Source organism: Variovorax sp. 05N34 (assembly GCF_056397405.1).
In genome coordinates this window covers 1-100,421 of record NZ_JBFTNI010000014.1, presented here as the reverse complement: position 1 = coordinate 100,421, position 100,421 = coordinate 1, and the positions used below count along the sequence as shown (strand labels likewise).

Genomic DNA, 100,421 nt, shown 5'->3' with positions numbered 1-100,421 from the left:
GACCCCACGAAAAGCGAGCACCGCAGGTTGCCCGTAGCGCAGCGAAGGGACGCCCACAGCAGGGTCGCCTTTCTTTTGCTTCCTTTTCTTTGGCGAAGCAAAGAAAAGGAAGTCGCCCGCCGGGGCGAGTCCCGGCCCCCACCCTCAAAACCGCAAACAACACCAGCAACACCCCCACCCGGCGGAAGCCCCCCCGCCCATGACCCCCCTCCCATCCCTCCAGTCCCTCCCCAGAGAAACCCGAGACACCCTCTTCCTCCTATCCGTCATCACCCTCATCCTCCTCCCTCAAACCCCCAACCTCCCGTGGTGGTGCACCCTCCTGGCCGCCATAGTCCTCATCTGGCGCGGCACCCTGGCCATCCAAGCCAAGCCTCTGCCGACAAAGTGGTGGCGAGCCGCCCTGTTGGCGCTGATCCTCATAGCCACTTTCTCCACTCACCGCACCCTCTTGGGCCGCGACGCAGGTGTCACCCTCATCGTCATCCTGTTAGCCCTCAAGACGCTTGAGCTGCGAGCCCGCCGAGACGCCTTCGTGATCTTCTTCCTGGGCTTCTTCACGATGCTCACGAACTTCTTCTATTCGCAATCGCTCCTGACAGCCTTCGCGATGCTGCTGGCTCTGCTGGGCCTCCTGACGGCGCTGGTCAACGCCCACATGCCGGTCGGCAAACCGCCGTTGTCGCAAGCCGCGCGCACTGCAGGCTGGATGGCGCTGCTCGGCGCACCGATCATGCTGGTGCTGTTCATGCTGTTCCCGCGAATGGCCCCCCTCTGGGGAACGCCGACCGATGCAATGGCCGGGCGCACCGGGCTGTCGAACACCATGCGCGTGGGCGCGATCGCGCAACTGGCGCTGGACGACGGCATCGCCGCACGCATCAAGTTCGACGACGGACGCCTTCCGCCACGCGCCAGCCTCTACTTCCGCGGGCCCGTGCTGTCGGAATTCGATGGTCGTGAATGGACGGCCCAGTCCCCTTTCATACGCCGGCAAATGCCTCTCAACCTGCGTGTGCAGGGCGAACCCTCGCGCTATGAGGTCACGCTGGAGCCCTCCAGCCGGCCCATGCTGCTGACGCTCGACGCCACGCCCAATCGGCCGGAGCTTCCCGGCTTCGAGGTCTTCGGCACCTCTGACCTGCAATGGGTCGCGAACCGACCGCTCACCGATCTCGCGCGCTACCGCGCCGAAAGCTTCACGCAGTTCGAGTACGGGCCGGCGCGCCGCGCGGCCGCCTTGCAATCCTTCGTGGCGCTGCCCCGAGGGTCGAATCCGCGCACTGTGGCGCTCGCAGCGCAGATGCGCAACGACCCGGCCCTGCGCGGCGCTTCGACGCAGGCCTATGTCCAGGCCGTTCTGCAGCGCCTTCGCACGGGCGGCTATTCGTACACGCTCGAACCCGGCCTCTACGGGGACAACACCGCCGACGAGTTCTGGTTCGACATCAAGGCGGGCTTCTGCGAACACATCGCGTCGGCGTTCGTCGTGCTGATGCGCGCGCTGGACATTCCGTCGCGTATCGTCACCGGCTACCAGGGCGGCGAGCTCAATGGCGTGGACAACTACTGGATGCTGCGCCACAGCGATGCACACGCCTGGGCCGAGGTCTGGGAGGAAGGCACGGGCTGGGTCCGCGTCGACCCGACCGGCGCGATATCGCCCGACCGGGTCGGCCAGTTCCGGCGTCTCGTGGCGCAGCCGGGGCTCATCGAAGGCGCATTCGAAGTCGTGACTCCGAGCCTTGCGCACAACCTTCGCGCCGCGTGGGAAGCCGTCAACAACGGTTGGAACCAATGGGTGCTCAACTACACGCAAAGCCGCCAGCTCGATCTTCTGAAGAACCTCGGATTCGAAGCGCCAAGCATTCAGGACCTCATCATGGTGCTGCTGGTGCTGATGGTGGCGGCCAGCGTGGCCGGCGCCGGCTGGACCCTGTGGGAACGCAGCCGGCATGACCCCTGGCTGCGGTTGCTGGGCCAGGCGCGCGCGCGCCTGAAGCAGGCGGGCATCGATGTGCCGGAGACTGCACCACCGCGCCAGATGGCGGCACGCCTGACCGAGCACTTCGGTGCGAATGCACAGGCGGCGCATGACTGGCTGCTCCGGCTCGAAGCGCAGCGTTATGCCAAGACGCCAGGCGCCGGGCTGTCGGCATTGCGCTCCGAGTTCCGCCGACTGTCGTGGCCGCGCTGAAACCGCATGTGAAGTTTTCCGGCGCACGCCACGTGAACGGCACAATGCGCGCCATGCCTCGCCCTCTGACCGTCACTTCGGCCCTTTCCCTCTCCGTTTCCCTGACCTTCTCGGCCGCATTCGTCACTTCGATACCCGCTTCCGCGGCGCAGGGGGTGCACAAGAAGGCCGCCACTGCCGCCCAGAGCGGCATCCCTTACGCCACGCGCACCGACGCGATGCAGTTCGCCGACGAGGTCGCCGATCGCCGCAAGCTCGATCGCCAATGGGTGCGCGCCACCATCGGCAGCGCCAAGCAACTGCAGAACGTCCCGCGCCTGATGCTGCCCGCCCCCGTCGGCACGCCAAAGAACTGGTACGCCTATCGCGGCCGCTTCATCGACCCGGTGCGAATCTCGGCGGGCGCGCGCTTTTGGCGAAACAACGCCGACACGCTCGTACGTGCCCAAGCACAGTTCGGCGTGCCGCCAGAAATCATCGTCGGGATCATCGGCGTCGAGACCATCTATGGACGCAACATGGGCAGCTTCCGCGTCATCGATGCGTTGGCGACCTTGTCCTTCGACTTCCCGCAGGCGCATCCACGCGCCGCCGAGCGGCAGGCCTTCTTTCGCAGCGAACTCGAAAGCTTCCTGAGCACCGAAAGCCGCACGGCCGAAGATCCATTGGCGCCGCTGGGCAGCTACGCCGGCGCGACGGGCATGCCGCAGTTCATGCCGAGCAGCATCGCCAAGTACGCTGTCGACTTCGACGGCGACGGGCGCATCGACCTGGTCAACAACCCCGTCGACGTGATCGGCTCGGTGGCGAACTATTTCAAGGCCTTTGGCTGGCAACCGGGCATGCCGCCCATCTTTCCAGTGAGCTTCGACGAATCGCGACTCCAGAAAGCGGTGCTGCTGGCGCCGGACATCGTGCCGACCTTCAGCGCGGACGCCTTCGTGGCGGGCGGCGCCGTGCTTCAAGGTGAGGCACTCAGGTTCAAGGGACTGCTCGCGCTCATCGAACTGCAGAACGGCGCGGAAGCGCCCAGCTATGTGGCCGGAACGCAGAATTTCTACGTGATTACGCGCTACAACTGGAGCAGCTACTACGCGATGTCCGTCATCGAACTCGGACGCGAAGTGCGCGCCGCAATGGATCAGTGATTTCTCTCTGTGGCGGACATCCGCCTCCGGCCGGAGCACGCACTTGCCACAAGAATTCCATCTCGATGCCTACGTCAGTTTCACGCTCGCGGTCTTGTTGCTCTTCGTCGGCAAGGCGTGCACGCGCCGCTTCGAACTTCTGCGGCGCTACAGCATTCCGGAGCCCGTCGTGGGCGGGCTGGTGTGCATCGCCGTCGTCAGCCTGCTTTTCCTCGCCTTTGGGCTGAAGGTCGATTTCCAGCTCGGCGTGCGCGACGTCCTGCTGCTGTATTTCTTCGCGGCGATCGGCCTTGCTTCGGATGTGCGGACCTTGAGCAAGGGCGGGCGACCGCTGGCGGTGCTGCTGGGGCTCTCCGCGGGCTACATGGTGATGCAGAACCTGCTCGGCATGGCCGTCGCGACCGGCTTCGGACTCGATCGGCGCGCGGGACTTCTGACGGGCTCCATCTCCCTCACCGGCGGCGTCGGGACCACTCTGGCGTGGGCTCCGCATTTCGTCAGCGACCTGGGCATCGGCAACGCGGAAGTCATCGGCCTGTCCGCCAACATGGCGGGGTTGATTGCCGCATGTGCGATCGGCGGGCCGCTCGCTGCCTACCTGATGCACAAGCATCGCCTCGTCTCTTCGTCCGAGGCCATTCTGGAGCCGGGCGCCCACTACGAGGACGAGAACCGCACCCGCCTGGACTACAACAGCGTGCTGCTCGCGCTGCTCTGGCTCAACGTGGCATTGATCATGGGCCGCGGCATCAGCGACCTGATCGCGATGACAGGGCTGAGATTGCCTGCATTCGTCGGCAGCCTGGTGGCCGGCATCCTGGTGCGCAACCTCACCGCCTTGTTCACTGCGCAAAAGGGCCAGTTGTGGCACTGGGACCGCATGCGCGCGGGCGTGTCCCTGATCGCCGACATCTGCCTCGGCGTCTTCCTGACGATGGCGCTGATGGGCCTGCAGCCCTGGCAGATGCACGGCGTTGCGCTCTTCGTGCTGACTGCGGTGGTGCTGCAGGTGATCATGGCGGTCGCCTTCACCGTCTTCGTGGTCTACCTGTGCATGGGGCGCGACTATGAATCGGCCGTCATCTGCGCCGGCTTCGGCGGCATTGCACTCGGCTCGACGGCGACGGCCATCGCCAACATGAGCGCCGTGGCGCGTGAACACGGCCCGGCACCACGCGCGTTCGTGGTCGTGCCGCTGGTCTGCGGATTCTTCATCGACTTGGTGAATGCCTTCGTGATCGGCTTCATGGCCCGATGACTCAAGGCGCCCTGTGCAGCCGGTGCAACGCAATCTCCGGCGGACAGTTGAGCCTGACGTCGACCACCGACGAGCCGCAGCCCACCGAGGTGTAGCCGACCATTCCTTGATGCCGCCACGGACCTCGCGCCGTGAAGCGTGGTACGTCAGCGTCGGTGAGGATGGGTATGCCGCCCGGCAGGCAGATCTGTCCGCCGTGCGTGTGGCCGCTGAGCATCAGGCTGATGTCGGCGTGCGCCGCGAGCCGATAAGGCTCCGGCGTGTGCGAAAGCAGGATCGCGCAGGCGTCCGGCGCGATGTCGGCAGTGGCCTTGTGAAAGTTATGCGTTCGAAAGTAGTGCGCATCGTCGATGCCGGCCAGCGCGAGCGCATCACCATCGCGTTCGATACGCACCGCTTCATTCATGAGCACGCGGATGCCCAGTTCCTCCATGCCTGGCACCATGCGAATGGAGTCGTGATTGCCCAGCACCGCGTAAACCGGCTCGCCCAGGTGAGGCCGCAAGCGCGCCAGCGCCTGGAGTGTCGGCGCAAAAGGCCCGAAGCTCCGAAACCGGAAGTCGCCGGTCAGCACGCAGACGTCATGGGCCACGCCGCGCAGACTTTCGATCAAGCGCTCCAGATGGACTTCGCTCATGTCGATGTGGAGATCGCTCAGGTGCAGCACCCGGAAGCCCTCGAAGGCCGCCGGCAGACGCCCGAGCCGGACCTCGTTGTCCCGTACTCGGATGTCCAATACATTGCGCCGGCCGCGCGAGCGCAACCCCGTCATGTTGAGCCCGAGGCGGATCATGCTCTGAAAGGAGAACCACTTCTGCAGATGGAAGTAGCGCGTGCTCCGCCGAACGCTGAGAGCCTCATGCTCGCCTTCCAGGCCCAGGCGTTGGTGGAGGTGCGCACGACCGATCCGCGCCTCGAGCACGGCAAGATCCCTGCGTTCTTCTTCGCTGCAGTCGGAAAAGTTCATGGCCAGTCGACTTTACCTGCGCGCCGGGACTTGCGCGGGGACGTAGTTGTCGGGCTAGCGTTGAAGGCGGTCCATTCACATAATCCGTTCACCTGAACCAGGAGGCGCCGTGCGATCCACCTTTGCAGATCAACGACTTCAATCCAAATGGCTGCTGGCGCTGTATGCGCTGATGCTGCTGTTCACCGGCTGCGCATCGATCAAGCCGGATCCGCTTCCCTCGTGGAACGAAGGCAGCACCAAGCAGTCGATCGTCGCCTTTGTCGCCAAGGTCACGGCGCAGGGCTCGCAGGATTTCGTGCCGCCACCCGAGCGCATCGCGGTCTTCGACAACGACGGCACGCTCTGGGCCGAGCAGCCGATGTACTCGCAGGTGTTCTTCGTCTTGGATCGCGTCAACGCGCTCGCGCCGCAGCATCCGGAGTGGAAGACGACAGAGCCTTTTGCGTCTGTGCTGAGAGGCGATATCAAAGGCGCAATGGCGGGCGGCGAGAAATCCATCCTCGCGCTGGTGGCGGCCACGAGCACCGGCATGTCGAGCGCCGAGTTCGATTCGCTGGTGCGTGACTGGATCGCAACGGCGAAGCATCCGCGCTTCAACCAGCCGTACACCGCGATGGTGTACCAGCCAATGCTCGAACTGATGGCCTACTTGCGCGCAAACGGCTTCAAGACCTTCATCGTCTCAGGCGGCGGCATGTCTTTCATGCGGCCTTGGACCGAAAAAGTCTATGGCGTGCCACCCGAGCAGGTGGTGGGCAGCAGCGGCAAGACGCGTTTCGAGGAGCGCGCCGGCACGCCGGTGATCATGCGCCTGCCGGAACTGGACTTCATCGACGACGGTCCCGGCAAGCCCGTCGGCATCCAGACGCACATCGGTCGCCGACCCATCTTCGCCTTCGGCAATTCAGACGGTGACCTGCAGATGCTGCAGTGGACCGCTGCCGGCCCGGGCGCGAGCTTCATGGGCATCGTCCATCACACGGACGCGGCGCGAGAGTGGGCCTACGACAGCCCATCGAGCGTCGGCAAGCTCAGTCCACCGACACTCGACATCGCGCGCGCCAAGGGCTGGACCGTTGTCGATATGAAACGGGACTGGGGCGTGGTCTTCCCGTTCCAGGCCGCAAAGAACTAGCGGCGCTGCTCCACGTGACGGGCGAAGTTGTCCAGGATGGCTTGCCAACCTTCGCGTTGCTGCTCGATCGGATAGGTCGACTCGCTATCGAAGGTCACACGCACTTTCACGCCATCGGTGCCCTCGGCAAACTCGACTTCGCCGGTGCGGTCGCCAAATGAATATTCGATGCGTGAATGCGGCACGATCTTGGTGTAAGTGCCGGCGAAATCGAATCCCATGCTGCCGTTTTTCGCCTCCATGCGCGAGGTGAAGGTGCCACCGACGCGCAGATCGACCGTGGCAGCGGTCGTGTGCCAGTCGTCGGACGCGGCGTTCCATTGCTTGATGTCTTCGGGGGTCGTGTAGGCGCGCCAGACTTCGGCAATGGGAGCGGCGATGGTGGTTTCTACAGTGATTTTCATAAAGACTCAAAGGATTGGGTTGGTCTCGATCAGTCCGAATCGCATGCAGCGAATTCGCGGCCAAGATCATAGGGGCAGCCCGTCAGCCCCGGCACGAGATGGACGGGCCGGCCGGCGGCACAATCAGCCCGATGCAAAGCCCGCCCTCCCCCGACGACGATGACGCCGCCGCGCAAATCGTGCGTTTGCGCGCTGCGTGGGCCGGGGCCTGGCGGGCGCTCGGCAGCGACGCACCAAGCGATGCCCTCCTCTCGCAATTGCTGGCCCGCTACGCCGAGCCGCATCGCCACTATCACTCGCTCCACCATCTGGACGAATGCCTGCGGCTTCTGGAGGCTCACCGCGCGGCGGCCGAGCGGCCGGCGGAGGTGGCGCTCGCACTCTGGTTCCATGACGCGATCTACGACGTCAACCGCCACGACAACGAAGCGCAAAGCGCCGCCTGGGCCGTCGAGGCGTTGAGCGCTGCCGGTCTGCCCGGCGAGGTCATCCGCAGAGTGCATGCGCTGGTGATGGCCACGCGCCATGATGCAGTCCCGGAGGGCCGCGATGCAGCGCTGCTCGTTGACATCGATCTCTCGATCCTGGGCGCCCCGCCGCCGCGTTTCGCGGAATACGAGCGCCAGATTCGCGCGGAGTACGCCCACGTCCCCGCACAGCAATTCGAAGAGCGACGGCGCGCCATCCTTTCTCGCTTTCTCGAACGACGGCCGCTCTATGTGACGCCCGGACTCCGCGCCGAACGCGAGGCGCAGGCGCGCGCCAACCTCCAGTCCGCCATCGACGCGGCGGCAAACCGAGCGCCAACCCCGGCGCCATCTGTGGAGGCGTTGCTGGCGCTCGCCATCCAGCAAGTCAACGCAGGAAATGGCGCGCAAGCAAGAGCACTTTGCGACCAGGCATCGGCAGCGCACGGACCTCATCCTGCGGTTCTTCAGTTGCTCGCGCTGCTCGATCTGCAGAAAGGCGACATCCCCGAGGCGCAGGAACACGTCAGGCAAAGCCTCGCGATGCGCCCCGCGCACGGACCGACGCTCGCACTGGCCGGAGACATCGCGCGTGCAGCCGCCGCACCTGAAGAAGCGTTGGCCCTGTTCGAGCGCGCTCATGGCCTGCAGCCCGATCGCCCCGAACGCCGTCACGCCGTCGGTGCCGCGTGGTTCGAACTCGCGCTGAAGCGTCAGGACGCCGGCGATCTTGCCGGCGCTGCCGCCGCCCTGCGAAGTGCGCTGTTCCTGCTGCCGCACTATGCGGAGGCGGAAGTGAATCTAGGCATCGTGCTGCAGGAAAGCGGCGACATGGACGGCGCGATGCAAGCCTATGGCCGCGCCTATCGCGTTCGCGAAGACACCTTTGGTCGCATCGCCCATGCGCTGGGCGCAGCGAGCACAGGACAGCTCTGGCTCGACCTCGACGCACTTCGCACCGCACTGCGCGACACGCCCGCCGCCTGACCCGACTCTTCAGGTCCTCAGGTCCTCAAGCCCGATCCCGCTTGGATCGATAACCCCTGCGATAGACGCCAGGAGCGGCCATGATCCCGGCCGACACTTCGTTGTAGCGTTCAATGTGCTGCGGCGACATGGCTTCGCACACCAACGCCGGAACCTCGCGCCGCACGGGATAGCACTGGGCCACTGGCGTCCCACGCGGGAGTACGCCGCAGAAGTCGGGCTCGGTCCACAGGGCCGGAAAGTTGATTCCGATGTCGATGAACTTGTCCGAGTCGACCATGCCGGTGATCAGCCGAAACGGCAGATCATCGCGATGGACCGGATGCACCACCATCAGCGACCAATCCGCTTCAAGCTCGATGGTCCAGAAGCTGTTGAACTTCAATGCGGAGCGCCCTTCATGCGAAAAGGGAGAGCCTTCGATCTGCTCCGGCACATGAAAGCTCAAAGGCGCGCGCGGATGCGCAGCCGAGGCCAACGGCGGCAAGGGCCAGTCCCAGCTGAATTGCATGCGCTCCACATGAACATCGCAAGGCAGCAGCATCAGAAAACCATGCGTCATCGCATCGACGAAGGGCGGGCACTGCTTCACCGTCCGCACGGCGCGCTGATGCACGGCCGATTGCACCCGCGGCGGCATCGTGCGCAGCCAGTCGGGCAGCATGGCGTGCGCCGGCACCGGGCGCGGCAGCAGGTCGATCAGCGCCGGGTCGCAGCGAAAGGTGATGTTCATGCGCCGGAAGGATATGCGCTCCGCCGATCTGCGCAACCGGCGGAGTGACAGCTCATGCGGGGCGCTGCTTCAGCGGACCCGCCCATCCCTCCACGCACCCACGAGCTTGTCGTAGTTGATGGTCTCGCCCTGCGGCTTTTCGTTGGCGAGCTTCTTCCACGGCGCGCCCTTGTCGCTCAGCCACTTGTCTGGCGACGACTTGGGGTTGAGCTTGGGCGCGCAGTGCGCCATGCCTGCGCGCTGCAGGCGCGCCATGACGTCGTCCATCTCGCTCGCGAGGTTGTCCATGGCCTGCTGCGGCGTCTTTTCGCCGGTGACGGCGACCGCCACGTTCTTCCACCAGAGCTGCGCGAGCTTCGGATAGTCGGGCACGTTGTTGCCGGTCGGTGTCCACGCGACACGCGCAGGACTGCGATAGAACTCGATCAGGCCGCCATACTTCGGTGCGTTCTGCGTGAAGTAATCGGAGCGGATGTCGCTGTCCCGGATGAAGGTCAACCCGACGATCGACTTCTTGAGCGACGTCGTTTTCGCGGTCACGAACTGCGCATAGAGCCAGGCCGCCGCGGCCCGGTTCGGATCGTTGGACTTGAGAAAGGTCCACGAACCCACGTCCTGGTAGCCGTTCTGCATACCCTGCTTCCAGTACGGGCCGTTGGGTCCAGGCGCCATCCGCCACTTCGGCGTGCCATCGGCGTTCACCACAGGCAGCCCTTGCTTGATCATGTCGGCCGTGAACGCGGTGTACCAGAAGATCTGCTGCGCGATCTGGCCTTGCGCGGGCACCGGGCCGGACTCGCCGAAGGTCATCCCGGTGGCTTCCTTGGGCGCGTACTTCTTCATCCAGTCGATGTACTTGGTCAATGCATAGACAGCGGCAGGCGAATTGGCGCCGCCGCCGCGCTCGACCGATGCGCCAACCGGCGTGCACTTGTCCGCCGCCACGCGGATGCCCCATTCGTCGACCGGAAGGCCGTTGGGAATACCGACATCGGCCTCGCCCGCCATCGACAACCACGCATCGGTGAATCGCCAGCCAAGCGAGGGATCCTTCTTGCCGTAATCCATGTGGCCGTAGATCGGCTTGCCATCGATGGTCTTGACGTCTTCGCTGAAGAAGGCGGCGATGTCTTCGTAGGCGCTCCAGTTCAGCGGTACGCCGAGTTCATATCCGTACTTGGCCTTGAACTTGTCCTGCAGGTCCTTTCGCGCGAACAAGTCGGCGCGGAACCAATACAGATTGGCGAACTGCTGGTCGGGCAATTGGTAGAGCTTGCCGTCCGGCGCCGTGGTGAAGCTCGTGCCGATGAAGTCCTTCAGGTCGAGCCCCGGATTGGTGTATTCCTTCCACGGCCCCGCCATCTGATCGGTAAGCGACAGCGCTGTGCCATAGCGGTAGTGGGTTCCGATGTGGTCCGAGTCGTTGATCCAGCCGTCGTAGATCGACTTGCCGGACTGCATCGAGGTCTGCAGTTTCTCGACCACGTCGCCTTCCTGGATGATGTCGTGCTTCACCTTGATGCCAGTGATTTCCTCGAAGGCCCTGGCCATTGTCTTTGACTCGTACTCGTGCGTCGTCAGCGTCTCGGACACTACGGCGATTTCCTTCACACCCTTGTCCTGCAGCTTCTTGGCCGCGTCGATGAACCATTTCATTTCGGCCATCTGCTGGTCTTTGCTCAGGGTCGACGGCTGGAATTCGCTGTCGATCCATTTCTTGGCCTCCGCCTCTCCCGCCCCGGCGCTCTGCATGGCGAATGTCGCCGCGGCCAGAGCCAATGCTGTGTAGCGAATCTTCATGAGTGTCTCCTCGATGGCGCTTCCCGGTTCTGGAGGAGTCGGCTCCGGGAAAGCGGAGAGCCGGTCCAGTTGAAAAAGGGAAAGGTCGACGCGGTCAGCCCTTGCGCATGATCAGTCCGACCACGAGCATGGACAGCACGAAGCTGATCCAGATCGACGGCTCTTCCTCAAGGCTCATCCATTCCTGGAACTTGCCTGCGAGGCCGATGAAGATGAGATTGATATAGGCAGCAGTGAGCAACCCGATGAAGAGCCGGTCGCCTCGCGTTGTCTCCAGCGGCAGCCAGCCACGGCGCAAGGTGGTCGGCGACTTGAGTTCCCACACAGTCATGCCGACAAGCATCAGCGCAATGCAGCTGAAGAAAATTGCCACCGGTGTGGTCCAGACCATCCAATCGAACATCACACTCTCCTTGTCAGACGCGACCCATCGCGAAACCCTTGGCGATGTAGTGCCGAACGAACCAGATCACGATGGCGCCGGGCACGATGGTCAGGACACCCGCCGCGGCCAGCGTCGCCCAGTCCATCCCGGCGGCACTCACGGYGCGCGTCATGGTCGCGACGATCGGCTTGGCATTCACGCTGGTCAGCGTGCGCGCCAGCAGGAGCTCCACCCAGCTGAACATGAAGCAGAAAAAGGCCGCGACGCCGACGCCCGCCTTGATCAACGGCAGGAAGATCGTGAGAAAGAAGCGCGGGAACGAATAGCCGTCGATGTAGGCCGTCTCGTCGATCTCCCGCGGAATGCCGCTCATGAAGCCTTCGAGAATCCACACCGCAAGCGGCACGTTGAACAGCAAGTGCGCCAGCGCCACGCCCAGGTGCGTGTCCATGAGGCCGACGGTCGTGTAGAGCTGAAAGAACGGCAGCAGGAAGACCGCCGGCGGGGTCATGCGGTTGGTCAGAAGCCAGAAGAAGACGTGCTTGTCTCCAAGGAACGAATAGCGCGAAAACGCATAGGCAGCCGGCAGCGCCACCGTGAGCGAGATCACGGTGTTGATGCCCACGTAGATGAGGCTGTTGATATAGCCCGAATACCACGACTCGTCCGTGAAGATGCGCTTGTAGTTCTCCCACGTCAGGTGCTGGGGAAAGAACGAGAAGCTCGAGAGGATCTCCTCGTTCGTCTTGAAGCTCATGTTGATCATCCAGTAGATGGGCAACAGCGCGAAGACGATGTACAGCACCAGAAAGAGGCTGCGCTTGCGCAGGCGGTCTTCGCTCATGGCGCCTCCTCGGCGGTGTCGTGCGTGCCGACACGCAGCATCCAGTTGTAAAGGACGAAGCACAGCAGCAGGATGATGAGGAAATAAATCAGCGAGAAAGCCGCCGCTGGCCCGAGATCGAATTGACCGACAGCCTTCTGCGTGAGGTATTGGCTGAGGAAGGTGGTCGCATTGCCGGGCCCGCCGCCCGTCAGCACGAAGGGCTCCGTGTAGATCATGAAGCTGTCCATGAAGCGCAGCAGCACCGCGATCACCAGCACACCGCGCATCTTCGGCAGCTGGATATAGCGAAACACCGCGAACTTGCTCGCCCCGTCGATGCGCGCCGCCTGGTAGTAGGCATCGGGTATCGAACGCAAGCCGGCGTAGCACAGGAGCGCCACGAGAGGCGTCCAGTGCCAGACGTCCATCAGCAGCACGGTCAGCCAGGCGTGCGTCGCATTACCCGTGTAGTTGTAGTCGATGCCCAGCTTCCGCAGCGCATAGCCGAACAAGCCGATGTCCGCCCGGCCGAAGATCTGCCATATGGTGCCGACCACGTTCCATGGAATCAGCAGCGACAGCGCAACGATGACCAGCACTGCCGACGAACGCCAGCCGGTGGACGGCATCGACAGCGCAAGGCAGATGCCGAGCGGGATCTCGATCAGGAGCACCGCCAGCGAAAAGCCGAGCTGGCGCAACAGCGCTTCATGCAGTTCGCTGTCGCGCATGACGGAGGCGAACCATTCGGTGCCCACGAAGACTCGGCGGTCGGGCGAAATGATGTCCTGCACCGAGTAGTTCACCACGGTCATCAGCGGGATGATGGCCGAGAAGGCCACGCAGACCAGCACCGGCAGCACGAGCCACCAGGCCTTCTGGTTGATCGGTTTATTGATTCCGTTCATGTCGAAGCCTCCGGTTCAGCTCGCTTCAGGCCACCAACTCTTCGTCGCGATAGAAACAGGTATGGCGGCCCACCACGGCCAGCCAGATCGGCTCGCCGGCCGATGGGACCCGCGTCTCCAGCCCGAAGCGGGCTTTGAGCGTGTGGTCGCCGACGGCCGCGCTCAACATCAGGTGCGTTCCGACGTCCTGCACGCGTGCGACCGTGGCCATCAGTGCCCCTGGCGAGTGGGGTTCGGCCAGCGCGACGTACTCCGGTCGAATGCCGATCTTCAGTGCGCCCTCAGGAAGTTCGCGTGTCGCCTGCAGCCTCGCGCCCGCAATGTCGAGAACGCCGCCCGCGCTCAGTGCCGGCAGAAAGTTCATCCCCGGCGAGCCGATGAAATGACCGACGAAGGTATGGGCCGGCCGCTCGAAAAGCGCTTCCGCACTGCCGATCTGCACGGCCTTGCCGCGCGTCATGACCACGACTTCCTCGGCGAAAGTGAGCGCCTCGACCTGGTCGTGCGTGACGTAGATCAACGTGAGCTTGAGTTCGCGATGAATCTGCTTGAGCTTGCGACGCAGTTGCCACTTGAGGTGCGGATCGATCACCGTCAGTGGCTCGTCGAAGAGCACAGCCGACACGTCGCTGCGAACGAGTCCGCGCCCGAGAGAGATCTTCTGCTTGGCGTCCGCGGCAAGGCCAGCCGCGCGCTGGTTGAGCTGCCCGCTCATGTCCAGCATTTCCGCGATCTCGCCGACGCGCTTGCGGATCTGCTCTGCGGGCATGTTCCGGTTGCGCAGCGGAAAGGCCAGGTTCTGCGCCACGGTCATCGTGTCGTAGATCACCGGGAACTGGAACACCTGCGCGATGTTGCGTTGCTGGGGCGTCTCCAGCGTCACGTCGCGGCCGTTGAATTTGACACTGCCCTTCGACGGCGCGAGCAGGCCCGAGATGATGTTGAGCATCGTCGTCTTGCCGCAGCCCGAGGGGCCGAGCAACGCATAGGCGCCGCCGTCACGAAAGCTCATCTTGAGCGGCAGGAGCGCATAGTCGCTGTCCTGCGTCGGGTGGGGACGATAAGCGTGGGCGAGATCGAGGTCGATGCGAGCCATGTCAGCCTCCCTTGTGGCGCCAGTCGGGCGCAACGGCGAGCCGCTCGCCGCTATCGAACACATAGGCCTGAGACGCGCTGAAGTACAGGGTCACGGCCGCGCCGAGATCGAACCGATGCACGCCGGTCAATTGAGCGACGAGTTCGCCCACCAGCGTCTCGACGTGGACGAAGGTGTCCGATCCGGAGATCTCGGCCAGCTCCACCTTGCCTTGCAAAGGGATGTCGCCATTGCCGCCACCGATGTTGAGCGCGCTGGCCCGCAGGCCGACGGTGACCGCCCCATCCACCCCCGCCGGCATTGACAGCGGCAGCAAGGGACCGCCTTCGATCTGCACGCCGCCGGTGACTGCAAGGCCCGTCATCAGGTTCATCGGCGGATCGCTGAACGCACGCGCGACACGCAGCGACTGCGGCGCGTGGAAGACCTCGGCGGTCGGCCCGTACTGAAGCAGCTCGCCCGCATCCATCACCGCCGTGTAGCCACCCAGCAGCAGTGCCTCGCCCGGCTCGGTGGTGGCATAGATCACTGTCGAATCGCCCGTCGCAAAGAGCTGCGTGAGTTCCTCGCGCAAGCCTTCGCGCAATTTGTAGTCGAGGTTCACCAGCGGCTCATCGAGCAGCATCAGCGGCGCGTTCTTGGCCAGAGCGCGAGCCAGGGCCACGCGCTGTTGCTGGCCGCCGGAAAGCTCTGCGGGATAGCGGTCGAGGAACATGCCGATGTGCAGCTTGTCCGCCAATTCCCGCACGCGCGCTTCGATGTTCGGCTCGCCGCGCAGCTTGAGTGGCGATCCGATGTTGTCAGCCACCTTCAGCGACGGGTAGTTGATGAACTGCTGATACACCATGGCCACGTTCCGCTGGCGAACCGGCACGCCGGTGACATCCGTGCCGTCGACCAGGACCTTGCCTTCGGTGGGCGCGTCGAGCCCCGCCATCAGCCGCATGAGGCTCGTCTTGCCGGCCTGCGTGGCGCCGAGCAGCACGGTCACCGCACCACTGCGCGGCGCGATGCTCTGCGGATAGAGCCAGGTCTGTGCGCCGACCTTCTTGGCGACGCGATCGAGCGTCAGCTGCATGGAACTCCCCCTCCTCCTGCGAGTGCCCGCGCCTGCATCCAAGCGTCGACTTGCTCGCGCTCCGTAGGCGTGAAATGCAGGCCGAGCTTGGAGCGGCGCCAGAGCACGTCCTCGCCGCTGCATGCCCACTCCTCGTTGCGCAGGTAATGCAACTCGCGCTCGTGCAGGCCGGGTGCCACGGCGGGGCCCATGTCGTTCATCGATTGCGCATCGCCGATCACCTCCGTGATGCGCGCACCATAGGCGCGTGCAAGCCGCCGCGCAAGGCCGGCCCCCATCCACGCATGCCTGGTTCGCACCGCGGATACGAAACGTTCGAAATCGTCGTCGGGCCGCGAAGTGCGGCTCGTGGCGCCGATCCAGGCCGAGAGATCGCCGCCCGCCATGAATGCCCCGTCGGTCCACGGAGCGCGCGTATCGCCCAGCATGCGCCCCACTTCGTCGGCTGCGTCCTCTGCCAGTTTGCGAAAGGTGGTGATCTTGCCGCCCCAAACCGACAGCAAGGGCGCCGCCGTGGTGTTGGATTCGAGCATGTAGTCGCGCGTGACCGCCGACGGGTCGCCCGAAGCATCATCGAGCAGCGGACGCACGCCCGAGTACGTCCAGACCACATCGGACGGCAGGATGGCCTTCTCGAAATATCGGCTGGCCTGGCTGCACAGGTAGTCGACCTCGTCGTCGCTGATGCGCGCCGCCCCCGGGTCGTCGCCCTGCAATTCGATGTCGGTCGTGCCGATCAGCGTGAAATCGTCCTGGTAGGGAATCGCGAAGATGATTCGCTTGTCCGGGTTCTGGAAGATGTAGGCGTGGTCGTGGCCGAACACGCGCGGCACGACGATGTGGCTGCCCTTGACCAGCCTCAGATGCCGCGTTGCCAGCGCTTCGCCTTGCGCCGAACGGGCCACGCCACGCAAGAAAGCTTCCGCCCATGGACCGGCGGCGTTGACCACCGCGCGGGCGTGCACCGTTCGCTGTCCTTCGCGGCCTTCAAGCACGGCGGTCCAGCCCTCGCCGTCGCGCTGAGCGCTGATGCAACGGGTGCGCGTCAGCACCTCCGCGCCTCGCGCGCGGGCGTCCAGGGCGTTCAGCACCACGAGGCGCGCATCGTCGACCCAGCCGTCCGAATACACGAAGCCGCGCCTGAATTCGGGCTTGAGCGCCGCGCCGGCCTCGTGCCGCCGAAGGTCGACCGTGCGCGAACCCGGCAACACCTCGCGCTTTGCCAGGTGGTCGTACATGAACAGGCCGATGCGGATCATCCAGGCCGGCCGCATCGACGGGTCGTGCGGCATGACGAAGCGCAGCGGCCGCATGATGTGCGGCGCACTCTTGAGCAGCACTTCACGCTCTTGCAACGCCTTGCGGACCAGCGAGAACTCGTAGTACTCCAGGTAGCGCAACCCTCCGTGGATCAGCTTGGTGGACGACGACGAGGTGTGCGCAGCGAGATCGTCCTTTTCGCAGAGCACGACGCGCCAGCCGCGCCCCGCGAGATCGCGCGCAATGCCGCAACCATTGATCCCGCCGCCGACGATCAGGACGTCGCAGTCTGCGGTGAAAGCGGATGGGGGCGATGCTTCCGGGCTCAAGGGGGTCGATTCCGTTTCTGTGGGGGTTGTCTGAGGCGTTGGTTTTTCGGTTTTTTTCATTCTGGTTCCTTAAAGCGCGATTTTCTTCGGCGTTAACCCTAATCTTGTTCGTTTATTTTCGTTCTAAAGTCGAGCGAAATCGCGTCTGCCGCCATCCGTGAACTCAAATCCCCGCCAACTCAAGCTCCTCAACACTGTCCGCGCGCGGGGTTCGGTCACCGTCGAAGAGCTCGCCGAGATGCTCGGCGTCACCCTGCAGACGGTCCGACGGGACGTCCAGCGCCTAGCGGATGAAAAACTGCTCACGCGCTTCCACGGCGGCGTGCGCGTGCCGAGTTCGACCACCGAGAACATTGGCTACCAGCAGCGCGAAACGCTCAATGCCGAGGGCAAGGCGCGCATCGCGCGAGCCGTCGCCGCGCGAGTGCCGAACGACTGCTCGCTGATCCTCAATATCGGCACGACGACAGAAGCCATCGCGAAGGCGCTGCTGCATCACACCGGCCTGCGGGTGATCACCAACAACCTCAACGTCGCGACCATCCTCAGCGACAACCCCCATTGCGAAGTGATCGTGGCGGGCGGGTCGGTGCGGCTGCGCGACCGCGCCATCGTCGGCGAGGCGACCGTCGACTTCATCCGCCAGTTCAAGGTGGACATCGCACTCATCGGCGTGTCGAGCATCGAGGCCGACGGCACGCTGCGCGACTTCGACTTGCGCGAAGTCAAGGTGGCGCAAACCATCATCGCGCAGGCGCGCGAAGTCTGGCTCGCGGCCGATGCAAGCAAATTCAACCGGCCCGCGATGATCGAACTCGCCAAGCTGTCGCAGATCGATTGCCTGTTCACCGACGCGGAACCACCACCCCCCTTTCCCGAGCTGATCGAACATGCGCAAGTCCGCTGCGAGATCGCACGCGAACACTGAAGGAGCCTTTTTTCATGACCTACCTGCTCGCCCTCGACCAAGGCACGTCGAGCTCACGCAGCATCGTTTTCGATGGCGCCGGCCGCATCGTCGCCATCGCTCAACGCGAACTCACGCAGATCTATCCGCAACCCGGCTGGGTCGAACACGATCCGCTGGAGATCTGGACCAGCCAACTCGCCACCGCACGCGACGTGCTCGCCAAGGCGAAGCTCAAGGCCAGCGACATTCACGCGGTCGGCATCACCAACCAGCGCGAAACCACGCTCGTGTGGAACCGCAAGACGGGCCAGCCGGTGCACCACGCCATCGTCTGGCAGGACCGGCGCGCAGAGCCGATGTGCGCCAGGCTGCGACAGGACGGCATGGCCGACGCCATCCGGGACAAGACCGGCCTCGTGATCGACGCCTACTTCTCCGGCACCAAGCTGCGCTGGCTGCTCGACAACGTCCCCGGCGTGCGCGCGCAGGCCGAGCGCGGCGAGTTGGCCTTCGGCACCATCGACAGTTGGCTCATCTGGCAATTGACGAGCGGAAAGGTGCATGTCACCGACGTCAGCAATGCGTCGCGCACGATGCTCTTCAACGTTCACACCAATCAGTGGGACGCCGATCTGCTGAGGGCGCTTGACATTCCGGCATCGCTGATGCCCGAGGTCAAGCCGTCGAGCGCGCATTTCGCCGACACAGACGCCGGCCTGTTCGATTGCAGCCTGCCGATCGGCGGCGTGGCGGGCGACCAGCAGAGCGCGCTATTCGGCCAGGCCTGCTTCGAAGCCGGCACGGCAAAGAACACCTATGGCACCGGCTGCTTCCTGCTCATGCACACCGGCAACGCCTTCCAGCCTTCGCACAACGGGCTGCTCGTGACGAGCGCCGCGCAGACCAGCGGGCAGCCGCAATACGCAATGGAAGGCAGCGTGTTCGTCGGCGGTGCCGTCGTACAGTGGCTGCGCGACGGGCTCAAGGCCATCCCGGGCAGTGCGCATGTGCAAGCGCTGGCCGAGAGCGTGCCTGACGCCGGCGGCGTGATGATGGTGCCCGCCTTTACGGGGCTTGGCGCGCCTTATTGGGACGCCGAGGCGCGCGGCATCATCACCGGCCTGACGCGCGGAACCACCGTGGCACACATCGCGCGCGCTGCGCTCGAGAGCATTGCCTACCAGAGTGCTGCGCTGCTGCAGGCGATGAGCCGCGATGCCCTTGCGGCAGGAGGCACTCCCGTGGCCGAACTGCGCGTGGATGGCGGTGCTTCGGTGAACGACCTGCTCATGCAATTCCAGGCCGATCTGCTGGGCATCCCGGTGGTGCGGCCAGAAGTGACGGAGACCACGGCGCTGGGCGCGGCCTACCTGGCGGGGCTGTCTACCGGGGTGTACGGCAATGTGGGCGAACTGTCGAAACTCTGGCGTGTGGAGCGGCGCTTTATCCCAACGATGAGCCGAGCCAAGGCGGATGAAGCAATGGCCGGATGGGAGACGGCCGTGCGAAGGGCAACGCTGGCCGCGTAGGCTCCTGGCTTCTGAGCTCCGATACTGCTGACGTAGGACCCGGCCTACCCTTGAAGCAGCCACTGGCTGCTGCAACTTCCGCTCTCCAGAACCTATCTGAGTGGGTGGCCCCAGCCCTCAATATCAGTGTGCGACGACGGAGACAGGACTCATGCGAGAAGCGATTTATTGTTTCGATACCGCCTGTGTGCGGTTTGCCATTTATCCCGACGGCGTCCGGGTGGTGGCCGCGATCAGCGAGGATCCGCTGCGCGATCTTTTCGGCGCGAGTGAAGGCGGCGAAAGCCTCGTTCGGGCCTATCTGGACAACGCGGATCTGATCAACGCCATAGCGATCGAGCGTCACCACCAGGGCGGCGGCCGGCCTGTGGTGCTCGAAACCGCGGACTTCGAAATGTCCGCCCACGAAACCTGCTGAAGCGCGCCCACGCGCAAAGTACATGCACAGCACACGCGCACGGCAGCGCGTGCCCGCTGTACGTTGCTCTTTCGTCCTACGTCCACGCAGCGCCGCCAGCACTGAGATGCCCGTCATGGGCACACTGGTTCAACAAGCGCTTCGATTGCTGCAAGCGGCTGCCTGTGCGCGGGCTCTGCTCACCTGCGCCGGGTTGTCGCCCCAGAATGCCTTGCTCAACGGCCCGCCGCGCTTCGAGCTGGAGTGCCGTCTCGAAAGCCTCGATCAGCAGCTGACGACACTCCTCCTGGGGATGACCCGGGAGCAGCGCGAGCGGCTTCGGCTGGAGCGCGCCCTCTTCCTCCGACTGCTGCAGGAAAGCGCGGGCTTTCGGCTGCAGTTCTGGAGCGACCGCGACGCCCTCGACGAGATGCCCCCTTCGCACCTGTTCGAGTGGGTTGCGCACGACGATGAACGCATGGAACTCGCACAGATCGAGAACGCGATGACTCCGAACGAAAAAGTGCGCTATGCGTCTGCAATGGTCGAGCAGTCGCCATTTCGATGAAATCCATGAGGCGGAAGAAGATGATGGGGACGGCGTCGGTCGTTGTCCTGCACGCGGAGCATGCGTCGTCCTTCGGGTCCGTCGGGAATCAGGGCCCGACACTCTGCCCAGATTCGAACTCAATCAATCATTCATTCACCCAATCAACCATCCAAAATCGCAAGGAGCCCATCCATGTCCGACGTCATCGAATTGCGCAACAGCCTGGACCATTCCGAAATCGATGTGACTGAACCGCACAACGTGAGCTATTGGATGGATCGCCTCGGCGTCACCGAAGAGGAACTGCGCAAGGCCATTGCCGACGTCGGCGTTTCAGCAGACCAGGTCGCCGTGCACCTCGGCAGGATGTGAGTTCAGCTGCGTTGCGCGAGCGCGAGGATGCGATCCAGCGCGTCGAAGTCGATCGGCTTCTGCAAGTGGTGATCGAAGAGCCCCGCCGGAGCGCCCGCTTCCTCTGACGCAAAACCCGAGATCGCCACGATCATCGGCGGCGCGCCGCGCGCCCCGGCGCGCAGTTGCCTCGCGACTTCGGTGCCTGGAAAATCAGGCAGCTTGAGGTCGACCAAGGCGGCGTCGAATGATTCGCTGGCGGCGGCGTCGAGCGCCTGTCGACCGGTATAGGTGCAACGTGCCGTGTGGTCCTGCAGCGCGAGGATCTCCTTGAGCAGGTCGGCTGCGGCTTCGTTGTCGTCGACGATCAGAACATTCACATCAGTCTTCCCGGGTGCGGGGCCCCAGTATCGGACCGGGCGCTCGATGGGAATGTAGGACGCAGTCTCAGCTGTTTACGCCGCGGACCTTGCACCTTCGGGCAGTTGACAACCCGGATGCGGCACCGGACAGTGCCGCATGACGCGTTCCCAGCTCATCCTTTTCGGCGGCTTACTGTTCGCAAAATCCGGCGCAGCGCACCAAAACCACCGCAATGTTGCGTCGACGATCGCGTGCCGCCGGGCATGGGACGCGCGCTGGATTGCGTGCGCGGCGACGCTGCTGGCGCTGATCCTCACGGTGTGGGCCGGGGCCGTCGGGGCCCAAGAGGCGCCTCCGGCGGGAGCGCCGCTGACCGTTTCGAACCGAGAGGTTTTCGTCTTCCGCTCGCCGATGTTCGGGCTCACGGCACAGCAGCGGTCGGCGCGCGCGGCGGAGCGCATCGGCCAGTTGCCCTTCTCGCGGCTGCGATCGATGCCCCAGGCCAACGGCTTCACGCACGAAGGAATGGAGGGCTACGCGATCATGGTGGACGGCGGCACCGTCTTCACCGTGTTCGAAAGCGATCGGGAGCCAGGGGATCCGCCGCTGGACCAGGTCGCAGCGAGCGCCGCTCGACGCCTGCATGATGCACTGGAGGTCCGCGCAGACCAGATGAACGGCCGCCAGTTCGCGGCATCGGCCGGCTGGACGGCGCTGGCAACGCTGATCCTCGCGGCGTTCGTCTTCGTGCTGCAACGCACCGCCCTGCGGGTCAGCGACCGCACCGGGCCGCTCCGAGCGCGCTTCGAGAATCGCAAGCTGCTCGACTGGCGCCGCATGGTCGCGCTGGGGCTGATCGGTGCGGTTCACTGGATCAAGATCGCCATCATCCTGGTCGCCGTCTATCTGTGGCTGGCCTACGTGCTGACGCGCTTCCCCTACACGCAGCCGTGGGGAGAGACGCTGGGCAGCTCGGTGATCGGATTGGCGACCAAGCTCGTGACCGGCATCATTCATTCGTTGCCGGACCTCGCGACCGTCGCCGCCATCTTCGTGCTGGCCCACCTGGCCATTCGCGGCCTGCATGCGATTTTCGAGGCCGCACGCAGCAGCGGCGTCTCGGTCGCGGCACTGCAGCCTGACACCATTGGCGCAACGCGGCGACTGACGGCCGCGCTCGTGTGGGTCTTCGCGCTCGTGATGGCCTATCCGTTCATCCCAGGGTCGCATTCAGATGCCTTCAAGGGCCTCAGCGTATTCTTCGGCGTGCTGGTCACGCTGGGGTCGTCGGGCACTGTCTCTCAGGTCATGGCGGGCTTCGTGCTCATCTATGCGCGAGCGTTGCGAGTCGGCGACTTCGTGAAGATCGGCGAATCGGAAGGCTACGTGATCGAGATGGGTGTGCTGTCGACCAAGCTGCGCAACCACGTGGATCAGGTCGTCACCCTGCCCAACACGGTCGTGGTCGCGGCGAGCATCCTGAACCAGAGCGACACCTCCAAGGCGCGCGGTATTTCGGTCACGACATCGGTGACCATCGGCTATGACTCTCCCTGGCGCCAAGTGCACGCGATGCTCGCGCTTGCGGCTGGCAGGACGGCCGAGCTTTTGTCGGAGCYGCCGCCGGTCGTCCGCCAGTTGCAGTTGCAGGATTTCTATGTCGAGTACGAGCTCAACGTCTTCATGCAGGACGGCGCCCCCAAATACGATGTGGTCAACGAGCTGAACGGACACATCCAGGACGTCTTCAATGAATACGGCGTGCAGATCATGTCGCCGCACTTCGTGTTGCAGCCGGCCGCGCCTGTCGTGGTGCCCAAGGAGGCGCTGCACGCCCCGCCTGCGGCCTGATCCTGATTCCCCCGGGGTTTTCGAGAAACGCGGAAAGTGGCATCCTCACATCGGGAGGTGCGTCGAACTTCCTCTGGAGATTTCGCATGGCTGCTCGTTCCCTCGCGTCGCTATCGCTCAGCTTCGGTCTGGTGTCGATTCCGGTGAAGCTGTATTCCGCCACGGAGAGTTCCAGTGCGGTGAGATTCAACCTCCTGACCAAGGACGGTTCGCGGGTCAAGCAGCAATACGTGTCCGAGAAGGACCCTTCGGTCGTGGTGCCGCGCTCCGAGATGGTCAAGGGTTACGAATTCGAGAAGGACCGCTACGTGCTCTTCTCACCCGACGAGCTCAAGGCAGTCGAAGAGAGCGCGACCCACACCATCGACATCGTCGCCTTCATTCCCGAGAAGGCCGTCGACCCCATCTACTACGACAAGGCCTATTTCATCGCACCCGACAAGCGCGGCGGCAAGCCCTACACACTGCTGCGCGCAGCGATGCGCAAGAGCGGCCGGTGCGCCCTGGCGAAATGGGCCTGGAAAGGCAAGCAGTACGTCGTGCAGATTCGCGCGGCCGAAGACGGGCTGGTGCTGCAGCAGCTTCTTTACGCCGACGAAGTGCGGTCAATGAAGGACCTGCAGATCGAGGAGATCAAGCCCTCTGACGCGGAGGTGCAACTGGCGCTCCAGCYCATCGACCAGATCTCGCAGGACAGCTACGACCCGACGCAGTTTGTCGACGAGGAAAAGCAGCGGATCCTGTCGGCCATCGACGCCAAGATCGAAGGCAGGCAGGTGGTGACTGCCGAGCACCACGAAGAGGCGGCTTCGGGCGGTCAGATCATCGACCTGACGGAGATGCTGCGCGCCAGCCTCGCCAAATCGGGCTCTGGGGCCGGTGCAGGGGCAGCCCCGGCGAAGCGCCAGGCACGCGCGCCCGCTGCCGCCGAAGTCGTCACGCCGCTTGCCACCAACGAGCGCAAGGGCGTCAAGCGGGCGTCCAAGACTGCTGCCGCTGCCGACGCCGTCCCTGCCAAAGCCCGCGCCAGGAAGTGACCCTCGATCATCCGGAGACTCCACACACCTTGCGCAGCATCCAGGAGATGCTGGGCCTCTCCCGGAGCGCCATCGCGGGGCTGATCGCCAACGGGTTCGTGCGCCCGGCTCGCGGGCCGCGCAACGCCTATCGTTTTTCCTTCCGCGACGTCGTGTTGCTCAGGACCGCGCACGACCTGCAGGCGGCGGACATTCCGACGCGCAAGATCCTGCGGGCGCTGCAGCGGCTGAAGGCGACGCTGCCTGAAGAACTGCCGTTGTCAGGCTTGCGGATCACGGCCGTGGGAAGTTCGATCGCCGTGCGCGACCGCGAAAGCCAGTGGGAAGCGGAGACCGGCCAGTTGCTCATGGACTTCGACATCGCCGCAACCCGAGGTGCGGTGGCCTTTGTCGACCGGCGGCGAAGCGAGGGACCGTCCGCGGATGCGGTGTCGGCAGAGGCTTTGTTCTCAGCCGGTGAAGAACTCGAACTGACGGACTTGAAGGCGGCGGAGGCTGCGTATCGCCAGGCTTTGGCCCTCGAGCCCGACCATGCGGACGCTTATCTGAATCTCGGCGCGATCCTTTGCGAATCCGGCCGGGCGGCCGAAGCCGCCGCGCTCTACGACGAAGCCTTGCGACGCATTCACGACGTGCCGCTGCTGCACTTCAATCGGGCGGTCGCGCTGGAAGACATGGGGCGCCTCGCGGAAGCGGTCGATGCCTACGAGCAATGCCTGCGGCTGGACCCCAGCATCGCCGACGCGCACTTCAACGCCGCGCGTCTGCACGACCATCTCGGCCATCGGCGTGATGCGATCCGCCATTTCAGCGCCTATCGGCGGCTGCAGAGATAGCGGTGCCTCAGGGTTCCCCTAGCGGATCAGCGCCTGGAGGTCCTTGAAGCGCGGATGTTCCGCAGTGCGCAGCCATTCGAAGCCGACCATCTCCGTCGTGACGAGTTCGGCGCCCGCACCGGCGAGGCGGTCGAAGGCGGCGTCGCGATTGCGCTCGGTGCGCGAACTGCAAGCGTCGGTCACGACCCAGACGTCGAATTCGTCTTCCAGCAGATCGAGCGCCGTCTGGAGCAGGCACACATGCGCTTCGCAGCCGGCGATCACGATCGTGTTGCGTTCTTCGGGGACAGCCTGCTTCTGCAGGTGCTTGGGAAGGCTTCGCGCGTTGCCTTGCGGCGCCTTGGCGGGCGCCCGCAGCCACTCGACGAGCCCTTCTTCGGCGCCGCTGAAATGCATCTTGGCGAGCGTGCGCTGGCACAGGGCGCGGATGTCCGGCAGGTTTTCGCCGAGTTTGGAAGGGTTCTGTTCGGTGCCCCAGACGGGCACGTCCACCAGTTGGGCGAGCTTGCCGAGGCGGACTGCATTCTTCGCGACGGCGTCCGCTTCGAGGATCGCGCGCATCAGGCGCGCCTGGTAGTCGACCAGGACCAGTTGGGATTGCGATGCGTCGAGCAACATGGAAAGCGTCTTTAAAAAAATAGCGGGGCTAGAACGTACCACCGAAAAGATCGGGTTGATGCTAAAAACACCGGCGCGCAAGCACCCAGACAAGGATGAGACGATGAACGCTCCGCTTTCGGCCGTCGCGCTGATGTCCGGCCAGGACTATCGCGAATCTCTCCGCCGCTACCGCCCCACTGTCTTCGTCGATGGTCGCCGGGTCGAGAGCGTGGCGGATGAGCAGGCTTTCCAGCCAGGCATCAATGCGATTGCACTGACTTACGACTACGCGCTCAAGGAACAATACGCGCCGCTCATGACCGCGGTGCAGCACACCAGCGGCAAGCGGGTCAACCGGCTCTCGCACATCGACACCAGTTCGGGCGACCTGCTCAACAAGCTGGAGGCCGTCAGGCTCGTGTGCCAGGAAACCGGATGCGCGCAGCGCTACCTGACGCACGATGCGCTCAACGCCATTGCGCAGGTATCGGCTCGCATCGACGACGCGCGCGGCACGACCGAGCACATGGCGCGATTCACCGAATATCTCCATCGCATCCAGGATCAGGACCTGACGCTCGGCGTGGCGATGACCGACGCCAAAGGCGACCGCAGCAAGCGCCCCCACGAACAGGCCAATGCCGACAGCTACGTGCACGTGGTGGAGCGCAACGCGGTTCGCGACGGCGTGCGCGGCATCGTCATCTCCGGCACGAAGGCGATCGTCACTGGCGCGCCTTATGTGCATGAGTTGCTCGTCATGCCGTGCCGCAACATGGGCAAGGAAGACGCTGACTTCGCGGTCTGCTGCGCCGTGCCGCTCGACGCGCCCGGCCTGACCATCGTCGCGCGGCCCGCAGGCAGGCCTGGCGAGAAGCTCGAGCACGGCGATGCCCTCTTCAGCCGCAAGTTTGGGCAAAGCACCGGCGTCTGCATGTTCGACCGCGTGTTCGTCCCATGGGACAGCGTCTTCTACGCCGGCGAGTGGGAGCACAGCAGCCATCTCACCTACAGCTATGCCACGCACCATCGCCACAGTTGCATCGGCGCGCGCGCAGGCTTCGGCGATCTGCTGATCGGCGCGGGCGCGCTGATGTGCGAGGCGAATGGCTTCGATCCCGGCCGCGAGACGCACTTGCGCGAGCAGATGGTGGAACTCATCACCATCACCGAAAGCTTCTTCGCCTGCGGCGTTGCTGCGAGCGTGTATGGCAAGGCCGACGCGCATTGCGAGGTCTTCATGCCGGACCCGGTCTTCAGCAACATCGGCAAGCTGCTGCTGGCAACCAAGATCTACGACATGCACCGCATTGCGCACTATGTGAGCGGCGGGCTGATCGTCGCCCTGCCCGGCCCCGACGAGGATCACAACCCCGAAACCGCCGCGCGGCTGTCAGAAGTGCTGCGTGCAAATCCTGACATTCCATACGAACAGCGCATCGAAACCGCCCGTTTCATCGAAGACCTGACCGCCGGCTACCAGGGTGGCTGGTACAGCACCATCAGCCTGCACGGCGGCGGCTCCCCGGCGGCGATGAAGCAGGAGATCTACCGCAACTATCCGGTCGGATCGAAAGTGGAACTGGTCGAACGCATCCTGGAGCGCGGCGTTGCGGCGGACGGCTTGGCCGCGGCGGCGCCGCACGATCCGCAGCGCGTCATTACGCGCAATCGCCAGCCTGGTCGATGCTGCGACACCGGGTGCACGACACCCGGGCAACCGGTGATGGTGGACCTGCCCGCTCCCCGACCCGAATGACGCGCCCCCGGCCCCTTGCCTTTTTGCGCTGGATCATCACCAGTTGCATCGCGCTGGCGCTCGCCGGATGCGGTTTGTTCTGGCAATCGCCCGAAGCGCCGGTGAAGACCGTGCTCGACAAGAGTTCATGCACGCCCGATGCCCGCACACTTCTGGTGATGCTGCCGGGCGCTTTTTCCACGCCCGACGAGTTCGTGCGCGAAGGCTTTGTCGCGGCAGTCCAGGAGCGCAAGCTCGCGGTCGACATCATGCGTGTAGACGCCAATGTCGCCTACTACCGCTACGACATGAGCATCCTCGATCACCTGCGAGACGATGTGTTTTCGCCTGCCCGCGCGCAAGGCTACACGTCCATCTGGGTGGTCGGCATTTCTGTCGGAGGCTTCGGCGGCCTGGCTTACGCGGCCGCGCATCCAGGTGACATCACGGGCATCGTCGCGCTCGCGCCGTATCTGGGTGAGCGCACCACCAGCATCGACATCGCGAATGCAGGCGGCCTCTCGCGATGGCAGCCGCCGACGGAGATGCTTCCGGGCGACAAGGGTGAGCAGCGGCTTTGGCGCTGGCTGCAGCGCTACGGCGGCAGTCGCAAGAACATGGAGCCATCCGCGACGTCCGCGACATCCGGGCTATCCGGCACAACAGAGTTGCCGAAGCTCTACCTGGGCTTCGGCGTCGACGACCGCTTTGCCTTCAGCGACCGGTTGTTGGCGGCCATGCTCCCCGACGACCATGTCTTCCTGACGCCGGGCGGGCACGATTGGCCCGAATGGCGGCGCCTCTGGCACGACATCCTGCCGAAGCTCGACTTACCCGTCTGTCTTCCGTGAGTCCGGCTCCGCGCACGTCGATTCAGTTCGGCAGCAGCCGCATCAGCTTGCCATTCGACTCGTCAGTGAGGATGTAGAGCCATCCGTCGGGCCCCTGCTTCACGTCGCGTATGCGCGCGCGGCCTTCTTCGAGCAGCTTGTGCTCGGCGGCCACCTTGCCGTTCTTGAGTTCGATCCGGTCGAGGTAGCCGAACTTGAGCGACCCCACGAATAGATTGCCCTTCCATTCGGGACCATAGCGATCGCTCGTCAGAAAGGCCATGCCCGACGGCGCAATCGACGGAACCCAGTAATGGAGCGGCTGCTCCATGCCTTCCTTGTGCGTGATGCCCTCGCCAATCTTGCCGCCCCCGTAGTTCTCGCCGTAGGTGATGACCGGCCACCCATAGTTGCGCCCCGGCAGCGGGATGTTGATCTCGTCGCCGCCTTGCGGGCCGTGCTCGTGCATCCATAGCGTGCCGTCCGGCGCTAGCGTCGCGCCCTGGCCATTGCGATGCCCGTAGCTCCAGATTTCAGGCAAGGCGCCCGGCTTGCCGACAAAAGGGTTGTCCTTTGGCACCGAGCCGTCCTTGCCGATGCGGACGATCTTGCCCAGGTGGTTGTCGAGCTTTTGCGCCTCTTCCTTGCGGCTGAAGCGCTCCCCCAGCGTGAGAAAGAGATTGCCGTCCTTCGCCTCGACGATGCGGCAGCCGAAGTGGTTGCGGCTTGCCACCTTCGGCCGCTGGCTGAAAATGATCTTCAGGTTGTCCAGCCGGCTGCCATCCGCGGACAGTTCGGCGCGCGCGAGCGCGGTGCTGTTCGCGCTTCCGGCACCCTCAGGCTCCGAAAAGCAGAAATAGACCGTGCGGTTCCCGTCGAAGCCCGAGTCCGCCAGAACGTCGAGCAACCCGCCCTGGCCGCCGGTCGCGATCGGCGGAAGACCTGCAACCGGGACGCCGAGCTTGCCGTCCGCGCCGACGACGCGAAGCCGCCCCGGCCGCTCCGTGACAAGAAAGCGCCCGCCCGGCAGAAACGTGACGCCCCAAGGGTTCTCGAGACCGGAAGCAATAACCTCCGACCGGGGCGCTGCGGCGGCCAGGCCGCCAGCAATGAATGTAAGAAAAATCGCGTAACAGACGCGTGCGCAAATCCTTGTCAATGGGGAATTCATGGCACTCCTTCGAAGACGTGATCTCTGCAAACGTTTGGCCATTCAGCCTGCGTTTGAAAACCTTTCGCATTACATTTGTTAAAGCCCTTATTCAAAATAATCGAAACCTTTACATTTTCTGATGTGAGAGGAAGAAGAAAATCGTTAAACGACAAGGAGTTACAGGCACAATCCCCGAACCTGCCTGAAATTGACACTGCGGTGTGTCGTCCATATCCTACGCGCCATGCGATTTATCCTCCTCACCGCCAGCCTCTTGATTGCCTTCGCCGCTCATGCCGCGCCGCAACTTGAACGGGTTGACGAAAATTCGGATCCGCAGCTCTTCGACAAAACAGTCGATAAGACATTTCTCGGCCAATTCCATCAGGTCCGCCAGACCGTTGTCGATCGCACTTCCGACCTCGTGGTGACGGCCATCGGATTCCTGGGCGTTCCCTACCGGCGAGGCGGCAACACGGCCGAAACCGGTTTTGACTGCAGCGGCTTCGTCCGCGCGATGTACACCCAGACCGTGGGCCATCTGCTTCCCCGCCGTGCCGAAGAGCAAGCTGCCGCCACCCAGAAAATCGACCGTAGCGAACTGAAGCCGGGCGATCTCGTGTTCTTCAAGACCATGCGCCGCGCCTTCAGCCACGTCGGCATCTATGTCGGCGAAGGCAAGTTCATCCATTCCCCCAAGCCTGGCGCCCAGGTTCGCGTGGAAGACATGAGCGGAAGTTATTGGCAACGCCGCTTCAGCGGCGCCCGTCGCGTTCTCGCAGCCCAGGACGACACCAAGACCTCCGGCGACTGATCACCACCGGCCGGTCGCCACCCGACCGCCAAAAAAAATCCCGCTGCTCGCGGGATTTTTTTATGGCCGTCGTGCGCTAGCGTTTCACCGGCGGCAAATCCGTGCAACTGCCGTGCGCAGCCTCCGCCGCAAGCCCGATGCTTTCGCCCAGCGTCGGGTGCGGGTGGATCGTCTTGCCGATGTCGATCGCATCCGCGCCCATTTCGATGGCCAGCGCAATCTCCCCGATCATGTCGCCAGCGTGGGTTCCGACGATGCCGCCGCCGACGATGCGATGCGATTCCGCTTCAAAGAGCAGCTTCGTGAAGCCCTCGTCGCGCCCGTTGGCGATGGCGCGGCCCGACGCCGTCCACGGGAACAACCCCTTCTGGATCTTCACGCCTTCCGCCTTCGCCTGGTCCTCCGTCAACCCGACCCACGCCACTTCCGGATCGGTGTAGGCCACGCTCGGGATCACGCGCGCGTTGAACGCAGCGCTGGAAAGCTCGTGATCGCCCTTTTGCTCGCCCGCGATGACCTCGGCGGCAACATGCGCCTCATGCACCGCCTTGTGCTCCAGCATCGGCTGGCCGACGATGTCGCCGACCGCGAAGATGTGCGGTACGTTGGTACGCATCTGCACATCGACCGGGATGAAGCCGCGATCGCTCACATTGACGCCCGCCTTTTCGGCGCCGATCTTCTTGCCGTTGGGGCTTCGGCCCACGGCCTGAAGCACAAGGTCATAGAGCTGCGGTTCCTTGGGCGCCTGCTCGCCTTCGAAAGTGACCCGAATTCCCTCCTTCGTTGCCTCGGCGCCCACGGTCTTGGTCTTCAGCATGATGTTGTCGAAGCGCGGGGCATTCAGCTTTTGCCAGACCTTGACTAGGTCGCGGTCCGCACCTTGCATCAAGCCATCGAGCATCTCGACGACGTCGAGCCTGGCGCCCAAGGTGGAATACACCGAGCCCATTTCGAGGCCGATGATGCCGCCGCCGAGAATGAGCATCCGCTTGGGTTCGACGCCGAGTTCGAGCGCGCCGGTCGAATCGACGACGCGCGGATCTTTCGGCATGAAGGGCAAATGCACCGCCTGCGAACCCGCGGCAATGACGCAGTGGCGGAACTTGACCGTCTGCGACTTGCCCGTTGCGTCCTTGCCGTCGCCGGTGGTTTCCTGCACCTTGACGTGGTACGGGTCGACGAATTCGCCGATGCCGCGCACTGTCGTCACCTTGCGCATCTTCGCCATCGCGGCGAGACCGCCGGTGAGCCTGCCGACCACCTTGTTCTTGCGGCCGAGCAGCTTGCTCCGGTCAATCTTGGGATCGCCGTAGCTCACGCCCAGGTCGGCGAAATGCTTGACCTCGTCGATCACCGCGGCGACGTGGAGCAGCGCCTTCGATGGAATGCAGCCCACGTTGAGGCAAACGCCGCCCAGCGTCGCGTAGCGCTCCACCAGCACGACTTTGAGCCCGAGGTCCGCGGCGCGGAATGCGGCGGAGTAGCCGCCGGGACCGGCGCCGAGAACGAGCAGGTCGCATTCGACGTCCACTGAGCCCGAGTAGGTCGACGCCACTGCAGGCGCCTTCGCCGGCGCGGTGGGGCCGGGGGCGGGCTGTTGGGGTGCGGATGCTGCGGCTGGTGTGGCGGATGCCCCGGGCGCGGGCGCGGGCGCAGGCGCCGGAGCGGCAGCTGCGCCATCGGCAGCGTCCATCGTCAGCACCACCGACCCTTCGCTGACCTTGTCTCCCACCTTCACGGCCAGCGCCTTGACCACGCCGGCGTGCGACGAAGGAATCTCCATCGAGGCCTTGTCCGATTCGACGGTGATCAGCGACTGCTCGGCCTTGATCGTGTCGCCCGGCTTCACCAGGACTTCGATCACGGCGACTTCCGCGAAATCGCCGATGTCCGGCACTTTGACTTGTACTTCGCTCATTTGGACACCTTCAGTTTGAGTGTGAGAACGTCGACCGGTCCGGCCGAGTTGCGGTCGAATTCACAGGCCGCAGCCACGCCGGCCTCGGCAACATCGCGCGCGGAACGCGCCTTGTCATAGGCGGCGTGCATCGCGCCCAATGCGAAGCTGCGGCCGGAGCCGATGCTCCAGAACTGCTTGAACTCGAAGACTTCGCGGTAGCTGTAGATGCCGTAGATGCCGCTTGCATTGGCCAGCAGCATGGTGAACTGGCTCGATTCGTAGGGCTCATGCTCGTCTTCCTTCGTCTGCAGGAAGAACGCGTCCTTCAGCACCGGATGCAAAAGCGTGAAGGTGCGAAAGATCTCGTCCTTGCTGCCAAACCGAAGCGCCTCCACCGGCTGCGCCGCCAATGCGTGCTGCAGCACCAGGAAATGCGCTGCGGCGCCGGCCAGCGCAAAGATACTCTGGCCGCCGGCATCGTTGACCATGAACAGCTTGCGGTTCTCTTCGGCGCGGTACGACAGGCGCGTATCGCCGAAGGTCACGAGCGCATCGGCAGCCATCACGACCTGACCGCCCTTGCGGACGGCCACGACCGTGGTCATAGAGGCTCACGCCGCGCCGCCCCGACGAAGCCGCTCATAGCAGCACCCGGCGGAAGTCGGCAAGCACCTGGCCCAGGTAGGCGTTGAACCGGGCAGCCAGGGCGCCATCGATCACGCGATGGTCGTAAGACAGCGACAGCGGCAAGGTCAGGCGCGGCACGAACTGCTTGCCGTCCCAAACCGGCTTCATCGAACTCTTGGAAAGACCGAGGATTGCCACTTCAGGCGCATTGATGATCGGCGTGAAGTTCGTCCCGCCGATGCCGCCGAGCGAGCTGATGGAGAAACACCCGCCTTGCATGTCGGCGGAGCCCAGCTTGCCGTCGCGCGCCTTCTTGGCAAGCTCGCCCATTTCCTGGCTGATCTGGAGAACGCCCTTCTTGTCCGCGTCCTTGAGCACCGGCACCACGAGCCCGTTCGGCGTGTCTGCCGCGAAGCCGATGTGGAAGTACTGCTTGTAGACGAGCTGGTCGCCATCCAGACTGGTGTTGAATTCGGGAAACTTCTTGAGCGCCGAGACCACGGCCTTGATCACGAAAGCGAGCATCGTCACCTTGACGCCGGACTTCTCGTTTTCCTTGTTGGTGGAAACGCGGAAGGCTTCGAGTTCGGTAATGTCGGCTTCGTCGTTGTTGGTGACGTGCGGAATCATCACCCAGTTGCGATGCAGGTTGGCACCGCTGATCTTCTTGATGCGCGACAGATCCTTGCGCTCGACCGTGCCGAACTTCGTGAAGTCGACCTTCGGCCAGGGCAGCAGGCCCAGTGCTTCGCCACCGCCCGCTGCGGGCGCCTTCGCGCCTGCGGCCTTGGTGCTGGCGGCGCCGCTCATCACGGCCTTGGTGAAGTTCTGGACGTCTTCCTGCGTGATGCGCCCTTTGGGGCCACTGCCTTTGACCTCTTCGAGCGGCACGCCGAGTTCGCGCGCGAACTTGCGCACCGAAGGAGAAGCGTGCGGAAGCTTGCCACTGGGCGCGACCGTCGGATCGTGAGCGGCAGGGGCGGCCGTTGGAGCCGTCGCCGGGACGCTGGCGGACGAAGGCGCAGCAGCGGCCTGGGCCTGAGCGGGAGCCGGCGACGGTGCCGCAGCAGCGGATGCAGGTGCGGCTCCGCCAGCTGCGGAGCCCTCGATCACTGCGATCAGGTCGCCGATATTGACCTTGTCGCCGACCTTGACCTTGAGTTCCTTGAGGACGCCGGCCGCCGACGACGGAATCTCCATCGATGCCTTGTCGGACTCGACGGTGATGAGCGACTGCTCTTCCTTGATGGTGTCACCGGGCTTTGCCAGCACTTCGATCACCGCGACATCCTTGAAATCGCCGATATCGGGAACCTTGACTTCGATGGGGCCTGAAGCGCCGGCCGCTGCCGCTGCCGGTGATGGTGATGGTGATGGTGATGGTGCAGCCGGCGCCGCAGCAGTGGACGCTGCAGCCGCAGGCGCCGCGGCGGGAGCGGGTGCATCGCCTGCCGCGCCAGTGCTTTCAAGCACCAGCACGACCGACCCTTCCTTGACCTTGCTGCCGACTTCGACCTTGAGTTCCTTCACGACGCCGGCCTGGCTCGACGGAATTTCCATTGATGCCTTGTCCGACTCCACGGTGATCAGCGATTGCTCGGCTTTCACCGTGTCGCCGGCCTTCACCAGCACCTCGATCACTGCGACTTCATCGAAATCGCCGATGTCCGGCACCTTGACTTCCACTGTAGCCATATAAGTGTCTCCCGCCCTGGGGCGCAGTAGGTTGTTCGTTGATGTTTTATGCGTAGAGCGGGTTGATCTTGTCGGCGTTGATTCCGTACTTCTTGATCGCGTCTGCCACCTTCTGAGCTGGAACGGCACCATCTTCGGCCAGCGCCTTCAGCGCCGCAACCGCGATGAAGTGGCGATTCACCTCGAAGTGCTCGCGGAGCTTGGCGCGGAAGTCGCTGCGGCCGAAGCCGTCGGTGCCGAGCACCTTGTAGTTGCGGCCCTTCGGAATGAAGGGACGGATCTGCTCGGCATACGCCTTCATGTAGTCGGTGGACGCGACCACCGGTCCGGTGCTCGCAGAAAGCTGCTGCTCGACGAACGGAACGCGTGCCTTCTCTGTCGGATGCAGCAGGTTCCAGCGCTCCACTTCCTGGCCATCGCGCGTGAGTTCGTTGAAGCTCGGGCAACTCCAGACGGAGGCGCTCACGCCCCAGTCCTTTTCCAGCAGTTCTTGCGCGGCGATGCTTTCGCGCAGGATGGTGCCGCTGCCCAGCAGTTGCACCGTCGGCGACTTGGCCTTGAGCGACGGCCCCTGCTTGCACAGGTACATGCCCTTGATGATCTGCTCTTCGGTGCCGGGCTGAAGGCCGGGCATGGGGTAGTTCTCGTTCAGCAGCGTGATGTAGTAGTAGACGTTGTCCTGCTTCTCGACCATGCGCTTGAGACCGTGGTGCAGGATCACGCCGACCTCGTGCCCGAAGGTCGGGTCGTAGCTCACGCAGTTCGGGATGGTGTTTGCCAGGATGTGGCTGTGGCCGTCCTCGTGCTGCAGGCCTTCGCCGTTCAGCGTGGTGCGTCCGGACGTTCCGCCCAGCAGGAATCCGCGAGCCTGCATGTCGCCAGCCGCCCAGGCCAGGTCGCCGATCCGCTGGAAGCCGAACATCGAGTAATACACATAGAACGGCACCATGATGCGGTTGTTCGTGCTGTATGACGTGGCCGCTGCGATCCAGCTCGACATGCCGCCCGCTTCGTTGATGCCTTCCTGCAGGATCTGGCCGGCCTTGTCTTCGCGGTAGTACATGACCTGGTCCTTGTCGACCGGCGTGTACTGCTGCCCCGCGGGGTTGTAGATGCCGATCTGGCGGAACAGGCCTTCCATGCCGAAGGTACGGGCCTCGTCGACCAGGATCGGCACCACGCGCGGACCGAGCGCCTGGTCGCGCAGCAGTTGCGTCAGGAAGCGAACGTAGGCTTGCGTCGTCGAGATCTCGCGGCCTTCGGCGGTCGGTTCGAGCACCGCCTTGAAGGTTTCGAGCGCCGGCACCGTGAAGCTCTCGTCAGCCTTGACCCGGCGATGCGGCAGGTAGCCGCCGAGCGCCTTGCGGCGTTCGTGCAGGTACTTCATTTCGGGCGTGTCGTCGGCGGGCTTGTAGAACGGGAGATCGGCGATCTGGCTGTCCGGGATCGGGATGTTGAAGCGGTCGCGGAAGGCCTTGATGTCTTCGTCGCCGAGCTTCTTCGTCTGGTGGACGGTGTTCTTGCCCTCGCCGATCTTGCCCATGCCGAAGCCCTTGACGGTCTTGATCAGCAGCACCGTCGGCTGGCCCTTGTGCTGGACCGCGGCATGGAAGGCCGCATAGACCTTCTGCGAATCGTGACCACCGCGGCGCAGGTTCCAGATCTCGTCGTCGCTCATCTTGGCGACCATCTCGAGCGTGCGCGGGTCGCGGCCGAAGAAGTGCTTTCGCACGTAGGCGCCGTCGTTGGCCTTGAACGACTGGTAATCGCCGTCGTTCGTTTCCATCATGATCTTGCGCAGGGCGCCATCCTTGTCCCGCGCCAGCAGCGGATCCCAGCTGCTGCCCCAGATCAGCTTGATCACGTTCCAGCCAGAACCGCGGAATTCGCCTTCAAGTTCCTGGATGATCTTGCCGTTTCCGCGCACCGGACCGTCCAGGCGCTGCAGGTTGCAGTTGATGACGAAGACCAGGTTGTCGAGATTCTCTCGTGCAGCGAGGCTGATCGCGCCGAGGGATTCGACCTCGTCCATTTCGCCGTCGCCGCAGAACACCCAGACCTTGCGGTTTTCGGTATTGGCGATGCCGCGCGCGTGCAGGTATTTGAGGAAGCGGGCCTGGTAGATGGCCATCAAGGGGCCGAGACCCATCGACACCGTGGGGAACTGCCAGAACTCGGGCATCAGCTTCGGGTGCGGGTAGCTCGACAGGCCCTTGCCGTCGACTTCCTGGCGGAAATTGAGGAGTTGCTCTTCCGTCAGACGGCCTTCGAGGTAGGCGCGAGCGTAGATGCCTGGCGAAACGTGGCCCTGGATGTAGAGGCAGTCACCGCCATGGTTTTCGCTCTCGGCGTGCCAGAAGTGATTGAAGCCGGCGCCGAACATCGATGCGAGCGAAGCAAAAGAGCCAATGTGACCGCCCAAGTCCCCGCCCTCGGGTGGGTGGTGGCGATTGGCCTTGACCACCATCGCCATTGCGTTCCAGCGCATGTACGAACGCAACCGCTCTTCGATTTCGAGATTGCCGGGAGAGCGCTCTTCCTGATCAGGCTCGATCGTGTTGACGTAGGCAGTGTTGGCCGAAAACGGTTTGTCGATGCTGCTTTGGCGGGCATGCTCAAGCAATTGTTCGAGCAGGAAATGAGCGCGTTCAGGGCCCTCGCTCTCGATGACCGCCGAAAGAGCGTCCATCCATTCACGCGTTTCCTGCGCATCCGGATCGTTCGCGGCCGAGCCGAACAGGTTCTCGGGATTTGCCGACATGCTTGTCTCCTTTTTAAGGCGGGTTGTGGCTGTAATTTAGTGCCGTAACGGCAGCGCGCGGAAGTTTCTCACAGAATTCTCGCGATTTCAAATCGTGCGTAGTCGTTTCTTGATATGAAATTTTCAGAGATTTCCGCTCGTTCTTTGCTCTCTTTGGCGCCAGGAAAGCGATGCACTGCTTTCGAAGCCTTCACCTAAACTCGATGGATGCCCTTTTCCTCCCCGATCGAGGTCGCGCGAAGCGCCGTGCACGCGTCGCCGCTGTCCTGGTGGCGCCGCTGGTGGCGCCGCCAGACGCCCATGCTGCAGGACGCGGTCGCCATGCTGGCGCCGCTCGCCGCGGTGCTGCTCTTCCTCGCGGCGATCGTTTCCGCCTTCTGGTATTTGCGGGCGGAGGAAATGGAGCGCGTCCAGGAATCGGTCAAGCGCGACGTCGAATACGCGCAGCAGCGGGTGCGCCTGCGCCTGCTGGAGCGGCAAGAGCAACTCATGCGCCTCGCGCGCGACGCGTCGAACCGTGAGATCGATGCCACTGAGTTCACCAGCCGAGCGGAATCACTGGTCAGTCAGTTCCCCGAATTGCAGGCAGTGACATGGATCGACGACCGCCGGCGCGTCAAAGCCAGCTATGCGGCGCCCAGCGTCCATCCGGCGCAGCAGCGTGCAGTCGGTGAAGTGCTCAGGCCGGGCGACACCGAAAGCAACTACGCCCTGGCGCGAGAGCTTCGACAGCCGGTCTTCTCGCTGCCGTTGGCCGGCAGCGATCCTCCGCCAATGCTGCAGCTTCACATCCCCCTCTTCGACCAAGGCTTGTTCGCCGGCATGCTGCTCGGCGAGTTCTCCATCGACGGCTTGCTGCGCTACGGCATGCCGGCCGAAGTCTCGGCGCGCTACGCGGTGTCTTTGCTCGATGCAAAGGGCGGGCTCATCGCGGGCAACACCGTCGCGAGTCCGCACGGCGCCCGCAATCGGCTCCTGCCCTGGACGGTGCGGACCAACGAGTACGAAGTGCCGGTTTCGCCAGTTGGCAATGCGCTGGTGCTTCGCGCCCAGGCCTATCGCACCTCGCAGGGGGTGGTCGGCAATGGCTTGTTCTGGCTGGTGGGCGCACTCAGCGTGCTGACAAGCTGGATGCTGATCGGCACCTGGCGCCATACGCGCCGCCGATTGCAGGCACAGCAGGCGCTGGTCGCCGAGACCAATTTCCGCCGTGCGATGGAAAACTCGATGCTGACCGGGATGCGCGTGCTCGACCTCGAGGGCCGCATCACCTACGTCAACGCCGCCTTCTGCGCCATGACCGGCTGGAGCGAAAACGAACTCGTCGGCCAGACGCCGCCCTTCCCTTATTGGCTTGAGTCCGATCGGGAAGTCATGAACGAGCGGCTCGAAGAAGAGTTGCATGGCCGCGCCCTGCCGGGGGGTTTCCAGGTGCGCGTCAAGCGCAAGAACGGCAGCGTCTTCAATGCCCGCCTGTATGTCTCGCCGCTGATCGATGCCCGCGGGCACCAGACGGGCTGGATGACTTCGATGACCGACATCACGGAGCCGACGCGCATCCGCGAGCAGTTGTCCGCTTCTTACGAGCGCTTCACGACCGTGCTCGAAGCGCTTGACGCGTCGGTGTCCGTGGCGCCGCTGGGCAGCGAGGAACTCGTGTTCGCGAACAAGCTGTACCGCCTCTGGTTCGGTTCCAACACCGTCGGGCACCTGGGCATGGTGGCGCAGGCTGGTGTTCCGGCTTCGCATACGCGGGATGAAGAACTTGACGATGTGGATGCTTTCGCCGGCCTGCCGATCGATCAGCTGACGACGGCACAGCCAGCCAACAACGAGATCTTCGTTCCCGAGCTTGGCAAGTGGCTGGAAGTGCGGTCTCGCTATTTGACTTGGGTCGACGGGCGCTTGGCCCAGCTCGTCATCGCCACCGACATCACCCCGCGGCGCGACGCCGAGGACCTGTCGGCCGCCCAAGCCGACCGTGCGCAGGCCGCCAGCCGCTTGATCACCATGGGCGAGATGGCGTCCAGCGTGGCGCACGAGCTGAACCAGCCGCTGACCGCGATCACCAACTATTGCAACGGAATGATGTCCCGCATCAGGGGGCAGCAGATCGATTCGGACGCATTGCTGGCCGCGCTCGACAAGACTTCGAAGCAGGCGCAACGTGCCGGTCAGATCATCCAGCGCATCCGCTCGTTCGTGAAGCGCAGCGAGCCGAACCGCACGCCGGCCGAGGTCGCGACGATGGTGAGCGAAGCTGTCGAACTGGCAGGCATCGAACTGCGACGCCGGAACGTGCGACTCAACCACTATGTCGCGGCGCGCCTGCCGGTACTGCGCGTGGATCCGATCCTGATCGAACAGGTGATGGTCAACCTGCTGAAGAACGCAGCCGAGTCGATCGACCTGGCCAATCGCCCGCTGGCACGGCGCAGCGTCGAATTGCGCGTGCTCCCGAAAATCATCGATGGCCAGAACGCCGTCGAGTTCTCGGTGCAGGACACGGGCATGGGCCTCGCGCCTGAAGTGATGGACCGGCTGTACGAAGCTTTCTTCTCCACCAAGCCTGAAGGCATGGGCATCGGCCTGAATCTTTGCCGGACGATCGTCGAGTCCCACCGCGGCCGGATGCAGGCGGAGAACATCTACAATGGTTCGGATGTCGTCGGATGCCGTTTCTCCTTCTGGATACCGGTGTTAGACGCTATCGATTCAATAGCAAGCAACGAGGCGAAAGTACCTGCATGAGTTTGATTCCCAAGAAGGGCACGGTCTATGTCGTCGATGACGACGAGGCGGTTCGTGATTCGTTGCAATGGCTGCTCGAAGGCAAGGACTACCGGGTCCGCTGCTTCGACTCCGCCGAGTCCTTCCTCTCCCGATATGACCCCCGCGAAGTCGCCTGCCTGATCGTCGACATCCGCATGGGCGGCATGTCCGGCATGGAGCTTCAGGACCGTCTGATCGAGCGCCGGTCGCCGCTGCCGATCGTTGTCATCACCGGCCATGGCGACGTGCCAATGGCAGTCGACAGCATGAAGAAGGGCGCCATGGATTTCATCCAGAAGCCCTTCAACGACGAAGCGCTCGTGGCGCTGGTCGAACGCATGCTCGAACACGCGCGCGGTGCGTTTGCCCAGCATCAGCAGTCCGCCAGCCGCGACGCGCTGTTGTCCAAGCTCACCGGCCGCGAGGCCCAGGTGCTCGAGCGCATCGTTGCCGGGCGCCTCAACAAGCAGATCGCCGACGACCTCGGCATCAGCATCAAGACGGTCGAGGCACACCGCGCCAACATCATGGAAAAACTCAACGCAAACACAGTGGCCGATCTCCTGAAGATCGCCCTGGGACAGGCGGCTCCGGCGAAAGCCTAATTGCTGGCCTGCACTGCAGCCCATCTTGCATCCACGCCTGCGCAAGCGGGCGTTTTTACTTGGAAGACAGAAAACCATGACAGCCCAATTGATCGATGGCAACGCCCTGGCCCGGAAGATTCGCGGCGACGTCACCGGGCGCATTGCCGCACTCAAGGCGCGCGGCGTCGAGCCGACGCTGGCCATCGTGCTGGTCGGTGAAGACCCGGCAAGCCAGGTCTACGTCAAGCACAAGGTCAACGACAGCACCGAGACCGGACTCACGGCCAACCTCGAGCGCTACGCGGCCAGCATGACCGAGGCCGAGCTGCTCTCGCGCATCCACGCCCTCAACGAAGATCCCAAGGTACACGGCATCCTGGTGCAGCTGCCGCTGCCGCCGCACATGGACAGCCATCGTGTCATCGAGGCCATCTCGCCTGCCAAGGACGTGGATGGCTTCCATGTTGCCAGCGCCGGGGCATTGATGGTCGGCCAACCCGGTTTCTGGCCTTGTACGCCGCACGGCTGCATGAAGATGATCGACTCTATCGGCTATGACCTGCGCGGAAAGCATGCAGTCGTCATCGGGCGCAGCAACATCGTGGGCAAGCCGATGGCGATGATGCTGCTCGCCAAGAACGCGACCGTCACGATCTGTCATAGCGCAACCAAGGATCTCGCCGCTTTCACGCGTCATGCGGACGTGGTGGTCGCAGCGGTCGGCAAGCGCAACATCCTGACGGCGGACATGGTCAAGCCCGGCGCGGTGATCATCGACGTGGGGATGAACCGCAAGGAAGACGGAAAGCTCGCTGGCGACGTGGATTTCGAGGGTGTCAAGGAAGTCGCCGGCTGGATCACCCCCGTTCCGGGCGGCGTCGGCCCGATGACACGTGCGATGTTGCTCGCCAACACCCTTGAAGCTGCCGAGCGCATGACTACATAAGAACCACCCCGTTGCTTGCTCACTTCGTGTAGCCGCCTCCCCCTCAAGGGGCACCACCGGCGGCCCGGCTGAGCCGGTTCCGCGGTGGTTCCCGAAACTGCTTCGCTGCGCTTGCATTGGAAACGCTCTATGAAAAATCCGCTTCTCGATTTCACTGACCTTCCGCTGTTTGACCGGATTCGGCCTGAGCATGTCTCGCCAGCGGTGGACACTCTGCTGGCGGATGCCGAGGCTGCGCTGCAGACGGTGACGGCGCCGGATTTTCCGGCTGACTGGATGGCTATTTCCAAGGTGCTGGATGTGGCTTCGGAGCGCTTCAGCCGTGCATGGGGGGCTGTCGGGCATCTCAATGCCGTGGCTGATACGCCTGAACTGCGGGCGGCTTACAACGAAGCGATGCCGCGTGTGACGGCGTTCTGGACGCGCCTGGGGTCCGATGAACGGCTGTATGCCAAGTACAAGGCGATCGACGTCGCGACGCTCAATCCGGAGCAGCGCCAAGCGCATCGCAATGCGGTCCGCAACTTTGTTCTCGGCGGCGCCGAACTCCAGGGTGCGGCCAAGACGCGGTTCGCCGAGATCCAGGAACGCCAGGCCGAGCTGAGCCAGAAGTTCAGCGAAAACGCTCTCGATGCCACGGATGCCTTCGCCTGGTATGCGCCTCTGGGCGAACTCGAAGGACTTCCGGAAGACGTCATCAGTGCGGCCCGCGCCGCCGCCGAAGCGGACGGCAAGGAAGGCTACAAGCTGACGTTGAAAATGCCGTCGTACCTGCCCGTCATGCAGTTTGCCAAGAGCAGCGCGCTGCGCGAAAGGCTCTATCGCGCCTACGTCACGCGAGCCAGCGAACTCGGCGATCCGGCCTTTGACAACACCGATCTCATCCGCGAAATCCTCGCGCTGCGCCAGGAAGAAGCCAAGCTCTTGGGCTACCCCAATTTCGGCGAGCTTTCGATCGTGCCCAAGATGGCCGAATCCGCCGGCCAAGTGGTCAAGTTCCTGCGCGACCTCGCCGCCAAGGCCAAGCCTTACGGCGAACGCGATCTGGCCGATCTGCGTGCCTTCGCGGCCGACCAGCTCGGCATGGTCGACCCGCAGCCTTGGGACTGGAGCTACATCGGCGAGAAGCTCAAGGAAGCGCGCTATGCCTTCAGCGAGCAGGAGGTCAAGCAGTACTTCACCGCGCCGAAGGTCATGGGCGGGCTGTTCAAGATCGTGGAGACGCTGTTCGAGGTGTCGATCAAGCGCGACGTCGCGCCTGTGTGGCATCCGAGTGTCGAGTTCTATCGCATTGAGCGGGATGGCAAGAAGGTCGGGCAGTTCTATCTCGATCCTTCTGCCCGTTCCGCCAAGCGCGGAGGCGCGTGGATGGACGACGTCCGGGCGCGTTGGCTGCGTCCGGATACCGGAACGCTGCAGACACCGGTCGCGCAGCTGGTCTGCAACTTCGCCGAGGGTGTGGATGGCAAGCCCCCGCTGCTGACGCATGATGACGTGACGACGCTGTTTCACGAGTTCGGCCATGGGCTGCACCACATGCTTACGCAGATCAACGAGCGCGACGTCTCCGGCATCAGCGGCGTGGAGTGGGACGCTGTCGAACTGCCGAGCCAGTTCATGGAGAACTTCTGCTGGGAGTGGGACGTGCTTGCCCACATGACGTCGCACGTCGACACCGGCGAGCCGCTGCCCCGCGCGCTTTTCGACAAGATGACAGCGGCCAAGAACTTCCAGAGCGGCCTGCAGACCCTGCGGCAGATCGAGTTCTCGTTGTTCGACATGCTGCTGCATACCGAGTACGACGCAACAGCGGCCAAACCGGGCGACGTCCTGGCACTGCTCGGCAAGGTGCGCGAAGAGGTCGCGGTGATGCCTTCGCCGCCCTTCAGCCGCACGCCCAACACCTTCAGCCACATCTTCTCGGGCGGCTACGCGGCAGGCTACTACAGCTACAAGTGGGCCGAAGTGCTGAGCGCCGACGCGTACGCCGCTTTCGAGGAGACGGCAGGCGCCAACGGCGAGCCCAGCATCGAGACCGGACGCAAATACCGCCAGGCGATCCTCGAAGCAGGCGGCAGCAGGAGCGCCATGGACTCGTTCAAGGCCTTCAGGGGCCGCGAGCCTAAGATCGACGCCCTGTTGCGCCATCAGGGAATGGCCGAAACGCAGGCGGCGTGACGGTCAGAGGGCGGCAGAGCCTGAGATACTCGGCGTCATTCGATACCGGGGAATCTCGATGAAACGCAAAACCGCCCTGACCGGCTTGGCCCTGACGCTGCTCGCCAGCGCAGCGCTCGCGCAGGCCGTCTATCGCAATTTCGACAAGAACGGCAAGGTCACGTTTTCGGACCAGCCAACTTCAGCCAGCGCGCAGCCTGCCGAGCCACGCACGGGTGTGTCGACGGTCGCCGCCAATTCAGGGTTGCCTTATGAACTGCGCCAGGTGGTGCAGCGCTATCCCGTCACGCTCTACACCGGGGACGATTGCGCTCCTTGCGGAGCAGGTCGCTCGCTGCTGATCACGCGCGGTATTCCATTCGACGAGAAGACGGTCAAGAGCAATGATGACGTTCAGGCGCTGCAACGGCTGAGCGGACAAAACGGATTGCCTTTGCTGACGATCGGGACGCAGCAGCTCAAGGGGTTCTCCGACGCGGAGTGGTCGCAGTATCTCGATGCTGCGGGTTATTCGAAGAGCTCGCAGCTGCCCGCCGGTTTTCGCAATCCGCCGGCCCAGCCGCTCGTTGCTCTGAAGGCCGCTGCACCCGCCGCGCCTGCCGCTGCGCCGGTGCAGGCCCCTCCTCCTCCGCCGGCCGCAAGCAACGAGCCAACGCCGAGCAATCCTGCCGGCATCAAGTTCTGACGCTTGAAGATTGAAGATGCGCTCAGCCGAAGCGCATCGTCCTGACACCAGAAGAAGTGCCCAGCAAACAGACGCTGGCGCGCTGATGCGCGAAGACGCCAACGGTGACGACGCCCGGCCATTGATTCACTTCAGTCTCGAAGCCCAAGGGATCGGTGATCCGCAGACCCGTTACGTCGACGATGTGTTGGCCGTTGTCGGTGACGAGCGCCTCGCCCTCCTTTTCGCGGACCTGCGCCAGTCCGCCCAGCCGCGCAAACTGGCGGATGATCCGCTGCGCCGACATCGGGATCACCTCTACGGGCAATGGGAATGCTCCGAGCGTGTTGACCAGCTTGGACGAGTCCGCAATGCATACAAACCGTCTCGATTGCGCGGCAACGATTTTTTCGCGGGTCAGCGCGGCGCCGCCGCCCTTGATCATGTAGCCGCGGCCGTCGATCTCGTCGGCCCCGTCGATGTAGACGGCCAACTCTTCGACTTCGTTGCTGTCAAAAACGGGAATGTCCAGCGCGCGCAGGCGCTCGGTCGACGCGACGGAGCTTGAAACCGCTCCGCGGATTTCGCTCTTGATCGTCGCCAACGCATCGATGAATTTGTTGACCGTCGAGCCGGTGCCGACACCGACGATCTCGCCTTTGACGACGTAATCCAGAGCGGCGCGACCGACCTGCGCCTTGAGTTCGTCCTGGGTCAGGGCGGGAGCTGAAGCGGGAGAAGGCATCGGGGAGAATCCTGGGCTGATTGAAGTCAAGTCGAGAATTATCCGATGCCCTTGCTGCTGCCCTCCTCGCTGTATGGACTTGCCCGTCCGTTCCTCTTCGGCTTTGACCCCGAACATGCCCACGAGCTCACACTGGATGCGCTGGCACGAACCCAGAACACACCACTCGCCGGCACCTACGCCGCACCTCGCGTCGAAGACCGAATCACGCTTGCCGGCCTCACCTTTCCGAATCGGGTCGGCCTGGCCGCCGGTCTGGACAAGAACGCACGCTGCATCGATGCTTTCGCGGCGATGGGATTTGGCTTTGTCGAAGTCGGAACCGTCACGCCGAAGGCGCAACCCGGCAACCCGCGGCCACGCATGTTCCGCCTGCCGCAGCGGGATGCACTGATTAATCGGCTCGGCTTCAACAACGAAGGACTGGACGCCTTCGTCGCCAACGTGCAACGCGCGCGCTTTCGCCGAAATGCGTCAAAAGCGCCGATGCTGCTGGGGCTCAACATCGGCAAGAACGCAGCGACGCCGATCGAACGGGCCGTGGACGACTATCTTGTGTGCCTGGACGGTGTGTATCCGCATGCGGACTACGTGACCATCAATATCTCGAGCCCCAACACAGCGAACTTGCGTTCACTCCAGAGTGACGAGGCGCTGGACGCGCTCCTCGGCGCCGTGGCCGACAAACGGGCGGCGCTTGCGGCGAGGCAAGGTCGGCGAGTCCCCCTCTTTGTCAAGATTGCGCCGGACCTCGACGAGAGCCAGGTCAAGGTGATCGCAGCCACGCTGGTCCGGCACGGCATGGACGGCGTCATCGCCACCAACACGACGCTTTCGCGAGATGCAGTGGCAGGCTTGCCGCACGCCGAAGAGGCCGGCGGCCTTTCGGGCGCGCCGGTCAGGGAAACAAGCAATCGAGTGATCGGCCAGTTGCGGGCCGCCTTGGGAAGCAGGTTTCCGATCATCGGCGTGGGCGGCATCCTGAGCGCAGCCGACGCCAAAGCGAAGATTACGGCCGGCGCCGATGTGGTCCAGATTTACACGGGTTTGATCTACCGCGGACCGGCGCTGGTGCATCGGGCCGCCCAGGCCTTGCGCGACGAACGCGGCAGGGCCTGAGGGTCTGTCTGGGAATGCGCCGTCGCCCTCAGCGCATCCGCCAAAGAACCGGCACGAGCACGCTGGCCCAGCGCACCAGGCGGCGCGGTCCCAATGCAGCCACCACCGCCGCCGCGGCCACGCCAGCAGCTACAGGGTGTTCGCGCGCGAGGCGCATTGCCGCAGCGCTTGTCGTCTCGTTAGGCACTGGCGCCTCCCCGGCTCCCGTCGCTGCAGCCTGGAGCGTTGCGATACGCATGCGCTGCTTTTCGATTCGCGCAAGCAGCTCCGGACGGCTCACCGGGCGCCGCTCACGCGGGGTCATGCTGTCACTGTCCGGGCTACCGCGGCCCAGACTGTGTCGAAGCCACTGGCGATCGCGCTCCAGCTCTTGCAACACCGGCTCGAAGGCGGTCGAAGGTTTGCCACTCATCGACACAAGCGCGATCACTGACACGAGCCACAGCACMAGCCAGACCGCCGCCACCGACCAGGCGGCGGCAGTGCGATTCGGTGAATCCCAGAAATGGACGACGATCGCCACGGACAGCAGCGCAATCGCAATGGTCGTCAACCCGACCACCGCGATCACCAAGCCCAGCATCGATCGCAAACGCTTCTTTTCGTCTTCCCAGGCGAAACGCAGCAAGTCCAGGCGGTCTTCAGCAGCCAGGGCGCCTTCGCCCGCCAGGATGCGCACGCGCCGCCATTGGGACCTGATCCCAAAAAGCGATGACAACCACTTCACGTGTGCCCTCCGCGAGCCTCACCGCCGATGGGAGCCGCGGAAGCGGTTGGCTGTTGCGCGCTCAGGCGGGCGTGCTCAGCGGCGGCCAAGCAGCAGGCCCACCAGCACCCCCACCGCCAACGCAGCGCCGGCGATTTGCCAGGGCTCATCGTGGGCGTAGGCGTTGGCCGAGTTGGCTGCCTCACGGGCTTTCTTGCTCGCGATACGGCTCTTTTCGGCAGCCAGTTCGCGCGCGATAGCCAGCTTGCTGTCGATGCGCTGGCGAAGCGCCTTGATATGGGGAACGGAGTCGAGATCCTTGCTGGCGAGCACACCGCGAACGTCGCTCGCGATGTCTTCAGCAACGGCGTTGGCTGCCGCTTCGAGATTATTGGATGCAGTCATTTAAAGTTGTCCTCCTCAGTCACGCCGGCACCGCGCCGGCAACACACGCCGACAAACGACGCTCCGCGTCATAGTACATGCCCAAGTGCATCTACGACAGAATTCCCACGACATGATCGGCAATTGCGAGGCTGCTGGTCAACCCCGGCGATTCGATCCCGAAGAGGTTGACCAAGCCCGGCACTCCGTGCAGCGCCGGGCCTGCGATCATGAAGTCCGCAGCAGCATCTCCGGGCCCGGAGATCTTGGGGCGAATGCCGGCATATCCGGGAATCAGCGCGCCGTCCGGCAAGGCGGGCCAGTATTTGCGCACCTCGGCATAGAAGCCCTCTCCCCGCGCGGGATCGACCACCAGATCCTCGGGCGAGTCCACCCACTGAACGTCAGGACCGAACTTGGCCTGTCCGCCCAGATCGAGTGTGAGATGCACGCCGAGGCCCGCAGCCTCGGGAACGGGGTAGATCAACCGGCTGAACGGCGCCCGCCCAGCCAGCGTGAAGTAGTTGCCTTTTGCGAAATAAGCCTTGGGTACGGAAGTCGCCGGCAGGCCTTGGAATTGCCGGACAAGCAGCGGCGCGACGAGACCGGCGGAGTTCACGACGCTCTTGCATCGCAGAAGCGTCCCGTCGATGGACTTCAATACGATGGCGTCACCCAGGCATTCGGCACTGAGGATGCCCGATTTCAGCGCAACGACCCCACCGRCCTGCTCGAGGTCGCCTTGCAGGCTCAGCATCAGGGCATGGCTGTCCACGATCCCGGTGCTGGGGGAATGCAGCGCCGCCAGGCACCGGAGCTGAGGCTCCATGGCGCGCGCCTCCTCGCCTGAGAGCAGAACCATGTCGTCTACGCCGTTGGCCGCGGCCTTGGCCTTGATCTCGGCGAGCTGCGCAACCTGCGGCTCGGCAGTGGCCACGATGAGCTTGCCGCAGCGTCGGTGCGGCAAGCCGCGTTCGATGGCGTAGTCGTAGAGCAACTGCTTGCCCTGCACGCACAGTCGTGCCTTCAGTGAGCCCTTGGGGTAATAGATGCCCGCGTGAATGACTTCACTGTTGCGAGAACTGGTGCCGGTCCCGATCGCGCCTTCCGCCTCCAGCACGATCACCTCTCTGCCCGCCAGCGCAAGCGCGCGAGCCGCCGCCAAGCCAACCACCCCGGCGCCGATGACGGCGCAATCGAATTCGTCCATGACGCAAGCTTAGCTGGCTTGCGGGCGGATCACTTCACTAGCGCCGGTTGTGGGGCGAGCGACTTGGACAGATTGCCTGGCGGCGTCGCGGGGCCCTCGTCGGGCTCGACGGGTAGCTCGGGGACATCCGGCGGGTCGGGGCTGATGGGCGGCGGAAGATCAGGGCTGGTGGCCATGGCGGTTCTCCTTCAGTTCGACTTCTACGGGAGCTCGGCGGAGGATGCAAGGGGTAAGAGACGTGGCCCGAACCAGCGGACTCAGCGCAATTTTTCGTCCCCGCGAATCTCCTGCGCCAGTTTCGCCGTCACATCCGTGCACGCCCAATTTGCTGCAAGGCTGAAGTTCGTTTTGAACTCGTCGAACTCGGCATTGCCTTCGCCGACTGCTCGTATGCGCGTGATTTCTTTGCCATCGTCAGCAGGGCCGCCGAAGGCGAGCCTCAAGCGCAACTTCGGAAGCCGCGAGCGCAACGTGACGCACAGCGCTGATCTGAAGGACCAGCGCTGGGGACAAAGAGAGAGGGGGAATTTGGTGGGCGGTGGAGGCTTCGAACCTCCGACCCCAGCAGTGTGAATGCTGTGCTCTACCCCTGAGCTAACCGCCCGTGGCGCAGATATTGAATACCTGCGCCGTTTGGATTTTTCGCGCCGTGTATGGCACGAAGCCTTCGATTATGCCACAGCAAAATCAGCAATTTGTCGAAAAAGAGTGCGTCCGTTGCTCGCCTTATCGAGTTGCGCCAGCACTTCGTCGTGCGCGGCAAGTTCGTGTTCGGTCGCGACCAAAACCGGCAACTCGTAGGTGCTCAGTTCCACGACAACGATGGCGCCCAGCACCGGTTCGTTCGGCACCACGTCGATCAGCAGCGCATCCTGTCCGCGCGTGAGATTGATGTAGACGTCGGCCAGCAGTTGGGCATCGAGCTTGGCGCCGTGGAAGGTGCGGTTCGAACGGTCCACCCCGAATCGGTCGCATAGCGCATCCAGCGAATTGCGCTTGCCGGGGTACACCATCTTGGCCATGGCCAGCGTGTCGGTCACCTCGCCAACGAAGCTTTGCAAGCGAGGCAGGCCGGCAAGCTCGAATTCCTTGTTGAGAAACCCGACGTCGAAAGCTGCGTTGTGAATGATCAGTTCCGCACCACGCAGATACTCCACGATGTCATTGGCCAGCGTGACGAACTTGGGTTTGTCGCGCAGAAAGTCGGACGTCAAGCCGTGGACCTTGAGGGCGTCCTCATGGCTTTCCCGCTCAGGATTGAAGTAGATGTGCAGATCGTTGCCCGTGAGCTTTCGGTTGAACAGCTCGACGCACCCGAGTTCGATGATGCGATCGCCGTTTTCAGCCGAAAGGCCCGTGGTTTCGGTATCGAGAACGATCTGCCTTGTCATCAGTGGTTTTCTTTCGCGTGATTGATCGAGTACTTCGGGATTTCGACGGTCAGGTCTGATTGTGCAAGGATTGCCTGGCAGCTCAGGCGCGACTGGGGCTCGAGGCCCCAAGCGCGATCCAGCAGGTCTTCTTCTTCTTCCTCGGCATCGTTCAGTGACTCCAGCCCTTTGCGGACCACCACGTGGCAGGTCGTGCACGCGCAGCTCATCTCGCAGGCATGCTCGATGTTGATGTCGTGCTCGAGCAGAGCCTCGCAGATCGAGGTACCCGCCGTGGCAGTGATCGCGGCGCCCTCGGGACAGTATTCGGGGTGGGGAAGGATCTTGATCGTGGGCATTGCTTGTTCTAGAGGGATTCGATCTGGCGACCCGAGAGCGCTCGCGCGATCCCGGCGTTCATCCGTTCGGCCGCGAAGGCTTCGGTGCCATCGGCGAGCGCCTTGGTCGCCGCTTCGACAGTGGCTGCGTCGCCGGTGGATCGGGCTTCGCGCAGGGCGTCCATCAACGAATGAATCGCCCCGCGTTCTTCGGGGGACAAAAGCGCACCATCTATATCCAGCGCACTCTGTGTCGCCAGCAGCATGCGATCGGCGTCCACCCGCGCCTCGACCAGTGCGCGTGCCTGCATGTCCTGTTGGGCGGTTGAGAAGCTGTCTTGCAGCATCGTGGCGATCTGGTCGTCAGAGAGCCCGTAAGAAGGCTTGACGGTAACGCTTGCCTCCACTCCGCTGCCCTGCTCCTTGGCGCTCACGCTAAGCAAGCCGTCCGCATCGACCGTGAAGGTGACCCTGATCCGTGCGGCGCCCGCGACCATCGGCGGAATGCCGCGCAGCTCGAATCGCGCCAGGCTGCGGCAATCTGCGACGAGGTCACGTTCGCCTTGCACCACGTGCAGCGCGAGCGCCGTCTGCCCGTCCTTGTATGTCGTGAAATCCTGCGCCATCGCCGTCGGAATCGTCTGGTTGCGAGGCACGATACGCTCGACCAAACCACCCATGGTTTCAATGCCGAGCGAAAGCGGAATCACATCCAGCAGCAACAGGTCATCGGCGCCCGCATTCCCGGCAAGCTGATTGGCCTGGATGGCCGCGCCCAGTGCCACCACCTCGTCAGGATTGAGATTGGTCAATGGCTCTCGACCAAAGAACTCACCGACTGCGCGCCGAATCTGCGGCATTCGCGTGGCCCCGCCAACCAGCACGACCCCCTGCATGTCCGTCGGCTGGAGCTTAGCGTCTCGCAAGGCCTTGCGAACGGCAGCGATCGTTCGTGCGGTGAGGGGCTGGGTCGCGCCTTCGAATTGGTCGCGCCGGATCTCGGCGGTCACATTGCCGGCCTGCAGGCTGGCGGAGAACAGAGTTGTTTCAGCAGACGTGAGCGCCTCCTTGGCTGCCCGAGCCGTCACCAGCAGCGCAGCCTTGTCGGTATCGCTGGACACCTTCAGGCCTGCTTGCGCGAGGACCACGTCCGCCAATACGTGATCGTAGTCGTCGCCTCCCAAGGCCGAATCGCCGCCGGTTGCAATGACCTCGAATACGCCCTGCGTCAGGCGCAGGATCGAGATGTCGAAAGTGCCACCGCCAAGATCGTAGACGGCGTACACACCCTCGCTCGCGTTGTCGAGCCCGTAGGCAATTGCTGCCGACGTCGGCTCGCTGATGAGGCGCAGCACGTTCAGTCCTGCGAGTTGAGCGGCGTCCTTGGTGGCTTGGCGCTGGCCTTCGTCGAAGTACGCGGGAACGGTGATCACCGCGCCGTACAGATCCGCATTGAAAGTGTCCTCGGCCCGATAGCGAAGGGTCGCGAGGATCTCGGCGCTGACTTCAATCGGCGACTTCTCGCCGGCCGCCGTGCGCACCCTGACCATGCCTGCGTCGTCCGTCAGGTGGTAGGCCATTGCTTCGCGATTGCCGATGTCCTGGATGCCGCGGCCCATCAAGCGCTTGACGGACGTGATGACATTGGTGGGATCGCCCACGCGTGCAGCCAACGCGTCGAAGCCGATCTGCCGGCGATCCTTGTCGAGATAGCGCACGGCCGAAGGGAGCACCACGCGGCCTTCCGCATCTGGCAAGCATTCGGCGACTCCATTGCGCACGGCAGCAACGAGCGAGTGCGTGGTTCCGAGGTCGATGCCGACCGCGATGCGGCGCTGGTGCGGATCGGGCGCGAGGCCCGGTTCTGAGATCTGGAGCAATGCCATGGCGCTATTGTCCCAATTGCTCTGACTTCGCCTCGATATCGTCGGCAAAGCGCTCTATGAACATGAGGGCTCTGACCTGCAGGGCCGCCGCAGGGTAGTCGCCTTTTTCGTCAATGAGCCAATCGAGCGAGGACATCGCGCGAGCACGGACGACTTCGACTTCGGACCGCAGTTTCTCGAGGTCGGCCGCACCGTGAGCTTCGTCGAGCTCTTCGCGCCACTCCATCTGGTGCATCAAAAAATCCGCCGGCATCGCGGTATTGTTCTCGGCGTTGATCGGCGCAGCATTCAATTGACAAATGTATGCGGCACGCTTGATCGGATCCTTCAGCCGCTGGTAGGCCTCGTTGATGCGAACTGACCACTGCATGGCAACCCGCTGAGCTGCCGCGCCCTGCGCAGCAAAACGGTCGGGATGCGCTTCCCGCTGCAGTTCTTTCCAGCGGGCGTCCAGCTTGGCGCGGTCCTGCACAAACCGGGCAGGCACCGCGAAGAGGTCGAAATCGTTGTCAGTGAGGTTCATACGTCAAAAAGCCGCCAGCACATGACATGGTGGCGGCTCGGGCTCGATGCCGGTGGAGGTCAGATGCGGAAGCTCTCGCCGCAACCGCAGCGGTCGCGCTCGTTCGGATTGTTGAACTTGAAGCCCTCATTGAGGCCTTCACGCACAAAATCGAGTTGCGTTCCGTCGATGTAGGCAAGGCTTTTGGGATCGACGAGCACCTTCACGCCGTGGTCCTCGAATACCACGTCTTCAGGCGACAGTTCGTCGACGTACTCGAGCTTGTAGGCAAGCCCTGAACAGCCGGTCGTCTTGACGCCCAGACGCACGCCCACGCCCTTCCCTCGCTTGCCGAGGTAGCGCGTGACGTGGCGCGCAGCCGATTCGGTGAGAGTCACAGCCATGTCAGTGAGCAGCCTCCGTCGCCGATGCGGCGACGCCATGCTTGGCCTTGTAGTCGCTGACCGCCGCCTTGATGGCGTCTTCGGCGAGGATCGAGCAATGGATCTTGACGGGCGGCAATGCGAGCTCTTCGGCGATCTGCGCATTCTTCAACGCAGCCGCCTCGTCGAGCGTCTTTCCCTTGACCCATTCGGTCACGAGAGACGACGAAGCAATTGCCGAACCGCAGCCGTATGTCTTGAAGCGCGCGTCCTCGATCACCCCTGTCTCGGGGTTGACCTTGATCTGGAGCTTCATGACGTCACCGCAGGCGGGTGCGCCCACCATGCCGGTGCCCACCGACTCGTCGCCCTTTTCGAAAGAGCCGACGTTGCGGGGATTTTCGTAATGGTCAATAACCTTGGATGAATAAGCCATGGGATACCTCTTTGATCTTTAATGCGCCGACCACTGGATCGTGCTGATGTCGATGCCGTCCTTGAACATCTCCCACAGCGGGCTCAGTTCGCGGAGCTTGGCGACGTTGTGCTTGATGGTCGAAACCGCGTAGTCGATCTCTTCTTCGGTCGTGAACCGGCCGATCGTCATGCGCAGACTGCTGTGAGCGAGTTCGTCACTGCGGCCGAGGGCACGTAGCACATAGCTGGGTTCGAGACTGGCCGAGGTGCAGGCAGAGCCGCTGGACACGGCCAGACCCTTGATGCCCATGATCAGCGATTCGCCTTCGACGTAGTTGAAGCTCATGTTCAGGTTGTGCGGAACCCTATGCGCGAGATCGCCATTGATGAAAACCTGTTCGACATCCTTAAGGCCGTCAAGAAGGCGCTTCTGAAGCGCGTGCGCCTTGGCAATGTCTTGCTTCATTTCGAGCTTGGCAAGGCGGAAGGCTTCGCCCATGCCCACGATCTGATGCGTAGGCAACGTACCGGAGCGCATTCCACGCTCATGGCCGCCACCATGCATCTGCGCTTCAAGACGTACGCGTGGCTTGCGGCGGACGTAGAGTGCGCCGATGCCCTTAGGCCCGTAAGTCTTGTGTGAAGCGAGGCTCATCAGGTCGATCGGCAGGTTCTTGACGTCGATCTCGACCTTGCCCGTGGCTTGCGCCGCGTCGGCATGAAAAATCACGCCCTTTTCACGGCAGATGTTTCCGAGCGCGACCATGTCCTGGATCACACCGATTTCGTTGTTCACGAACATGACGCTCGCAAGGATGGTGTCGGGACGGATGGCTGCCTTGAAGGCTTCCAGATCGAGCAGCCCGTTTTCCTGGACGTCAAGATAGGTCACGTCGAACCCTTGGCGCTCGAGTTCGCGCATGGTGTCGAGAACCGCCTTGTGCTCAGTCTTGACCGTGATCAGGTGCTTCCCCTTGCCCTTGTAGAAGTGGGCCGCACCCTTCAGCGCCAGATTGTTCGATTCGGTAGCACCGGAAGTCCAGACGATCTCACGCGGGTCAGCGCCGATCAGGTCCGCGACTTCGACTCGCGCCTTTTCGACGGCCTCCTCGGCCTCCCATCCCCAGGCATGGCTCCGCGATGCCGGATTGCCAAAATGCTCGCGCAGCCACGGGATCATCGCGTCGACGACGCGGGGATCGACGGGCGTTGTGGCGCCGTAGTCAAGATAGATCGGGAAATGGGGAGTGACGTCCATGGCTGGCTCAGGCTGGCGTGGGGTTTATCTTTGTTGAAGCTGAAGTAGCGGCGCCCCGAGGCGCCTGCAAATCACGACTTGGCGAAAACGTTGCCCAATGCAAATACCGAATTGGGCGCGTTGACCCTGATCGGCTTGACCACAGGCTGGCTCGAAATCGCGCGCTTCACGGCGGGCTTGTTTTCGATCTGAACGCCCTTGGCGATCTGGTCGTCGACCAGCTTCTGCAAAGTGACGGAGTCGAGAAATTCGACCATGCGCTGATTGAGAGAAGCCCACAGTTCGTGCGTCATGCATCGACCCGCTTCCCCGAGGCAGTTTTCCTTGCCGCCGCATTGCGTGGCATCGATGGGCTCATCGACCGAGACAATGATGTCCGCAACGGTGATATCGGCAGCCTTGCGGCCGAGCGAATAGCCGCCGCCAGGGCCACGCGTGGATTCGACCAATTCGTGCCGGCGCAGCTTGCCGAAGAGTTGTTCTAGATATGACAGCGAAATCTGCTGCCGCTGGCTGATTGCGGCCAGCGTGACCGGACCGGTGTTCTGGCGCAACGCCAGATCGATCATGGCTGTAACCGCAAAGCGGCCTTTGGTAGTGAGACGCATCGCAAGCTCCTTAGTGCTTACCGTTGAAATGACACCTTGGCCGGGACCCGTGGTGACGTCGTCTCCGCCCTGCCCGACCCCTGCTTTTCTGGTGATCCAGTGAATGGGAGTCGGCCCTTCATCGCGAAGTTTCTTTGTTGTTGAGTATTTCGCTCAAGTATAGCAGGAGCCCCTTCACTTTGCTCGGGTAAACCCGCTCGCGCCCTGCGGATCCCGGCGGTCGCGCCGCCCGCCTACACAGGGGCGATATTGTCGTGCCCGGGAGCGCCAAAGGCCTGTTCGCGCAGCACTGCCAACTGGTCCCGAACGCGCGCGGCCTTCTCGAACTCGAGGTTGCGCGCGTGCTCGAGCATGGTCTTTTCCAGGCGCTTGATCTCGCGCGCAATGTCCTTTTCGGACATGTCTTCCACCTTCGCGCGCTCAAGGTCTCGCTTGGCGGCTTCTTTCCCGGTCTTCTCGCTGTAGACACCGTCGATCAGGTCCCGCACCTGCTTCACGATGCTGCGCGGCGTGATTCCGTGCGCTTCGTTGTGGGCGATCTGCCGGGCGCGGCGGCGCTCCGTCTCGTCGATGGCCTTCCTCATTGAATCCGTGACCCGATCGGCATACAGGATGGCCTTGCCATGAAGATTCCGGGCCGCACGGCCGATCGTTTGAATCAACGAGCGCTCCGCCCGCAAAAAACCTTCCTTGTCGGCGTCCAGAATTGCAACCAGCGACACCTCGGGAATATCCAGCCCTTCGCGGAGCAGGTTGATGCCGACCAGCACGTCGAACGTGCCGAGCCGGAGGTCACGAAGAATTTCGACCCGCTCCACCGTGTCCACGTCACTGTGCAGGTAACGCACCTTGACACCGTTGTCGCCCAGATAGTCGGTCAGCTGCTCGGCCATCCGCTTGGTCAGGGTGGTGATCAGTACGCGCTCGTTTTTGTCCACGCGCAGCCGGATTTCCTGCAGCACGTCATCCACCTGATGCGTCGCGGGCCGGACTTCAACCTCGGGATCGATCAGGCCTGTCGGCCGCACGAGTTGTTCCACGACGTTTCCGGCGTTGTCCTTTTCGTACTGCGCGGGCGTGGCGGACACGAAGATGCACTGCCGCGTCCGCGCCTCGAATTCCTCAAACTTCAGCGGGCGGTTGTCCATGGCCGACGGCAAGCGGAAGCCGTATTCCACGAGCGTTGTCTTGCGGGCCCGGTCGCCGTTGTACATGGCGCTCAACTGGCCGATCATCTGGTGGCTCTCGTCCAGGAACATCAGGGCGTCCTTGGGGAGATAGTCGGTCAGAGTCGCGGGCGGCTCGCCGGGCGCCGCCCCGGAGAGATGGCGACTGTAGTTTTCGATGCCCTTGCAATGGCCGATTTCAGCCAGCATTTCGAGATCGAAGCGCGTGCGCTGCTCGATCCGCTGCGCCTCGACCAGCTTGCCTTGGGCGACGAAGAACTTGAGCCTTTCGTCAAGCTCGAGCTTGATGGTTTCCACCGCACTCAGCACCTTGTCGCGCGGCGTGACGTAGTGGCTGGAGGGATAGACGGTGAAACGCGGGATCTTCTGGCGGATGCGGCCCGTGAGGGGATCGAAGAGCTGCAGCGACTCGATCTCGTCGTCGAAGAGCTCGATTCGGATCGCCAACTCGCTGTGCTCGGCCGGAAAGACGTCGATGGTGTCGCCGCGCACGCGGAACGTCCCACGCGAAAAGTCCTGCTCGTTGCGCGTGTATTGCATGCGGATGAGTCGGCCGATCACGTCGCGCTGCCCGATCTTGTCGCCTGTCCGCATGATGAAGCGCATCTGCGTGTAGTCCTCGGGCGTGCCGATGCCGTAGATCGCACTCACGGTGGCCACGATCACCGTGTCGCGCCGCTCCAACACGCTCTTGGTCGCTGAAAGGCGCATCTGCTCGATGTGCTCGTTGATCGAGCTGTCTTTCTCGATGAACAGGTCGCGCTGAGGGACGTAGGCTTCCGGCTGGTAATAGTCGTAGTAGCTGACGAAGTATTCGACCGCGTTTTTTGGAAAAAACTCGCGGAACTCGCTGTAGAGCTGGGCCGCCAGCGTCTTGTTGGGCGCAAACACGATCGCCGGGCGACCCAGGCGGGCGATCACATTCGCCATGGTGAAAGTCTTGCCCGAGCCGGTCACGCCCAGCAGCGTCTGGAAGACCTCGCCGTCCTGCACGCCTTCGACCAGCCCGGCGATTGCCGCCGGCTGGTCGCCCGCCGGCGGATAGGGCTGGTAGAGCTCAAACGGCGAACCGGGGAATTTGATGAACTCACCCTGCTTAACCGGACCTACCGGATCGGCATGCTGAGGCTCTGGAATGACTTCGGACGTATCTGGCATGGCTTGGAGCTGAGAGAGATGCGGCCGCGGCCGGTAAAATTCAAGCGAACCGGAAAGCGTAACGCAGCTCCCGGCATCACGCGAATCGACCACCCGAAAAGGATTTCTCCATGTCTATGTTCACCGCCGTCGAGATGGCGCCCCGCGACCCGATTCTGGGCCTCAACGAGCAGTACGCCGCCGACAGCAATCCGCAAAAAGTCAACCTCGGCGTGGGGGTGTACTACGACGACAACGGCAAGCTGCCCCTCCTGAAGTGCGTCCAGGCCGCGGAAGAAGACATGATGAAGTCGCCCAGCGCGCGCGGCTATCTGCCAATCGACGGTATCGCCGCGTATGACAACGCGGTCAAGGGCCTTGTCTTCGGCGCTGACAGCGAACCCGTGAAATCCGGCCGTGTCGCCACCATCCAGGCGATCGGCGGAACGGGGGGCCTCAAGGTGGGCGCCGACTTCCTCAAGAAGCTGAGCCCGCAGGCAAAGGTGCTGATCAGCGATCCAAGCTGGGAAAACCACCGCGCGCTCTTCACCAACGCCGGGTTCGAGGTCGAAACCTATCCCTACTATGACGCTGCCAAGCGCGGCATCAACTTCGACGGCATGCTCACGGCGCTGAACGCCGCACCCGCCGGAACGATCGTCGTATTGCACGCCTGCTGCCACAACCCGACCGGATACGACATCACGCCGGCGCAGTGGGATCAGGTCATTGCCGTGGTCAAGGCGGCGAATCTGACGCCATTCCTGGACATGGCCTACCAGGGCTTCGGCAACGGGATCGCCGAGGACGGCGCGGTGATCGGCAAGTTCGTGCAAGCGGGCCTGACTTTCTTCGTTTCCACCTCGTTTTCCAAGAGCTTCAGCTTGTACGGCGAACGGGTCGGTGCGCTTTCGGTGCTTTGCGAAAGCAAGGAAGAAGCCGGCCGCGTGCTGTCGCAGCTCAAGATCGCCATTCGCACCAACTACAGCAACCCGCCGATCCATGGCGGCGCGGTCGTCGCAGCGGTGCTGAACGACCCGGCCCGGCGTGCTGTCTGGGAGGGTGAATTGGCCGAAATGCGCGTGCGCATCAAGGCCATGCGGCACAAGCTGGTCGACGGACTCAAAGCTGCCGGAGTGAAGCAGGACATGGGCTTCATCACGTCACAAATCGGAATGTTCAGTTATTCGGGGCTTACCAAGGAGCAGATGGTCCGGTTGCGCGAGGAATTCGGCGTGTACGGCACCGACACCGGCCGCATGTGCGTTGCGGCGCTCAATAGCAAGAACATCGATTACGTCTGCCAGAGTATCGCGAAGGTCGTCTGAGCCGTGAATGGCGGCGCGTTGGAGAGGGCGTCGCCTTTTAACTCAGCCTTTGGGTTGGCCCGCACCCCGATGCTTAAGTTGCCGAAATAAGTGTTCAGGGCGACTCGAATGTCACGACTGCCTTGTCAAGTTGAACACTCGCCCCATTTGTAGAAAATGGCAACTGATATATTGCACTGCAATAACTAACTGGGCCTCCCATGCTCTACCAACTCTATGAAGCGCAACGCTCCCTGATGGAGCCGTTTGCGGACTTCGCACAAGCCGCCTCAAAACTCTATGGGCAAGGCGCTGTGTTTGGGCAAACGCCTATTGCACAACGCATGGCTGCCGGCTACGACCTGCTCTACCGCCTGGGCAAAGATTACGAGAAGCCGGAATTCGGGATCAAGACGGTCAAGGTCGAGGACCGCGACGTGGTGATCCACGAAAGCATCGAAGTCGAAAAGCCTTTCTGCCAGTTGCGCCGCTTCAAGCGCTTCACTGACGAACCGAAAATCCTCCAGACCCTCAAGAGCCAACCCGTGGTGTTGATCGTGGCACCGCTGTCCGGCCATTACGCAACGCTGCTGCGCGACACGGTGCGCACGATGCTTCAGGACCACAAGGTCTATATCACCGACTGGGTCAATGCGCGCCTCGTGCCGCTCTCCAAGGGCGAATTCCACCTTGACGACTACGTCAACTACGTCGAGGACTTCATTCGCTACCTGCAGGCCGAGTACGGCAACTGCCACGTGATCAGCGTCTGCCAGCCAACGGTGCCCGTGCTGGCAGCGGTCTCGCTCATGGCGAGCCGTGGCGAAAAGGCGCCGCTGTCGATGACGATGATGGGCGGCCCGATCGATGCGCGCAAATCGCCTACCGCGGTCAACAACCTGGCAATGAACAAGAGCTTCGAATGGTTCGAGAACAACGTGATCTACCGCGTGCCGGACGGCTTTCCCGGCGCCGGTCGCCGCGTATACCCGGGTTTCCTGCAGCACACGGGCTTCGTCGCGATGAACCCCGACCGCCACGCGAGCAGCCACTACGACTATTTCAAGAATCTGATCAAGGGCGACGATGCGAGCGCCGATGCCCACCGCAACTTCTACGACGAGTACAACGCCGTCCTCGACATGGATGCGGACTACTACCTCGACACCATCAGGACGGTCTTCCAGGACTTCAAGCTCGTCAACGGCACCTGGGAAGTGAAGAACCCCGAAGGCGTGCGTGAGCCCGTACGGCCGCAGGACATCCGTTCGACGGGCTTGCTGACTGTCGAAGGTGAACTGGACGATATTTCCGGCGCGGGCCAGACGCGGGCCGCGCATGATCTGTGCACGGGCATTTCGTCCGACGAGCAAAGGCACCTTGAGGTCAAGGGCGCCGGCCATTACGGGATCTTCAGCGGCCGCCGCTGGCGAGACCGCGTCTATCCCGAAGTCAAGGCTTTCATCCTGGCGCACGACAAGCCGCAGACGCGCGCATCGCAAGTGACGCTGGCCCAGGAAGACCCGAAGCCCTCCGCTGCGAAGAAGCGCGCGACATCGGCTGCAGCACGCAAGACTGCGCCGGCACCCCGCTCACGTACGTCGCAGCGCAAGTCCGCGTGATGCCGTGAGCGCTCTGGCGATGCGCCTGCTCGAGGCGCTGCCGCAAACGCAGTGCACGCGCTGCGGCTATCCAGATTGCGCAGGCTACGCGCAGGCCATCGAAGCCGGTGAGGCGGAGATCGATCAATGCCCGCCTGGCGGTGCTGCGGGCGTTGAGCGGCTTTCGCGGTTGACGGGTCGCCCGGCAACGGAAGTCAATCCGCAGTTCGGCGTCGAGGGTCCGCGCGCGATGGCAGTCATCGATGAGGCGTGGTGTATCGGATGCACGCTGTGCCTGGATGCTTGTCCGACAGATGCCATCGTCGGCATCCACAAGCGCATGCATACGGTGATCGAGGCACATTGCACCGGATGTGAACTCTGCATTCCGGCCTGCCCCGTCGATTGCATCTCGCTGGAAGTGGCCACGCCCGGCCGCAGCGGCTGGCAAGCGTGGTCGCAAGAGCAGGCAGACCACGCGCGCGAGCGCTATGAGGGCCATAAGCTGCGCAGCGACAAGAGGGCCCCTGTTGCCGATCCGAGCCAGGTCGATGCGCCTGATGCGGCGCCCCCGGCAGACCGCAAGCGGGCCATCGTTGAAGCAGCCCTTGCCCGCGCTCGCGCGGCGAGCGCATCCAGAACCGGCAGCGGCAAGTCATGAGCAGCGATACCCTCCTTCTCTTTACCCTGGCCTCGATCGCGCTTGCGATCACGCCGGGCCCGACCATGCTTCTTGCGCTGTCCAACGGCATTGGGGGCGGGATGCGCGCAGCGGGCTGGGGAATCGCAGGTGCGTCGCTCGGCAGCAGCATCGTGATTGCCACCGTCGCTCTGGGCTTGGGCTCGCTGCTTGCGGCATCCGAGTGGCTCTTCAACGCGATTCGGCTCGTGGGCGTCGTCTACCTCGTCTGGCTCGGCGTCAAGCTCTGGCGCGCGCCAGCACCCGATATTGCGAGGGAACTGGCAGCTTCAGCGGCCAAACCGCTTCCTGGCCGGCTTGCGTTGCTGCGCAGCCTCGCAGTGGCGTTGTCCAATCCGAAGTCCCTGCTGTTCTTCGCGGCCTTCCTGCCTCAATTCATCGACACGGCCCAGCCGCAGGGCCAGCAATACCTGCTGCTCGGCGCGATCTTCGTTTGTCTCGACACCTGTGTGATGCTGGGCTACGCCACCGCCGGCACGCAAGCCGTGCGCTGGCTCTCGCAACGCAGCCTGCGCAGGCTCAACCGGGGCTGCGCCGTGGGCATGTGGCTTCTGGCCGGTACGCTTGCGATCTGGCGCCGCCCCGGCGCCTGATCGCAATCAACATTGGCGTCGGAGCTCTAAGAGCCCGCGAGGGCCGTGAAAGCCTTGACGACCTCCGGCGGCGCCTGCACGAGTTCGATCAGCACGCCTTCCCCCGAGATCGGAAACTCCTCGTTGCCCTTCGGGTGCAAGAAGCAAATATCGAAGCCTGCCGCACCGGCACGGATGCCGCCGGGCGCAAAGCGCACACCCCGCGCCGTCAGCCATTCGACGGCCTTGGGCAAGTCATCGATCCACAAGCCGACGTGATTGAGCGGCGTGGTGTGCACAGCCGGCTTCCTGTCCAGATCCAGCGGCTGCATCAGATCGACCTCGACCTTGAACGGCCCGCTGCCGATCGCGCAGATGTCCTCGTCGACGTTCTCCCGTTCGCTCCTGAACGTGCCCGTGACTTCGAGACCCAGCATCTCGACCCATAGCTTCTGCAACCGCGTCTTGTCCGGGCCGCCGATCGCGATCTGCTGGATGCCCAGCACCTTGAATGGGCGGCTCATCAGGCAAACTCCATGATGACTTGATCGACGGACAACGATTCGCCCTTGGCGGCCGCAATGGCGCCGACGACGCCATCCTGCGTCGCGAACAGCACGTTTTCCATCTTCATTGCCTCGATCACCGCCAGTTTCTCGCCCGCCTGGACGCGCTGGCCGGCCTGCACCGCCACTTCGACCAGCAAGCCAGGCATCGGCGACATGAGGAACTTGCTGAGATCCGGCGGCGCCTTGTAGGGCATAAGCTTCAGCAGCCGTGCGCCGAGCGGCGACAACACCATCGCCTCGATCTGCGTGCCGTTGTGCGACACGCGCAGCGACAGCGGATTCTTGCCGGCCCCGCGCTCGACCTGAGCGGTGAAGGCGCGACCGTTCACCGTGCCTTCGACGCGAATGCTGCCGAGCGCCGATTTGCTGTCGATCTTGTAGCTGTTGCCATTCACCGCAACCGCGCTCGATCCCGTCTGCCCATGAAAGTCCGTGACCGACACCGGCTTGTGCACGTGCTGGCCGGCTTCGTCTAGCACGACCACGACGAATTGCTCGCCGACCTTGACGCCATGGCCTTCGAGCTGGCCGCTGATGCCGGACGCGCGGGCGCGATACCGTCGATGGACGTAAGCCGCGAGAGCCACCAGAAAGTCCGGATCGTCATGCGGCACGTCTTCCGCATGAAAGCCCTTGCCGTAGTGCTCGGCAATGAACCCGGTGTTGAAGTCGCCAGCGACGAACTTCGGATGCGCAAGCAGCGCTGCCTGGAAGGGAATGTTGCTGTTGATGCCGCGAATCACGAACCCGTTGAGCGCCTCGCGCATCAAGGCGATAGCGTGCGCGCGATCGCGACCGTGAACGATGAGCTTGGCGATCATCGAGTCGTAGAACATCGGGATTTCGCCGCCGTCGTACACACCGGTGTCTACCCGCACGCCATACAGATGCTCAGTATCGGCGGAGAACATCGTCTCCTTCGGCGGCTGGAAGCGCACCAACCGGCCCGTCGACGGCAGGAAGTTGCGGAACGGGTCTTCCGCATTGATACGGCATTCGATCGCCCAGCCCTCGCGCTTCACTTCCGCTTGCGTCAACGGCAGCTTCTCGCCGGCGGCAACGCGGATCATCAGTTCCACCAGGTCGAGACCAGTGATCGCTTCGGTCACCGGATGCTCCACCTGCAGCCGCGTGTTCATCTCCAGAAAATAGAAGCTCTGGTCCTTGCCCACCACGAACTCGACTGTGCCCGCGCTCTGATACTTCACCGCCTTGGCGAGCGCCACAGCCTGCTCGCCCATTGCCTTGCGCGTCGCATCGCTGATGAAGGGCGACGGTGCTTCCTCGATCACCTTCTGGTGCCGACGCTGGATAGAGCATTCGCGTTCGTTCAGGTAGATCACATTGCCCTGCGAATCGCCCAGCACCTGGATTTCGATATGGCGCGGCTCTTCGACGAACTTCTCGATGAACACGCGGTCGTCGCCGAAGCTGTTGAGGGCTTCGTTGCGGCACGAGGTGAAGCCTTCGAAAGCCTCCTTGTCGTTGAAGGCCACGCGCAGGCCCTTGCCGCCGCCACCAGCCGACGCCTTGATCATTACCGGGTAACCGATGTCCTTGGCGATCTCGACCGCACGCTCGGCGGTGTCGATCGCGTCGTTCCAGCCGGGAATGGTGTTGACCCTGGCTTCGTTCGCCAGCTTCTTCGACGCGATCTTGTCACCCATGGCGGCGATCGAATAGTGCTTGGGGCCGATGAAGACGATGCCTTCGTCTTCCACCTTGCGGGCGAAGGCTTCGTTCTCGGAGAGAAAGCCATAGCCAGGGTGCACAGCCTCAGCGCCAGTCTGCTTGCAAGCCGCGATGATGCGGTCCGCCTGAAGGTAACTCTCGCGGCTGGCCGATGCACCGATGTGCACCGCTTCGTCGGCGAGTTCGACGTGGCGAGCGTCCTTGTCGGCGTCGGAGTAGACGGCGACGGTCAGGATGCCCATCTTCTTCGCCGTCTTGATGACGCGGCATGCGATTTCACCCCGATTGGCGATAAGGATTTTCTTGAACATGTTCTCTTCTCCCGGACTCACAGAGGGATGTTGCCGTGCTTGCGCCACGGGTTTTCCAGCTTCTTCTCGCGGAGCATCACAAGGCTTCGGCAGATGCGCTTGCGTGTCTCGCTGGGCAGGATCACATCGTCGATATAGCCGCGCGTGCCGGCGACGTACGGATTGGCAAAGCGCGCCTTGTATTCGGCTTCGCGTGCCGCGAGCTTTTCGGGGTCGTTCTTGTCCTCGCGGAAGATGATCTCGACCGCGCCCTTGGCCCCCATCACGGCGATCTCCGCACGTGGCCATGCAAGGTTCACGTCGCCGCGCAGGTGCTTGGACGACATCACGTCGTAGGCACCGCCATAGGCCTTGCGCGTGATCACGGTGATCTTCGGCACGGTGCATTCGGCGTAGGCATAGAGCAGCTTGGCACCATGCTTGATGATGCCGCCGTACTCCTGGCTGGTGCCGGGCATGAAGCCGGGCACGTCGACGAAGGTCACGACAGGGATGTTGAAAGCATCGCAAAAGCGCACGAATCGCGCCGCCTTGATCGAAGACTTGATGTCCAGACAGCCCGCGAGCACCAGCGGCTGGTTGGCAACGATGCCGATGCTTTGGCCTTCCATGCGGGCAAAGCCGATCACGATGTTCTTGGCGTAGTCAGGCTGCAGTTCGAAGAAGTCGCCGTCATCGACCACCTTCGAGATCAGCTCCTTCATGTCGTAAGGCTTGTTGGTGTTGTCCGGAACCAGCGTATCGAGCGAAAGATCGGCGCGTTCGGCCGGATCGCCGCTGGGGCGCACTGGCGGCTTCTCGCGGTTGTTCAGCGGCAGGTAGTTGTAGAGCCGGCGCAGCATCATCAGTGCTTCGATGTCGTTCTCGAACGCCATGTCGGCCACGCCGCTCTTGGTCGTGTGCGTCGACGCGCCGCCCAATTCCTCGGCCGTGACGTCTTCGTGCGTGACCGTCTTCACCACCTCCGGGCCGGTGACGAACATGTATGAGCTGTCCTTCACCATGAAGATGAAGTCCGTCATGGCCGGCGAATACACCGCGCCGCCCGCGCAGGGGCCCATGATCATGCTGATCTGCGGCACGACGCCGGAAGCCATCACGTTGCGCTGGAACACTTCGGCGTAGCCGCCGAGCGAGGCGACACCTTCCTGGATACGCGCCCCGCCGGAGTCGTTGAGTCCGATGACGGGTGCGCCGACCTTCATGGCCTGATCCATCACCTTGCAGATCTTCTCGGCATGCGCTTCGCTGAGCGCGCCGCCGAACACCGTGAAGTCCTGGCTGAAGACGAAGACCAGCCGGCCGTTGATCATGCCGTAGCCCGTGACGACGCCGTCGCCCGGAATTCGCGTGTCGGCCATGCCGAAATCACTCGATCGGTGCTCGACGAACATGTCCCATTCTTCGAAGGTGTTGTCGTCGAGCAAAAGCTCGATGCGCTCGCGGGCCGTCAGTTTGCCCTTGGCATGCTGGGCGTCGATGCGCTTCTGGCCACCGCCCATGCGCGCCTGTTCGCGGCGCTTTTCAAGTTGTTCGAGGATTTCTTTCATGACGTTCTGTTGAAAAGTTGATCTTGTTGGCTCGATGGGTCCGACAGGCTACGCCTGCCCCGCCTGTGCGGCGAGAAGATTTCGTGCGGCAGTCGATGCCGGAAGCGTGCCAGTGGTGACTTGGGCAATCGCCTGCGGCAGCAGCTCGCGCACGCGTGGATGGTGTCGAAATGCGTGTTTCAGGCCCGCCTCGATGCGTTCCCACATCCATGCGAGCGCCTGCTTTTCGCGCCGCGACGCGAGTCTGCCGTTGGCAGTCTGCAGCGACTGGAACTGCAGCACCGAATCCCAGAAGGCATCGATGCCGGTCCCGGCCAGCGCACTGAGTTGCATCACCCTGGGCAGCCACAGGCGCACTTCCGCTTCAGGCGACCCCGGTTCGGCGTGCGCCGCCTGAACGCTCTGTGCATGCGCCGGATTGCCGTGATGACCGAAGAGCCGGAGCGCGGATGTGATCTGCGCCTGCGCGCGCGTCGCGGCATCCTTGTCGATATCCGCCTTGTTGATGACGACGAGATCGGCGAGCTCCATCACGCCCTTCTTGATCGCCTGCAGGTCATCGCCGGCGTTGGGCAATTGCAGCAGCACGAACATGTCCGTCATGCCCGATACCGCCGTCTCGCTCTGGCCCACGCCGACTGTCTCGACGATCACGATGTCGTAGCCCGCGGCCTCGCACACCAGCATTGCCTCGCGCGTCTTCTCTGCGACACCGCCCAGCGTGCCGGATGACGGGCTCGGACGGATGTAGGCCCGCTCATGCACGGAGAGCTTTTCCATCCGCGTCTTGTCGCCCAGGATGGAGCCGCCGGACACAGTGGACGAAGGATCGATCGTGAGCACCGCAAGGCGATGGCCGCGTTCGATCAGAAACAGGCCCAGCGTCTCGATGAAAGTCGATTTGCCCACTCCGGGCACGCCCGAAATTCCCAGGCGGAAGGACTTGCCCGTATGCGGCAGCAATTCAGTCAGCAGTTCATCGGCCTGTGCGCGGTGATCGTCGCGTGTCGATTCGAGCAGAGTGATCGCCTTGGCAATCGCACGCCGTTGCAAAGGCCCCTCCGATGCCACCACCGACCCGGCCGTGACGACGGATTTCATCGATTTAATAGCCGCCACTTCAGCTCCCGCCCCAACCGACTCGGGAAATACCGCGGAACCGGCTTTGCCGGGCCGCCGGTATTGCCCCCTGCAAGGGGGTGGGCGGCCACACGAAGTGGGCAAGCCTGGGGGTGTGCCTCATAAAGCAGCGCGAATCTGCTCGAGCACGTCCTTGGCACTGGCAGGGATGGGCGTTCCCGGGCCGTAGATGCCTTTCACGCCGGCGTCGTAGAGAAACTCGTAATCCTGGCGCGGAATCACCCCTCCGACGAAAACGATGATGTCGTCGGCACCTTGCTTCTTGAGTTCTTCGATGATGGCCGGCACCAGCGTCTTGTGGCCTGCGGCAAGCGTGCTCACGCCGACGGCATGCACATCGTTCTCGATGGCTTGCCGCGCGCACTCCTCAGGCGTTTGAAACAGCGGGCCCATGTCGACGTCGAAACCAAGATCGGCAAAGGCGGTGGCGACGACTTTCGCGCCGCGATCGTGGCCGTCCTGCCCCAGCTTGGAGATCATCACGCGCGGGCGCCGGCCCTGCTCTTCAGCAAAAGCAGCGATCTCGTTCTGAAGCGCTTCCCACCCTTCGGCGGAGTCGTAAGCAGCCGCGTAGACGCCGGTCACCTTCTGTGTGTCGGCACGATGGCGGCCGTAGACTTTCTCGAGCGCATCGCTGATTTCGCCAACGGTGGCGCGCAAGCGCACGGCCTTGATGCTGAGGTCGAGCAGGTTGCCTTCGCCGCTCTTGGCGGCGGCAGTCAACGCGTCGAGCGCTGCCTGTACTGCGGCGCTGTCGCGCTTCTCGCGAATGGCCTTGAGCTTGTCGATTTGCCCGTCACGCACCTTGACGTTGTCGATCTGCAGGATGTCGTGCGTGTCTTCGCTCTTGAGCTTGTACTTGTTGACGCCGACGATCACGTCCTTGCCCGAGTCGATGCGCGCCTGCTTGTCGGCGGCGGCGGCTTCGATCTTCAGCTTGGCCCAACCGCTGTCGACCGCCTTGGTCATGCCGCCCATTGCCTCGACCTCTTCGATGATGGTCCAGGCGGCATCGGCCATGTCCTGCGTGAGCTTTTCCATCATGTAGCTGCCAGCCCACGGGTCGATCACGTTGGTGATGTGCGTCTCTTCCTGGATGATGAGTTGGGTGTTGCGCGCAATGCGGGCGCTGAACTCGGTGGGCAGCGCAATCGCTTCGTCCAGTGCGTTGGTGTGCAGGCTCTGGGTGCCGCCGAACACCGCGGCCATGGCTTCGATGGTGGTGCGCACCACGTTGTTGTAGGGGTCCTGTTCGGTCAGCGACCAGCCCGAGGTCTGGCAGTGGGTGCGCAGCATCAGGCTCTTGGGGTTCTTCGGGTTGAACTCCTTCATGATCCGGCACCACAGAAGGCGCGCCGCGCGCATCTTGGCGACTTCCAGATAGAAGTTCATGCCGATGGCCCAGAAGAAGCTCAGCCGGCCCGCGAAGTCATCGACGTCCAGACCCTTGGCGAGCGCCGTCTTGACGTACTCCTTGCCGTCCGCCAGCGTGAAGGCCAGTTCCAGCGCCTGATTCGCGCCGGCTTCCTGCATGTGATAGCCGCTGATCGAGATCGAGTTGAACTTCGGCATGTTGCGCGCCGTGTACTCGATGATGTCGCCGATGATCCGCATCGACGGCTCCGGCGGAAAGATATAGGTGTTGCGGACCATGAACTCCTTGAGGATGTCGTTCTGGATCGTTCCGCTGAGCTTGTCCTGGGAGACACCCTGCTCTTCCGCTGCCACCACAAAGCCTGCAAGCACCGGGAGCACCGCACCGTTCATCGTCATCGACACGCTGACCTTATCGAGCGGAATCTGGTCGAAGAGGATCTTCATGTCCTCCACTGAATCGATCGCTACGCCGGCCTTGCCCACGTCACCCGTCACGCGCGGATGGTCGCTGTCGTAGCCCCGGTGGGTTGCAAGATCGAACGCGACGCTCACGCCCTGGCCGCCGGCAGCGAGTGCCTTGCGATAGAAAGCGTTCGATTCCTCGGCTGTCGAGAAGCCCGCGTATTGCCGGATGGTCCAGGGACGCACCGCGTACATGGTGGCTTGCGGGCCTCGCAGATAAGGCTCGAACCCGGGCAACGTGTCCGCGTACTTCAACCCTTTCAAGTCGGCGGACGTGTAGAGCGGCTTGACGGTGATGCCGTCGGGCGTGATCCAGTTCAATGCATTCACATCACCACCGGGAGCGGATTTTGCGGCGGCCTTGGCCCATGCTTCGAGGGTGGCGTTTGAAAATTGAGGTTCGGGTTTGCTCATGGGCGCAGCTTTGAAAAGGTCGCGGAACGAGGGGGCGCGCACAGGTGCGGCCCGGGTCGGGAGCGAGTCTAACCCATCTGTAATTATTAATTCAAACAATCTGAGTTGCGGTACATTTCCACCCATGTCTGCGCTCACCCTCACTCCTCGCGCCCTCTACGAAGAGGTGGCGGAGCTACTTCGCCAGCGCATCTTCAACCGCGAGCTCGAGCCCGGCAGTTGGATCGACGAACTGAAGCTGGCAGACGAATACGGCATCAGCCGCACCCCACTGAGAGAAGCGCTCAAGGTACTTGCCGCCGAGGGCCTTGTCACCATGAAAGTGCGGCGCGGCGCCTACGTGACCGAGGTTTCGGACAAGGACCTGGCCGACGTGTATCACCTTCTGAGCCTGCTGGAGAGCGACGCCGCTGGCGTGGTCGCCGAGCGCGCCTCCGATGCCGAACTGGCCGAGCTCGAAGCCCTGCACACCGAACTCGAAGCGGCCGCCGCGCCGGGCCACGTGAACCGCCAGAACTTCTTCGCCATCAACGAGCGCTTTCACATGCGGCTGCTCGCCATTGCCGACAACCGCTGGCGCGACCAGATGGTGGCCGACCTGCGCAAGGTGATGAAGCTCAATCGGCACAACTCGCTCTTGAAGTCCGGGCGCATCGCCGAATCCCTCAAGGAGCACCGCGCGATCATGGCCGCGCTCAAGGGGCGCAATCCGGCCGTCGCCATGGCACGCATGCAGCAGCATTTCAGCAACGGGCTCGAAGCGGCGAACTGACCCTGCCCCGTCGGAGGCCCGACTTCGACCCGCATCCTGGCGGCGTGCTTTGCTTGCACAATACTTGCTTCGACTTAACGCAAGCGGCGCCCCTCCGGTGATCCGAAGAGAAAGTATCGTGAATGAGTAGTGTGGTCGTGACCGGCGCGGGCTCGGGCATCGGGGCTGCAACATGCAGGCGCCTGGCGGCACAAGGGATCGATCTCGTGATCCACACCGGCAGCCAGCGAGAAGCCGCAATGGCACTCGCGCGCGAATGCAGCGCCGTACGAAGCACCGTGGTGATCGGCGACATGGCCGATGCGGGCACTGTCGATGCGCTGTTCCATGCCGCACAGGCGCTCGGTGGGTTGCGCGGCGTCGTCGCCAATGCGGGTTTTGCCGACCGCCGCACGTTGGCGCAGTTGGATGACGACATCGTCGAGCGCTCGCTGCGCACCATGGTTGTCTCGCTCGCCCATCTCTTGCGCAAATCCCTTCCGCTGCTCGAACAAGCCTCGCACGGGCGATTCGTTGCCGTCAGTTCGTTCGTCGCGCATCGGTTCACGCTCGGAGCGTCCAGCTTTCCCGCAACTGCCGCAGCCAAGGCGGGTGTCGAGGCACTGGTCAAGGCGGCCGCGGCAGAAGTGGCCGCGCGCGGAGTGACCGTCAACGCGGTAGCTCCCGGCTATGTTCAAAAGGACCGCCCGAACAGCGGCGCCCTGACCGCTGATCAATGGAAGCAGGCATTGTCACGCGTGCCCGCAGGGCGCCTCGCCACGCCCGACGACATTGCGGCGCCGATCGCCTTTCTGCTGAGCCCGGAAGCCGCATTCATCACGGGACAAGTGCTGCACGTCGACGGCGGCATGACCTTGTAGACACGCAACGCCACGCACCCCGATTTTTCAACCGATGGAGAACGATTCGATGACAAACCGTCGCCAATTCATTGCCCGCGTTGCCGCCGCAGGAGCTGCCGGAACTGCGTCGAGCTGGGCCACTCAGGCCTTCGCGCAAGCGGAGCCCGAAAGTGCCTGGGCGCGCATTCACCGCACGAAGGTGTTGCGCATCGGCGCGGTGGCCGGCGCGGCGCCCTACTATCACAAGGATCTGGCGTCCGGCGAATGGCAGGGCTTCATGATCGACTTCGCCAAGAACCTGGCGGGCAGCCTCGACGTCAAGCTGGACATCAACGAAACCACCTGGGGCAATTCGGTGCTCGACCTGCAGTCGAACAAGATCGACGTGTTCTTCGGGCTCAATCCGACACCCCAGCGCGCGCTGGTGGTCGACTTTTCGGACCCGCTCTTCAACAATGCCTTCGTGCTGGTGGCGCGCAAGGGCTTCAATCCCAAGACCTGGGAAGAATTGAACAAGCCGGACGTGAAGGTCGCGGTCGACATCGGCTCGTCGCACGACCAGATGGTGACGAAGACGCTTCCCAACGCGCAGATCATCCGCCTCGAAAAAGCCGCCGACGCCACGCTGGCGGTGCAGACCGGGCGCGCAGACTGCCAGGTACTGGCAGTGGTGCTCGCACTCACCGTCATGAGCAAGAACCCGACGATCGGCCACATCGTGCTGCCGACGCCGACGCAGGCAACCACGACGAACCTCGGCTTCCGCAAGGAAAACGATCGCCAATGGGTCGAATACGTGAACAAGTGGATCGCGCAGACGCGCGCCAGCGGCAAGGTCAAGCAGGTGGTGCTGAGCAACATGCAGGCGCTGTCGGGCGTGAAGCCGGATCAAGTACCGACCGAAATCAGCTTCTGACGCCAGGGCCGCCGTGTACCAGTGGGACTTTGAATTTCTCTGGGGCTTTCGCCGGCTCCTCCTCATCGGCCTGGGCTACACGGCCGCCTATACGGTGATCTGCACGCTGCTCGGGCTGCTGATCGGTTTGGCGGTCGCCATGGGCCGGCTGTCGCGGCACGGCTGGCTGCGCGCGCCGCTGCGAGGCTATGTCGAAATCTTTCGCTGCACGCCGGTGCTGGTGCAACTGGTGTGGTTCTATTACGCGCTGCCGGTGCTGACGGGCATCCAGATTTCGGCGGCGCTCGCGGCCATCCTGGCGCTGTCGCTCTACGGGAGCTCGTTCTTCTCGGAGATCATCCGCGGCGGCATCATCTCGATCGACCCTGAGCAAAGTGATGCCGCACGCGCATTGGGGATGCGCCGCTTTCAGGTGATGCGCCGGGTGGTGCTGCCGCAGGCCTTCAGGCGCATGGTGCCGCCGCTGCTCAACCAGTCGATCCTGCAGCTCAAGAACACTTCGCTGCTGTCGGTGCTTGCCTTGCCCGACCTGCTCTACCAGGGCCAGAGCATCGCGCACGAGACCTACCGTCCGCTGGAAACCTACACCGTCGTGGCGCTCGCCTATTTCATCGTGCTGCTGCCGGCGACGATCCTGGTTAAGCGTGCGGAAACCCGTCTTTCGAAGACCGCCCGCGCATGACTCCGACCGTGAACGCACCCATGATCGAGGTCAGCCACCTCGGCAAAAGCTTTGGCGACAACCGCGTCTTGCGCGACGTGTCCCTCTCCGTCGGCAAAGGCGAGGTCGTGGCACTCATCGGCCCGTCGGGCTCCGGCAAGTCGACGCTCCTGCGATGCCTGAACCTGCTGGCCGTGCCCGACGAAGGCACCGTACGCGTGGGCGACCAGACGATGGCCTTCAAGGGCGCTGCGACGCGGCTGCCCAGGGACGCGCTGCTCTCCGCATTCCGCGCCCGCACCGGCATGGTCTTCCAGCACTTCAACCTGTTTCCGCACATGACTGTCCTGGGCAATGTCATGGAAGGACCTGTCACCGTGCTGCGGCAAGCCAAGGCGCAAGCGGAAGCCAACGCAAGATTGCTGCTCGGCAAGGTCGGTTTGCAGGACAAGGCCGACGCCTGGCCGGATCAACTGTCAGGCGGGCAGAAGCAACGCGTCGCCATTGCCCGGGCGATGGCGATGGAGCCGCAGGTGATGCTGTTCGACGAGGTGACGTCGGCGCTCGACCCAGAGCTGGTTGGCGAAGTGCTGCGCGTCATCAGAGTGCTGGCCGACGAAGGCATGACCATGGTGCTCGTCACGCATGAGATGGCCTTCGCGCGCGAGGTGGCCGATCAGGTGGCGTTCATGCGCGACKGCGTCATCGTCGAATGCGGTCCAGCGCGCCAGGTGATCGATGAGCCCAACGAGCCGGCGACACGCGCCTTCCTCGCCCGCTTTCACGAAGGCAGGCCGGCCAGCGCCTGAGCCGGCTCCTCGGCGTCAGGGCGAATCGCGTGCGAGTGCGCCCGCGTCATCACTTCATGCGGCGACAGCGCCTTGAGCCGATGGTCGCTCCAGACTTGCCGCCAATGGCGCGCGCCGGCGAGCCCATTGCGCAGGCCGAGCATGTGACGCGCGATGTTCGACCATGGCGTGCCGTGGGCTTCGGCCTCGCGCACCATGTAGTCGCACATCTGGCGCTCGACGTCTTCGCGCGTGGCCGTCGAAGGCGCCTCACCGTAGAAGGCTTGGTCCCACTCAGTCAGCCACCACGGGTTGTGATAAGCCTCGCGCCCGATCATCACGCCGTCCAACAGCCGCAAATGCGCCTGCATTTGCGCGATCTCATTGAAGCCGCCATTGATTGAAAAACGCAGCGCCGGGAAGTCGTGCTTCAGCCGATGCACCAACTCATAGCGCAGCGGCGGCACTTCCCGGTTCTGCTTGGGCGAAAGCCCCTTGAGCCAGGCATTGCGCGCATGCACGATGAAAGCTTCGCAGCCCGCCTCGCTTACCTTGCCGACGAAGTCGCGCACAAAGCCGTAGCTTTCGACCTTGTCGATGCCAATGCGGTGCTTGACGGTGACCGGCACCTCGACCACATCGACCATCGCCTTCACGCAATCCGCCACGAGCTCGGGTTCGTTCATCAGGCAGGCACCGAATGCGCCGCGCTGCACTCGCTCGCTCGGGCAGCCGCAGTTGATGTTGATCTCGTCGTAGCCCCATTCCTCGCCGAGCTTGGCGCAGTGCGCAAGGTCGGCCGGCTCGCTGCCGCCGAGTTGCAGCGCGACAGGGTGCTCTTCGGTGTTGAAGCGCAGGTGTCGCGGCACGTCGCCGTGGATGAGCGCGCCGGTGGTCACCATTTCGGTGTAGAGCAACGCGCGGCGCGTGAGCAGGCGGTGGAAGAAGCGACAGTGGCGGTCCGTCCAGTCCATCATGGGGGCGACAGATATCTCGGGCGGCTTGACTCTTTGATTCATAACGGTTCTTGCTGCGGCACCGCCTGAAGAGGGCGGCCCGGGAATGCGGGAATGCGCACAAGGCGCCATTTTCCCCGTTATGCCGCCAACACCGCCGCAGCCAGTTGCCTGCCCCTGAGCCAGGGCGCGAGATTGGAAGACGGCTCATAAGCCGCAAACTGCGTGAGGTACAGCTGTACGCTTGGATGAAACCGCGCGTCCCCCGGGATCTGCCTCGGCGAATGTGGCCGCACGTCGAAGGGTGGCTCCCTGTACGGCGTGTGAATCGGGCCAAATTCGAACGCATCGGTCGCCCTGTACTGCGCAGAGATCGCAACGCCTGCGCCGCGCAGACGCCCGATCATCCAATCGAGCGAGCAGGTGGCCAGATCCCGCTTTGCATAGCCGCCGCCGACGTCTGCATGCGCACCGCAGAACCAACGCTGTTCGATGCCTTGCCCGTCCTCCCAGAGAGTCGGCTCGAAGTCCACGCGCTGCTCGTCGATCGCGAGCGCGTGGAATCCAGCCTTCACCTTGTCCGACAGCACCCGGTCCGCGAATTCGAAAATGTCGACCTTGGATGCATCGTTCAGGCCGTAGGTCGGCACGCCGAGCGCGCCCACGGTGTCCCAGACGCCGACGGCTTCGATGCCGGCGCCCTGCACCAGTCGATTCAGGTCGATGGGCTGAGCCTTGAACTCTTCAAGATACCCGAGCAGGGTGCTCTGCTTGCCCATTGCCTTGCGGTGTTGGCTCCAGACGAAGATGCCGAGCTTGTAGGCGGTTTCGGCATCGTGCATGGCGTCTTGCGGCAGCAGGCCCATCTTCGCGATCATTCCGGCGAGCGCCCTGGCGGTGTAGGCGCCGCGGCTGAAGCCGACCAGATAGATGCGGTCGGCTGGCGCGTAATTGCGCGAGATAAAGGTGTAGCCGCGAACGATGCGCTCGATAAAGCCCTCGCCGAACACGCCGCCGAGGATCTTCAGGACGGCATTCTGCGAATCGCCGACGCCGTGCAGGTATTTCGCGACCTGCGTGATTCGGGCGTCCGGTCCGGCGGCGACCTTTTCCTGCTCGTCCTGCTTTCGAAGCGAATCCGCGGTGACGTCACCCTGCAGTGCCGCGAACAGACGCAGCACGTTGGTGGCCTTGGCCTGGAGATCCTGCGTATCGCCTTGGCCGAGCCCATTCCACGTGCCGTCGGCACAAAAGACGATGTTCTTTGCCACGGCGAATTCCTTTCGCAAATACACAAGGCACACAAGGCACACAAGGCATCCTGATCTTGCAGCGGCAGTTTGGCCCCTTCCCAAATGCCCGGCCATGCGCCATTCGCGATATGCCGCGCGGCAACCCCGCACCGGGCGGCCTGCACGGCGGCGTGAGAAATGCTAAGGTGCCAACCCTTTCGGGTTAACCCCTAAATCCGTCGAAGGTCTCTTTTGCCTCACATCAAAGCGCCCGCACCCGGCGGGCTTTCCACCGGCTTGACCGTTCTGTTCGCCATCGCTTGCGGACTCTGCGTCGCCAACATCTACTTCGCGCAGCCGCTCATCGGGCCGATCGCCGTCACGTTGCAACTGCAGCCGGGTCTGGCCGGGCTGATCATGACGCTGACCCAACTCGGCTACGGCGCCGGATTGCTCCTGCTGGTACCTCTGGCCGACGTGGTCGAAAACCGTCGACTGATCACGTTCGCGATGGCCGGCGCAGTGATCGGGTTGATCGGCATCACACTGTCCGACTCGGCAGCGAGTTTTCTCGCGGCTTCGTTCCTGGTTGGCGCTTGCGCGGTCGCCGCGCAGGTGCTGGTTCCGTTGGCCTCTCACCTCGTACCGGAGGCAACGCGCGGCAAGGTCGTCGGCAACATCATGGCCGGACTGCTGGCCGGCATCATGCTGGCGCGGCCGTTCTCCAGTGTGGTCGCCGCAGCTTTCGGCTGGCGCGCGGTGTTCGGGATTTCCGCCGTACTGATGGCAACCCTCGCGGTAGTGATATGGCGTGTCCTGCCCGATCGGCACCCGCACGCATCGCTCGGCTACGCGCGCACGATGGCCTCTCTGCCCGGCATCGTCTGGCGAACGCCGCTTCTGCGGCGCAGGGCGTTCTACCAGGGAATGATGTTCGCCGGCTTCCAAGCGTTCTGGACCGCGGTGCCGCTCGCGCTTGCAAGCGAGTTCAACATGGGCCAGGGCGGCATCGCGCTGTTCGCGCTGGCGGGGGCGGCGGGTGCACTCGCCGCACCCTGGGCCGGGCGGCTGGCGGATCGCGGCCTCTCGCGGCCCGCGACGGGCGCGGCGATCGCGGTGGCGCTCCTGTCGTTCGGCCTTGGGGCTGTCTCGGTGCACTTCCATTCGCTGCTGGGGCTGGTCGCCGCGGGTGTGCTGCTCGATGCGGCCGTACAGCTGTGCAACGTGCTCAGTCTGCGCAGCTTGTATGTGCTGGCGCCGGAACTCCGCGGACGGCTGAACGGCCTCTTCCTGACTTTCATCTTCATGTGCGCCGCAATCGCTTCCGGACTGGCTGCGGCCATCTACACCTTCCACGGGTGGAACGGCCTCAGCCTGCTGGGGGGCGTGTTCGCCGTGGTGGCACTGTTGTTTTACGCCACGGAGTTCCGTCGGAATTCCCTTTCGCCTGCGACCTGACGAAGTGCTTCGGGATAATCAGGGTTAACCCTATATCCTCCTCCGATAGCACCTTTCAGCACCTTCGCATGACCCAGCACACCGAAGCGACTTCCGCCATTTCGTCTCGCATGCCCATTGCCCTGCTGGCGCTCGCCGCCGCGGCCTTCGCGATCGGCACCAGTGAATTCGTGGTCATGGGCTTGTTGCCGCAAATGGCGCTCGATCTGGGCGTCACGCTTTCGCAGGCGGGGCTTCTCGTCACAGCCTATGCCATGGGCGTGGTCATCGGTGCGCCCGTCTTTGCAGTCGCCACGGCACGCCTGCCGCGCAAGGCGACGCTGATCGCGCTGGCTTCGCTCTTCGTGGTGGGCAATCTCCTTTGCGCGCTCGCGCCCAATTACGCGATGCTGATGGTCGCCCGCGTGATTACCGCGCTCGCGCACGGCACCTTCTTTGGCATCGGCTCGGTCGTCGCTGCGGGGCTGGTTGCGCCGAACAAGCGCTCGCAAGCCATCGCCCTGATGTTCACCGGCCTCACGCTGGCGAACGTGCTGGGCGTGCCGCTTGGCCGCATCATCGGCGAGCACTACGGCTGGCGCATGACCTTCGCAGCCATCGTCGTGATCGCACTGGGCGCAGTGGCTTCGCTGATCGTGCTGCTGCCCCGCCACATCGAAATGCAGAAGAGCAACATCCTGCGCGAATTCACCGTGCTCGCGGACGCCCGCGTCCTCCTGGCACTCGCGACGGGCGCGTTGGCATCCGCGAGCCTGTTCTGCGTCTTCACCTATATCGCACCGCTGCTGACCCAGGTGAGCGGTTTCTCAGAGGCTGCGGTGGCGCCCATCCTGCTCCTGCTGGGCGTCGGGCTCACGATCGGCAGCACGGTGGGCGGGCGGCTGGGCGACCGGCGGCTCGTGCCTTCACTGTTGCTGGTGCTGGGCCTCAACGCACTCGTGCTGGCACTCCTGCATTTCGCTTTGCCGGTGCGCTCGCCGACCGTCGTGCTGATGCTGGTCTGGACCACGCTGTCATTCGCGCTCGTGCCGCTCCTGCAGACGCTCATCGTGCAGCACGCGAGCGCCGCGCCCAACCTGGCGTCGACGCTGAACCAGGGCGCTTTCAACCTCGGCAACGCAACGGGCGCGTGGATCGGCAGCGGCATGCTCGCCGCCGGCGCTCCCCTGGCCGATCTTCCGTGGGCGGGTGCCGCCATCACGTTCGTGGCTTTGGCAATCGCTGCCTGGGGCAGCCGCTTTGGCGATCGCGCACCCGCGTTGCAAGCCGCCTGAACGCACTGCCCAAGCCCATCGAGCGGCACATCACTTCTTGCTCGAATTAGGGAAGTCACCAATCAACTGGTGCAATTAAGTATCGGCACTGGCCGAAGAAGTACCAAACCCGCAATTCAGAGTCTCCAGAATCTGGGCGCGGCGACGCCTGTCGTCGAACCAAGGAGACAACATGAAGCGTTTTCTGAAGGCGGGCCTGGTGCTCGCAGTCGCAGCGGCAGCCGCAACCGCCGGCCTGGCGCACGCCGACACCGAGCTTGTCGTCGCGACCGTCAACAACGGCCACATGATCGAGATGCAGAAGCTCACCAAATTCTTTGAGCAAGCGCATCCGGACATCAAGGTGAAGTGGGTCACGTTGGAAGAAGGCACGCTGCGCCAGCGCGTGACCACGGACATTGCCACCAAGGGCGGCCAGTTCGACGTGATGACCATCGGCATGTACGAGACGCCGATCTGGGCCAAGAAAGGCTGGCTGCTGCCCATTGCGACGGATGCCGCCTATGACGTCGACGACCTGCTGCCCGCGATCCGCAGCGGCCTCTCAGTGGACGGCAAGCTCTACGCCTCGCCGTTCTACGGCGAAAGCTCGATGCTCATGTACCGCAAGGACCTCGCGGACAAGGTCGGCTTCAAGATGCCCGAGCAACCGACCTGGATGCAGGTCAAGGAACTGGCCGGCAAGATCCACGACCCGAAGGGCGGCGTCTACGGCATCTGCCTGCGCGGCAAGCCGGGCTGGGGCGACAACATGGCGCTCCTCACGACGATGGTCAACACCAATGGCGGGCAATGGTTCGACACCACCTGGAAGCCGCAGATCGACTCCAAGCCTTGGCATGACGCAGTCAGCTTCTATGTCGACCTCATGAAGGCCTACGGCCCGCCCGGCGCCTCGGCCAACAGCTTCAACGAGAACCTTGCGCTCTTCAATGAAGGCAAGTGCGGGATGTGGGTCGATGCGACCATTGCGGCTTCCTTCGTGAGCGATCCGAAGCAATCGAAGGTGGCGGACAAGGTCGCCTTCGCGCAGGCTCCGGTGGCGGTGACGCCGAAGGGCGCGAACTGGCTCTGGGCTTGGGCGCTGGCGATTCCCGCCAGTTCGCAGAAGGTCGATGCGGCGCAGACTTTCGTGAAGTGGGCCACGTCGAAGGACTACGTCAAGCTCGTCGCGAAGGAAGAGGGCTGGGGCTCGGTGCCGACCGGCACGCGCAAGACGACCTACGCATCACCCGAATTCGTGAAGGCGGCGCGCTTTGCCGATGCCGAAAAGAAGGCGATCGACACCGCCAACCCCAACGACAGCACATTGCCCAAGTCGCCTTACGTGGGCGTGCAATACGCGGCCATTCCGGAGTTCCAGGCCATCGGCGTCGCTGTCGGCCAGCAGATGAGCGCCGCGCTTTCAGGCAAGGTCACGGTCGATCAGGCATTGAAGACCTCACAGACGGCCGCCGAACGCGAGATGAAGAAGGGCGGCTATTACAAGTAGCCCCCTAGGCTGCGCGCACTTCGTGTCGCTTCGCCCACCCCCTGCGGGTGGCGCTGCCAGCGGCCCGGCGAAGCCGGGTCCGCGGCAACTCACGACAAAAGCCATGCCATGGGGGTCTTCTTATGAACCGCTTGCTGCCTCGGACGCTGATGGCGCCGGCCGTGATCACGCTCGTCCTCTGGATGCTCGTGCCGCTGCTGATGTCCATCTACTTTTCGTTCGTCAACTACAACCTGATGCAGCCCGGCGAGCGCACGTTCAACGGGATCGAGAACTTCAGCTACTTCGTCACCGACCCCGACTTCTGGCCGGCAGTGTGGAACACGCTGGTGCTGATCGGCAGCGTGATCATCATCACGGTCGGCTTGGGCGTCGGGCTTGCGCTGCTGGTGAACGAGCCCTTTCCCGGGCGCGGCATCGTGCGCGTGCTGCTCATCTCGCCCTTCTTCGTGATGCCCACGGTGAACGCGCTGCTGTGGAAGCACATGATGATGAACCCGATCTACGGCGTCCTCGCGGACCTGTGGCGGAGCTTCGGYGCCGAGCCCGTCGACTGGCTCACGGATGTGCCGCTGTTCTCGGTCATCATCATGGTCGCCTGGCAGTGGCTGCCGTTCGCCTGCCTGATCTTCATTACCTCGCTGCAGTCGCTCGACCGTGAGCAGATGGAAGCCGCGCGCATGGACGGCGCCACGGCCGTCCAGCGCTTCGGCTATCTCACCCTGCCCCACCTCGGGCGGCCGATGGCGGTGGTGATCATGATCGAGATGATCTTTCTGCTTTCGGTCTTTGCCGAAATTGCGGTCACGACTAATGGCGGGCCCGGCAACGAGAGCACCAACCTCACCTACCTCATCTTCAAGCAGTCGCTGATGAATTTCGACGTCGGGGTGGCTTCCGCGGGCGCGCTCTTTGCGGTGGTGCTGGCCAACATCGTCGCGGCCTTCCTGATCCGCATCATCGGAAAGAACCTCGACTGAGGGCCGCATCATGCAAACCACCAACATCTTTCCCCTCGCACTGCGCACGGTCGTCGCTTGGGCCGTCACGCTGCTGCTCTTCTTTCCGCTGGGCTGGCTGCTGCTGACTTCGTTCAAGACGGAGTTGCAGGCCATCCACGTTCCGCCGCTCTTCATCTTCGAGCCGACGCTGGAGAACTTCACCGAAGTGCAGCGCCGAAGCGACTACCTGCTCTATGCAAAGAACTCCCTCATCACGAGCGTTGGCTCGACGATCATCGGCCTGCTGATCGCCGCGCCGGCCGCGTATTCGATGGCCTTCTTTCGCACGAAGCGCACGCGCGACATCCTCATGTGGATGCTCTCCACCAAGATGATGCCGGCCGTGGGCGCATTGGTGCCGATCTATGTGCTCGCGCAGACCGCCGGGATGCTCGATACGCGCACGGCACTCACCGTGGTCTTCACGCTGTCGAACCTGCCGATCATGGTCTGGATGCTCTACACGAGCTACAAGGACATCCCGCCGGAGATCCTCGAAGCCGCGCGCATGGATGGCGCCAGCCTGTGGACGGAGTTCCGGCACGTGGTGCTGCCACTCTCGATTGGCGGGCTGGCTTCCACCGGGCTGCTCTGCCTGGTGCTGAGTTGGAACGAAGCGTTCTGGGCACTCAATCTCAGCTCCGCAAAAGCCGGCACCCTCGCGACGCTCATCGCGTCCTACTCCAGTCCCGAGGGCCTCTTCTGGGCCAAGCTCTCTGCGGCGTCGGTGATGGCCATCGCGCCCATCGTGGTGTTCGGCTGGTTCAGCCAGAAGCAACTCGTCCAGGGTCTGACCTTCGGGGCGGTGAAATGAGCTCGCCCCCAGGCTGCGCGCACTGCGTGTCGCTTCGCCTACCCCCTGCCGGGGGCGCCGCCGGCGGCCCGGCTGAGCCGGTTCCGTGGCGGCCTCGCTGTGGGGGGCCTTTCGCGCCGATGGTGGTGGCAAATATTCAAGGAGACATTTGATGGCCTACCTGCAACTCGACAATATCCAGAAGAGCTTCGGGGAAACGCACGTCATCAAGGGCGTGAATCTCGAGATCGACAAGGGCGAGTTCATCGTGTTCGTCGGTCCCTCGGGTTGCGGCAAGTCGACGCTGCTGCGGCTGATTGCGGGGCTCGAAGCGATCACGAGCGGCAAGCTGTTGCTCGATGGCAAGGACATCACGCACACGCCGTCCGGCAAGCGCGATCTCGCGATGGTGTTCCAGAGCTACGCGCTCTATCCGCACATGAGCGTGTACGACAACATGTCTTTCGCACTCAAGCTCGCGAAGGTGTCGAAGGACGTCATCAAGACCAAGGTCGAATACGCCGCGAAGACGCTGAACCTCACGCAATACCTCAACCGCACGCCGAAGGAGCTCTCGGGCGGTCAGCGCCAGCGGGTCGCCATCGGTCGCGCAATCGTGCGCGCGCCCAAGGTGTTTCTTTTCGACGAGCCACTTTCGAATCTCGATGCGGCCCTGCGTGGCAACACGCGGGTGGAAATCCACAAGCTGCATCGTGCGCTGGGTGCAACCAGCATCTACGTCACGCACGATCAGGTCGAAGCCATGACATTGGCCGACCGCGTGGTCGTGCTGCGCGATGGATTGATCGAGCAGGTCGGCACGCCGATGGACCTGTACGACCGGCCTGCCAACCAGTTCGTCGCGCAGTTCATCGGCATGCCGTCGATGAACATGGTGGAGGCCAAGGCGATACCGAGCTTCTCTGCGCTGACAGGCGGCAGGCTGCCGCAGGATGGCTTCCTTGGTGTGCGGCCCGAGGGCTTGCGCGTGCATCACGACGGGCACGGCGTCGGCGCGCAAGCTCGCGTGGAGCTGGTCGAATCGCTCGGCGCCGACACGCTGATCCACATCGACGTCGGCGGCGTGCCTTTGGTGGCGCGCCAGAACGAGCGCACCGACCTGCAGGCGGGCGATCCGGTCAGCGTCGAACTCGATCCTTCCGTACTTCATTTCTTCAACCGCGAAGGCCGAACGGTCGCCGCCTGAGTTGCTTCCATGGCCCATCCCTCCCCTTCCGAATTCGCGGTGCTCCACCTCGGGCTCGGCTCCTTCCATCGCGCGCATCAGGCGGTGTACCTGCAGGCGCTGATCGATGCTGGCGACACGCGCTGGTCGCTCATTGGCGCGAATCTGCGGCCCGACATGGCCGACGTGGAAAACGCGCTGCGCGCCCAGGGCGGCCAGTACACGCTGGAAACCGTGTCGCCCGCCGGCGAATATCGCTACCAGCGCATCACGTCGATCCAGGAAGTGCTGGCCTATGACCCAGAGCTGCGCGAAGTCATCGCGCGTGGCGCTGAATCACGCACGCGGGTGATCTCGTTCACCGTGACCGAGGCCGGTTACTACCTCGATCCGATGGACAAGCTGGACTTCACTGCGCCGGATCTGGCGGCGGATCTCGATCGGGCTCGCAAGGGACATCCGGGCGCGACGATCTACGGCGCCATCTGCGCGATCCTGCGTGCGCGACGCGGCGCCAATTCGAGCGCGGTGACGCTGCTTAATTGCGACAACCTGCGCCACAACGGCGACCGCTTCCGCAAGGGACTGCTGGAATTCATCGAACAGGCGGGCCAGACCGATCTGGCCGATTGGGTCCGCACGCAAACGCGTTGCCCGAATGCGATGGTCGACCGCATCACGCCCCGACCCCCTCCAGAGCTGCGTCAGCGCGTGCTGCAAGCCAGCGGCTGGGACGACGCCGCGCCGGTCACCGGCGAGAGTTTCATCCAATGGGTGATCGAGGACGACTTCGTGAATGGCCGACCCGACTGGGGCCGCGTCGGCGTGCAGTTGGTCGATTCGGTCTCGCCTTATGAAGAAGCGAAGATCCGCATCCTCAACGCAAGCCATAGCTGCATCGCCTGGGCCGGAACGCTGCTGGGTCTGCAGTACATCCACGAAGGCACCCGCAACGCCGCGATACGGCGCATGGCTTTCGACTACGTAACGGACGACGTCATCCCCTGCCTGAACACGTCCGCGAATCCCAGTCCCGTCGACCTTCCGGCGTACCGCGACGTGGTGCTCGACCGCTTCGGTAATCCTGCAATACGAGACACCAACCAGCGCGTGGCGATGGACGGCTTCTCGAAGATCCCCGGCTTCATCGCACCGACGGTGCGCGAGCGCCTGGGGCGCGGCGAATCCATCGACAGCGTCGCCATGCTCCCTGCCCTTTTCCTCGCCTTCCTGCAACGCTGGCATGAAAAGACGCTGCCCTACGTCTACCAGGATCAGGGAATGGACGAAGCCGTAGCGCACGCCATCTGCGAAGCAGCCGATCCGGTCGCCGCGCTGAGCGCAGACCCCGCCTTGTGGGGCGATGCTGCCGGCGATGCCCGGCTGGTCGATGCCTTGCGCAAGGCTGCGATGCGTGTCGAGGCATTCATCAAGGGAGCCGGAAAATGACGGAGGCAACTGTGAGGACAGCAAGCACAGGCCGACTCGCGCAACGGCATGTACTGATCACCGGTGCCGGTGGCGGCATCGGTCTGGCCATCGCCGAAGCCTGCCTTGCCCAGGGCGCCAAATGCACCTTGGCCGACAGGACGGCGCAGCCTTCCGATGGCGTCGAATCGCTTCGGCGGCGGCACCCGAATGCGCTCGCCTATGTCGAAGCCGATGTGACGGACATGCCTTCCGTTGGCGGCATGCTGTATGCGGCGCAGGCGGCGCACGGGCCGATCCATACGCTCGTCAACAACGCCGCACTGTTCGACATGGCACCGCTGTTGCAGAGCGACGAAGCCTCGTTCGACCGCCTCTTTGCGGTCAACGTCAAGGGCATGTTCTTCGTCATGCAGCGTGTTCTTCAGCACATGGTGGACGTGCAGGCGCAAGGCGCGTCCGTGATCAACATGGCTTCGCAGGCAGGTCGTCGCGGCGAAGCGCTCGTCTCTCACTATTGCGCGACGAAGGCGGCGGTCATCAGCTACACGCAAAGCGCCGCGCTTGCGATGGCGCCGCATGGCATCCGCGTCAATGCGATTTCGCCGGGCGTCGTCGACACGCCCATGTGGGCCCATGTCGATTCGCTCTTCGCCAAATACCAGAATCTCCAGCCGGGCGAGAAGAAGCGCCAGGTCGGGCTCGAAGTCCCGCTCGGGCGGATGGGGCGTCCGGACGATATCGCCGACGCCGCGGTATTTCTCGCGAGCGACGAGGCTCGCTACATCACGGCGCAAACGCTCAACGTCGACGGTGGTAATGTGATGAGCTGAGGCAAAGAGAAGGTCCGTTTCCATGACATCGGCGCGCCAAAGGCATCTGCCCCGCCATCGAGAGCCCGAACTCGAGCGCGACATCACGCGCTCGCCATCGCTGGGCTACGAGGCGCCGGAAGAAAGCGGCCTCRTGCGCTGCCTCGCGCACGGCTTTCCGAGCCCGCTGGTGCGCTGGCACTTTCACGAAGAGTACGAGCTTCATCTCATCACGGAGACTTCGGGCCGGGCCTTCGTCGGCGACTGGATCGGCCCTTTCCAGCCCGGTCATCTCGTGCTGTGCGGACCGCGGCTTCCTCACAACTGGATCTCGCTCGATGCGCCGGAAGGCGGCGCCATCGGACGCGACCGAGTCATCCAGTTTCGCCATGAGCCGATCGAGCGCGCGGCAGCGGAGATTCCGGAGCTGCGCGAGACGCTGCAGTTGCTCGAACGCGCGCGCCACGGCGTCGAGTTCTTCGGCCTCGCGGACCGTGCGCTCGCGCACTGGAATGCAGTCAAGGCGGCACATGGCCTGCAGCGTTTGTCGCGCTTTCTCGAATACCTGGACGAACTCGTCCACTGCACGGATTACCGGCTGCTTTCGAACGTGCAGATGCAGGGTGTCGAGGGCGACGTGGAGGTCGACCAGATCAACATCATCGTCAACCGGATCACGTCCAACCTGGCGGATCCGATCGTCATGGCCGACATCGCCAGCGAACTCGGCATGAGCGAAAGCCGCTTCAGCCGCTTCTTCAAGCGCTCGACTGGCAACAGCTTCACGGACTTCGTGAACCGGGTCCGCATCAACAGCGCCTGCCACCTGCTGATGCAGACGGACCACTACGTGACCGACATCTGCTATCAGGTCGGCTTCAACAATGTCGCGAACTTCAACAGGCGCTTTCTCGAGATCAAGGGCATGACGCCGACCGAGTTCCGGCGCCAGAGCGACAGCCGTTTCGGCAGCATCGCTTGAAGGAAACGGCCGTGTACCTCGGGCTCGATCTCGGCACGTCGGAGCTGAAGGCGCTGCTGCTCGGCGCGGACCACCGCATCATTGCGCTCGCCCGCGCGCCGCTCACCGTGAGCCGGCCCTCACCGCTGTGGTCGGAGCAGTCGCCCGAGCAATGGTGGGAAGCCCTGGAGACGGTCATGGCGGCGCTGCGCCGGAGCAATGCAGAGTCGCTTGCTGCCGTTCGTGCCATGGGTCTTTCGGGCCAGATGCACGGCGCCGTCGCATTGGACGCGGCCGGCGAGGTTCTGCGGCCCGCCATTCTCTGGAACGACGGTCGCAGCGCAAAGCAGTGCGAAGCCCTCATGGCGCACGTGCCGCGCCTCACAGACATCGCCGGCAATCTTGCGATGCCCGGCTTCACCGCGCCCAAGCTGTTGTGGATGCGCGAGCACGAGCCGGAACTTTTCAAGCGCACCGCCTGCGTGCTGCTGCCCAAGGACTGGCTGCGCTTCAAGCTGAGCGGCGCGCGCGCGAGCGATATGTCCGACGCGTCGGGCACGCTGTGGCTCGATATCGCCGCTCGCGACTGGTCGGACGAACTGCTCGCCGCCTGCGGACTCGGTCGACAGCACATGCCGGACCTGGTCGAAGGCAGCGAGATCGCCGGCAGGCTCAAGCCCGAGCTGGCTCGGCGATGGGGGCTCCCCGAAAACATTCCGCTCGCGGGCGGTGGCGGCGACAACGCAGCGAGTGCCGTGGGCATGGGGCTGGTGGAAGCGGGCCAAGGCTTCGTGTCGCTGGGCACATCCGGTGTCATCTTCGTGTGCGGAGACCACTTCGAGCCGAATCCGTCACAGGCCGTACACGCCTTCTGCCATGCCCTTCCGGGACGCTGGCACCAGATGTCCGTGATGCTGTCGGCGTCCAGCGCAGTGACTTGGGCTGCGCGCACATTCGGCCTGGGCAACGAGGCCGCGCTGTTGGCTGCCGCCGCAACGCTGAACGCCGCCGGCCGCGAGCATTCGCCTTTTTTTCTCCCCTATCTTTCCGGCGAGCGCTCGCCCCACAACGACACCCGCGCGCAAGGTGTGCTCTTCGGGCTGACGCACGCGCACGGACCGGCGGAGATTGCCTATGCAGTGGCGGAAGGCGTGAGCTTCGGGCTGCGGGACGGGCTGGACACCCTCGCGCGACCGGCCGGCGATCTGGTGCTGGTCGGCGGCGGTGCTCGCAGCGCGTGGTGGTCGCAGCGGTTGGCGGACATCCTCGAAGTGCCCCTTGCGGTGTGCGAGGGGGGCGAAGCCGGCGGGGCGATGGGCGCGGCACGGTTGGCTTGGCTGGCGGATGGCGGGTCGGAAGCGGAAGTCTGCCGCCGTCCGCCGGTGCGGCAGAGATTCGAGCCAGATCCATCGAACGCAAGTGTCCTGACGACCCGCCATGCGCGCTTCAAGGCGCTGTACGCGGCCATGCGGCCGGCTTTTGGCTAGAGACTGCCGAGTTGTCCGAAGGACGTTCGCAGACCGGCATAGTCGGTCGGGCCATTGCTTTCGGGCGGATTGCCCGTGGCCGACAACCATGCGGCGATGCTCGGGAGGCGCCGCTCGAAGTAAAGATGCAGATGCGGCCAATTGCCGGCGTCGCTGTGGCCCTCGGTCATCTCCAATGCTTCCACAGCGATGGTGCGCAGGCTGCTCACCATGGCGAGCGATCGGCCGTCCAGCATTTGCAGCGTGACTTCGCGGCCTTGCGAAAGCACCTCCTGGAGGATGCGGCGGTGCACTGTGTAGTCGGCCCAGCTGCGCTTGCCGCAGGCGTCGCTCAGCTCACGAAAGACCCAGTGCATGTGGCTTGCAAAGATGGAAGCGACCTGGCCCGCCTGTCGCAGGTTCTGCCTGGATACCGCCAATTGCAGCCGCACGGCCCAGAGAATGGCTGCGAGCACACCGAGCGTCTGCACCCAGGCGGCGATCTCGGCCGACGTGGAGGGCCGGTAGAACCAGCCCGCGGCCACCAACACAGCAATGCCGGCCGCGATGGCCGCTCCAAGTTTCCGCATGGTTTCCCCCTGATTCCAAGGCAGCCCGCTCAACTCCGCGGGCCGTCCTTGCCAAACATTTTTCGGATTGCTGCCACACCCGCGACCAAAGCATTGGAGTACGTGACCTGCGGCTCGCTTGCCGCCTCTATCGGCAGGTAAGAGAGCGTATCTTCGACGACACAGTCGGTCGCCTCCATCAACACCCAGTAGAACTCGCCTTCTTCGAGTTCCTGGACGGTAAGGGCGATATTTCGCAGTTGCGACATAGAGTTAGCGACGACATCAAGTAAGCGGTTGATCCTATGCAACCGCCGCTGCAACGGCTAGTCACAATATCACGAATCGTCACAAATGTGACCATTAGTATGAATTTTGCACCTCTCGCGCCGCCCTCTTGAACGCGCGCATGACTTGACCAATGAGACGGCTAGGCTCAATGTTCGTAAATCCACCTTCAGGAGGAGACATGAAGCATTTCACGCTGGCACCGCACATGACCGCAGCCGTCGGGGGCGCGTTTTATCCTTCGGGCCATTCGTTCGTGATGTTTCCGCACGCAGCCGACGCGAGCCGCATTGGGCACCAACTCATCGACGAAGGCTTCAGTGGCGACGAGGTCTATCTGATTCCGCCACACGTCGTGCTGGAGCAGATCACGCCGACCGTCCGCGACACCGACAACCCGCTTCCTTCCGCCGGAACCGACGGGGCGACCGTCAGGGCCTATACCAAGCTTGCGCGCGAAGGCCACACGGCGCTGCTCGTTCGCACCAAGGACGAAGCCTCGGCGCAGCGGCTCATGATGCTCGTGCGCGAAGTGCCCTACTCGATTGCCCAGCGGTACAGGGCACTCGTGATCGAAGACCTCTGAAGGATCATGCGGCCGCGGCGTGCGAAAGCACTTCTCGAGCCATCGCTTGGGCAAGTTCGTGCTCGCCCAGGAACACCGTCGCGCAGGCCTCCTTCGCCAGCAGGTTGGCCTCGTCTTCGTTGTGGCTGCGGATCACCGTCTGAATGGCCGGATTGAGGGTTCGTGCGGTTTCGATCATCTGCCGCACATTGATTGCATCGGCCGTGGCCACCACCAGGACACGCGCGCGAGCAATATGCGCCTGGACCAGCACGCCTGGATCGGAGGCGTCGCCCCAAACTGCCGCAATGCCCTGTTCGCGCAGCTTTTCGACCAGTTCCCGGTTCTGCTCGGCGACCACGAAAGGAACGTCGTGAGCGGCCAGGGCCGAGGCGATTCGCTTCCCGACGCGGCCGTATCCGACCAGCACGACCTGCCGTGACAGATAGCGCGCCGCCGTGCTGGTCGGCAGTTCGGCCAAAGGATCGTCCCGCGATTCCAGCCCGCGCGCGAAAGACGAATGAGCATGCAGCCACCTTTGCAGCGGAGCGATCAGGCTGAACCAGAGCGGATTGGTCGCGATCGAGATCAGCGCACCGGCAAGCAGCAGGCTCTGGCCCTCCATTGGCAGCAGCCCCAGACGGGCACCCAGTGCGGCAAGGATGAACGAGAACTCGCCAATCTGCGCCAGGCTCGCGCTGACCGTGAGCGCGGTGCCCAGCGGATAGCGAAAGAGCAGCACCAGCGCGCAAGCGGCGACGGACTTGCCAACCACGATCACCAGCACCACCGCCAACACCTGCAAGGGACGCTCGACCAGCACAGCCGGATCGAACAACATCCCCACCGAAACGAAGAACAGCACCGCGAACGCATCGCGCAGCGGAAGCGATTCCTGGGCGGCACGGTGGCTGAACTCCGATTCGCGCATCACCATCCCCGCAAAGAAGGCGCCCAGCGCAAACGAGACGCCGAACAGCGAAGCCGATGCGAACGCAATGCCGACCGCGGCCGCGACGACGCAAAGCGTGAAGAGTTCGCGCGAACCGGTCCGGGTGACCTGCCACAGGAGCCACGGAAACACCCTGCGCCCGACGACCAGCATCAGTGCGACAAAGCCGCCGACCTGCAGCAGCGTGAGGCCCAGCGTCTGCCAGATAGGAAGGTTCTCGGCACCCGCATCGGCACCGCCGAGCGCCGTCGCCAAAGGTGGCAGCAGCACCAGCACGAGCACCATCGCCAGGTCTTCGACCACCAGCCAGCCGACGGCGATGCGGCCGGTGAAGGAATCGAGAAAGCCGAGGTTTTCAAGCGCACGCAGCAGGACCACCGTGCTGGCAACGGAAAGCGCCAGGCCGAAGACCAGGGCACCGCCAAGGCTCCATCCCCACCAAGTGGCCAAGGCGCCCCCGAGCAAGGTCGCCACGATCATCTGGAACAGCGCGCCCGGCAACGCGATTTTTCGGACCGCGAGCAGATCGTCGAGCGAGAAATGCAGGCCCACGCCGAACATGAGCAGCATCACCCCAATTTCGGCGAGTTGCGCCGCGATCTCGGCATCGGCAACGAAACCGGGCGTGAAGGGACCGATGATCACGCCCGCCAGCAGGTAGCCCACCAGCGCCGGCAATCGCAGGCGCGCCGCCAGAAAGCCGAGCAGCAGCGCCAGGCCGAGGCCTGCCGCGACGGTGTTGATCAGTGAAACGCTGTGGGGCATCGCCTTGCATTCTGCAAGAACGACGCCCGTGGCCGATTCAAGTGGCCATCTTTCCCGTACGGGCGTTGACCAGGTCTTCCGGTTCCTGCGCCTCGACCCAGGTCTCGTTGTTCAGCCCCGCCTTCAACCGCGCGGTATCGAGTTCGTCGGTCCATTTGGCGACCACGATGGTCGCAACGCCGTTGCCGATCAGGTTGGTGAGCGCTCTCGCTTCCGACATGAAGCGGTCGATGCCGAGGATCAGCGCCAACCCCGCGACCGGCACGTGGCCCACCGCCGACAGCGTTGCTGCCAGCACGATGAAGCCGCTGCCGGTGACGCCCGCCGCGCCCTTCGAGGTCAGCAGCAGCACGGCCAGCAGCGTGATCTCCTGCATGAGGGTCATTGGCGTGTTGGTCGCTTGCGCGATGAAGACCGCCGCCATCGTGAGATAGATCGACGTGCCGTCGAGGTTGAACGAGTAGCCCGTGGGAATCACCRGGCCGACAGTTGTCTTGTTCGCGCCGAGGTTCTCCATCTTCTCCATCATGCGCGGCAGCACTGATTCGGAGGACGAAGTGCCAAGCACGATCAGCAGTTCTTCCTTGATGTACTTGATGAATTTCCAGATGCTGAAGCCGTGGAAGCGCGCAATCGCGCCCAGCACCACGAAGATGAACAGCAGGCACGTGAGATAGAACGTCCCCATCAGCTTGCCAAGCTGGAAGAGCGAGCCGATGCCGTACTTGCCGATCGTGAAGGCCATCGCGCCGAAAGCCCCGATGGGCGCCAGCTTCATGATGTAGCCGACGATCACGAAGAGCACGTGCGAGCCCTTCTCGATCACGTCGAAGACCAGAGTGCCGCGGCCGCCGAAGCGATGCAAGGCAAAGCCGAACAGCACCGCGATCAACAGCACCTGCAGGATTTCGCCCTTGGCGAATGCGTCCACGAGCGTGTTGGGGATGATGTGCATCAGGAAGTCGACCGTGCCTTCCATCTTGCCGGGCCCCGTGTACGCAGCCAGCGCGCGCGTGTCGAGCGAAGCCGGATCGACATTCATGCCCACGCCCGGCTTCAGCACGTTCACCAGCACCAGCCCCACCACGAGCGCGATGCTGCTGACGACTTCGAAATAGAGCAAGGCGAGCCCGCCGGTCTTGCCCACCTTCTTCATGTCTTCCATGCCGGCGATGCCGACGACCACGGTGCAGAAGATGATCGGCGCGATCATCATCTTGATGAGCTTGATGAAGGCGTCTCCCAGCGGCTTCATCGTCTCGCCCACCGAGGGATAGAAGTGTCCGAGGATCACGCCGATGACCACCGCGGTGATCACCTGCGCATAGAGCGACTTGTAGATGGGCGGCTTTGCATGCGCCGGGGCGGCTGGGCTCATTTCTGGTCTCCTTGCTATAGGCCGTTTGAACGACTGACCGGGCGGCTATGACTGTAGCCGCGAAACACGTGGCCGCCCAGAAAGCAAAAGACCCGCCTGAGCGGGTCTCTTGCTGAATGGTCTGCGGCCAATCCTCAGTGCATGTGCAAACCGCCGTTGACCGAGAAGTCGGCCCCGGTGGAATAGCCGCCTTCGTCGGTCGCGAGCCACGCGATGATGGAGGCGATTTCGCTCGGTTCGCCCAGGCGCTTGACCGGGATGGTGGCCACGATCTTGTCCAGCACTTCCTGGCGGATGGCCTTGACCATGTCCGTGCCGATGTAGCCCGGGCTCACGGTGTTGACCGTCACGCCCTTGGCGGCGAGTTCCTGTGCCAGGGCCATGGTGAAGCCATGCATTCCGGCCTTGGCGGCCGAGTAGTTGGTCTGGCCGGCCTGCCCCTTGGCGCCGTTGACCGAGCTGATGTTGATGATGCGGCCCCAACCCTTTTCGACCATGTCGCCCACCACCTGCTTGGTGACGTTGAACATGCTGTTGAGGTTGGTCTCGATCACCGAGCTCCAGTCCTCGGGGGTCATCTTCAGGAACATGCGGTCGCGGGTGATACCCGCGTTGTTGACGAGGACGTCGATGGTGCCGTGCTCCGCCTTGGCCTTGGTGAAGGCATCGACGGTGGATTCCCAGTCGCCGACATTGCCGACCGACGCGTGGAACTCATAGCCTTCGGCCTTCTGTTCCGCGAGCCATTTGCCGAAGTCCCTGGTGGGGCCGCAGCCCGCGATGACGGTGAAACCGTCCTTGTGAAGGCGCTGGCAAATGGCCGTTCCAATGCCTCCCATGCCTCCGGTGACGTATGCGACTTTTTTGCTCATAAGAGTGTTCCTTGGTGTGTGCATGCCTGGACGGCGAGATCACTGTAGCGAAGTTTCCCACCAACACTCGATCAGGAAAACACTGAGCCTTCTTTGCAACGGGGTGTCACAAGACGTCCATATACTGAATCGATGTCTTCCATCGCGTTGATCGACATCGCCAAATCGTGGGGCGACACCACCGCCCTGCATGCGGTCAATCTGAATATCGAGCCTGGCTCGTTCTGTGTGCTGCTCGGTCCGTCCGGCTGCGGCAAGTCGACGACCCTGCGCATCGTCGCCGGGCTGGAGACCGCCACGGGCGGACGCGTGCTGATCGACGGCCACGATGTCACGGCCCTGCCCCCCGCAAGGCGCGGGATCGCCATGGTGTTCCAGAACTACGCGCTCTTTCCCCACCTGAGCGTGGCGGACAACATCACCTTCGGACTTTCCGTGCGCAAGATGCCGCAGTCCAAACGGATTGAACGGCTGCGGCACGCAGCGGACTTGCTTGGGCTGGCCGAGCTGCTCGATCGCAAGCCTTCTCAGCTTTCGGGGGGCCAGCAACAGCGCGTGGCGCTCGGCCGCGCGCTGGTGGCGCAAGCCAAGGTGTGCCTGATGGACGAGCCGCTGTCCAACCTGGACGCACAGCTTCGCCAGGAGATGCGCCGCGAATTGCGGGATCTGCAGCGGCAACTCGGACTCACGGTGATCTACGTTACCCATGATCAGGCGGAGGCAATGAGCATGGCCGACCAGGTCGTGCTGCTCAACCGCGGCCATGTCGAGCAGACCGGGGCCCCGCGCGACCTTTATGCGCAGCCAGCGACCACGTTTTCCGCCCGGTTCATCGGCACCCCGCCGATGAACCTGATCGCGCTGGGAGACGGTTGCATCGCGGGGAGCGACACCAAGGTGGGCCTGAAGGCCGCAACACTCGGCGTTCGGCCGGAAGCCATCTCGCTCGATTCGGATGGCATCGGCGCCACCGTGGAAAGTGTGGAATACCTGGGTGCAGACCTCGTTCTGCGCTGTCGGATAGGCACCGAGATGCTCCTGGTTCGCACGGACGGGCGGCACCTTGCCGAGCCGGGTCAGCGCGTGGGCCTGCGCTGGGCCGGCGAGGACGCCCACGGCTTCGACACGGCCGGGCGACGCATCGATTGACTGAGCCAACCATTGCACCACCCGACGATTCAACGAAGGAAAAGAAGACCATGCAACGCAAGACTTTCATCAAGACGCTCGCAGTCCCCTTTCTGGCGGCCAGCGGCCTTTTTGCAGCCACTTCCGGGCTGCTGCATGCGCAGACACCGGTAGAACTCCAGTTCTACTACCCCGTCGCGGTGGGCGGCCCCATTGCCAAGACCATCGACGGCTTCGCGGCCGGTTTCATGAAGGAAAACCCCGGTGTGAAGGTCTCGCCGATCTACGCGGGCACCTACCAGGAAACCATCGTCAAGGCGCTGACCGCGCACAAGTCCGGCACGCCGCCGGTCACGTCGGTGCTGCTGTCGACCGACATGTTCACGCTGATCGACGAAGACGCCATCGTTCCTTTCGACGACTTCATCAAAACAGCGGACGACAAAGCGTGGCTCGGCGGCTTCTACAAGGCCTTCATGATGAACAGCCAGACCGGCGGAAAAACCTGGGGCATTCCGTTCCAGCGTTCGACCGTCGTGATGTACTGGAACAAGGAAGCTTTCAAGGAAGCCGGCCTCGACCCCAACAAACCGCCGACGAACTGGGCCGAACTCAAGGAGGCGGCAGCCAAGCTGACGAAGAAGGACGCGAGCGGAAAGGTCACGCAATGGGGCGTGCAGATTCCGTCGAGCGGCTTTCCCTATTGGCTCTTCCAGACGCTGACCACGCCCAACGATGCGATTCTGGCGAACGAGGCCGGCACCGCCGTCAAGTTCGACGACCCGAAGGTCATCGAAGCGCTGCAGTACTGGGTTGATCTCGGCAAGGCGGGTGTTCACCCGCCGGGGGTGGTCGAGTGGGGCACGACGCCCAAGGACTTCTTCGAGAAAAAGGCCGCCATCATCTTCACGACCACGGGCAATCTCACCAACATCAAGGCCAACGCCAAGTTCGACTTTGGTGTCGGCATGATCCCCGGCAACCGCCGCAAGGGCTCGCCGACGGGCGGGGGCAATTTCTACATCTTCAAGAAGTCGACACCCGCGCAGCAAGAAGCGGCCTTCAAGTTCATCAAGTGGATTACCCAACCTGAACGCGCCGCCCAATGGAGCATCGACACTGGCTACGTTGCCGTCTCGCCAGCCGCCTACGAAACCGACGCCTTGCGCAAATATAGTCGCGACTTCCCGGCCGCGCTGGTGGCCCGCGATCAGCTGCCGGTGTCCGTTGCCGAGTTCTCCACGCACGACAACCAGCGCGTGACCAAGGCGCTCAACGACGGGCTGCAGGCGGCATTGACCGGCACGAAGACGCCGGCTCAAGCCATGCAGGACGCTCAAAAAGAGGCCGACCGCATCCTGCGCTCATTCAAGTAAGCATCCGACCCAGCAGATGGCCAGCCAAAGCATCGCCGCCGGGAGTACCGCATCGCGCAACGCCATTCACGCGTGGCTGATGCTGCTGCCGGCGCTGGTGCTGCTGGTCGCCTTCACGCATTGGCCGGCCGTCTCGACGCTGATCGACAGCTTCTTCTCGACACCCAAGGGTAATCGTCCGGGCGTGTGGGTCGGGCTCGAGAACTATGCGGTGATGGTCGACGACCCGGTGTTCTGGAAGGCCGTGCGCAACAACCTGTGGTTCGCCGGAGCAACCATACCGCTGTCGATCGGGCTGGCGCTCGTCATGGCGTTGTGGGTCAACGAGCGCATCGCGGGCCGTGCCTTCTTGCGCATGGCGTACTTCACGCCGACGGTGCTGCCGATGATCGCCGTGGCCAACATCTGGCTCTTTTTCTACACGCCGCAGTACGGCCTGCTCGAACAGATCACCGGCGCGCTCGGCCTGCCGTCGCACAACTGGCTGGGCAGCCCTTCGACGGCGCTTGGCGCAGTCACGCTCGTGGCGATCTGGAAGGAAGCCGGCTTCTTCATGATCTTCTACCTGGCCGCACTGCAGACCCTCAACCCGAGCCTGCGCGAAGCGGCTGCCATCGAAGGCGCCAGCCGCTGGTACTTCTTCAGACGCGTGCAATGGCCGCTCCTGATGCCGACCACGCTCTTCGTCCTGGTCAACGCTTTCATCAATGCGTTTCGAATGGTCGACCACCTCTTCGTGCTGACGCGCGGCGGGCCCGACAACGCGTCCATCCTGCTGCTTTATCACTTGTACGAGGTGGGGTTCAGCTTCTGGGACACCGCCTATGCGTCGGCGATCACGGTGGTGCTGGTGGTGGTGCTCGCCGGGATTGCGCTCTTCCAGTTCTTCGTGCTGGACAAGAGGGTTCACTACAAATGAAAGCCGCCGTCAAAGCACAGCGGCTGGCGTTCAATGAGCCGACGTGGCTCGACACAGTGGCGGCCTGGATGCTGGCGCTGCTGTGGATATTGCCGCTCGCCTATGCCGTATGGACGGCCTTTCATCCCGCTGAATACTCGACGCGCTTCGCCCTCGCTGCGCCGCTCACGCTGGACAACTTCAGGCGCGCCTGGGAAGCCGCGCCCTTTGCCCGCTATTTCCTCAACACCACGCTGCTCGTCGCGATGGTGCTCGCGGTGCAAGTGGTGCTGGGCACGCTTGCCGCATTCGCCTTTGCCCGCTATGAGTTCAAGGGCCGGGGTATCGCCTTCGCGCTCGTGCTGGTGCAGCTGATGATCATGCCGGACATCCTCGTGGTTGAAAACTACAAGACCATGGCCCGGCTGGGACTCGTCGACACCTTGGTGGCCATCGGGCTTCCCTACTTCGCGTCTGCCTTCGCGATCTTCTTGCTTCGGCAGACTTTCCTCGGCATCCCCAAAGAGCTGGACGAAGCTGCGCGCGTCGAAGGCGCGAGCGCCATGCAGACCTTGTGGCGCATCTACGTGCCGCTCGCGAAACCCGTCTACACCGCCTTCGCACTGGTCTCGATCAGCTTTCACTGGAACAACTTCCTCTGGCCGCTGATCATCACCAACAGCGTCAACGCCCGGCCGCTGACGGTGGGCTTGCAGGTGTTCTCCTCGGTAGACCAAGGCGTCGACTGGTCCGTGATTACCGCGGCGACATTGATGACATCCGCGCCATTGCTGATTGCTTTCTTGCTCTTTCAGCGACAGTTCGTCCAGAGCTTCATGAGGGCTGGCATCAAATGAAACTGGTGACATGGAATACCCAATGGTGCTGCGGGCTGGATGGGGTCGTCAGCCCCGAACGCATCATCGAAGGTGCGCGCGCGATGGGCGACTTCGACGTGCTGTGCCTGCAGGAAATCGCTTCCGGATTCGGTGAGATGCCGGGCCGGCCCGGCGACCAGCCGGCGGAGATCCAGGCCCTGCTTCCCGGCTTCCAGGTCTTCTTCGGTGCTGCCGTGGATGAGTTCGATGCCGACGGCCGGCGCCAGCGCTTCGGCAACCTGATCGCGACCCGCTTGCCGGTGTCTCGCGTTCAGCACCATCCGCTGCCCTGGCCCGCCGATCCCAGCGTCACCAGCATGCCGCGCATGTGCAGCGTCGTCACGCTGAGCAGCCCTGAACTCGGCGCCCTGCGCGTGATGACCACGCACCTGGAGTACTACTCTGCCCCGCAGCGCCTCGCGCAAGCCCAGGCGCTTCGCGAGTTGCACGTGCAAGCCTGCGAGCAGGCCGCGGCGCCGCCTGTTGTCGAGTATCGCGGCTCGCCTTTTCAGCCCAAGCTGCACACGCCGCAGGCCATTCTTTGCGGCGACTTCAACATGGCGGCCTCGGACCCCGCCTACGAGGCGATCCAGGAACCCTTCACCGATCCGGCGCTGCCGGCTGGCGGCACGCCCGACAGGCGCCTGCAGGACGCATGGCCGCTGGCTCATCCAGATCGTGCGCACGACGCGACCTTCAGGCTCTTCGACCGCACCTACGGCCCCGATCCGATCGCCTGCGATTTCGTGTTCGTGAGCAACGCCCTGGCGCCGCGCGTGCGGCGCGTAGAGGTCGATCTGCGGACGAAGGTATCCGACCATCAGCCGGTGCTGATCGAACTCTCCGACTAGCGGGCCTTGGCGCTGAGTTCCAGTCATTCGCCCTGGATGCCCGCCTCCTGGATTACCTTGCCCCATTGGGCGACCTCGGCCTCCAGGTGCCGACGCAAGGCTTCGGGCGTCACCTTGTCCATCGGCACGATTTCCGAACTCAGGTCGGCAAGGCGCTCCTTGACACTGTCGTCCTGCAACGCGACGCGCAGGGCGGCGTTGAGCTTTTTGATTGCGGCGGGCGGCGTGCCCTTGGGCGCATAGATGCCGTGCCATACGCGCACGTCGAAGCCTTTGAGGCCCTGCTCGTCGAGCGTCGGGATGTCGGGCATGCTCGACAGGCGCGTCGGCGTGGTCACGCCGAATACCTTCACGCGATTTCCTTGCTTGATGACGGGCGCGGTCTGCGTGGTCTGGTCGCACAGCAGATCCACCTGCCCGCCCATCAGATCGTTGAGCGCCGGACCAGCGCCCTTGTAGGGCACCGTCGTGAGTTCGACGCCAATCTGGCGCGTGAACAGTAGACCGCAAAGCTGCGACACCGCGCCGACGCCGGCATTGGCAAGGGACACCTTGTCCTTGTTCGCCTTCACGTAGGCGAGCAGTTCCTGGAAGTTGTTGGCGGGAAAGTCCTTGCGCGACAGCAGCGTCATCGGCACATCGAGGACCTGCCCGACGTATTCGAAGTCCTTGAGCGGGTCGTACGCCAGCTTCCTGTAGAGCGCCGGTGCGGTCGCCACGCCCATGTGGTGGATGAGGATCGTGTAGCCGTTGGGCGCGGCTCTCGCCACGCGTGCCGGCGCGATGGTGCCGCCCGCGCCGACGGTGTTTTCAACCACGACTGTCTGCCCGAGCGACTTGCCCATCGGGATCGCGAGCATGCGCGCAACCACGTCGGTGGGCCCGCCCGCCGAATAAGGCACGACCATCGTGACGGGCTTCTCGGGCCAGTTGGATTGCGCGACCGCGGGTGCCTGCAATGCCAGCAGGCCAGCCGCCAGACCTGTCCAGATCGTGGCATTCAGACCCATTGTGATTTTTCTCATGTCGCCTCTTTGACGGATGGTAATTGGAGCCTCATCGTCATTGCTGAGATGCAGACGCGCAATCAGGAATTGCGAAGGAGGGGCTTCTGTTTTGCCTAACAACTGGCCAAAAGTTTGCTCGTTGCAATGCGTTCAGGCTATAGCGGAGGCGTGCATAGAATGCGATAAAAATTCCTATGCACAGGGAGGAAAAGGTGAATCGATTCATCGGGGTCGGCCACAGCCTGGCCGGCCGAAGTCTTCTTCGGGAGCTTCAAACAATTTTCATAGTTGGCCCGCGAACTTCGCGCTTTGCGGCTTCCGTTGACCTGATTAATTTTGACAATTCGAACAAATTGGCAACGGGCTTTCTGGCTCGCGCCCTCGCTTGTTTTTTGGTCGGACTTGCGCTCGGCGCCTGTTCATCGACGACCGACAAAGCCGTACTTCATCCGCAGAAAGAAACCATGTCCAGTTCAGTTTTCACAGAGGCGCCTCGGCTTGACGCGCCTGAAGTGCTGCGCCGACTGCTGGCGCTCATCGATAGCGTGCGTGAGCCGCAAGACCTGACCATCGAGCGGGTCGCGCAGTTCACTGGGTTTCCGATGAAGCCCTTCTCTGACAAGCCCGCTAACGACACATATGTGATATCTCAGCTACTCACGGAGAACTGGCGGTACAGATATCTCTGGGGGCCAAACGGCGCAACACATCTTGCCGAATTGGGCTTGGCGTTCTACAAAAGACACTCCGACCAGCATCCTCCCAAGACGGACATCTGCCAGTTGGACGCGGCGCAGTTCCACGAAGCGCTCCTCCAGATGGGCTATCGGCATGTCGGCAGCACTCGTCGTGAAAGTCCCGCCAAGCAATACGAACGCGGAGTGGTCGAAGTAGAAATCGGAATCGTCGGGGAGAGCGACGAGAGCCTTGAAAAGATTTCGCATGACTGCATCAAGAGAGTGTCCATTGGCTTCGTGGTGAAAGATGTGGACTTGGAGGCAATGCAGTGAGCGCCATCAGCCCCCAACTCGACCGCATGATCCGAGAAGTCGGTGACCCGACATCAGCGTCCTATCGAAACCTGCGCGCAGTCATCGAGGAATCGCCGGTGTTGATGCGGCAGATAAACGACGCCGTCGCGCAAGGTCATTTGAAACACTTCGCCTTCATGCCCGAAGGCGAGAGCGCGGGAGCCAGCTACTGGCCCGACACACAAACCATCAATCTGAAGCACAGCGATCTCTTGAATCTCAGGCAAAGAGATTCGCTTACCTTCCTCCTGGGGCATGAAATACAGCATGGCATCAACCGTGAGCGCACGAGGCAAGGTCTCCAACAGTTCGACGCCGATGTCAGGAGCGTCGTTGAAAGCGGTCAGGCAGTCCATGACTACAGCACGCCGTTGGATCAGATGCTGGCGATCAACCGGAACGATGAAGCAAGTGCGCATATTGCCGGTTGGAACGCCTTGGTCAGCCGAGTGAAGCAAGGGGACCCAGAAGCCAATTTGTCCGACCTTGACAAACTGGCGAAGTACGTCGGATATGTGAACGACTTTGTCGAGAGCCAGGAAATCGAAGGGCACCTATACACCACTGCGAAGGATGGCTTCACCCTCAACGCTGATCTTTCCATCACCCCAAACTCCCGCAACATCGAAGCCGCCGCAAAACACTTCTTCGACAAGAAGCCAGACGACACCCGACTCGGCCACCACGGAAATTCCGACTACGCCAACTATTACGCCGCCGGGCTCGTCGGCTCAGTGTGCCGCTATGAAATGCTCAACCCCGCTTTGGCCGGCAAGCTGCAGTTGGACATGCGCGGGCTCAAGCTCA

General features: G+C 63.5%; 94 protein-coding genes and 1 tRNA gene. 49 read left to right on the top strand and 46 right to left on the bottom strand.

Features of this window, described 5'->3' with window-relative positions:
• Positions 1 to 199 precede the first annotated feature (199 nt).
• From AC1DMA_RS28030 to gltS, 3 genes are read left to right on the top strand one after another with little or no spacing between them, the layout of a single operon-like run.
• Complete coding sequence (locus AC1DMA_RS28030) at positions 200 to 2,197, top strand: transglutaminase TgpA family protein (RefSeq protein ID WP_478146171.1); 1,998 nt, start codon at positions 200 to 202, stop codon at positions 2,195 to 2,197.
• 53 nt (positions 2,198 to 2,250) lie between these two features.
• A complete protein-coding gene (mltB, locus tag AC1DMA_RS28025; protein WP_478146170.1) occupies positions 2,251 to 3,345 on the top strand; it encodes a lytic murein transglycosylase B in 1,095 nt (364 codons plus the stop codon).
• A 43-nt stretch (positions 3,346 to 3,388) separates the two neighbouring features.
• Positions 3,389 to 4,603 (top strand): sodium/glutamate symporter, encoded by a 1,215-nt coding sequence (gene gltS / locus AC1DMA_RS28020; protein WP_478146169.1) that lies wholly within the window; start codon positions 3,389 to 3,391, stop codon positions 4,601 to 4,603.
• Position 4,604: 1 nt separating this feature from the next.
• Here the strand turns inward: gltS and AC1DMA_RS28015 are convergent, their stop codons facing one another.
• Positions 4,605 to 5,570 carry a metallophosphoesterase gene (locus AC1DMA_RS28015; protein WP_478146168.1) on the bottom strand — a complete coding sequence of 322 codons (966 nt, stop codon included), beginning with the start codon at positions 5,568 to 5,570 and terminating at the stop codon, positions 4,605 to 4,607.
• Positions 5,571 to 5,742: 172 nt separating this feature from the next.
• Between AC1DMA_RS28015 and AC1DMA_RS28010 the strand changes: the two genes are divergently transcribed.
• A complete protein-coding gene (locus AC1DMA_RS28010; protein ID WP_478146173.1) occupies positions 5,743 to 6,708 on the top strand; it encodes an HAD family hydrolase in 966 nt (321 codons plus the stop codon).
• Here AC1DMA_RS28010 and AC1DMA_RS28005 read toward each other — a convergent pair.
• Positions 6,705 to 7,112, bottom strand: coding sequence for an SRPBCC family protein (locus AC1DMA_RS28005; protein ID WP_478146167.1), 408 nt, complete (start codon positions 7,110 to 7,112; stop codon positions 6,705 to 6,707). The genes AC1DMA_RS28010 and AC1DMA_RS28005 overlap by 4 nt on opposite strands.
• A 131-nt stretch (positions 7,113 to 7,243) precedes the next feature.
• Between AC1DMA_RS28005 and AC1DMA_RS28000 the strand changes: the two genes are divergently transcribed.
• Complete coding sequence (locus AC1DMA_RS28000) at positions 7,244 to 8,566, top strand: HD domain-containing protein (protein ID WP_478146166.1); 1,323 nt, start codon at positions 7,244 to 7,246, stop codon at positions 8,564 to 8,566.
• A 25-nt stretch (positions 8,567 to 8,591) separates the two neighbouring features.
• On the opposite strand, the gene AC1DMA_RS27995 is transcribed toward AC1DMA_RS28000, so the two are convergent.
• From AC1DMA_RS27995 to glpD, 8 genes are all read right to left on the bottom strand, one after another.
• On the bottom strand, positions 8,592 to 9,299 hold the full coding sequence (locus AC1DMA_RS27995) for a hypothetical protein (protein WP_478146165.1): 708 nt from the start codon (positions 9,297 to 9,299) through the stop codon (positions 8,592 to 8,594).
• A 69-nt stretch (positions 9,300 to 9,368) separates the two neighbouring features.
• The gene (locus tag AC1DMA_RS27990) at positions 9,369 to 11,099 is read right to left on the bottom strand and encodes an ABC transporter substrate-binding protein (protein ID WP_478128243.1); all 1,731 of its coding nucleotides are present in this window, start codon (positions 11,097 to 11,099) and stop codon (positions 9,369 to 9,371) included.
• Positions 11,100 to 11,193: 94 nt separating this feature from the next.
• Entirely contained in the window at positions 11,194 to 11,502 is a 309-nt protein-coding gene (locus AC1DMA_RS27985; RefSeq protein ID WP_478128244.1) for a DUF2160 domain-containing protein, read from the bottom strand.
• Positions 11,503 to 11,515: 13 nt separating this feature from the next.
• Positions 11,516 to 12,328, bottom strand: a complete 813-nt coding sequence (locus AC1DMA_RS27980) for a carbohydrate ABC transporter permease (protein ID WP_478146164.1) — start codon at positions 12,326 to 12,328, stop codon at positions 11,516 to 11,518.
• Positions 12,325 to 13,218, bottom strand: a complete 894-nt coding sequence (locus AC1DMA_RS27975; protein ID WP_478128246.1) for a carbohydrate ABC transporter permease — start codon at positions 13,216 to 13,218, stop codon at positions 12,325 to 12,327. The genes AC1DMA_RS27980 and AC1DMA_RS27975 overlap by 4 nt, the downstream gene beginning before the upstream one ends.
• Before the next feature lie 25 nt (positions 13,219 to 13,243).
• A complete protein-coding gene (locus AC1DMA_RS27970) occupies positions 13,244 to 14,314 on the bottom strand; it encodes an ABC transporter ATP-binding protein (protein WP_478146163.1) in 1,071 nt (356 codons plus the stop codon).
• 1 nt (position 14,315) lies between these two features.
• Positions 14,316 to 15,392, bottom strand: a complete 1,077-nt coding sequence (locus tag AC1DMA_RS27965; protein WP_478128248.1) for an ABC transporter ATP-binding protein — start codon at positions 15,390 to 15,392, stop codon at positions 14,316 to 14,318.
• Positions 15,383 to 17,041, bottom strand: a complete 1,659-nt coding sequence (gene glpD, locus AC1DMA_RS27960) for a glycerol-3-phosphate dehydrogenase (protein ID WP_478146162.1) — start codon at positions 17,039 to 17,041, stop codon at positions 15,383 to 15,385. Before glpD ends, AC1DMA_RS27965 begins: the two co-directional genes overlap by 10 nt.
• A 97-nt stretch (positions 17,042 to 17,138) precedes the next feature.
• Between glpD and AC1DMA_RS27955 the strand changes: the two genes are divergently transcribed.
• The 5 genes from AC1DMA_RS27955 to AC1DMA_RS27935 all read left to right on the top strand — a co-directional run bounded on the left by AC1DMA_RS27955 (position 17,139) and on the right by AC1DMA_RS27935 (position 20,739).
• Positions 17,139 to 17,909, top strand: coding sequence for a DeoR/GlpR family DNA-binding transcription regulator (locus AC1DMA_RS27955; RefSeq protein WP_478146161.1), 771 nt, complete (start codon positions 17,139 to 17,141; stop codon positions 17,907 to 17,909).
• 14 nt (positions 17,910 to 17,923) lie between these two features.
• A complete protein-coding gene (gene glpK, locus AC1DMA_RS27950; RefSeq protein WP_478146160.1) occupies positions 17,924 to 19,420 on the top strand; it encodes a glycerol kinase GlpK in 1,497 nt (498 codons plus the stop codon).
• A 151-nt stretch (positions 19,421 to 19,571) separates the two neighbouring features.
• Positions 19,572 to 19,838, top strand: coding sequence for a hypothetical protein (locus AC1DMA_RS27945; protein WP_478128252.1), 267 nt, complete (start codon positions 19,572 to 19,574; stop codon positions 19,836 to 19,838).
• Between the two features lie 115 nt (positions 19,839 to 19,953).
• The gene (locus AC1DMA_RS27940) at positions 19,954 to 20,385 is read left to right on the top strand and encodes a hypothetical protein (RefSeq protein ID WP_478146159.1); all 432 of its coding nucleotides are present in this window, start codon (positions 19,954 to 19,956) and stop codon (positions 20,383 to 20,385) included.
• A gap of 174 nt (positions 20,386 to 20,559) precedes the next feature.
• Positions 20,560 to 20,739, top strand: coding sequence for a DUF3606 domain-containing protein (locus tag AC1DMA_RS27935; RefSeq protein ID WP_478146158.1), 180 nt, complete (start codon positions 20,560 to 20,562; stop codon positions 20,737 to 20,739).
• A gap of 2 nt (positions 20,740 to 20,741) precedes the next feature.
• Here the strand turns inward: AC1DMA_RS27935 and AC1DMA_RS27930 are convergent, their stop codons facing one another.
• The gene (locus AC1DMA_RS27930; RefSeq protein WP_478146157.1) at positions 20,742 to 21,098 is read right to left on the bottom strand and encodes a response regulator; all 357 of its coding nucleotides are present in this window, start codon (positions 21,096 to 21,098) and stop codon (positions 20,742 to 20,744) included.
• A gap of 139 nt (positions 21,099 to 21,237) precedes the next feature.
• On the opposite strand from AC1DMA_RS27930, the gene AC1DMA_RS27925 reads away from it, so the two are divergent.
• From AC1DMA_RS27925 to AC1DMA_RS27915, 3 genes are all read left to right on the top strand, one after another.
• Complete coding sequence (locus tag AC1DMA_RS27925) at positions 21,238 to 22,932, top strand: mechanosensitive ion channel family protein (RefSeq protein WP_478146156.1); 1,695 nt, start codon at positions 21,238 to 21,240, stop codon at positions 22,930 to 22,932.
• Positions 22,933 to 23,018: 86 nt separating this feature from the next.
• Positions 23,019 to 23,969, top strand: a complete 951-nt coding sequence (gene ku, locus AC1DMA_RS27920; protein WP_478146155.1) for a non-homologous end joining protein Ku — start codon at positions 23,019 to 23,021, stop codon at positions 23,967 to 23,969.
• On the top strand, positions 23,966 to 24,805 hold the full coding sequence (locus AC1DMA_RS27915; RefSeq protein ID WP_478128258.1) for a tetratricopeptide repeat protein: 840 nt from the start codon (positions 23,966 to 23,968) through the stop codon (positions 24,803 to 24,805). The genes ku and AC1DMA_RS27915 overlap by 4 nt, the downstream gene beginning before the upstream one ends.
• Before the next feature lie 18 nt (positions 24,806 to 24,823).
• On the opposite strand, the gene AC1DMA_RS27910 is transcribed toward AC1DMA_RS27915, so the two are convergent.
• Entirely contained in the window at positions 24,824 to 25,423 is a 600-nt protein-coding gene (locus tag AC1DMA_RS27910) for an isochorismatase family protein (protein ID WP_478128259.1), read from the bottom strand.
• A gap of 103 nt (positions 25,424 to 25,526) precedes the next feature.
• Here AC1DMA_RS27910 and AC1DMA_RS27905 point away from each other — a divergent pair, with 103 nt between their 5' ends.
• On the top strand, positions 25,527 to 27,164 hold the full coding sequence (locus AC1DMA_RS27905; protein ID WP_478146154.1) for a 4-hydroxyphenylacetate 3-hydroxylase family protein: 1,638 nt from the start codon (positions 25,527 to 25,529) through the stop codon (positions 27,162 to 27,164).
• Entirely contained in the window at positions 27,161 to 27,994 is an 834-nt protein-coding gene (locus AC1DMA_RS27900) for an alpha/beta hydrolase (protein WP_478128261.1), read from the top strand. The genes AC1DMA_RS27905 and AC1DMA_RS27900 overlap by 4 nt, the downstream gene beginning before the upstream one ends.
• 22 nt (positions 27,995 to 28,016) lie before the next feature.
• On the opposite strand, the gene AC1DMA_RS27895 is transcribed toward AC1DMA_RS27900, so the two are convergent.
• Positions 28,017 to 29,144, bottom strand: a complete 1,128-nt coding sequence (locus tag AC1DMA_RS27895; RefSeq protein ID WP_478128262.1) for a PQQ-dependent sugar dehydrogenase — start codon at positions 29,142 to 29,144, stop codon at positions 28,017 to 28,019.
• Between the two features lie 226 nt (positions 29,145 to 29,370).
• Between AC1DMA_RS27895 and AC1DMA_RS27890 the strand changes: the two genes are divergently transcribed.
• Positions 29,371 to 29,940, top strand: a complete 570-nt coding sequence (locus tag AC1DMA_RS27890) for a C40 family peptidase (RefSeq protein WP_478128325.1) — start codon at positions 29,371 to 29,373, stop codon at positions 29,938 to 29,940.
• A 76-nt stretch (positions 29,941 to 30,016) separates the two neighbouring features.
• Here the strand turns inward: AC1DMA_RS27890 and lpdA are convergent, their stop codons facing one another.
• The 4 genes from lpdA to aceE are packed head-to-tail and all read right to left on the bottom strand — an operon-like array spanning position 30,017 to position 36,926.
• On the bottom strand, positions 30,017 to 31,861 hold the full coding sequence (lpdA, locus tag AC1DMA_RS27885; protein WP_478146153.1) for a dihydrolipoyl dehydrogenase: 1,845 nt from the start codon (positions 31,859 to 31,861) through the stop codon (positions 30,017 to 30,019).
• The gene (locus AC1DMA_RS27880) at positions 31,858 to 32,448 is read right to left on the bottom strand and encodes an MFS transporter (protein ID WP_478128264.1); all 591 of its coding nucleotides are present in this window, start codon (positions 32,446 to 32,448) and stop codon (positions 31,858 to 31,860) included. Before AC1DMA_RS27880 ends, lpdA begins: the two co-directional genes overlap by 4 nt.
• A gap of 34 nt (positions 32,449 to 32,482) precedes the next feature.
• Positions 32,483 to 34,165: a dihydrolipoyllysine-residue acetyltransferase gene (gene aceF, locus AC1DMA_RS27875; RefSeq protein WP_478146152.1), complete on the bottom strand. Its 1,683-nt coding sequence runs from the start codon at positions 34,163 to 34,165 to the stop codon at positions 32,483 to 32,485.
• A 46-nt stretch (positions 34,166 to 34,211) separates the two neighbouring features.
• Positions 34,212 to 36,926: a pyruvate dehydrogenase (acetyl-transferring), homodimeric type gene (gene aceE / locus AC1DMA_RS27870; RefSeq protein ID WP_478146151.1), complete on the bottom strand. Its 2,715-nt coding sequence runs from the start codon at positions 36,924 to 36,926 to the stop codon at positions 34,212 to 34,214.
• Between the two features lie 207 nt (positions 36,927 to 37,133).
• Between aceE and AC1DMA_RS27865 the strand changes: the two genes are divergently transcribed.
• The 5 genes from AC1DMA_RS27865 (at position 37,134) to AC1DMA_RS27845 (ending at position 44,094) form a co-directional block, all read left to right on the top strand.
• Positions 37,134 to 39,677 (top strand): PAS domain-containing sensor histidine kinase, encoded by a 2,544-nt coding sequence (locus tag AC1DMA_RS27865; protein WP_478128267.1) that lies wholly within the window; start codon positions 37,134 to 37,136, stop codon positions 39,675 to 39,677.
• A complete protein-coding gene (locus AC1DMA_RS27860) occupies positions 39,674 to 40,303 on the top strand; it encodes a response regulator transcription factor (RefSeq protein WP_478104179.1) in 630 nt (209 codons plus the stop codon). The genes AC1DMA_RS27865 and AC1DMA_RS27860 overlap by 4 nt, the downstream gene beginning before the upstream one ends.
• Before the next feature lie 76 nt (positions 40,304 to 40,379).
• A complete protein-coding gene (gene folD, locus AC1DMA_RS27855) occupies positions 40,380 to 41,231 on the top strand; it encodes a bifunctional methylenetetrahydrofolate dehydrogenase/methenyltetrahydrofolate cyclohydrolase FolD (protein ID WP_478146150.1) in 852 nt (283 codons plus the stop codon).
• 129 nt (positions 41,232 to 41,360) lie between these two features.
• On the top strand, positions 41,361 to 43,409 hold the full coding sequence (locus tag AC1DMA_RS27850) for a M3 family metallopeptidase (protein WP_478146149.1): 2,049 nt from the start codon (positions 41,361 to 41,363) through the stop codon (positions 43,407 to 43,409).
• Between the two features lie 58 nt (positions 43,410 to 43,467).
• Positions 43,468 to 44,094: a glutaredoxin family protein gene (locus AC1DMA_RS27845; protein ID WP_478146148.1), complete on the top strand. Its 627-nt coding sequence runs from the start codon at positions 43,468 to 43,470 to the stop codon at positions 44,092 to 44,094.
• A 22-nt stretch (positions 44,095 to 44,116) separates the two neighbouring features.
• On the opposite strand, the gene rpiA is transcribed toward AC1DMA_RS27845, so the two are convergent.
• On the bottom strand, positions 44,117 to 44,818 hold the full coding sequence (gene rpiA, locus AC1DMA_RS27840) for a ribose-5-phosphate isomerase RpiA (RefSeq protein ID WP_478146172.1): 702 nt from the start codon (positions 44,816 to 44,818) through the stop codon (positions 44,117 to 44,119).
• 45 nt (positions 44,819 to 44,863) lie between these two features.
• Here rpiA and AC1DMA_RS27835 point away from each other — a divergent pair, with 45 nt between their 5' ends.
• Positions 44,864 to 45,937 (top strand): quinone-dependent dihydroorotate dehydrogenase, encoded by a 1,074-nt coding sequence (locus AC1DMA_RS27835; RefSeq protein WP_478146147.1) that lies wholly within the window; start codon positions 44,864 to 44,866, stop codon positions 45,935 to 45,937.
• A 28-nt stretch (positions 45,938 to 45,965) separates the two neighbouring features.
• Here the strand turns inward: AC1DMA_RS27835 and AC1DMA_RS27830 are convergent, their stop codons facing one another.
• The 15 genes from AC1DMA_RS27830 to uvrB form a co-directional block, all read right to left on the bottom strand.
• Positions 45,966 to 46,664 (bottom strand): phage holin family protein, encoded by a 699-nt coding sequence (locus tag AC1DMA_RS27830; RefSeq protein WP_478128273.1) that lies wholly within the window; start codon positions 46,662 to 46,664, stop codon positions 45,966 to 45,968.
• A 75-nt stretch (positions 46,665 to 46,739) separates the two neighbouring features.
• Positions 46,740 to 47,048, bottom strand: a complete 309-nt coding sequence (locus tag AC1DMA_RS27825) for a glycine zipper domain-containing protein (RefSeq protein ID WP_478128274.1) — start codon at positions 47,046 to 47,048, stop codon at positions 46,740 to 46,742.
• Between the two features lie 91 nt (positions 47,049 to 47,139).
• The gene (locus tag AC1DMA_RS27820) at positions 47,140 to 48,237 is read right to left on the bottom strand and encodes an NAD(P)/FAD-dependent oxidoreductase (protein ID WP_478146146.1); all 1,098 of its coding nucleotides are present in this window, start codon (positions 48,235 to 48,237) and stop codon (positions 47,140 to 47,142) included.
• Between the two features lie 29 nt (positions 48,238 to 48,266).
• On the bottom strand, positions 48,267 to 48,413 hold the full coding sequence (locus tag AC1DMA_RS27815; protein WP_478128276.1) for a hypothetical protein: 147 nt from the start codon (positions 48,411 to 48,413) through the stop codon (positions 48,267 to 48,269).
• 81 nt (positions 48,414 to 48,494) lie between these two features.
• Complete coding sequence (locus AC1DMA_RS27810; protein ID WP_478128277.1) at positions 48,495 to 48,680, bottom strand: hypothetical protein; 186 nt, start codon at positions 48,678 to 48,680, stop codon at positions 48,495 to 48,497.
• 86 nt (positions 48,681 to 48,766) lie between these two features.
• Positions 48,767 to 48,841 (bottom strand) — tRNA-Val (locus AC1DMA_RS27805).
• 67 nt (positions 48,842 to 48,908) lie between these two features.
• Positions 48,909 to 49,628 carry a DNA polymerase III subunit epsilon gene (gene dnaQ / locus AC1DMA_RS27800; RefSeq protein ID WP_478128278.1) on the bottom strand — a complete coding sequence of 240 codons (720 nt, stop codon included), beginning with the start codon at positions 49,626 to 49,628 and terminating at the stop codon, positions 48,909 to 48,911.
• The gene (gene fdx / locus AC1DMA_RS27795; protein WP_478146145.1) at positions 49,628 to 49,966 is read right to left on the bottom strand and encodes an ISC system 2Fe-2S type ferredoxin; all 339 of its coding nucleotides are present in this window, start codon (positions 49,964 to 49,966) and stop codon (positions 49,628 to 49,630) included. Before fdx ends, dnaQ begins: the two co-directional genes overlap by 1 nt.
• Positions 49,967 to 49,974: 8 nt before the next feature.
• Positions 49,975 to 51,831: a Fe-S protein assembly chaperone HscA gene (hscA, locus tag AC1DMA_RS27790; RefSeq protein ID WP_478128280.1), complete on the bottom strand. Its 1,857-nt coding sequence runs from the start codon at positions 51,829 to 51,831 to the stop codon at positions 49,975 to 49,977.
• A 4-nt stretch (positions 51,832 to 51,835) separates the two neighbouring features.
• Positions 51,836 to 52,354, bottom strand: coding sequence for a Fe-S protein assembly co-chaperone HscB (gene hscB / locus AC1DMA_RS27785; RefSeq protein WP_478128281.1), 519 nt, complete (start codon positions 52,352 to 52,354; stop codon positions 51,836 to 51,838).
• 59 nt (positions 52,355 to 52,413) lie between these two features.
• Positions 52,414 to 52,737, bottom strand: a complete 324-nt coding sequence (gene iscA / locus AC1DMA_RS27780) for an iron-sulfur cluster assembly protein IscA (RefSeq protein WP_184524123.1) — start codon at positions 52,735 to 52,737, stop codon at positions 52,414 to 52,416.
• Position 52,738: 1 nt separating this feature from the next.
• Positions 52,739 to 53,152 (bottom strand): Fe-S cluster assembly scaffold IscU, encoded by a 414-nt coding sequence (gene iscU / locus AC1DMA_RS27775; protein WP_478096903.1) that lies wholly within the window; start codon positions 53,150 to 53,152, stop codon positions 52,739 to 52,741.
• A gap of 18 nt (positions 53,153 to 53,170) precedes the next feature.
• On the bottom strand, positions 53,171 to 54,391 hold the full coding sequence (locus AC1DMA_RS27770; protein WP_478128282.1) for an IscS subfamily cysteine desulfurase: 1,221 nt from the start codon (positions 54,389 to 54,391) through the stop codon (positions 53,171 to 53,173).
• 71 nt (positions 54,392 to 54,462) lie between these two features.
• Positions 54,463 to 54,999, bottom strand: a complete 537-nt coding sequence (gene iscR / locus AC1DMA_RS27765) for a Fe-S cluster assembly transcriptional regulator IscR (RefSeq protein ID WP_478128283.1) — start codon at positions 54,997 to 54,999, stop codon at positions 54,463 to 54,465.
• A 233-nt stretch (positions 55,000 to 55,232) separates the two neighbouring features.
• Positions 55,233 to 57,344 (bottom strand): excinuclease ABC subunit UvrB, encoded by a 2,112-nt coding sequence (uvrB, locus tag AC1DMA_RS27760; protein WP_478146144.1) that lies wholly within the window; start codon positions 57,342 to 57,344, stop codon positions 55,233 to 55,235.
• A 110-nt stretch (positions 57,345 to 57,454) separates the two neighbouring features.
• On the opposite strand from uvrB, the gene AC1DMA_RS27755 reads away from it, so the two are divergent.
• The 4 genes from AC1DMA_RS27755 (at position 57,455) to AC1DMA_RS27740 (ending at position 61,524) form a co-directional block, all read left to right on the top strand.
• Positions 57,455 to 58,651 carry an amino acid aminotransferase gene (locus AC1DMA_RS27755; protein ID WP_478128285.1) on the top strand — a complete coding sequence of 399 codons (1,197 nt, stop codon included), beginning with the start codon at positions 57,455 to 57,457 and terminating at the stop codon, positions 58,649 to 58,651.
• Positions 58,652 to 58,851: 200 nt separating this feature from the next.
• Positions 58,852 to 60,252: a polyhydroxyalkanoate depolymerase gene (locus AC1DMA_RS27750; RefSeq protein ID WP_478128286.1), complete on the top strand. Its 1,401-nt coding sequence runs from the start codon at positions 58,852 to 58,854 to the stop codon at positions 60,250 to 60,252.
• Between the two features lie 4 nt (positions 60,253 to 60,256).
• A complete protein-coding gene (locus AC1DMA_RS27745; protein WP_478146143.1) occupies positions 60,257 to 60,892 on the top strand; it encodes an RnfABCDGE type electron transport complex subunit B in 636 nt (211 codons plus the stop codon).
• Complete coding sequence (locus AC1DMA_RS27740) at positions 60,889 to 61,524, top strand: LysE family translocator (RefSeq protein ID WP_478146142.1); 636 nt, start codon at positions 60,889 to 60,891, stop codon at positions 61,522 to 61,524. The genes AC1DMA_RS27745 and AC1DMA_RS27740 overlap by 4 nt, the downstream gene beginning before the upstream one ends.
• A gap of 26 nt (positions 61,525 to 61,550) precedes the next feature.
• Here AC1DMA_RS27740 and AC1DMA_RS27735 read toward each other — a convergent pair whose 3' ends face one another.
• The 5 genes from AC1DMA_RS27735 to scpA form a co-directional block, all read right to left on the bottom strand.
• Positions 61,551 to 62,027: a VOC family protein gene (locus AC1DMA_RS27735; protein ID WP_478146141.1), complete on the bottom strand. Its 477-nt coding sequence runs from the start codon at positions 62,025 to 62,027 to the stop codon at positions 61,551 to 61,553.
• Entirely contained in the window at positions 62,027 to 64,075 is a 2,049-nt protein-coding gene (locus tag AC1DMA_RS27730) for an acetyl-CoA carboxylase biotin carboxylase subunit (protein ID WP_478146140.1), read from the bottom strand. Before AC1DMA_RS27730 ends, AC1DMA_RS27735 begins: the two co-directional genes overlap by 1 nt.
• A gap of 17 nt (positions 64,076 to 64,092) precedes the next feature.
• On the bottom strand, positions 64,093 to 65,625 hold the full coding sequence (locus AC1DMA_RS27725) for an acyl-CoA carboxylase subunit beta (RefSeq protein WP_478128291.1): 1,533 nt from the start codon (positions 65,623 to 65,625) through the stop codon (positions 64,093 to 64,095).
• Positions 65,626 to 65,673: 48 nt separating this feature from the next.
• The gene (gene meaB, locus AC1DMA_RS27720; protein ID WP_478146139.1) at positions 65,674 to 66,726 is read right to left on the bottom strand and encodes a methylmalonyl Co-A mutase-associated GTPase MeaB; all 1,053 of its coding nucleotides are present in this window, start codon (positions 66,724 to 66,726) and stop codon (positions 65,674 to 65,676) included.
• A gap of 138 nt (positions 66,727 to 66,864) precedes the next feature.
• Entirely contained in the window at positions 66,865 to 69,018 is a 2,154-nt protein-coding gene (scpA, locus tag AC1DMA_RS27715) for a methylmalonyl-CoA mutase (protein ID WP_478146138.1), read from the bottom strand.
• Between the two features lie 124 nt (positions 69,019 to 69,142).
• Between scpA and AC1DMA_RS27710 the strand changes: the two genes are divergently transcribed.
• The 5 genes from AC1DMA_RS27710 (at position 69,143) to AC1DMA_RS27690 (ending at position 73,018) form a co-directional block, all read left to right on the top strand.
• Positions 69,143 to 69,790, top strand: coding sequence for a GntR family transcriptional regulator (locus AC1DMA_RS27710; RefSeq protein ID WP_478128294.1), 648 nt, complete (start codon positions 69,143 to 69,145; stop codon positions 69,788 to 69,790).
• A gap of 122 nt (positions 69,791 to 69,912) precedes the next feature.
• Positions 69,913 to 70,650: an SDR family NAD(P)-dependent oxidoreductase gene (locus AC1DMA_RS27705; RefSeq protein WP_478128295.1), complete on the top strand. Its 738-nt coding sequence runs from the start codon at positions 69,913 to 69,915 to the stop codon at positions 70,648 to 70,650.
• A gap of 49 nt (positions 70,651 to 70,699) precedes the next feature.
• Positions 70,700 to 71,548 carry a transporter substrate-binding domain-containing protein gene (locus AC1DMA_RS27700; RefSeq protein WP_478146137.1) on the top strand — a complete coding sequence of 283 codons (849 nt, stop codon included), beginning with the start codon at positions 70,700 to 70,702 and terminating at the stop codon, positions 71,546 to 71,548.
• A gap of 13 nt (positions 71,549 to 71,561) precedes the next feature.
• On the top strand, positions 71,562 to 72,230 hold the full coding sequence (locus AC1DMA_RS27695) for an amino acid ABC transporter permease (protein ID WP_478128297.1): 669 nt from the start codon (positions 71,562 to 71,564) through the stop codon (positions 72,228 to 72,230).
• Positions 72,227 to 73,018, top strand: coding sequence for an amino acid ABC transporter ATP-binding protein (locus AC1DMA_RS27690; RefSeq protein WP_478146136.1), 792 nt, complete (start codon positions 72,227 to 72,229; stop codon positions 73,016 to 73,018). The genes AC1DMA_RS27695 and AC1DMA_RS27690 overlap by 4 nt, the downstream gene beginning before the upstream one ends.
• On the opposite strand, the gene dusA is transcribed toward AC1DMA_RS27690, so the two are convergent.
• Together dusA and AC1DMA_RS27680 are read right to left on the bottom strand one after the other, a co-directional pair.
• On the bottom strand, positions 72,991 to 74,016 hold the full coding sequence (gene dusA, locus AC1DMA_RS27685) for a tRNA dihydrouridine(20/20a) synthase DusA (protein ID WP_478146135.1): 1,026 nt from the start codon (positions 74,014 to 74,016) through the stop codon (positions 72,991 to 72,993). The two genes, AC1DMA_RS27690 and dusA, sit on opposite strands and share 28 nt — an antisense overlap.
• Before the next feature lie 77 nt (positions 74,017 to 74,093).
• The gene (locus tag AC1DMA_RS27680) at positions 74,094 to 75,224 is read right to left on the bottom strand and encodes a DUF2235 domain-containing protein (RefSeq protein ID WP_478146134.1); all 1,131 of its coding nucleotides are present in this window, start codon (positions 75,222 to 75,224) and stop codon (positions 74,094 to 74,096) included.
• A 213-nt stretch (positions 75,225 to 75,437) separates the two neighbouring features.
• Between AC1DMA_RS27680 and AC1DMA_RS27675 the strand changes: the two genes are divergently transcribed.
• From AC1DMA_RS27675 to xylB, 10 genes are all read left to right on the top strand, one after another.
• Positions 75,438 to 76,643, top strand: coding sequence for an MFS transporter (locus AC1DMA_RS27675; RefSeq protein ID WP_478128301.1), 1,206 nt, complete (start codon positions 75,438 to 75,440; stop codon positions 76,641 to 76,643).
• Positions 76,644 to 76,711: 68 nt separating this feature from the next.
• On the top strand, positions 76,712 to 77,917 hold the full coding sequence (locus tag AC1DMA_RS27670; RefSeq protein ID WP_478146133.1) for an MFS transporter: 1,206 nt from the start codon (positions 76,712 to 76,714) through the stop codon (positions 77,915 to 77,917).
• A gap of 172 nt (positions 77,918 to 78,089) precedes the next feature.
• A complete protein-coding gene (locus AC1DMA_RS27665) occupies positions 78,090 to 79,409 on the top strand; it encodes an ABC transporter substrate-binding protein (RefSeq protein ID WP_478146132.1) in 1,320 nt (439 codons plus the stop codon).
• 122 nt (positions 79,410 to 79,531) lie between these two features.
• Positions 79,532 to 80,389 carry a carbohydrate ABC transporter permease gene (locus tag AC1DMA_RS27660; RefSeq protein WP_478128304.1) on the top strand — a complete coding sequence of 286 codons (858 nt, stop codon included), beginning with the start codon at positions 79,532 to 79,534 and terminating at the stop codon, positions 80,387 to 80,389.
• Positions 80,390 to 80,399: 10 nt separating this feature from the next.
• Entirely contained in the window at positions 80,400 to 81,224 is an 825-nt protein-coding gene (locus AC1DMA_RS27655) for a carbohydrate ABC transporter permease (RefSeq protein ID WP_478128305.1), read from the top strand.
• 151 nt (positions 81,225 to 81,375) lie between these two features.
• Positions 81,376 to 82,410, top strand: a complete 1,035-nt coding sequence (locus tag AC1DMA_RS27650; protein WP_478128306.1) for an ABC transporter ATP-binding protein — start codon at positions 81,376 to 81,378, stop codon at positions 82,408 to 82,410.
• A gap of 9 nt (positions 82,411 to 82,419) precedes the next feature.
• Positions 82,420 to 83,838 (top strand): D-arabinitol 4-dehydrogenase, encoded by a 1,419-nt coding sequence (gene dalD / locus AC1DMA_RS27645; protein WP_478128307.1) that lies wholly within the window; start codon positions 82,420 to 82,422, stop codon positions 83,836 to 83,838.
• Positions 83,835 to 84,650: an L-iditol 2-dehydrogenase gene (locus AC1DMA_RS27640; RefSeq protein WP_478146131.1), complete on the top strand. Its 816-nt coding sequence runs from the start codon at positions 83,835 to 83,837 to the stop codon at positions 84,648 to 84,650. Before dalD ends, AC1DMA_RS27640 begins: the two co-directional genes overlap by 4 nt.
• A gap of 22 nt (positions 84,651 to 84,672) precedes the next feature.
• Complete coding sequence (locus tag AC1DMA_RS27635) at positions 84,673 to 85,611, top strand: AraC family transcriptional regulator (RefSeq protein ID WP_478146130.1); 939 nt, start codon at positions 84,673 to 84,675, stop codon at positions 85,609 to 85,611.
• A gap of 11 nt (positions 85,612 to 85,622) precedes the next feature.
• Positions 85,623 to 87,077, top strand: a complete 1,455-nt coding sequence (gene xylB / locus AC1DMA_RS27630) for a xylulokinase (RefSeq protein WP_478146129.1) — start codon at positions 85,623 to 85,625, stop codon at positions 87,075 to 87,077.
• Here xylB and AC1DMA_RS27625 read toward each other — a convergent pair.
• Complete coding sequence (locus AC1DMA_RS27625; protein WP_478146128.1) at positions 87,074 to 87,646, bottom strand: hypothetical protein; 573 nt, start codon at positions 87,644 to 87,646, stop codon at positions 87,074 to 87,076. The two genes, xylB and AC1DMA_RS27625, sit on opposite strands and share 4 nt — an antisense overlap.
• A 29-nt stretch (positions 87,647 to 87,675) precedes the next feature.
• Positions 87,676 to 87,936, bottom strand: a complete 261-nt coding sequence (locus tag AC1DMA_RS27620) for a hypothetical protein (RefSeq protein WP_478146127.1) — start codon at positions 87,934 to 87,936, stop codon at positions 87,676 to 87,678.
• Positions 87,937 to 88,094: 158 nt separating this feature from the next.
• Here AC1DMA_RS27620 and AC1DMA_RS27615 point away from each other — a divergent pair, with 158 nt between their 5' ends.
• Positions 88,095 to 88,499 (top strand): hypothetical protein, encoded by a 405-nt coding sequence (locus AC1DMA_RS27615; RefSeq protein ID WP_478128313.1) that lies wholly within the window; start codon positions 88,095 to 88,097, stop codon positions 88,497 to 88,499.
• Positions 88,500 to 88,503: 4 nt separating this feature from the next.
• Here the strand turns inward: AC1DMA_RS27615 and AC1DMA_RS27610 are convergent, their stop codons facing one another.
• The 3 genes from AC1DMA_RS27610 to phbB all read right to left on the bottom strand — a co-directional run bounded on the left by AC1DMA_RS27610 (position 88,504) and on the right by phbB (position 92,445).
• The gene (locus tag AC1DMA_RS27610; protein WP_478128314.1) at positions 88,504 to 90,195 is read right to left on the bottom strand and encodes a cation:proton antiporter domain-containing protein; all 1,692 of its coding nucleotides are present in this window, start codon (positions 90,193 to 90,195) and stop codon (positions 88,504 to 88,506) included.
• Between the two features lie 37 nt (positions 90,196 to 90,232).
• Complete coding sequence (locus tag AC1DMA_RS27605) at positions 90,233 to 91,573, bottom strand: dicarboxylate/amino acid:cation symporter (protein WP_478146126.1); 1,341 nt, start codon at positions 91,571 to 91,573, stop codon at positions 90,233 to 90,235.
• Between the two features lie 134 nt (positions 91,574 to 91,707).
• On the bottom strand, positions 91,708 to 92,445 hold the full coding sequence (gene phbB, locus AC1DMA_RS27600; protein WP_478128316.1) for an acetoacetyl-CoA reductase: 738 nt from the start codon (positions 92,443 to 92,445) through the stop codon (positions 91,708 to 91,710).
• A gap of 132 nt (positions 92,446 to 92,577) precedes the next feature.
• Here phbB and AC1DMA_RS27595 point away from each other — a divergent pair, with 132 nt between their 5' ends.
• From AC1DMA_RS27595 to AC1DMA_RS27575, 5 genes are read left to right on the top strand one after another with little or no spacing between them, the layout of a single operon-like run.
• Positions 92,578 to 93,594: an ABC transporter ATP-binding protein gene (locus AC1DMA_RS27595; protein WP_478146125.1), complete on the top strand. Its 1,017-nt coding sequence runs from the start codon at positions 92,578 to 92,580 to the stop codon at positions 93,592 to 93,594.
• Between the two features lie 50 nt (positions 93,595 to 93,644).
• The gene (locus AC1DMA_RS27590) at positions 93,645 to 94,949 is read left to right on the top strand and encodes an ABC transporter substrate-binding protein (protein WP_478146124.1); all 1,305 of its coding nucleotides are present in this window, start codon (positions 93,645 to 93,647) and stop codon (positions 94,947 to 94,949) included.
• A 16-nt stretch (positions 94,950 to 94,965) separates the two neighbouring features.
• On the top strand, positions 94,966 to 95,868 hold the full coding sequence (locus AC1DMA_RS27585; protein ID WP_478128319.1) for a carbohydrate ABC transporter permease: 903 nt from the start codon (positions 94,966 to 94,968) through the stop codon (positions 95,866 to 95,868).
• Entirely contained in the window at positions 95,865 to 96,704 is an 840-nt protein-coding gene (locus AC1DMA_RS27580; RefSeq protein WP_478146123.1) for a carbohydrate ABC transporter permease, read from the top strand. Before AC1DMA_RS27585 ends, AC1DMA_RS27580 begins: the two co-directional genes overlap by 4 nt.
• Entirely contained in the window at positions 96,701 to 97,576 is an 876-nt protein-coding gene (locus AC1DMA_RS27575; protein WP_478146122.1) for an endonuclease/exonuclease/phosphatase family protein, read from the top strand. Before AC1DMA_RS27580 ends, AC1DMA_RS27575 begins: the two co-directional genes overlap by 4 nt.
• Positions 97,577 to 97,599: 23 nt before the next feature.
• Here AC1DMA_RS27575 and AC1DMA_RS27570 read toward each other — a convergent pair whose 3' ends face one another.
• On the bottom strand, positions 97,600 to 98,601 hold the full coding sequence (locus tag AC1DMA_RS27570; protein ID WP_478146121.1) for a tripartite tricarboxylate transporter substrate-binding protein: 1,002 nt from the start codon (positions 98,599 to 98,601) through the stop codon (positions 97,600 to 97,602).
• A 194-nt stretch (positions 98,602 to 98,795) separates the two neighbouring features.
• On the opposite strand from AC1DMA_RS27570, the gene AC1DMA_RS27565 reads away from it, so the two are divergent.
• A complete protein-coding gene (locus AC1DMA_RS27565; protein ID WP_478128323.1) occupies positions 98,796 to 99,593 on the top strand; it encodes a hypothetical protein in 798 nt (265 codons plus the stop codon).
• Positions 99,590 to 100,421, top strand: an 832-nt coding sequence (locus AC1DMA_RS27560; RefSeq protein WP_478146120.1) for a hypothetical protein, incomplete at its 3' end; no start/stop codon positions are given. The genes AC1DMA_RS27565 and AC1DMA_RS27560, both read left to right, overlap by 4 nt.

Excerpts from the sequence above, each read along its gene's own strand:
- AC1DMA_RS27725 (WP_478128291.1), bottom strand. The coding sequence starts at position 65,625 with ATGAAAGAAATCCTCGAACAACTTGAAAAGCGCCGCGAACAGGCGCGC.
- dalD (WP_478128307.1), top strand. The coding sequence starts at position 82,420 with ATGGCCCATCCCTCCCCTTCCGAATTCGCGGTGCTCCACCTCGGGCTC.
- iscR (WP_478128283.1), bottom strand. The coding sequence starts at position 54,999 with ATGCGTCTCACTACCAAAGGCCGCTTTGCGGTTACAGCCATGATCGAT.
- AC1DMA_RS27890 (WP_478128325.1), top strand. The coding sequence starts at position 29,371 with ATGCGATTTATCCTCCTCACCGCCAGCCTCTTGATTGCCTTCGCCGCT.
- AC1DMA_RS27850 (WP_478146149.1), top strand. The coding sequence starts at position 41,361 with ATGAAAAATCCGCTTCTCGATTTCACTGACCTTCCGCTGTTTGACCGG.
- AC1DMA_RS27710 (WP_478128294.1), top strand. The coding sequence starts at position 69,143 with ATGTCTGCGCTCACCCTCACTCCTCGCGCCCTCTACGAAGAGGTGGCG.
- AC1DMA_RS27650 (WP_478128306.1), top strand. The coding sequence starts at position 81,376 with ATGGCCTACCTGCAACTCGACAATATCCAGAAGAGCTTCGGGGAAACG.
- AC1DMA_RS27670 (WP_478146133.1), top strand. The coding sequence starts at position 76,712 with ATGACCCAGCACACCGAAGCGACTTCCGCCATTTCGTCTCGCATGCCC.
- AC1DMA_RS27625 (WP_478146128.1), bottom strand. The coding sequence starts at position 87,646 with ATGCGGAAACTTGGAGCGGCCATCGCGGCCGGCATTGCTGTGTTGGTG.
- AC1DMA_RS27945 (WP_478128252.1), top strand. The coding sequence starts at position 19,572 with ATGCGAGAAGCGATTTATTGTTTCGATACCGCCTGTGTGCGGTTTGCC.
- AC1DMA_RS27575 (WP_478146122.1), top strand. The coding sequence starts at position 96,701 with ATGAAACTGGTGACATGGAATACCCAATGGTGCTGCGGGCTGGATGGG.
- phbB (WP_478128316.1), bottom strand. The coding sequence starts at position 92,445 with ATGAGCAAAAAAGTCGCATACGTCACCGGAGGCATGGGAGGCATTGGA.
- hscB (WP_478128281.1), bottom strand. The coding sequence starts at position 52,354 with ATGAACCTCACTGACAACGATTTCGACCTCTTCGCGGTGCCTGCCCGG.
- AC1DMA_RS27970 (WP_478146163.1), bottom strand. The coding sequence starts at position 14,314 with ATGGCTCGCATCGACCTCGATCTCGCCCACGCTTATCGTCCCCACCCG.
- AC1DMA_RS27995 (WP_478146165.1), bottom strand. The coding sequence starts at position 9,299 with ATGAACATCACCTTTCGCTGCGACCCGGCGCTGATCGACCTGCTGCCG.
- AC1DMA_RS28015 (WP_478146168.1), bottom strand. The coding sequence starts at position 5,570 with ATGAACTTTTCCGACTGCAGCGAAGAAGAACGCAGGGATCTTGCCGTG.
- AC1DMA_RS27610 (WP_478128314.1), bottom strand. The coding sequence starts at position 90,195 with ATGCCCCACAGCGTTTCACTGATCAACACCGTCGCGGCAGGCCTCGGC.
- AC1DMA_RS27835 (WP_478146147.1), top strand. The coding sequence starts at position 44,864 with ATGCCCTTGCTGCTGCCCTCCTCGCTGTATGGACTTGCCCGTCCGTTC.
- AC1DMA_RS28030 (WP_478146171.1), top strand. The coding sequence starts at position 200 with ATGACCCCCCTCCCATCCCTCCAGTCCCTCCCCAGAGAAACCCGAGAC.
- AC1DMA_RS27965 (WP_478128248.1), bottom strand. The coding sequence starts at position 15,392 with ATGCAGCTGACGCTCGATCGCGTCGCCAAGAAGGTCGGCGCACAGACC.
- AC1DMA_RS27590 (WP_478146124.1), top strand. The coding sequence starts at position 93,645 with ATGCAACGCAAGACTTTCATCAAGACGCTCGCAGTCCCCTTTCTGGCG.
- AC1DMA_RS27865 (WP_478128267.1), top strand. The coding sequence starts at position 37,134 with ATGCCCTTTTCCTCCCCGATCGAGGTCGCGCGAAGCGCCGTGCACGCG.
- AC1DMA_RS27730 (WP_478146140.1), bottom strand. The coding sequence starts at position 64,075 with ATGTTCAAGAAAATCCTTATCGCCAATCGGGGTGAAATCGCATGCCGC.
- glpK (WP_478146160.1), top strand. The coding sequence starts at position 17,924 with ATGACCTACCTGCTCGCCCTCGACCAAGGCACGTCGAGCTCACGCAGC.
- AC1DMA_RS27570 (WP_478146121.1), bottom strand. The coding sequence starts at position 98,601 with ATGAGAAAAATCACAATGGGTCTGAATGCCACGATCTGGACAGGTCTG.
- lpdA (WP_478146153.1), bottom strand. The coding sequence starts at position 31,861 with ATGAGCGAAGTACAAGTCAAAGTGCCGGACATCGGCGATTTCGCGGAA.
- AC1DMA_RS27585 (WP_478128319.1), top strand. The coding sequence starts at position 94,966 with ATGGCCAGCCAAAGCATCGCCGCCGGGAGTACCGCATCGCGCAACGCC.
- AC1DMA_RS27640 (WP_478146131.1), top strand. The coding sequence starts at position 83,835 with ATGACGGAGGCAACTGTGAGGACAGCAAGCACAGGCCGACTCGCGCAA.
- AC1DMA_RS27935 (WP_478146158.1), top strand. The coding sequence starts at position 20,560 with ATGTCCGACGTCATCGAATTGCGCAACAGCCTGGACCATTCCGAAATC.
- AC1DMA_RS27735 (WP_478146141.1), bottom strand. The coding sequence starts at position 62,027 with ATGAGCCGCCCATTCAAGGTGCTGGGCATCCAGCAGATCGCGATCGGC.
- aceE (WP_478146151.1), bottom strand. The coding sequence starts at position 36,926 with ATGTCGGCAAATCCCGAGAACCTGTTCGGCTCGGCCGCGAACGATCCG.
- AC1DMA_RS27990 (WP_478128243.1), bottom strand. The coding sequence starts at position 11,099 with ATGAAGATTCGCTACACAGCATTGGCTCTGGCCGCGGCGACATTCGCC.
- AC1DMA_RS27905 (WP_478146154.1), top strand. The coding sequence starts at position 25,527 with ATGAACGCTCCGCTTTCGGCCGTCGCGCTGATGTCCGGCCAGGACTAT.
- AC1DMA_RS27880 (WP_478128264.1), bottom strand. The coding sequence starts at position 32,448 with ATGACCACGGTCGTGGCCGTCCGCAAGGGCGGTCAGGTCGTGATGGCT.
- meaB (WP_478146139.1), bottom strand. The coding sequence starts at position 66,726 with ATGAAATCCGTCGTCACGGCCGGGTCGGTGGTGGCATCGGAGGGGCCT.
- AC1DMA_RS27615 (WP_478128313.1), top strand. The coding sequence starts at position 88,095 with ATGAAGCATTTCACGCTGGCACCGCACATGACCGCAGCCGTCGGGGGC.
- fdx (WP_478146145.1), bottom strand. The coding sequence starts at position 49,966 with ATGCCCACGATCAAGATCCTTCCCCACCCCGAATACTGTCCCGAGGGC.
- AC1DMA_RS27985 (WP_478128244.1), bottom strand. The coding sequence starts at position 11,502 with ATGTTCGATTGGATGGTCTGGACCACACCGGTGGCAATTTTCTTCAGC.
- aceF (WP_478146152.1), bottom strand. The coding sequence starts at position 34,165 with ATGGCTACAGTGGAAGTCAAGGTGCCGGACATCGGCGATTTCGATGAA.
- iscU (WP_478096903.1), bottom strand. The coding sequence starts at position 53,152 with ATGGCTTATTCATCCAAGGTTATTGACCATTACGAAAATCCCCGCAAC.
- AC1DMA_RS27770 (WP_478128282.1), bottom strand. The coding sequence starts at position 54,391 with ATGGACGTCACTCCCCATTTCCCGATCTATCTTGACTACGGCGCCACA.
- AC1DMA_RS27815 (WP_478128276.1), bottom strand. The coding sequence starts at position 48,413 with ATGGCCACCAGCCCTGATCTTCCGCCGCCCATCAGCCCCGACCCGCCG.
- AC1DMA_RS27700 (WP_478146137.1), top strand. The coding sequence starts at position 70,700 with ATGACAAACCGTCGCCAATTCATTGCCCGCGTTGCCGCCGCAGGAGCT.
- AC1DMA_RS27825 (WP_478128274.1), bottom strand. The coding sequence starts at position 47,048 with ATGACTGCATCCAATAATCTCGAAGCGGCAGCCAACGCCGTTGCTGAA.
- iscA (WP_184524123.1), bottom strand. The coding sequence starts at position 52,737 with ATGGCTGTGACTCTCACCGAATCGGCTGCGCGCCACGTCACGCGCTAC.
- AC1DMA_RS27655 (WP_478128305.1), top strand. The coding sequence starts at position 80,400 with ATGCAAACCACCAACATCTTTCCCCTCGCACTGCGCACGGTCGTCGCT.
- mltB (WP_478146170.1), top strand. The coding sequence starts at position 2,251 with ATGCCTCGCCCTCTGACCGTCACTTCGGCCCTTTCCCTCTCCGTTTCC.
- AC1DMA_RS27845 (WP_478146148.1), top strand. The coding sequence starts at position 43,468 with ATGAAACGCAAAACCGCCCTGACCGGCTTGGCCCTGACGCTGCTCGCC.
- AC1DMA_RS27755 (WP_478128285.1), top strand. The coding sequence starts at position 57,455 with ATGTCTATGTTCACCGCCGTCGAGATGGCGCCCCGCGACCCGATTCTG.
- AC1DMA_RS27940 (WP_478146159.1), top strand. The coding sequence starts at position 19,954 with ATGGGCACACTGGTTCAACAAGCGCTTCGATTGCTGCAAGCGGCTGCC.
- dnaQ (WP_478128278.1), bottom strand. The coding sequence starts at position 49,628 with ATGACAAGGCAGATCGTTCTCGATACCGAAACCACGGGCCTTTCGGCT.
- AC1DMA_RS27595 (WP_478146125.1), top strand. The coding sequence starts at position 92,578 with ATGTCTTCCATCGCGTTGATCGACATCGCCAAATCGTGGGGCGACACC.
- AC1DMA_RS27900 (WP_478128261.1), top strand. The coding sequence starts at position 27,161 with ATGACGCGCCCCCGGCCCCTTGCCTTTTTGCGCTGGATCATCACCAGT.
- AC1DMA_RS28000 (WP_478146166.1), top strand. The coding sequence starts at position 7,244 with ATGCAAAGCCCGCCCTCCCCCGACGACGATGACGCCGCCGCGCAAATC.
- AC1DMA_RS27665 (WP_478146132.1), top strand. The coding sequence starts at position 78,090 with ATGAAGCGTTTTCTGAAGGCGGGCCTGGTGCTCGCAGTCGCAGCGGCA.
- AC1DMA_RS27895 (WP_478128262.1), bottom strand. The coding sequence starts at position 29,144 with ATGAATTCCCCATTGACAAGGATTTGCGCACGCGTCTGTTACGCGATT.
- uvrB (WP_478146144.1), bottom strand. The coding sequence starts at position 57,344 with ATGCCAGATACGTCCGAAGTCATTCCAGAGCCTCAGCATGCCGATCCG.
- AC1DMA_RS27740 (WP_478146142.1), top strand. The coding sequence starts at position 60,889 with ATGAGCAGCGATACCCTCCTTCTCTTTACCCTGGCCTCGATCGCGCTT.
- AC1DMA_RS27750 (WP_478128286.1), top strand. The coding sequence starts at position 58,852 with ATGCTCTACCAACTCTATGAAGCGCAACGCTCCCTGATGGAGCCGTTT.
- glpD (WP_478146162.1), bottom strand. The coding sequence starts at position 17,041 with ATGAAAAAAACCGAAAAACCAACGCCTCAGACAACCCCCACAGAAACG.
- AC1DMA_RS27705 (WP_478128295.1), top strand. The coding sequence starts at position 69,913 with ATGAGTAGTGTGGTCGTGACCGGCGCGGGCTCGGGCATCGGGGCTGCA.
- AC1DMA_RS28010 (WP_478146173.1), top strand. The coding sequence starts at position 5,743 with ATGCTGCTGTTCACCGGCTGCGCATCGATCAAGCCGGATCCGCTTCCC.
- AC1DMA_RS27910 (WP_478128259.1), bottom strand. The coding sequence starts at position 25,423 with ATGTTGCTCGACGCATCGCAATCCCAACTGGTCCTGGTCGACTACCAG.
- scpA (WP_478146138.1), bottom strand. The coding sequence starts at position 69,018 with ATGAGCAAACCCGAACCTCAATTTTCAAACGCCACCCTCGAAGCATGG.
- AC1DMA_RS27580 (WP_478146123.1), top strand. The coding sequence starts at position 95,865 with ATGAAAGCCGCCGTCAAAGCACAGCGGCTGGCGTTCAATGAGCCGACG.
- dusA (WP_478146135.1), bottom strand. The coding sequence starts at position 74,016 with ATGAATCAAAGAGTCAAGCCGCCCGAGATATCTGTCGCCCCCATGATG.
- hscA (WP_478128280.1), bottom strand. The coding sequence starts at position 51,831 with ATGGCATTGCTCCAGATCTCAGAACCGGGCCTCGCGCCCGATCCGCAC.
- AC1DMA_RS27860 (WP_478104179.1), top strand. The coding sequence starts at position 39,674 with ATGAGTTTGATTCCCAAGAAGGGCACGGTCTATGTCGTCGATGACGAC.
- AC1DMA_RS27975 (WP_478128246.1), bottom strand. The coding sequence starts at position 13,218 with ATGAACGGAATCAATAAACCGATCAACCAGAAGGCCTGGTGGCTCGTG.
- folD (WP_478146150.1), top strand. The coding sequence starts at position 40,380 with ATGACAGCCCAATTGATCGATGGCAACGCCCTGGCCCGGAAGATTCGC.
- AC1DMA_RS28005 (WP_478146167.1), bottom strand. The coding sequence starts at position 7,112 with ATGAAAATCACTGTAGAAACCACCATCGCCGCTCCCATTGCCGAAGTC.
- rpiA (WP_478146172.1), bottom strand. The coding sequence starts at position 44,818 with ATGCCTTCTCCCGCTTCAGCTCCCGCCCTGACCCAGGACGAACTCAAG.